We start from the raw sequence: 86,926 nt of genomic DNA, 5'->3' as shown, positions 1-86,926 counted from the left end.
GGCCCGCCGGCTTGAGCGCGATGCCACGCCCCCCATCCGGCCGCGCGCCGGACCCACGCAGGCCGGCAAGCCGGCACCACGCCAGCCCGGCCAGCCCGGTCAGGGCGATGACGACTGGGAAACCTTCTGAGTCCTACCCCTGGCGCAGCGGGCTGTGGGCCTGCAGCTCCTGCAGATAGCCGGCCATGCCCTCGCCCTCGCGGTCCAGAAAGCGCGAGATGGCATCGGCAAAGGACGGGTGGGCAATCCAGTGGGCGCTGGGGGTGACCACGGGCAACAGCGCCCGTGCCATCTTGTGCTCGCCCTGGGCGCCTCCCTCGAAGTGCGCAATGCCGCGTTCTATGCACCAGGCGATGGGCTGGTAGTAGCAGGCCTCGAAATGCAGGCAATCCACGCGCTCCAGTGCGCCCCAGTAGCGGCCGTAGGCCGTTCCCTGCGGGGCCCGCGGCGCGTGGGCGCGCCCGCCTGGATGGCCCGCTGACAGCCTTGCGGCCGCAGCATCCAGCGCGATCAGGCTGCAGGCCATGGGCTGGCCGTCGCGCTCGGCGATGAACATCAGCCAGGCCTCGGGCATCTGGCGCGCCATGGCCTCGAAGAAGGCCGGTTCGAGGTACGGGGCGTTGCCATGCTCCAGGTAGGTTCGCTCGTGGCAGCGGTAGAAAAAGGCCCAGTCCTGTGCGCCCATGTCCGGCCCGTGCAGGGCGCGAAAGCGCACGCCGGCCTCATGCACCTTGCGCCTTTCCTGGCGTATCTTCTTGCGCTTTTCCTGGTTCAGCGTCGCCAGAAAGTGGTCGAAATCGCCGTGCCCGGCGCCATCGGCGCCCTGGTTGCTCCAATGGAACTGCACGGTGCTGCGCTGCATCCAGCCGTCGGCATCGCAGGCGGCCAGATCCTCGGCATCGCTGAACAGCAGGTGCAGCGAAGACAGTTGCTGCGCCTGGGCCCATTCGCGCACCGCGCGCACCAGGGCTGCACGCAGCAAGGGCGTGCGCGCCAGCAGGCGGCTGCCCGGCACGGGCGTGAAAGGCACGGCCAGCACGCCCTTGGGGTAGTAGTCCAGCCCATGCTGGGCGTAGGCACGTGCCCAGGCAAAGTCGAACACGTACTCGCCATAGGAGTGCGCCTTGGCGTAGACCGGGCAGGCGGCGACCAGCTCGCCGCCCTGCCAGAGCGTGACCACGCGGCCGGCCCAGCCGGTTTGCGGCACGGCGCTGCCGCTGGATTCCAGCGCGCTCAGGTACTCGTGGCGCATGAAGGGAGTGGGCGCGGCCTGCGATGCCAGCAGCGCATTCCAGGCCTGGGCATCGAGCTGCTGCACGCTGTCCAGCACGCGGGTGATAATTGCGGTTTCAGCCATGCCATTCCTTGCAGGCCGGTGTGACGCGCGCTGCCGCCTTTCGCTGTGGGGTGGCCTTGTCGGCCCTGTTGGCTCCATTGCATTCCATGACGCTCTCCATCTGCACTGCCCAGCTCAACTTTGTCGTGGGCGACCTGCCCGGCAATGTCCAGAAAATCATTGCCGCAGCCCGTGAAGCTTATGCCACGGGAGCACGCTTGCTGCTGACGCCCGAGCTTGCCCTGTGCGGCTATGCGGCCGAAGACCTGTATCTGCGCCCCGCCTTTCTGGATGCCTGCGACCAGGCCGTGCAGCAGCTTGCGCTGGAGACCGCGCAATGGCCGGGCTTGGCGCTGGTGCTGGGCCACCCCTGGCGCGACCCGGGCGCCGTTGGCGCGTTGCGCAATGCGGCCAGCGTGCTGCGCGACGGGCGCGTGGAATGCAGCTACGCCAAGCAATGCCTGCCCAACTACGGCGTGTTCGACGAGCAGCGCTACTTTGTGGCCGGCCAATCGCCCTGCGTGATCGAAGTGCAGGGCGTGCGCGTGGGCCTGCTGATCTGCGAGGACGCCTGGCATCCCGAACCCGCACGCGCCGCCGCCCAGGCCGGCGCGCAATTGCTGGCCGTGATCAATGCCTCGCCCTTTCATGAGGGCAAGCAGGCCGAACGCGAAGCCACGCTGGCCGCGCGTGCGCGCGAGACCGGCCTGCCCCTGGTCTACGCACATCTGGTTGGCGGCCAGGATGAAATCGTCTTTGATGGCTGCTCCTTTGCCGTGCAGGCGGACGGCTCCATTGCCGCGCGCGCGCCGGCCTTTGCCGAGGCCTTGCCGCAGGTGGAGGTCCGCACGGGCGGGCATGCCCTGGTGCTGGCAGGCGAGGTGATTGCGCAGCCAGGGCACCTGCCGGAGCTGTGGTCCGCCCTGGTGCTGGCCGTGCGCGACTACGTGGGCAAGAACCGTTTCCCCGGCGCCCTGCTGGGCCTGTCGGGCGGTATCGACTCGGCCCTGGTGCTGGCGATTGCAGTCGATGCCCTGGGCGCGGACAAGGTGCATACGGTGATGATGCCTTCGCCCTATACGGCCGACATCAGCTGGATCGATGCGCGTGACATGGCCGAGCGCGTGGGCGTGCGCTATGACGAAATCTCCATCGCACCGCAGTTCGAGGCCTTCAAGGCCGCGCTGGCCCCGGCCTTCGCGGGCCGCGCAGAGGACACGACCGAAGAGAATCTGCAGGCCCGCATCCGCGGCACCCTGCTGATGGGCCTGTCCAACAAGTTCGGCTCCGTGGTGCTGACCACCGGCAACAAGAGCGAGATGTCCACCGGCTACTGCACGCTCTATGGCGACATGGCGGGCGGCTTCGCGGTGATCAAGGACGTGCTCAAGACCGAGGTCTTTGCGTTGGCGCGCTGGCGCAATGCCAACGATCCGTTCGGCACGGGTCTGGACCCCATCCCGGATCGCATCATCACGCGCCCGCCCAGCGCCGAACTGCGCCCTGACCAGAAAGACCAGGACAGCCTGCCCGCTTATGAGGTGCTCGATGCCATCGTGCGCCGTTACATGGAAAATAACGAAAGCATCGCCTCCATCGTGGCCGACGGATACGCCAGCGCCGATGTGGAGCGAGTGACGCGCCTGATCCAGATCAACGAGTACAAACGCCGCCAGGCGCCCGTGGGGCCGCGACTGACGCGCCGCAGCTTCGGCAAGGATTGGCGCTACCCCATCACCAACCGCTTTCGCGCTTGAAGCACCTGAGGCGGCGGGGTTTCCCAGCCAGCCGTCTTGCCCCGTATTGCATGCACTGAGGAGTTCACCCCATGAAAATGATCACCGCCATCATCAAGCCGTTCAAGCTGGAAGAGGTCCGCGAGGCGCTGGCCGACTGCGGCGTCAACGGCCTGACCGTCACCGAGGTCAAGGGCTTTGGCCGCCAGAAGGGCCATACCGAGCTTTACCGCGGCGCTGAGTACGTGGTGGACTTCCTGCCCAAGGTGAAGATCGAGGTCGTGGTCCGCACCGAGGACGTGGACCGCTGCGTGGATGCCATCGTCAACGTGGCGCGTACGGGCAAGATCGGTGACGGCAAGATCTTCGTCACGGCCGTGGAGCGCGTGGTGCGCATCCGTACCGGCGAGCTCGACGACGGAGCCATTTGAGTCCGAGAGCAGGGCAGGGCGCATTCGGCGCCCTGCATTCCTGATATCTCGACGCTGGCGGCCATCCTCTCAAGGGTGGCCGTTTCCGTTTCCGCTTCTGTTCAGATCACGGCGCGCAAGGGCGCAGTCTCCAGGCCCGTGCCGGCGTTCTGCACCAGCGATTGCAGCAGCGTGGGGATGTCGCTGCCGCTTTCGATCAGTCCCATCTGCCACTCGCCCATGAAGCCATGGCCCACGCAGGTCTGCAGGAACTGCAGCATGCTGTCGTAGTAGCCATCCACATTGAGCAGGCCGATGGGCTTGTCGTGGTAGCGCAGCTGGCGCCAGGTCCAGACCTCGAACAATTCCTCGAAGGTGCCTATGCCGCCGGGCAGGGCGACGAAGGCATCGCTGCGCTCGGCCATCATGGCCTTGCGCTCGTGCATGGTCTGGACGATGTGCAGTTCATCGCAGGCATGGTTGGCCAGTTCCTTGTCCACCAGCGCCTGCGGGATCACGCCCACGACGCGGCCGCCGGCCTGCCGCGTGGCCTCGGCCACCTCGCCCATCAGGCCGCTGCGGCCGCCTCCATAGACCAGCTGGCCGCCGTGCTCGCCGATCCAGCGGCCGGTGGCGCGGGCCGCCTCGATGAATCCGGGCTGGTCGCCGGGGCGCGAGCCGCAATACACACAAATGGAAAACGTGGGATTTGTCATGCAATGAACCGTTGATAGAGGGCGGCCAGCCAGACGCCGGCGCACAGCAGCAGCGCCAGCATCACGGCCGCGCTGCCCATGTCCTTGGCCTGCTTGGACAGAACGTGCCATTCGGGGCCTATGCGATCGACCACGGCCTCGATGCCGCTGTTGAGCAGCTCCACGATCAGCACCAGCAAGACCGTGCCCGCCAGCAGTGCGACCTCGATCCAGCTGCTTCCCAGCCAGAAGGCGGCAGGGATCAGCACGATGGCGGCCAGCGCTTCCTGGCGGAAGGCTTTTTCATTCCATCCGGCGCGAAGGCCTGACAGCGAATAGCCTGCTGCGTGCCAGACACGCGTCAGGCCTGTGCGGCTTTTCTGGGGATTGACAGGTGCACTGTCGGTCGGGTCGGGAGATGCGGCGGGCATGCTTGCGAGTGTAGGAGATGCGACGCTGCCTCTGGGCCTGTCAGCGCTTTTTCCTGGGTGCCGGGGCCTGGTGGATCAACTGGGTGCCGGCCCATGCGTCATGCCAGAACTGGCGGCGCGGATGAAAGCGGCTGAGCAGCGCCCAGAGCGCCACCCACAGCACCAGCAGCATCAGCGTGGTCAGTGCGGGCACGCCGGTCGAATAGGCAGCCAGCGGCGGCAGCAGCCAGATCCAGCTGAACACATAGCGCCGCAGCGCGCGCAGCTGGCTGACGGGCTGGCCTGCCGCATCCACCAGGCGGATGTGCCAGGTCTTCATGGCCAGCGTCTGGCCCTTGGACCAGAACCAGACGAAATAGATGCCCAGCACCACGAACATGAAGGCCTGCAGCGCATGGCGGTTGTCCATGGCATTGCGTGTCTGCGACAGGGTGCCGAACAGATAGCCTGCAATGAAGACCACGCCGAACAGCAGCATGCCCTCGTAGAGCCAGCAAGCCATGCGCCGCGCCAGTCGCGGGGCCATCTGTGGGGAGGCTGCGATTGCGGCTGCCGTGGTGGAGGCGGGGGATGTGGCGTTCGTCATGCGGACGGGGAGATCGGTGCGTCAGTGCGTCAATGCGAGAGGGGCGCTTCGCCGTGCGATGGCTGGGATGCAGCATCGGGGCTGTCATGCAGTTCCATGGGCGGCAAAGGCATGGGCGTGGCTGAGGGCACTTCCACCGGCGCCGTCTCCACCAGCGCCGGCGGGCGCACGGGATGGGTTTCCACGGCCGCAGGCGATGGGGCCGGGGGTACCGGAAGCGGCGGGTTGTAGATGGTGGCGGGCGGAATCTTCGGCGGATTCGGAATGGTGGCCGGAGCCACCGAGGCCGCCGGAATCCGCGCCAGCCGCTTGGGAGCCACGGGCTCTATGGCGGTGGCGGCGCCCTTGGCCTTGGGCGCGGCGCGAGCGGCCAGCAGGCGTTTTTCCTCGTCGCTGAGCGCCTGGTAGGCCTCCCACTGGGCACGCTTGTCCGTGGCCAGGCGGTTGGTCAGGGCGAAATTCAGGCGGGCCTGGCTGCGCTGCTGGGCGCTGAGGCTGGACCAGGTCTGCATGCGATCGCGCAGCTTTTCCTGCTCTTTTTCACTGAGCTTGTCCCAGCCCTCGGCCAGCGCCATCCAGCGGCGCTTTTGCAGCGCATCCATCATGGACCAGCGCTCGGACAGGGGTTCAAGCACACTGCTCTGCGCCGGTGTCAGCTCTGCCCAGCGCGGGCCGGAGGCCAGGTCCGTGGCGCGCTGGCGTGTGGCTGCATCACCGTGCAAGGTCTTGGAGGCTGCGATCGTGGCCGGCGAGACGGTGCTGGGTGCCAGCCGTACCTGCTGCACGACGCGCCAGCCGGTCCAGGCCAGCGCCATCAACAGCACCGCCGCCAGGATGGCGGCGGCTGAGCGGTGGAACGCGGCGCGTGAATCAGTGGGCATGCAGGCAGGCAAGGCGGGGATCAGCGTTCCGTGTTGGTGGCCGAAGTCTTCAGGTACTGGATGAAGCCGGGGTCGGCGTAGGCGGCGGGCGGCAGATCATCGGTCAGCAAGGCGGTATCCACCTCGGCAACCTCGGTCAGACCTGTCTGGTCCGTCTGCACGTTGACGACCACCAGGCCAACGATCAACGCCAGCACCGGCACGGCCGAGATCAGCGCGCGCCACCAGGTGCCGCCCTCGTCGCCGGAGCCCAGAGTCAGCGTGCCGCCCTGGGCCTGGGTTGCGCTGGCAGCCTGCACGGGCGCAGCGCGCAGCTCGCGCCGGCGAACGGACAGGGCGCGCTCGCGCCCAGCGCGCAGCCGCTCGGTGATGTCGTATGGCAGCAACGCCTCGCCGTCACCCAGGCGCGCGGTGATCCGGCGTGCGATGCGGTCGGCCGCCATTTCGCTGTGGAGAGTGAGAGTGGGCGCAGTCTTCATAGCTCGATTCCTTTGGCCTTCAGTGCCTTGCTCAATGTCTGGATGGCGCGGAAACAATGTGTTTTTACACTTCCTTCGGAACACCCCATCGCGGCAGCGGTCTCCGCGACGTCCATCTCTTCCCAATAACGCATCAGGAAAGCTTCGCGTTGACGTGCTGGAAGCTCCTGTATCTCTTTTTCAATGCTTTGCAAAATCTGGGCCCGCTCGGTCAGATCTTCGGCGCTGCGGGCGGTTTCGCCGTTCTGGCCGGAGTCGGCATAGGTTTCGAGCCAGTCGAAGTCCGCATCGTCGCCGGCCGACGCCTCCAGATCGCTCATGCGGGTGAAGAGGGCGTTCTGCGTTTTTTGCCTGCGAAACCAGTCCAGCGTGCTGTTGGACAGGATGCGCTGGAACAGCATGGGCAGCTCGTTGATGGGCTTGTCGCCATAGTGCTGCGCCAGCTTGAGCATGCTGTCCTGCACGATGTCCAGCGCCGCCTCCTCATCCCGGACGTGAAAAAAGCTGCGCTTGAAGGCTCGCTTTTCTACGCTTTTGAGGAAGTCGGATAGTTCTTGCTCGGTTGCCAAAAGGAACGCAGGCCCGGATGAGGGGCTCGTTGATGAGGGGCTGAACGGGTGCGGGGCCTGATTATCGCACCGCACTGTCAATTTTTTTCGCAGGATGGCGCGCAGGCTTGTTGCAGTGCGATAATGTCTGCTGCAATTCAAAAAGGCAAACGGGTCACGGTCCGGCGTTTACTCACTCGCCCATGTCTGTTGGTCCTAAGTCCCGCACCGGCCTCACAAGGGCTTCAGGCAAGGGGCACCCAAGGTTTTTCGTTAGAGAAATTCACAAAGGTTGATCATGGAAATTTCCAAAGCCGAGTACTCCAGCGCGGCAGCAGCGGCGTCGCAGTCCCATGCATCCCAGGAGCTGATGGGCTCCGAGATCCTCGTCAAGTCCCTGCAGGCCGAAGGTGTCAAGCAGCTTTGGGGCTATCCGGGCGGTGCGGTTCTGTACATCTACGACGCCCTCTACAAACAAGATTCCATTCAGCATGTGCTGGTGCGCCATGAACAGGCGGCCGTGCATGCGGCAGACGGTTTTGCCCGTGCCACGGGTGAAGTCGGCGTGGCCCTGGTGACCTCGGGTCCCGGCTTGACCAACGCCGTGACCGGCATTGCCACCGCCTATACCGATTCCATTCCCCTGGTCGTGATCAGCGGCCAGACCTCGACGGCCTACATCGGCACCGATGCGTTCCAGGAATGCGACACCGTCGGCATCACCCGCCCCATCGTCAAGCACAACTTCCTGGTGAAGGATGTGCGCGAGTTGGCGGACACGATGAAGAAGGCCTTCCACATCGCCCGCACCGGCCGTCCCGGCCCCGTGGTGGTGGACATTCCCAAGGATGTGTCCTTCAAGAAGGCTCTCTACGCCGGCTACCCCGAGAAGGTGGAGATGCGCTCCTACAACCCGGTGCGCAAGGGCCATGCCGGCCAGATCCGCAAGGCGTTGCAGTTGCTGCTGGCTGCCAAGCGTCCCTATATCTACACGGGCGGCGGCGTGCTGCTGGGCAATGCCTGCAACGAGCTGCGCACCCTGGTGGACATGCTGGGGTACCCGGTCACGCATACGCTGCTGGGCCTGGGCGCCTATCCGGCCAGCGACCGCAAGTTTCTGGGCATGCTGGGCATGCACGGCACCATCGAAGCCAACAATGCCATGCAGAACTGCGACGTGCTGCTGGCGGTGGGTGCACGCTTCGATGACCGCGTGATCGGCAACCCCAAGCATTTCATGTCGGTGGAGCGCAAGATCATCCACATCGACATCGATCCCTCTTCCATCTCCAAGCGCGTGAAGGTGGACGTGCCCATCGTGGGCGACGTCAAGGAGGTGCTGACCGAGCTGATCTCCATGATCCGCGAGGCAAGTGCCCGTCCCGACGCAGCGGCCCTGGGCCAATGGTGGGAGACCATCGAAGGCTGGCGCAGCCGCGACTGCCTGCAGTACAGCCGTGGCGATGGCTCGGTCATCAAGCCGCAGTACGTGGTGGAGACGCTGTGGAACATGACCCACGACGCCGATGCCTACATCACGTCCGACGTGGGCCAGCACCAGATGTGGGCCGCGCAGTACTACCGCTTCGACGAGCCGCGCCGCTGGATCAACTCCGGCGGCCTGGGCACCATGGGCGTGGGCCTGCCCTACGCCATGGGCATCAAGCTGGCCAAGCCTGAATCCGAGGTGTTCTGCATCACGGGTGAAGGCTCCATCCAGATGAACATCCAGGAGCTGGCCACCTGCCTGCAGTACAACACGCCGGTCAAGGTGGTGTCGCTGAACAACCGCTACCTGGGCATGGTGCGCCAGTGGCAGGAGATCGAGTATTCGGGCCGCTACAGCAGCAGCTACATGGACTCGCTGCCCAACTTCGTGAAGCTGGCCGAGGCCTATGGTCACGTGGGCATGCTGATCGAGCGCCCCGAGGACGTGGAGCCCGCCCTGCGCGAGGCACGCAAGCTCAAGGACCGCACGGTGTTCATGGACTTCCGTACCGATCCCACCGAGAATGTGTTCCCCATGGTGCAGGCCGGCCGTGGGATCACCGAGATGCTGCTGGGGGCTGACGACCTCTGAGCATGGTCCCTTGCGGGATCTGCCCGGGTTCATTCCTGCCGCATCCGTTCCAGTGAGCCGTCCTCGAGGCGGCCCCTTTGACGAATCTATTGCCTGCCAAGCCCGACGTTTACCGGCGCCGGGGGAGGGCAGCGAAAAGAGGAATCTTTCTTTCATGAAACACATCATTGCCGTGCTGCTCGAAAACGAGCCGGGAGCCTTGTCGCGCGTGGTGGGCCTGTTCTCGGCCCGCGGCTACAACATCGAATCGCTGACCGTGGCCCCCACGGAAGACGCATCGCTGTCGCGCATGACCATTCAGACGAATGGCTCCGAAGACGTGATCGAGCAGATCACCAAACACCTGAATCGCCTGATCGAAGTCGTCAAGGTCGTGGACCTGACCGAGGGCTCCTATACCGAGCGCGAGCTCATGATGGTCAAGGTCCGCGCCGTGGGCAAGGAACGCGAGGAGATGAAGCGCATGGCGGACATCTTCCGCGGCCGCATCATCGACGTGACCGAAAAGAGCTACACGGTCGAGCTGACCGGCGACCAATCCAAGAACGATGCCTTCCTGCAGGCACTGGACCGCACGGCCATTCTGGAAACCGTGCGCACCGGCTCCTGCGGCATCGGCCGCGGCGAACGCATTCTGCGCGTTTGATGCGCTGCAACGTACCTGAAACCTGTCCCCTTCCCCTTTTCAACCCCTACACACACGAAGCCTGGAGCCAACATGAAAGTTTTCTACGACAAGGACTGTGACCTGAGCCTGATCAAGGGCAAGACCGTTGCCATCATCGGCTACGGCAGCCAGGGCCACGCACACGCGCAAAACCTGAACGAAAGCGGCGTGAAGGTCGTGGTCGGCCTGCGCAAGGGCGGCGCTTCCTGGGACAAGGTCGCCAAGGCTGGCCTGACCGTCGCGGAAGTCGATGACGCCGTGAAGTCCGCCGACCTGGTCATGATCCTGCTGCCGGATGAGAACATCCCCGAGGTCTACAACAACAACGTGGCCCCCAACATCAAGCAAGGCGCCACGCTGGCCTTTGCCCACGGCTTCAACATCCACTACAACCAGGTCGTGCCCCGCGCCGATCTGGACGTGATCATGGTCGCCCCCAAGGGTCCTGGCCACACCGTGCGTTCCGAGTACCTGAAGGGCGGCGGCGTGCCTTCGCTGATCGCTGTGTACCAGGACAAGTCCGGCAAGGCCCGTGACCTGGCCCTGTCCTATGCCATGGCCAACGGCGGCGGCAAGGGCGGCATCATCGAGACCAACTTCAAGGAAGAAACCGAGACCGACCTGTTCGGCGAGCAAGCCGTTCTGTGCGGCGGCGCGGTGGAACTGGTGAAGATGGGCTTCGAGACCCTGACCGAAGCCGGCTACGCTCCCGAAATGGCCTACTTCGAGTGCCTGCATGAGCTCAAGCTCATCGTGGACCTGATGTACGAAGGCGGCATCGCCAACATGAACTACTCGATCTCGAACAACGCCGAGTACGGCGAGTACGTGACGGGTACCGAAGTCATCAACGACAAGTCGCGCGAAGCCATGCGTGCTGCCCTCAAGCGCATCCAGACCGGCGAATACGCCAAGATGTTCATCCAGGAAGGCCGCACCAACTACCCGAGCATGACGGCCCGCCGCCGCATGAACGCCGACCACGCCATCGAGAAGGTCGGTGGCCAGCTGCGCGCCATGATGCCCTGGATCTCCAAGAACAAGCTGGTTGACCAGAGCCGCAACTGAGATTGCTGCATTCCATCTTGCCTGGGTCGCGCAAGCGGCCTACGCAAGGTGCAGGACAAGGCCACCCCGACGGGTGGCCTTTTTCGTGCAGGGAAGGGGTGCGGCGCGCAGGTACACTGACCCTTTCGGGGCGGCGCGGTCCGCTCCCTTAGAATACTATCGTTTTAATAGCTGCCCGCGCCCGTAGGCGCTGTGCTGGAGGCTGGATTGATGCAAAACCACAATGAGTCCAACGAGATTGAGGGCGTGGTGGTGCGCAAGCGCCGCAAGGGTATCTACATCCTGCCCAACCTGTTCACGCTGGCTGCGCTGTTCGGTGGCTTCTACGCCATCGTGATGGCCATGAATGGCCGCTTTGAACTGGCTGCCGCAGGCGTGTTCTGCGCCATGGTGCTGGACAGTCTTGACGGGCGCGTGGCACGCATGACCAATACGCAAAGCGCCTTTGGCGAACAAATGGACTCGTTGTCGGACATGGTGTCCTTCGGCGCCGCTCCCGCCTTGATCGCCTATGAGTGGGCGCTCAAGGGCATTGGTCGCTGGGGCTGGATTGCCGCCTTTGTCTATTGCGCCTGCGCTGCACTGCGGCTGGCGCGTTTCAACGTGAATACCGGCACGGTGGACAAGCGCTGGTTCCAGGGCCTGCCTTCGCCTGCGGCGGCGGCGCTGGTCACGGGCTTCATCTGGCTGCTGGACGAGGCGGGCCTGCTGCGCGGTCAGGATGCCTGGCTGAGCTGGACGCAGATTACCTGGATCATGTTCTTCCTGACGCTGTACGCGGGCCTGACCATGGTCACCAATGTGCCGTTCTACAGTTTCAAGGACGTGCACTTCAAGAAGAGCGTGCCGTTTGCCGCCATCGTGCTGATTGCGCTGGGCATTGCCATCATCAACATCCACCCGCCCATCGTGCTGTTCGGCGTGTTCCTGCTCTACGGTTTCTCGGGCTATGGCGTCTACGCCTGGCGCAAGGCCAAGGGCCAGCGCACCAGCGTCATCAGCACCTCGACCGACGAGCCCGAGGAGCGCGGCCTGCACAAGTGATGCGGCGCAGCATCTTCACAGCCTTTGTGAACCTGTGCTAAAGTCGTTCGAATGCAATACCTGTCGCTAGCTCTACTACTGATGTCCAACGGGCAGAGACAGTAGCGCGCGCGTACATACCTACTTTCACGGCCCGTTTGCACCAGCGACGGGCCGTTTTGCATTTGTGGGGTCGCTGGAGCAGGTGGGTCTTGTTTTTACCTAGACGATAGAAAGCACTTCAGCCATGTTGCAAAACCCTTCGACCAAGTACCGTCCGTTCGCTTTCGCTCCCGTGCGTCTGCAAAATCGCAGCTGGCCCGACGCGACGATTACCAAGGCTCCGATCTGGTGCAGCGTGGATCTGCGCGATGGCAACCAGGCGTTGATCGAGCCCATGGACATCGATCGCAAGATGCGCATGTTCGAGCAGCTGGTGAAGATCGGCTTCAAGGAGATCGAGGTCGGCTTCCCCTCCGCTTCGCAGGTGGAGTTCGACTTCATGCGCAAGCTCATCGAGGAAAACCGCATTCCCGATGACGTGACCATCCAGGTGCTGACCCAGGCGCGCGAGCACCTCATCCGCCGTACCTTCGAAGCGCTCGAAGGCGTGCCCCGTGCCATCGTCCATCTCTACAACGCCACCGCGCCCGTGATGCGCCGCGTGGTGTTGAACATGAGTGAAGACGAGATCGTCGAGCTGGCCACCACCAATGCCCGTATGTTCAACGAGATCGCTGCCGGCTACCCCCAGACGCAGTGGACCTTCCAGTACTCGCCCGAGATGTATTCGGACACCGAGCTGGAGTTTTCCAAGCGCGTCATCGATGCCGTCACCGATGTATGGCAGCCCACGCCCGAGCACAAGTGCATCATCAACCTGCCCACCACGGTGGAGCATTCCACGCCCAATCTGTTTGCCGACATGGTGGAGTGGACGCACCGCCATATCCAGCGCCGTGATTCCATCGTGCTGTCCGTCCATCCCCACAACGATCGCGGCACGGGCACGGCCACGGCCGAGCTCGCGCTGATGGCCGGTGCCGACCGCCTCGAAGGCTGCCTGTTCGGCAACGGCGAGCGCACGGGCAACCTCGACGTGGTCAACGTGGCGTTGAACATGTACATCCAGGGCGTGTCGCCTGGCCTGGATTTCTCCGATATCGACGGCATCCGCAGCACGGTCGAGCATTGCAACCAGTTGCCCGTGCACCCGCGCCATCCCTACGTGGGCGATCTGGTCTACACCTCGTTCTCTGGCTCGCACCAGGATGCGATCAAGAAGGCCTTCGCCGACCGCAAGGAAGGCGACGTCTGGGACATGCCCTATCTGCCCATCGATCCCAAGGACCTGGGTCGCAGCTATGAGGCCGTCATTCGCGTCAACAGCCAGTCGGGCAAGGGCGGCATCGCCTATCTGCTTGAAAGCGAATATGGCCTCCAGTTGCCACGCCGCCTGCAGATCGAGTTCAGCCAGGTCGTGCAGCGCGAGATGGATGCCAGCGGCAAGGAATTGGCTGCCGCCGACCTGTGGAATCTGTTCCAGCGCGAATACGGCCTGCAATCCGTGCAGGCACCGCACTACCGGCTGAGCGAGAACGATGGTGTGGTCAGCCTGTCGGCCGACCTGGCCGTCGAGGGCGGCAAGCGCACGATTGAGGCCGAGGGCACGGGCCCGATCGATGCCTTCGTGCAGGCGCTGAGCGAGCACAGCGGCCGCGCGGTGCGCGTGCTGGACTATGCCGAGCACGCCATTGGCGAAGGCGCCAACGCCAAGGCCATCGCCTATGTGGAACTGCGCGTGAACGAGTCCCACGTGTGCTACGGCGTCGGGGTCGATGCGAATATCGTCTCTGCCTCGTTCCGGGCCATCATGTCGGGCTTGCAGCGTGTTCCCTCCGCCGAGAATGCGGTGGAGCAGGAGGCGGTCGCCGCCTGAATTTCGTTCCCGAGCCGGTGCAGCCACAAGCGCACCGGCTTTTTTCATCGCCTGCCCGTGGGCAGGGGCTTCGCATCCACAAGAAAGACGAGACTCCCCATGACCGACCAATTGATCATTTTCGACACCACCTTGCGTGACGGCGAGCAGTCGCCCGGTGCCTCCATGACCCGCGACGAGAAGCTGCGCATCGCGCGCCAGCTCGAACGGCTGAAGGTCGATGTGATTGAGGCCGGTTTTGCGGCGAGCTCCAACGGTGACTTCGAGTCGGTGCAGGCCATTGCGCGCGCCATCAAGGACTCCACCATCTGCTCGCTGGCGCGGGCCAATGACCGTGACATCGCCCGTGCGGCCGAAGCCCTCAAGGACGCCAACCGCGCGCGCATCCACACCTTCATTGCGACCAGCGCGCTGCACATGGAGAAAAAGCTGCGCATGACGCCCGAGCAGGTGCTGGAGCAGGCGCGCCAATCCGTGCGCTTTGCGCGCAACCTGATTGCCGACATCGAGTTCAGCCCGGAGGACGGCTACCGCAGCGACCCGGATTTCCTGTGCCGCGTCATCGAGACCGTGATCGCCGAGGGCGCAACCACGATCAACGTGCCCGACACCGTGGGCTATGCCATTCCCGAGCTCTACGGCGCCTTCATCAAGAACCTGCGCGAGCGCGTGCCCAACAGCGACAAGGCGGTCTGGAGCGTGCACTGCCACAACGACCTGGGCATGGCCGTGGCCAACTCGCTGGCCGGCGTCAAGCTCGGAGGCGCCCGCCAGATCGAATGCACCATCAATGGCCTGGGTGAGCGCGCCGGCAACTGCTCGCTGGAAGAAGTGGTGATGGCCATCAAGACGCGCAAGGACTACTTTGGCCTGGACGTCAACATCGACGCCCTGCACATCGTGGCCGCCAGCCGCATGGTCAGCCAGACCACCGGCTTCGTGGTGCAGCCCAACAAGGCCGTGGTGGGGGCCAACGCCTTCGCCCACGCCTCCGGCATTCACCAGGACGGCGTGCTCAAGGCGCGCGACACCTACGAGATCATGCGTGCCGAGGACGTGGGCTGGAGTGCCAACAAGATCGTTCTGGGCAAGCTCAGCGGCCGCAACGCCTTCAAGCAGCGCCTGCATGAATTGGGCGTGGAGCTGGACAGCGAAGCCGCGATCAATACCGCCTTTGCCGCCTTCAAGGAGTTGGCCGACCGCAAGAGCGAGATCTTCGACGAGGACATCCTGGCCCTGGTGACCGAGCAGGACGCGCATCAACAGGCCGACCCCTTCCAGTTCATCTCGCTGGCCCAACAAAGCGAGACGGGTGAGCGCCCACACGCGTCGGTGGTGTTCAGCCGCGACGGCCGCGAGATCAAGGCCCAGTCCGACGGCAATGGCCCGGTCGATGCCTCGTTCAAGGCCATCGAGTCCGAGGTGAAGAGCGGTGCCGAGATGCTGCTGTACTCGGTCAACGCCATCAGCGGCTCTACCGAAAGCCAGGGCGAAGTGACCGTTCGCCTGCAGCGCAGCGGGCGCGTGGTCAACGGCGTGGGCGCCGACCCTGACATCGTCGTGGCTTCTGCCAAGGCCTATCTGAGCGCGTTGAACAAATTACACAGCAATGCAGAGATCGTGGCTGCGCAGGGGTAAGCACTCGCCTTATAATTTCACTTAAATTATCGAAAAGTCGCACAAGTTATTGTCACAGTGCGACTTTTTCGATTAATGTAAGGTCTAGTCACAAATTCTTGCTGCTTGGAGCATTTCTCATGCCCACCCTACGCCGTGCCCGCCTCGGTCGATTTGCTCAGGTCATGTCCTTTCTGGCCCTGAGTTGTGCTCTTGCTGCTCCGGGCGCATATGCCGCGCCCGCCAAGAAAGTTGCCAAGAAACAGGTGGCCGTGGCCCCTGTCAAGAAGAAGGCGGTGAAGGAGCGCGCCACGGCCGCTCCCCAGGGCAAGCGCGTTGCCAAGAGCGCGCGCCAGCCCAGCCGCGTCGCTGCACGCAGCGAGGCCAGCCCCATTCGCGCCGTTGCCTACGAGCCACGCCTGTCCTTCGGCCAGATGGCCGGTCTGCATGCGGTGGCCGATCCTCTGGATCTCAAGAGCAGCGTGGCCCTGGTCCTGGACCAGGACACCCATGAGGTGCTGCTGAGCAAGAACGACCATGCCGTCTTGCCCATCGCCTCGTTGACCAAGCTGATGACCGGCCTGCTGATTTCCCAGGCCCATCTGCCGATGGATGAAACCATCACCATCACGCAGGACGACGTGGATACCGAAAAGGGCAGCAGCTCGCGCCTGGCCGTCGGCACCACGCTCACGCGCGGTGAAATGCTGCACCTGGCCCTGATGTCCAGTGAAAACCGCGCTGCCCACGCCCTGGGCCGCACTTTCCCTGGTGGCCTTGATGCATTTGTCCAGCAGATGAACGCCAAGGCCCGTCTGCTGGGCATGACCGATACCCGCTACGTGGAGCCCACCGGGCTGTCCAGCCGCAACCAGTCCAGCGCCCGTGATCTGGCCGTGCTCGTCAATGTGGCGCACAGCGATCCGCTGGTGCGCGAGTACACCACCTCGCCCGGCTATGAGGTGGCCGTGGGCCGCCGCACGCTGCAGTACAACAACACCAACCGCCTGGTGATGAGCCCCACCTGGGACATCGGTCTGCAAAAGACCGGCTACATCTCCGAGGCAGGCCGCTGCCTGGTCATGCAGGCGCAGGTGGCTGGCCGCAAGATCATCATGGTCTTCCTGGATTCGGCCGGAAAGTTCAGCCGCCTCGGCGATGCCGAGCGCGTGCGCCACTGGGTGGAGTCCATGGGGCAGGTGGCTGGCGATCCCATGATCCACAAGGTCAAGGGCTGAGTTTTCTTTCCCCTTACAACAAAGGCGCCGATGGCGCCTTTGTTGTTTCTGGTGGGCAGAGGTCTGTGTAGCCAATGGCCCCTGGTCAATGCCAACGGGGCCGACGGCCGTTCAGTGGCTGCTGCGCGCGTAGGGGTTGGGAGGCGGTGCAGCCGGGCGGGTTGCGTTGAAGCCCAGGGCGCCCGAGATCTCCTGTGCAGTGGATTGGAGCTTGGACATCCAGCTTTCATCCAGCCGGTCGGCGGGAGCGGAGATGGACAGGCCGGCCACCAGCTTGCCCTGGTCGTCGTAGATGCCGGCGGCCATGCAGCGCACGCCCAGCTCCAGCTCTTCGTTGTCGCGGGCCACGCCATGGTGGCGTACCTTGTCCAGCTCGTTTTCCATGTCGGCCAGCCGCGTGATGCTGAAGTGCGTCTTGCCGGGCAGGCCGGTGCGCGTGGCGTAGGCGCGGACCTGTTGCGCATCGTCGGCCGCCAGGAACAGCTTGCCGTTGGATGTCAGGTGCAGCGGCGCATGGCCGCCGATGGCGCGCACCACCTGCATGCCGGAGCGCTCGCTGTAGGCGCGTTCCACATAGACGATTTCATCGCCCTGGCGCACGCTGAGGCTGACCGGCTGCTGGATCTGCTTGTGCAGCTGGCGCATGGGGATCAGGGCCGCTTCGCGCACGCTCAGGCGGGCCTTGACCAGATTGCCCAGTTCCAGGAAGCGCATGCCCAGGCGGTAGCTGCCCGATTCGGGGCGATCGACAAAGCGGCCAATGGCCAGATCGTTGAGGATGCGGTGCGTGGTGGAGGGGTGCAGGCCGGTGCGCTCGCTGATCTCCTTGAGCGATACCGCTTCCTCGCGCGAGGCCAACACGTCGATCAACGTGAACATGCGTTCCAGGACTTGGACGCTGGGCTTGGGGGAGGCCGCGTTATCGTTTTTTTTCATGAGGCGGAGTGGAGTTTCGGCATTCGGTCATTCTAGCGGCGGCCATGGCATGGCGGCATATGTGCCGCCAGCAAACAGCGGCTATGCGCATAAGAAATGTCGCTGAAAAGGCGTGGAGTGACGCTGTATCAGCGCGGCAGCTGATCCACGCGCTGCCAGCGCTCGTCAACGCGCACTTCATGGGGCAGGAAGCGCGCCTTGTAATTCATCTTCTGGCTGTCGGCGATCCAGTAGCCCAGGTAGACATAGGGCAGGCTCATGGACCGGGCCTGGTCGATCTGCCACAGCACATTGAAGGTGCCGTAGCTGGCGGGGTCGTTGGGTTCGTAGAAGGTGTAGACGGCAGACAGCCCGTCTTCCAGCACATCGAGGATGGAGACCATCTTCAGCGTGCCGATGCCGCCATCGGCTGCGGGCGTGCGGAACTCCACAAGGCGCGAGTTGACGCGGCTTTGCAGCAGGAACTGGGTGTACTGGTCCACGCTGTCATGGTCCATGCCTCCGCCGCTGTGGCGGCTTTGCTGGTAGCGCAGGTACAGCTGGTAGTGCTCGTTCGAGTAGTGCAGGCGCTGGATCGATGCCGTGAGGTCGGCATGGCGCGCGGCGGCGCGGCGCTGGCTGCGGTCGGGGCGGAAGTCGTGGACCAGGATGCGCATCGGCACGCAGGCGCGGCATCCGTCGCAATACGGCCGGTAGGTGAACATTCCGCTGCGGCGAAAACCCAGTGAAACCAGCTCCGAATAGGCGCTGTTCTGGATCAGGTGGCTGGGCGTGGCCACTTGCGAACGCGCCAGCCGGCCATCGAGATAGCTGCAGGGGTAGGCGGCGGTGGCATAGAACTGCAGGGCCTGCAGCGGAAGATCGTTCGGGTGCGTCATGGTGTGCTGGCGGCAGCCGGTGATGTGTCGCCAGCCTCGCCGGACGGTGGCAGCAACGCGTCCCAGTATACGTTTTCGAACTGCCAGCGCATGGGCGGCAGCTGGCTTTGCTCGGCCACGGTTTGCAGGAACCGGGCGCGCGGCATTTCGCGCGCCCCCAGCGAGGCCAGATGCTGCGTGGCCTGCTGGCAATCGATCTGCACGGCGCCTTGGTGTCTGCACAGCGCAACCAGGGCCGCCAGCGCGATCTTGGATGCGTCGGTGGCATGCGCGAACATGGATTCGCCAAACACGGCGCGGCCCAGTGCCACGCAATACAGGCCGCCCACCAGGCGTCCGTCCACCCAGGTCTCCACGCTGTGGGCTGCACCCTGGTGGTGCAGGTCGGCATAGGCGTCAAGAATTTCCTGCACGATCCAGGTGCCATCCTGGTCGTGGCGCACCGTCTGGGCGCAGTGCTGCATCACGGTCTCGAACGCGCTGTCGATGCGGATCTCGCAGCCCGGCGTGGCGCGAAAGCGCTGCAATGTCTTGCGCAGGCTGCGGTGCAACCGGAACTGCGATGTCTGCAGCACCATGCGGGGATCGGGCGACCACCACAACGTGGGCTGGCCTTCGCTGAACCAGGGAAAAATCCCCTGGCTGTAGGCGATGCGCAGGTGCGCCGCATCCAGCGTGCCGCCTGCGGCCAGCAGGCCCGGGATGGGGTCGTTGGGGCCCCATGCCGTTTCCACAGGAGGGAAGGCCTGGTGGGGGATGAGCCATGGAAGGGGGTGGGACATGATCGGGTGCGGACGGAGGAAATGGATTCGCATGCTCTGCAGCCGCAGTCTTGCACAAACCATGCGCAAGAGGGCTGCGTGGATGCGAGGGCATCGCCTGGCCGGGGTAAGTGAACCTCCTACGCGGCCTTGTCGCGCCAGGGGACAGTGCCGCCTGGCAGGCTTGGGCTATGCTGGTTCCGTCTTCTTGCGGATGCTTGGCTTTCGCTGTGAAGGCATCGAAGGAGGATGAGCGATGTTTTTCAGCAAAATCTTTGGCGCAAGCCTTGCCGAGCCGCGCTATATCCGTCGCACCCGGGCCTACCTGCAGGAAGCCCGCATGGCGATGCTGGAGCACACCATTGCAGCGGAGTACTACAAGTCCTCTGCTGACATGTATGCGGAACGTGCCGCACGGCTGGAAGAAGAGTTGCGCGCATGGGAAGAGGGCGTCGAGCAATCCCGTGCTGCCCATGTCTCGCGCCGCGCACATGCCAGGCACAGCAAGCCCGTCACCGTGGAGCCCGCCGCAACTCCATCGCCGCCGAACACGCCCACCGTGGGCATGGTGCGTGCAGCCTGACCCAACAAAAAAGCCCGCATGCGTTGGCATGCGGGCTTTTCATCTGGCTCCTCAACCTGGGCTCGAACCAGGGACCTACGGATTAACAGTCCGGCGCTCTACCAACTGAGCTATTGAGGAATATGTTGGCGTTGGGTCTTGTGCGATTGCAAGGCCACTGAAATTTGGCTCCTCAACCTGGGCTCGAACCAGGGACCTACGGATTAACAGTCCGGCGCTCTACCAACTGAGCTATTGAGGAATATGTTGGCGTTGGGTCTTGTGCGATTGCAAGGCCACTGAAATTTGGCTCCTCAACCTGGGCTCGAACCAGGGACCTACGGATTAACAGTCCGGCGCTCTACCAACTGAGCTATTGAGGAACAAGACCTAGATTATATGACGTAAAAAACACATCACAGAAAACTCGGGGGAATTTTTTCAGGAAGGCCGGCTGCAGGCCTTCATTCTCACGGCTCGGGCCTGAACCACAGCCACACCAGCACGCAGCCCATGGAGGTCAGCGCCACGGCCTGCACCCAGGCGGGCGGGCGTGTCCACAGCAGTATGACGGCGCACAGGCTCATCATGGCGCTGGCGCTCCATTTGGCGCGCCGGCTCACGCAGCCGCCCCGTGCCCAGTTGCGCAGCATGGGGCCGAACAGGCGATGGCGCCACAGCCAGGTGTGCATGCGCTGCGAGCTGCGCGCCGCGGCCCAACCGGCCATGAGCACGAACACCGTGGTGGGCAATCCTGGAATGAAGATGCCGGCAATGCCCGTGGCCAGGCTCAGGCAGGCAAACAGCTGCAGCGCCCAGCGCAACGGGGCGGCCGGCATGCGGTGCAGGGGAGGGGGATCGTCATCATGGAAGGCCGGCGCCGTGCCTGCCTGCGCAGTGGCCTCGGGCTCCAGGGTCTGTGCCGTGGGTATTTGCTGCGCGCCTGCCTCACGGTCCTCTGGGGACGCGGTGGATGACTCTCTGGCGGTGCTGGGCATGCTGCGATTGTGCCAGCGCGCTGTGGCCATTGCGGCCAAGAGGCGGCCAAGAGGTGGCCAGGGGGCGGCAGGGAGCCGGGCGGCCGCTATGCTTGGCAACCCACATTTACATGCATAGCCTTGCACTGCCATGACTGTCCGCACCATTTTGAAGATGGGCGATCCGCGCCTGCTGCGCGTCGCCCAGCCCGTGACCGAATTCGACACCGACGAACTGCACCTGCTGCTCAGCGATTTGCTGGACACCATGCATGCAGCCAACGGCGCGGGGCTGGCCGCGCCGCAGATTGGCGTGGACCTGCAGATGGTGGTGTTCGGCTCCGGCCTGCCCAATCCGCGCTACCCCGATGCGCCCGTAGTGCCGCGCACCGTGCTCATCAACCCGGTCATCACGCCCATGGGCGAGGACGAGCAACTGGACTGGGAAGGCTGCCTGTCCGTACCCGGCATGCGCGGCATGGTGCCGCGCTGGAACCATATCCGCTACACGGGCTTCGATGTGTTTGGCGATGCCATCGACCGCACGGTGGATGGTTTTCATGCGCGCGTGGTCCAGCATGAGTGCGATCACCTTTGGGGAAAGCTCTATCCCATGCGCATGCGTGACTTCAGCCAGTTCGGCTTCACCGATGTGCTGTTCCCTGGCATCAGCGCGGCCGAGGACGACTGAGCGGGCGGGCGCTGCCCGTATTCAAGGATCTTCGGTCAGGTCTTTGTATACAAATCGGTAGACAATTTTTCCATGCTGGCGCCGTACATTGGCTCTTCCCGCCAAGGCGGGGATTGTGTGCGTTCGCCCGCCAAGAGCTGCCAAGCAGCCACCGGGCTTCGCGATGCAGGATGCAGGAGAGCGCGGCCTATCGGGTCGGCGGCAAAAGGTGCGCGGGGGCGCGCCTGCCGCCATCCGGCTGCCGCGTACTTGTCCGGCGTTCTGTGAACAAGAGGACAAGGAGACAGCGATGGAAAAAAGTTCTGGCAATGCGCCGGCCCTGGGTACAGACATCCGCCCGGAGGACGAGCAACTCGGCCTCACGGCCAACACCCTCTATGGTTTGCAGCATGTGCTGACCATGTACGGAGGCATCGTGGCCGTGCCCCTGGTCATGGCCAATGCGGCCGGCATGTCGGCGGCCGACACGGGCCTGCTGATCACGGCCTGCCTTTTCATGGGCGGGCTGGCCACGCTGCTGCAGACGCTGGGCATTCCGTTCTTCGGCTCGCGCCTGCCGCTGGTGCAGGGCGTGTCCTTCTCGGGCGTGGCCACCATGGTCAGCATCCTGCACACAGGCGGCGGCATGCAGGGCGTGCTGGGCGCCGTGCTCTTTGCCTCGGTGTTCGGCCTGATCATTGCGCCCATTTTTTCCAAGCTCACCCGGTTTTTCCCGCCGCTGGTCAATGGCTGCGTGATCACCATCATCGGCCTGTCGCTGATGCCGGTGGCGGCCCACTGGGCCATGGGCGGCAATCCCCAGGCGGCCGACTACGGCAGCATGGGCAACATCGGGCTGGCGGGCCTGTCGCTGGTCATCGTGCTGGCGCTGAGCAAGCTGGGCAACGCCATGATCTCGCGCCTGTCCATCCTGCTGGCCATCGTCATCGGCACGGCGGTGGCGGCCATGATCGGCAAGTCCGACTTTTCCGAGGTGGGCAGCGGCGCCTGGTTCGCCGTGCCCATGCCGCTGCACTTCGGCTGGCCGACCTTCAGCCTGGCGGCGACCCTTTCCATGTCCATCGTGATCCTGGTGACGCTGGTGGAAACCTCGGCCGACATCCTGGCCGTGGGCGACATCGTGGGCACCCGCGTGGATTCGCGCCGCCTGGCCGACGGCCTGCGCGCCGACATGCTGTCCAGCGTGGTGGCGCCGTTCTTCGGCTCGTTCACGCAGAGCGCCTTTGCCCAGAACGTGGGCCTGGTCGCGGTCACGGGCATCAAGAGCCGTTATGTCGTGGCCTTCAGCGGCCTGATCCTGATCGCCTTTGGCCTGCTGCCCATCATGGGGCGCATCGTGGCCTGCGTGCCGCCCTCGGTGCTGGGCGGCGCGGGCCTGGTGCTCTTTGGCACGGTGGCGGCCAGCGGCATCCGCACGCTGGCCAAGGTGGACTATCACAACAACATGAACCTGATCATCGTGGCGGCGTCCATCGGCATGGGCGTGCTGCCCATGGTCAAGCCGGACTTCTATCACCACTTCCCGGACTGGTTCGCCACCATGTTCCATTCGGGCATCAGCTCCACGGCGGTGACCGTGCTGCTGTTGAACCTGGTCTTCAACCACTTCAAGCAGGGCAACCCCGAGGAGCCTTCGGTGTTCGGCGCAGGTTCTGAGCGCGTGCTCAGCGAGGCCGTGCTGTCTGCCCTGGCCGATGGCGACCGGGTGGTCGATGGCAAGCTCTATGACCGCGAGGGCAAGGAAGTGGCCACGGTGTCGGCGCCTGCGGCTGCCATGCACTGACGGCCGCACCCGCGCCTGGATGCAAAAGGCCCGCCCTGGTTGACAGGGCGGGCCTTTTTTCGCCGCAAGTTCAGACCGCCAAGGCCTGCAGCAGCTCGGTTTCTATGAGCAACTGGCGCTGGTTGTTCTGCAGTTCGGCGCCCTCGATCAGAAAGCTGTCTTCCACGCGCTCGCCCAGCGTGCTGACCTTGGCCAATTGCACGCTCAGGTGGTGCTGCGCCAGGATGCGCGCCACGGTGTAGAGCAGGCCGGCGCGGTCCGTGGCCGAGATGGACAGCAGCCAGTGCTGGGCTTTCTCGTCGGGCTGCAGCGTGACGCGCGGCGCAAAGGGGAAGCTTTTGACGCGGCGCGACAGGCGCCGGGGGGATGGCTCGCGCAGCGGCCCGCCCTGCATCAGTGCGGCGACCAGGTCGTTCTCGACCATGTGCATCAGCTCGCGGTACTGCTCCTGCATGGCGGGCGCGACCACCTGGAAGGTGTCCAGCGCATAGCTGTTGTGGGCCGTGTGCACGCGCGCATCCAGAATGGAGAAGGCCGCCCGGTCGAAGTAGCCGCAGATGCGCGCGAACAGATCGGGCTGGTCAGGCGCGTAGACCAGCACCTGCAGCCCCTCGCCGGCCAGGGAGCGGCGCGCGCGCACCACGGGGCGGGTGGTGCCCACGTGGCGCGACAGGTGGCGCGTGTGCCAGGCGATGTCGGCCGCCTCGTGGCGCATGAAATAGTCCACGCCCAGCGTGTCCCAGAGCTTCTTGTGCGATTCGAAGGGCTGGGCTGTCAGTGCCAGCTGCACCAGGGCCTCGCGGCGGCGGGCCTCGATCTCGGCGGCAGCATCGGGCGCGCGTCCGCCCATGACGCGCAAGGTCAGGCGATAGGTGTCCTCCAGCAGCTTGCCCTTCCAGGCGCTCCAGACCTTGGGGCTGGTGCCGCGGATGTCGGCCACGGTCAGCAGGTACAGGGCCGTGAGGTTGCGCTCGTTGCCCACGCGCTCGGCAAAGGCCTGGATCACCTCGGGGTCCGACAGGTCCTGCTTTTGCGCGACCTGGCTCATGGTCAGGTGCTCGCGCACGAGGAATTCGATCAGCTCGGCGTCGGCGCGCGCAATGCCGTGGGCGCGGCAAAAACGCTTGGCCTCCACGGCGCCGATGATGGAGTGGTCGCCGCCGCGGCCCTTGCCGATGTCGTGGAACAGCGCGGCCACGTACAGCAGCCAGGGCTTGTCCCAGCCGCTGGCCAGCTGGGAGCAGAACGGGTACTCATGCGCATGCTCGGCCATGAAAAAGCGCCGCACATTGCGCAGCACCATGAGGATGTGCTGGTCCACCGTGTAGACGTGGAACAGATCATGCTGCATCTGGCCCACGATGCGCCGGAAGGGCCACAGGTAGCGCCCCAGCACCGAGGTCTGGTTCATCAGCCGCATGGCGTGCGTGATGCCGCTGGGCTGCTGCAGGATCTTCATGAAGGTGGCGCGGTTGACCGGGTCGCGCCGGAAGGCCGCGTCCATCAGGTCACGCGCGCCGTACAGCGCGCGCAGCGTGCGCGCCGACAGGTCGGTGAGGCCCACATGGGTCTCGTACATCAGGAAGGTTTCGAGGATGGCGTGCGGCTCGCGCTCGTAGAGATCGTCGCTGGCCACCTCGATGGTGCCGGCCTTCTCGTAGAAGCGCGAGTTCAGCCGGATGCGCGGCGTGGGGCGCGGGTTCAGCCGCTCCTCGATGTTCAGCCGCAGGATCTGGCACAGCTGGGTCACGGCCTTGGCCGCCCAGTAGTAGTGGCGCATCAGCGTCTCGCTGGCGCGCATGGCCAGCTTGCGCCCTTCGGCCGAGGTGGAGCGGTAGCCAAAGGCCTCGGCCACGGCGGTCTGCTGGTCGAAGACCAGGCGGTCCTCATGCCGGCCCGCCACCGCGTGCAGGCGTGCACGTATCAGGCTCAGCAGGGCTTCGTTGTCCTCGAGCTGGCGGCGCTCGAAATCGGTGATCAGCCCCTTGCCGGCCAGGGCCTGCCAGCTGCTGCCCAGGCCTGCGGCACGGGCCAGCCAGATCATGGTGTGCAGATCGCGCAGCCCGCCGGGCGATTCCTTGCAGTTGGGCTCCAGCGAGTAGGGCGTGCTCTCGTACTTGTTGTGGCGCTGGCGCATTTCCAGCAGCTTGCCGGACAGAAAGGCGTGCGCATTCATCTGGGCCTGGTAGCGCGTCTGGAACTCGGCGAACAGCGGCTCGCTGCCGCAGATGCGGCGTGATTCGAGCAGGGCGGTCTGAACCGTCAGGTCGCGCTCCGATTCCTCCAGGCATTCGGCCAGCGTGCGCACGCTGGAGCCGATCTCCAGGCCCGCGTCCCAGCAACTGCCAATGAATTTCTCGATGCGCGAGGCCAGCTCGGCATCTGCCGTGCCGGCGGCTGGCAGCAGCACCAGCACGTCGATGTCGGAATAGGGAAACAGCTGGGCGCGCCCGAAGCCGCCCACGGCGGCCAGGCAGGCCTCGGGCGGCATGCCGGCACGATGCCACAGCGCGCGCAGCAGCGTGTCGGCCAGATCGCTCAAGTGCTGCAGCACCAGGCGCACGCCGCGCCGGCCCATGGTGGGCGCCAGCAGCGAGCCTATCCAGCGCCCGCGATCCCGGGCGTACTGCACGCGCAACTGCTCCAGCGAGTCCGGGGCAGAGGGCGCAGCGTGGGAAGGAGTGTGGTCAGTGGTCTGTTTCATACGCGGCGAGGGCAGGGAAGGCGCCGGGAGCGGGTGCCCCGGACGCCATGCCATTTTGCCTGCGCATCACGCAAGAAACATGCCGAGCCTCAGCAGCTCGTGGTGGTAACGAAGGGGGGCAGCGCGGGCGAGCCGGCCGACAGGGTCATGACTTCGTAGCCGGTCTTGGTCACCACCAGGGTGTGTTCCCACTGGGCCGAGAGGCTGTGGTCCTTGGTCACGATGGTCCAGCCGTCCTTGCCCAGCTCCTTGATCTCGCGCTTGCCCAGGTTGAGCATGGGCTCGACGGTGAAGACCATGCCTTCTTCCAGCACGGTGCCCGTTCCGGGGCGGCCGTAGTGCAGGATCTGGGGCTCTTCGTGGAACTTCTGGCCGATGCCGTGGCCGCAGAACTCGCGCACCACCGACAGGCCGTGGCCTTCGGCAAAGGTCTGGATGGCGTTGCCGATGTCGCCCAGCGTGGCACCGGGCCTGACCTGCTGGATGCCCAGCCACATGGCGTCGAAGGTCAGTGCCGACAGGCGCTTGGCTGCGATGGAGCACTCTCCGATCATGAACATGCGGCTGTTGTCGCCGTACCAGCCGTCCTTGGTGATGACCGTGACGTCCACATTGACGATGTCGCCCTTCTTGAGCGGCTTGTCATTGGGAATGCCGTGGCAGACCACATGGTTGACCGAGGTGCACAAGTGCCCAGGGTAGGGAGGGTAGCCGGGCGGCTGGTAGCCGATGGTGGCGGAGACCGTGCCCTGCTGCGCCATGCATTCGGCGCCCAGGCGGTCGATCTCGGCCGTGGTGATGCCGGGCTTGATGTGGGGGGTGATGTAGTCCAGCACTTCCGAAGCCAGGCGGCAGGCCACGCGCATGGCTGCGATGTCTTCAGCGCTCTTGATGGTGATGCTCATGCCCGCAATTATCCCATTGCGCCTTCGGGCGTGCAGGGGTAAGGGGCGGCTGTCGCCATCGGGACGGCTCAGCCCGGTAAAATAGCGGCCTCACCGATTCAGCGCCTTGCAGCCAGCCCCCGGAGGGCGGGGCCGCAGGGCGCTTTTCACAAGCCTCCTCACCCAACAGGCCGCCACGTGACCTTGCATCTGACACAGTTGGAGGGTGGAAACGCTCTCAGCTCGTTCCGCGCCCAGCAGCTCCTGACCGAACTGGTCTCCATCCATCCCAAAATCACCGGCATTGCCGCGCGCTTCGTGCACCTGGTGGCCACGGACGCCGCACCCACGCCCGCATTGCAAGAGCGCCTCCAGGCGCTCTTGACCTATGGAGACCCCTATGAAGGCCCGGCCGACGGTGCCGCCCTGGTGGTCACTCCGCGCCTGGGAACGATCTCCCCATGGGCCTCCAAGGCCACGGACATTGCCCGCAACTGCGGCCTGGGCGTGTTCCGCGTGGAGCGCATCACCGAATACCGCATCGCCTTCAAGACCGGCCTGCTGAGCAATGTGCTGGGCAGCGCGCCTGAGCTTTCGGCCGAGCAGACTGCACGGATCGCCGCCTTGCTGCACGACCGCATGACCGAGTCGGTCTTCGCCACGCGCGCCGAGGCCGAGCAACTGTTCTCCGCCCTGGACGCCGCTCCCATGGAGTTCGTCGATGTGCTGGGCGGCGGCCGCGCCGCGCTGGAGACCGCCAACCGCCAATGGGGCCTGGCCCTGGCCGACGACGAGATCGACTACCTGGTCGATGCCTTCAAGGGCCTCAAGCGCAATCCCACGGACGTGGAACTGATGATGTTCGCGCAGGCCAACAGCGAGCACTGCCGCCACAAGATCTTCAACGCCCAGTTCACCATCGACGGCGAGGCCCAGGACAAGAGCCTGTTCGGCATGATCCGCAACACGCACCAGGTCTCGCCCCAGCACACGGTGGTGGCCTACTCGGACAACGCCTCCATCATGGAAGGCCATGAGGTCGAGCGCTTCGTCGCCACCTTCGAGGCGGCCCTGGACAAGATCAAGGCGCCCAGCTACCAGAAGAAGCAGGCCGTCAACCATGTGCTGATGAAGGTGGAGACGCACAACCACCCCACGGCCATCTCCCCCTTCCCCGGCGCATCGACCGGCGCGGGCGGCGAGATCCGCGACGAGGGCGCCACGGGCCGCGGCTCCAAGCCCAAGGCCGGCCTGTCGGGCTTCACGGTCTCCAAGCTGTGGGGCAGCGAAGTGGGCAAGCCCGAGCACATCGCCAGCCCGCTGCAGATCATGATCGAGGGCCCGCTCGGTGGCGCGGCCTTCAACAACGAATTCGGCCGTCCCAACCTGACCGGCTATTTCCGCGAGTACGAGCAGCAAGTCGGCGTGGGTGCCGATGCCGTGATGCGCGGCTACCACAAGCCCATCATGATCGCGGGCGGCCTGGGCGTGATCGACTCCGAACTGACTCAGAAGATCGAGTTCCCCGCCGGCACCCTGCTGATCCAGCTGGGCGGCCCCGGCATGCGCATCGGCATGGGCGGCGGCGCTGCCAGCTCCATGGCCAGCGGCACGAACGCGGCCGAGCTGGACTTCGATTCCGTGCAGCGCGGCAATCCCGAGATCGAGCGCCGCGCCCAGGAAGTCATCAACCACTGCTGGGCCCAGGGCGACAAGAACCCCATCCTGGCCATCCACGACGTGGGTGCCGGCGGCCTGTCCAATGCCTTCCCCGAGCTGACCAACGATGCAGGCCGTGGCGCGCGCTTTGACCTGCGCGCCGTCAACCTGGAGGAATCCGGCCTGGCGCCCAAGGAAATCTGGTCCAACGAAAGCCAGGAACGCTATGTGATGGCCATCGCTCCCGAATCGCTGGCCGAGTTCACGGCCTTCTGCGAGCGCGAGCGCTGCCCGTTCGCCGTGATCGGCACGGCCACGGAAGAACGCCAGCTGGTGCTGGAGGACACGGCGGTGGCCTCGGGCGACCAGAAGTTCCCCGTGGACATGCCCATGAACGTGCTGCTGGGCAAGCCGCCCAAGATGCACCGCGACGTGGCCACCGTGCAGCGCGAGCTGCCGCCCATGGACCTGACCGGCGTGCCCCTGGAAAAGGCCGTGATCGACGTGCTGGCCCATCCCACCGTGGCCTCCAAGCGCTTCCTGATCACCATTGGCGACCGCGCCGTGGGCGGTCTCACGCACCGCGACCAGATGGTCGGCCCCTGGCAGGTGCCCGTGGCCGACGTGGCCGTGACCCTGGCCGACTACCGTGGCTTCAAGGGCGAGGCCATGGCCATGGGCGAGCGCACGCCGCTGGCCTCCATCAACGCCCCGGCGTCGGGACGCATGGCCGTGGCCGAGGCCATCACCAACATGCTGGCCGCGCCCATCGAGCTGTCCAAGGTCAAGATGTCGGCCAACTGGATGGCGGCCTGCGGCGAGCCCGGCGAAGACGCGGCGCTCTACGCCACCGTCAAGGCCGTGGGCATGGAGCTGTGCCCGCAGCTGGACATCTCTATCCCCGTGGGCAAGGACAGCCTGTCCATGCGCACCCAGTGGAACGAGGGCGGCCAGGTCAAGAAGGTGACCTCGCCCGTCAGCCTGATCATCACGGGCTTCGCCTCCATCGACGATGTGCGCGGCACGCTCACGCCCCAGCTGGACGCCTCGGAAGACGACAGCACCCTGGTCCTGGTGGACCTGGGCCGCGGCAAGATGCGCATGGGCGGCTCCATCCTGGGCCAGGTGCTGGGCCAGTCCGGCAATGAAACGCCTGACCTCGATGACGCCAAGGACCTGATTGCCCTGGTCGATGCCGTCAACGACCTGCGCGCCAAGGGCCAGATCCTGGCCTACCACGACAAGGGCGACGGCGGCCTGCTGGCCACCGTGGCCGAGATGGCCTTTGCCGGCCATGTGGGCGTGGCCATCAACGTGGACATGCTGGTCACCGAAGGCGACGGCATCAGCGACAGCCGCATGGACTCGGGCGAAGGCAAGAACTGGGCCTCCCAGATCAGCGGCCGCCGCGACGACATGACGCTGCGCGCACTGTTCAACGAAGAGCTGGGCGCCGTGCTGCAGATCCGCACGGCCGACCGCGCCGCCGTGCTGCAGACCCTGCGCGAGCATGGCCTGTCCACCTGCAGCCACATCATCGGCAAGACGCGCCCCGTCTCGTCCAAGGTCGATGCGGGCAAGGGCGAACTGCAGGTCTGGCGTGATGCCAAGTCCGTCTTCGGCGCCTCGCTCAGCGACCTGCACCAGGTCTGGGATGCCGTGAGCTGGAAGATTGCCCAGCAGCGCGACAACCCGGCCTGCGCCGACAGCGAGCACGCCGCAGCCGGCGAGCCTGCCGACCCCGGCATGCACCTGCACCTGACGTTCGACCCGGCCGAGAACCCCGCCGCACCCTTCCTGAGCCTGGGCGCGCGCCCCCGCGTGGCCGTGCTGCGCGAGCAGGGCGTGAACTCCCATGTGGAAATGGCCTACGCCTTCACCGAGGCCGGCTTCGACGCGGTGGACGTGCACATGACCGACCTGCAAAGCGGCCGCGCGCAGCTGCAGGACTTCGCCGGCGTGGTGGCCTGTGGCGGCTTCAGCTACGGCGACACGCTGGGCGCCGGCATCGGCTGGGCGCGCTCCATCACCTTCAACGACAGCCTGTCCGCGCAGTTCCAGCAGTTCTTTGGCCGCAGCGACACCTTCGGCCTGGGCGTGTGCAACGGCTGCCAGATGTTTGCCGAGCTGGCCGACATCATTCCCGGTGCCCAGGACTGGCCGCGTTTCACGCAGAACCAGAGCAACCGCTTCGAGGCGCGCCTGTCCATGGTGGAAGTGCTGGAGTCGCCCAGCCTGTTCCTGCAGGGCATGGCCGGCAGCCGCCTGCCCATCGCCGTGGCCCACGGCGAAGGCTTTGCCAACTTCCGCTTCCGCGGCAATGCGGACAAGGCCATCGCCTCCATGCGCTATGTGGACAACCACGGCAAGGCCACCGAGCAGTACCCGTTCAACCCCAACGGATCGGCCGGCGGCCTGACGGCAGTGACCACGGCCGACGGCCGCTTCACGGCCATGATGCCCCACCCCGAGCGCGTGTTCCGCAACGTGCAGATGAGCTGGACCAACGGCGACAAGTCGGAATTCAGCCCCTGGATGCGCGTGTGGCGCAACGCCCGCAAGTGGCTGGGTTGATGCACTGAGCGACGCTGCAAAGCAGACAAAGGCCCTTCGGGGCCTTTGTCTTTTGCGTCTGTCCTTACTGCTCCAGCATCTGCCCTGTGCGCGCGCGGGCCTGCTGGACCAGGGTGGAGATCAGCACCGTCTCGGGCAGGTTGTGCCAGTAGCGGCGCGGCATCTCGCGCAGCATGGCCTGCTCCTTCAGGCGCGCCGGGTTGAAAGTGCTGGCGTAGTAGGTCAGCCACAGGGCCTCGCCCGCGTCGGCTGGCGGGGCATCGCTGCGGCGCGCGCCGGGCGCCAGGCGCAGCGCATGGCCGTCCCAGTGCGCGCTGCATTGTGGCGTGAGGATGGCCCAGTGCATGTTGGCAAAGCGCTTGCAGAAGAAGGGCGCCGCCGCGCGCACGATGTGGTGCTCGGGCTCGAACCAGGCAATGTGCAGATCGGGCTGGTCCGGCCGCTGCGTGGTCCGAAAGCGCACAAAGGCGTGCATCTTGTGGATCTCGCGCGAGACGGGGCGGGCCAGGGCCTCGATGGCGCGCCAGTCCGCATCCAGCGCATCCAGCCGCAGTTCGGGCCGGGCCTGCATGCGCGCCAGCCAGCGGTGGCATAGCTCGAAGCGGCCTGCCGCGCGGTGCATGCAGGCATGGCGCAGCGCGGACATCTGGGTGTCCGACAGGGACAGCCCTGCCTCGCCGGGGCCGGCCAGCCCGGCGAGTGCCGAGGCGGGCATGGCCTGCTGCGGCGTGCTGGAAAACAGGTCCACGCCCGCGCCGAGTTGCTGCGCACCCCGCGTGTCGGGCCACCGCCAGCGCACCAGAGCGGGGTCGGCGCCATGGGCCAGCAGCGCCCGGCAGGCTGCGCGAAAGCCGGGCCAGTCGTCGGGGCTGTCGAGTTCGATGGTGAGAGCCTGTGCTTGCATGGCGTGCTCCAGGCGCTAGAACAGGCTGGCCTGCAGCGCGCTTTGCACGCGCATGCCGCTGTGCCGTGCCTGGGCCTGGGCCTGGCTGGCCTGCGACTGCGCGATCAGCCGGGTGCGCAGCGCGGCCGAGTCGGTCTCGCCCAGCAGGGGCCGGTGGCCGTCGATCAGCACGAAGGGCAGGGCCTTTTGCACGGGGGCGCGCAGCCGCAGCAGATCGTCCAGCCGCAGCCTGCGCACGCGGCGCGCCGCCAGCAGGCGGTCCACCGTCTGCGTGCCCAGGCCCGGCACGCGCAGCAGCAGGCTGCGCGGCGCACGGTTGAGGTCCACGGGGAACTGCTGTCGGTTGGCCAGTGCCCAGGCCAGCTTGGGGTCGATCTCCAGGTCCAGCATGCCGTGGCGGCTGGCCGCCGCGATCTCGCCCGCCCCGTAGCCGTAAAAGCGCATCAGCCAGTCGGCCTGGTAGAGCCGGTGCTCGCGCATGAGGGGCGGCGCCTGCGGCGGCAGATCGCGCGAGGCATCGGGAATGGGGCTGAAGGCCGAGTAGTACACGCGGCGCAGGCCGTAGCCCGCATACAGCGTGTGGCTGGATTCGAGGATGTCGGCATCGGTTGCGCGGTCGGCGCCCACGATCATCTGCGTGCTCTGCCCGCCCGGCGCAAAGCGCGGCACGGCGGCGCGCTGCGCGGGCGCGCCGGGCAGGGACTGCGCCTGGCGCTGCTCGCGCGTGGCCGCGCGCCAGGCCTGCACATGCCGGTCCACGCCCTGCATGGCCTGGCGTATGCGCTGCCCATCCTTTTCAGGCGCGAACTGCGCCAGGCCGCTGGCCGTGGGCAGTTCCACATTGATGCTCAGGCGGTCGGCATGGCGGCCTGCCTGGGCCAGCAATTCGGGGGCGGCATCCGGGATGGTCTTCAGATGGATGTAGCCGCGAAAGTCATGCTCCTCGCGCAGGCGGCGCGCCACTTCCACCAGTTGCTCCATGGTGTAGTCGCTGGAACGGATGATGCCGCTGGACAGGAACAGCCCCTCGATGCAGTTGCGCCGGTAGAAGTCCAGCGTCAGCTGCACCACCTCGGCCACCGTGAAGCGGGTGCGCTGCACGTTGGAGCTCTTGCGGTTGATGCAGTAGCGGCAGTCGAAGATGCAGACATTGGTCAGCAGGATCTTGAGCAGCGAGATGCAGCGCCCGTCGGGCGCATAGCTGTGGCAGATGCCCATGCCGGTGACCGAGCCCATGCCCTTGCCGTCCAGCGAGTCGCGCCCCTGCGATCCGCTGGAGGCGCAACTGGCGTCGTACTTGGCGGCGTCGGCGAGGATGAAAAGTTTGCGTTGCAGCTCCATGGCTGTATAAATATACAGTATATTTGCCTGGCACGTCCGGTTTTCTAAGAACCCATCCCCCAGCCAGGGTCTGGTCCGGCCTTGCCTGGCTGCGGGTGGAACGCACTGTCGCGCTATCGCAATGGCCAGCGGATTGCAATGGTTGCCAGTGCAATGGAATGAAACCGTTTTCAGTGCGGAATGAGTGCTCGCTTTCTATCGGTGGCGATGTGCATCGCAGGAAATGGTGAATGCGTGTTTTCTGCGTCTTTCGCAATGCCTGAAGGCTGGCATGGCTTGGTGCCATCAATGCACGCGCTGATATAGCGCAGCTGGCTGCGCGCCATGTGGTTCCACATTCATGGGAGAGAGGCTGGGTGTTGTTGTGAATTGTTTCAAATTGCCGATAACTATTGCTGATAGGCTTTCGGGTTTGCCGGGCAGTGCCGTTTCATTCAATGCGCCCGGTGATGACAAACACTTGGAGAGGGAGCTTCGGTGTCGCGTGTATTAGGAACAGAGAGCGAAGTGCTGGCGCTGTCGCCGGACGCCTCATCCAGCAAGGCCGCCAAGGGCCTGCAATCGCCCGCCAAATGGCCCGCCATGGGCGCCAATGATGTGGCGGTCTGGGGTGAATGCCAGGGCAGCGGCAGCAAGCCCTACCAGACCCAGGTGGACCTGTCGGGGCCTTCCTTCAAATGCTCTTGCCCCAGCCGCAAATTCCCCTGCAAGCACGGGCTGGCGCTGATGCTGATGCGTGCCGGCGGGCAAGTCCCCGAAGGCGGTGATCCGCCCGCCTGGGTGCAGACCTGGCTGGACAGCCGCCAGGAAAAAGCCGAGAAGAAAGAGGCAAAGGCTGCCGCCGCAGCGGCCGAGCCGCCACCCGATCCCGAGGTCGCGGCCAAACAGCAGGCCAGGCGCGAGGACAAGCGCTGGGACAAGGTCGAAGCCGGCCTGCAGGAGCTGTCGCTGTGGATGCAGGACATGGTGCGTGCTGGCCTGGCCAACCAGGCCAGCGACACGCAGATGCGCCAGCGCTGGAACAACATGGCCGCGCGCATGGTCGATGCGCAGGCCACGGGCATGGCGGCGCGCATCAAGGACTGCCGGGATCTGGTGGACAGCCACCGCGACTGGCCGCGCGACATGCTGGTGCAGCTGGGCCACTGGCAGTTGATCATCGACGCCGTTCGCCGCCGCGAATCGCTCAGCCCCGAGGTCAAGGCCGACGTGATGGCCGCGCTGGGCTGGCCCATGGACAAGGCCGAGGTGCAGGCCAGGGGCCAGCTGGTCGAGGACGAATGGCTGGTGGCCGGCCTGCGCATGATCGAGCGCGAAGGCCGGCTCATGGAGCGGCGCGTCTGGCTGCAGGGCCAGCGCACCGGGCGCATGGCCCTGGTGCTGGACTATGCGCAGGGCGGGCGCGGCTTTGAATCGGCCTGGGTGCCGGGCCATCGCTACGGCTGCGCGCTGAATTTCTATCCGGGCCATGCGCCGCTGCGCGCCATTACGGCCAATGGCAACGGGCCTGCGCTGCCTGCCGATGGCGCCAGCCCGCTGGCCACCTCGGCCGGGGGCGACGTCCTGCAACTGCTGGGCCAGCGCATTGCCGCCAACCCGCTGCAGGCCACGCAGCCGCTGTGCCAGGACCGGCTGCGGCTGGTGCCCGCCCAGGGCCAGTGGTTTGCGGCCTGGCCCCAAGCGCTGGATGCATCGCCGGTCACCCCTGGCACGGCAGCGCCAGTGCAGCCCGTTCCCGTGGCGATTGACGATGCCGAGGCCTGGCGCCTGCTGGCGCTCAGCGGCGGTGCGCCCATGCAGCTGTTTGGCGAATGGGAACCCGGCCAGGCCGTGGGCCGCTGGCGGCTGCTGAGTGCCTGGCAGGCCCGCGAGGGTGAAACCGCCCAGCAATGTATCTGGCAGAACCAGGGTGATCCGGTATGAGCAACGCACAACTTTGGGCTGCGTTGCAGCAATCGGCCATGGTCGGCTCGGACCGGCTGGCCGTGCCGCCTGCGCTGGCTTCGGGCGTGGACCCGTCCGCAAGCAGGTCACAGCAGGCCGTGCAGGCCGCGCTGCAGCCCCGCGCTGACGTGCCCGGTGACTCGCCCGCCCAGCAACTGCTGCGCGCCAGCGCCGTGGCGGCCGTGTTCGAGCGGGCCGGCTGGCAGCCTGGCGCGCTGGTGTGCCTGACGGCACCGCTGGCCGTGCCGGCCGCAGCGCCTGCGGAGTCGCGCACCGCGCCTGCCGATGCGCGCCTGCACACCCTGATGGGCGACGTGCTCAAGGACGGCCCGTTCGAGCTGCAGGCCTCCATGCTGCGCACCCTGGACCAGGCCGGTCAGCGCCTGCCCCACGATCTGCTGGTGCCTGCGCTGGAGCAGGGCCGCCAGTCCGTGGAGCTGCGCCAGTGGCTGGCCCCCGTGCTGGGCGAGCGCGGACGATGGCTGGGCACGCTCAACCCGCAATGGGGCTATGCCAGCGGCGTGGAGGAAACCGCCGACCCCGAACTGGTCTGGCAGGAGGGCTCGGTGGAGCAGCGCGTGGCCCTGCTGCGCAGCGAGCGCGCAACCGATGCCGCCAAGGCCCGCACGCGGCTGGAAGGCAGCCTGAAGGAACTGGGCGCCAAGGAGCGCCTGCCCCTGGTCCAGGCCCTGGCCGTGGGGCTGGGCATGGACGATGAGCCGCTGCTCGAAAAACTGCTGTCCGACCGCAGCAAGGAGATCCGCGAGAACGCCGCGCAAATGCTCTCGTGCCTGCCGGACAGCGCGCACAGCCAGCGCGTCATGGGCTGGATGCAGTCCATGCTGCAGCAGGACGACAAGGGCCAGTGGAACGTGGAGCCTCCCGAGGAAGGCCTCAAGGAATGGGAGCGCGACGGCATCACGCTCAAGCCCGACGCCTACCACCGTGGCGGCAAGAAGGCCTGGCTGCTGGAGCAGATGGTGCAGCTCACGCCCGTGTCCTTCTGGACCCGCGCCCTGGGCCTGACGCCCCTGGAGGTGATGGAGTGGAGCCGGCGCAGCGACTGGAAGTCCTCGCTGCGCCAGGGCTGGGTGCAGGCCCTGCAATACCAGTTGGACGTGGAATGGATCGATGCCGCCCAGACCATGGGCCGCGACATGCGCCACGACGCGCTCCTGCCCGCCCTCATGGCCCGACTGTCCCGCGAGGAACGCGAGTCCCGCTGGATTGCCCAGTTCGAGCGCGACAGGCACAAGCTCATCGATGCCATCGAAGGCATGTCCCAGTCGCTGGGCGGCGCCGAACTGCTCTCGCCCGCGCTGTCGGCGCGGCTGACCGAGGCACTGCACGTGGCCGTGGGCGGCAAGCAGATCACGGGCAACTGGCACAGCTACCGCGCCGACCAGGCCCTGCTGTCCTGTGCGCGCATGCTGGACGTGACCGCGCTGGAGCGCTTTGCCGAACTGTGGCGCAAGCCCTCGGTGCTGGATGCGCAACCCGAGCCTGAGCCCGAGCCGCAAACCGAACCTGCGGCAGCAGTCACGGCCACCGCTGCCGCCACAGCCGCTGCAGTTGCCGCACCGGCAAGCATTCCCCTCACGCCCCAGCAGCAGGCGCGCCTCGAACGCAGCCGCGTGCGGCCCTGGGACGAGGAGCGCATGCGCGGCCATCTGGAGCGCATCGTCGATCTGCGCCTGGGCCTGCACCAGGCCTTTGTTGCCCTGCGCGGCCCGGCCTGAGCCGCGCCCGTCCTGCCGCGTACCCCGAACCGAACCGAATCCAACCCTTACCCCTTCCCGGAAGCACACCATGAGCCAAGTCCTGCGCCAGCATGCCGAACAGCAATTCGCCGAAGAACTCGAAGCCCTGCGCAAGGTGGACGACCGTCCGCGTCCGCCCAACTGGAAGCTCTCGCCCTGGGCCGTGCTCCAGTACCTGATGGGCGGCAAGCTCGGCAACGGCTTCGAGGTCAGCCCCAAGTACATCGGCAATCCGCGCCTGATGGAAATCGCCGTCTCCACCCTGGCCACCGACCGCGCCCTGCTGCTGTACGGCGTGCCGGGCACGGCCAAGTCCTGGGTGTCCGAGCACCTGTCGGCCGCCGTCAGCGGCGACTCCACCATGCTGGTGCAGGGCACGGCCGGCACCAGCGAGGAGCAGCTGCGCTACGGCTGGAACTACGCCCAGTTGCTGGCCCACGGCCCGTCCGAGAAGGCGCTGATCCCCAGCCCCCTGGTCAATGCCATGAAGCTGGGCAAGATCGCCCGCATCGAAGAGCTGACCCGTATCCCGGCCGACGTGCAGGACACGCTGATCACCGTGCTGTCCGAAAAGACCCTGCCCGTGCCCGAGCTGGGCAGCGAAGTGCAGGCCGTGCAGGGCTTTTCGGTCATTGCCACGGCCAACAACCGCGACAAGGGCGTGAACGAGCTGTCCAGCGCGCTCAAGCGCCGCTTCAACACCGTCATCCTGCCCGTGCCGGCCTCGCAGGACGAAGAGGTGCAGATCGTCACCAAGCGCGTGGCCGAGCAGGGCCGCGCCCTGGCCCTGCCCGCCGAGCCGCCGGCCCTGCAGGAAGTGCGCCGCGTGGTGCAGATCTTCCGCGAGCTGCGCAACGGCCAGACCGAAGACGGCAAGACCGTGCGCGTCAAGTCGCCCAGCAGCACGCTGTCCACGGCCGAGGCCATCTCGGTCATCAACAGCGGCATGGCGCTGGCCGGGCATTTCGGCGACGGCGTGCTGCGTGCGGGCGATGTGGCCTCGGGCCTGCTGGGCGCCGTGATCAAGGACCCGGTGCAGGACAGCGTGGTCTGGAAGGAATACCTGGAGACCGTGGTCAAGGAGCGCAGCGACTGGAAGGACCTGTACCGCGCCTGCCGCGAGCAGCTCTGAAGCCCCCAGTCCCGTACCGCTGACCGACCGCACCTTCTGCGCATCCCCTGTATGGCCACCTCTGCCAATCCGCTTCATTTCTTCGGCATCCGCCACCATGGCCCGGGCTGCGCGCGCAGCCTGCTGCAGGCCCTGGAGCAGCTGCAGCCCGACTGCCTGCTGGTGGAGGGACCGCCCGAGGGCGAGTCCCTGCTGCCCATGCTGCAGCATGCCGACCTGCAGCCGCCCGTGGCCATGCTGGTCTATGTGCAGGACAGCCCGGCCCATGCCGCCTTCTATCCCTATGCCGAGTTCTCGCCCGAATGGCAGGCCCTGCAATGGGCGGCGCGCCAGGGCGTGGCCACGCGTTTCATCGACCTGCCCCAGACCCACCGCATGGCGCTGGACATGGCCGAACAGGAGCGGCGCCGGGCCGAGGCGGGGGCAGCAGATGCAGCTGATGCAGGCGCGGATGCGGCCGACGAAGGCCAGGATGCAGATGCCGACACCGGCTCCGACTCCGTCGCCGCTGCGGCAGACGGCAGCCAGCTCCAGAGCAATGCCGCCGAGGCCCTGGACCGCGACGACACCACGCAGTCCGTGCCGGCTGCCGACCTGGCCGTCGATCCCTCGGCACCGTCCCCGCAGGACTGGCACGATCCGCTGGACCTGCTGGCCGAGGCCGCTGGCTACCCCGACGGCGAAAGCTGGTGGAACCGCATGGTCGAGGAACGCGGCGACGGTGCCACCCTGTTCGAGGGCATTGCCGAAGCCATGACCGTGGTGCGCGCCGAGCTGCCCAACGAAGTGCGCGGAGAACGCCATGCCCAGCGCGAGGCGTTGCGCGAAGCCTGGATGCGCCAGTGCATGCGCGAGGCCGTCAAGGCCGGCCACCAGCGCATTGCCGTGGTCTGCGGCGCATGGCATGTGCCTGCCCTGCAGGCCCAGGTCACCGCCAAGGCCGATGCCGCCACGCTCAAGGGCCTGCCCAAGGCCAAGGTCCAGGCCACCTGGGCACCCTGGACCTACCGCAACCTGTGCTCGTCCAGCGGCTATGGCGCGGGCGTGGATTCGCCGGGCTGGTATGAACATCTGTGGCGCTGCTCCGAGCCTGTGCCCGAGTCCTTGTCTCAGCCCGCACTTGCTGCCGACCCGGCACGCGCCAGCACCCAGCGCACCGTCGGCTGGCTGGCGCGCGTGGCCCATCTGCTGCGCTCCAAGGACCTGGACTGCTCCAGCGCCCACATCATCGAGGCCACGCGCCTGGCCGAAAGCCTGGCGGCCCTGCGCGGCCACGCCAGCCCCGGCCTGCCCGAGCTGGACGAGGCCATCGTTACCGTCATCAGCATGGGCGAGCGCACGCCGCTGCGCCTGATCGAGCGCGAACTCAGCGTGGGCGACCGCATCGGCGGCGTGCCCGCCGACGTGCCCCAGGTGCCGCTGCAGCGCGACATCGAGCAGCAGCAAAAAAGCCTGCGCCTCAAGCCCGAGGCGGCCGCCAAGGTCCTGGCCCTGGACCTGCGCAAGGACACGGACCGCGAACGCAGCCACTTCCTGCACCGCCTGCGCCTGCTGGGCATAGAGTGGGGCAGCGTCACCACCGACCAGCAGCGCAACCGTGGCACCTTCCGCGAAAGCTGGCAGCTGCAGTGGGAGCCCGAGCTGGCCGTGCGCATCATCGAGGCCAGCCGCTACGGCGGCACCCTGGTGCAGGCCGCCGCCGCCAAGGTGCGCCAGGCGCTGACGCCCGAGACCCCGCTGCCCGAGCTGGCCAAGACCATCGACGACGCCCTGCTGGCCGACCTGCCGCACCTGGTCGATGCCCTCATGCACGACCTGGCCGACCGCTCGGCCAGCACCGGCGATGTCTCCCAGCTCATGCAGGCGCTGCCGCCGCTGGCCAATGTGCTGCGCTACGGCAGCGTGCGCCAGACCGACACCCAGGCCCTGGCCACGGTGATCGACAGCATGGCGCTGCGCGCCGCCATCGGCCTGCCCCTGGCCTGCATGGCGCTGGATGAAGACGCTGCAAGACACATGCAGGCCACGGTGCTGCAGGCCCACGAGGCCCTGCGTCTGCGCGATGCCGAGGAGCCGCGCGAAGCCTGGTTCGGCGCCCTGCGCAGCATTGCCATGGGCGACGCGGGCGCCGCCTTGCTGCGCGGCGCGGCCTGCCGCCTGCTGCTCGATGCCCACCGCCTGGACAGCGAGGCCGTGGCCACGCAACTGGGCCGCAATCTCTCGCTGGGCGTGCCGCCGCTGGACGCCGCCGCCTGGCTGGACGGCTTTCTCAACCGCCAGGCCCTGGTGCTGCTGCACGACGACGCCATCTGGGGCGCCGTCGATGCCTGGCTGGCGCAGCTGGGCGAGACCCAGTTCACCCAGATCCTGCCCCTGGTGCGCCGCAGCTTCTCGGCCTTCTCCAACCATGACCGCCAGAGCCTGGGCGAGAAGGCCCGGCGCGGGCAGGGCAGTGCGGCCGTGGCGGCTGCATCCGCAAGTGCCGCGGGTGCCGCAGGCGCGGCAGGCGATGGGAACGACGGCGCCTGGAACGAGGCGCGTGCCGTGCTCGCCATTCCCGTACTCGATCAACTGCTGGGCCTGAACCTGCCCGCGCAACCGCTGACCCGCCTGCAGGAGGCCCAGCCATGAACACCGCTGCCACCGTGAACGATGCATCCCTTGCCGGCGCCGACCCGCAGGAGACCGCCCCCCAGCCCACCACCCGCCTGCAACGCTGGCGCCTGGTGCTGGGCCAGCCGTCCGAGGCCAGCTGCGGCGGGCTGGGCCCAAAGGGCAGCTCCATCGACGAGATGGACAAGGCCCTGGCCGCGCTCTACGAAGAGGACAACAAGGACGGCGGCCTCTCGCGCCGCGGCGGGCGGGGCAACTCCTCGCCCAGCGTGGCGCGCTGGCTGGGCGACATCCGCAAGTACTTTCCCAGCCAGGTCGTGCAGGTCATGCAGCGCGACGCCATGGAGCGCCTGAACCTGCGCGAACTCATGCTCCAGCCCGAAATGCTGGAGCATGTGCAGCCCGACGTGCACATGGTGGCCGACCTCATCTCCCTGGGCTCCGTCATCCCGCAGAACACCAAGGAGACCGCGCGCATCGTCGTGCGCAAGGTGGTGGATGACCTCATGCGCCGCCTGGAGGAGCCCATGCGCAGCGCCGTCTCGGGCGCGCTGGACCGCAGCCAGCGCAACCGCCGTCCGCGCCATTCCGAGATCGACTGGAACCGCACCATCCGCGCCAACCTGCGCCACTGGCAGCCCGACTACCGCACCATCGTGCCCGAGACCCTGGTCGGCTACGGCCGCAAGGTGCGCCGCCCGCAGCGCGAAGTCATCCTGTGCATAGACCAGAGCGGCTCCATGGCCAACTCCGTCGTCTACTCCAGCATCTTCGGTGCCGTCATGGCCAGCCTGCCGGCCGTCGCTACCCGTCTGGTGGTCTTCGACACGGCGGTGGTGGACCTGACCGACAAGCTCTCCGATCCCGTGGACGTGCTGTTCGGCGTGCAGCTGGGCGGCGGCACCGACATCAACCGTGCCGTGGGCTACTGCCAGGGCCTGATCAGCGAGCCGCGCAACGCCATCGTCGTGCTCATCTCCGACCTCTATGAAGGCGGTGTGGAAAGCGGCCTGCTGCGCCGCGCCTCCGAACTGGTGGAGTCGGGCGTGCAGTTCATCACCCTGCTGGCACTCAGCGACGAAGGCGCCCCCGCCTACGATGCGCAACTGGCCGCCAAGCTGGCCGCGCTGGGCGTGCCATCGTTCGCCTGCACGCCGGACGCCTTCCCGCAGCTCATGGCCGCCGCCATCCGCCGCGACGACGTGGCGGCCTGGGCGGCAGGGCAGGGCTTCAAGACCAGCAAGTGACGCACGGCCGGTCGGCCCCGTGACCGGGCTGGCCGCCGGGCATCTCCTACATGGGCAGGACATGCCCAGGCCCCATGATGGCGCCCAGGCAAAAAGAAGTTCCCCGAACAATTCACTGGAGTAATGCGATGGCTGGTGCTGGTTTGCTGATGCTGCTGGACGATATTGCAGCGATCCTGGACGACGTGGCCCTCATGACCAAGGTGGCGGCACGCAAGAGCGTGGCCATGGCCGACGATGTGTCCGTCATGACCAAGGTGGCTGCGCAGAAGACGGCCGGCGTGCTGGGCGATGACCTGGCCCTGAACGCCCAGCAGGTCACGGGCGTGCGCGCCGAGCGCGAGATTCCCGTGGTCTGGGCCGTGGCCAAGGGCTCGCTGATCAACAAGGCCATCCTGGTGCCGGCGGCGCTGCTGATCAGCGCCTTCATTCCCTGGGCTGTCACGCCGCTGCTCATGGTGGGCGGTGCCTTTCTGTGCTTTGAGGGTTGCGAGAAGCTGGCCCACAAATTCCTGCATTCGCCCGAGGAAGATGCCGTGGAGCGCGAGCGCCTCACCCAGGCCAATGCCGATGCGGGTGTCGATCTCGTCGCCATGGAAAAGGACAAGATCAAGGGCGCCGTGCGCACCGACTTCATCCTCTCGGCCGAAATCATCGCCATTACCCTGGGCACCGTGGCCTCTGCGCCGTTCGGGCAGCAGGTGGCCGTGCTGGCGGGCATTGCCCTCATCATGACCGTGGGCGTCTATGGCCTGGTGGCCGGCATCGTCAAGCTCGATGACCTGGGACTGTGGCTGGGCCAGCGTGCCAGCGCTGCGGCCCGCGCGCTGGGCCGGGGCATCGTCGCCGCCGCGCCCTGGCTGATGAAGGGGCTGTCCGTTGCGGGCACGGCCGCCATGTTCCTGGTGGGTGGCGGCATCCTCGTGCACGGCGTGCCTGCGCTGCACCACGCCGTGGAGGGCCTGGGCGAGGCCGTGGCCCAGGGTGCGCTGGGCGGCCTGTGGCGCGTGCTGGCGGTGAATGTGCTCAACGCGGTGGCCGGCATCGTGGCCGGTGCCATCGTGCTGGCGGCTGTCGAAGGCATCAAGCGCCTGCGCCGCCGCTGAGTCGCGGCAAACATCGCCCGCCGGCCCTGGAGCCGGCAAGGCACGCCACGGGGGCCGTACGGCCCCCGTTTGCATGGAATTTTCGCTTCGGCGCATCGCATTTGACTGTGGGCGCAAGCACGTGCATTTCCCCTGGAACTCCGCAAGGCCAGGCGTCCTCCTGTCCCTTGGCGGCGGCGCAACGCGTTTGCGCCTGCCGGCCGCCGAGGCTCCGGGAACGGCCCATTGCCGCAGCGGAGCCGTTGTCGGGACCGGGCGGCTGAATTCGCATCCGCACCGGTCCCTGGGTGTTCATCAGGGGGACTCCATGATTTCCAACCTCACCAAGGCCAGCGTGCTGCGGTCCGTCATCGCCGGCTGCACGCTCGCGCAAGCGGGCAGGGCCGAGAAACTCAGCACCGAGCGCGCGCGCACGGCGCTCAACCGCATCTGCGAGCTGCTGCATCTGCCCAACGACCTGGCCGCCATCCACGCGGAGCCGCAGCTGTACCTCGAATCCCTGGCCCACTTCGAGAGCCTGCCCCAGTTCGAGCTGCGCACGCCGCTGGTGGCCAAGCTCAAGCAGGTGCTGGGCCTGCGCTCGTCCAGGCAACTGACGCCGGCCGTGCTCGCGCAGGTCAGCGCGTCACAGCTCATCAACCAGGGCGTCTCCATCATCGCCCTGGCCGATCTGCAGGAGTGGCTGCTCAAGCATGACCTGTCGCTGATGCATGGCCCGCCCATCACGGATATCGACTTCAGGGAGGCCAGAAAGGCCATTGCCTTGCTCGACGCCTTCGACTTCGACACCGAATCGCTGGAATGGCAAATGAATCACCTGGCCCGCAAGCGCGGCCGGGCCAGGAGCCGGCCTGCCCCGCCTGCCTGCGCAGTGGAATCCCTGCCTGCCGTCAGCACCACAGGGGCTGCGCCCTAATATCGGGGCTTCCCAACAAGGCCCGATACACCATGAAGTTCTCCTTGCTTGCTGCCGCGGCTGTGGCATTGCAACTGCTGGCGCCGGCTCCTGCCCTGGCGGCCGACGACATCGTGTTCAAGGACAGCGCCGGCCGCGTGCTCAGGCGCAGCGACCTGGACAAGGCCGATGGCCGCTTCAGCTGGGAACTGCCCTCCGCCACACCCGTCAACCAGGCCGCGCGCGATGCCCATGCCTTGGGCCGCGCTGCAGGGCAGAACGGCGATTACCGCGCCGCCCTGGCACATTTCGAGACCGCCTCGAAGCTGGCGCCCCGCTGGCCCTATCCCGTCTACGACGCTGCATTCACCTACCTGCTGCAAAAGGACTTTGACGCGGCCTATCGGCGTTACCGGCGCGTGGATGCACTGGCGCCCAGGGGCTTCTTCACCGCCAAGACGGCCGTGCACAGCCTGCGCATGGAGCGTGACGGCAAGCTCCCCCAAGGCACCTACCTGCGCTACCTTGCCCTGGAGTGGGAAACCGACCGCGACAAGACGCGCCAGGCCGCCTTGGCCATGACCCGCGAGACGCCCGGCTTCGCTCCCGCCTGGAAGACGGCCGCCCATCTGGAGGACGACCCCGCAAAACGTCTCGCTCTGCTGGACAGCGGCCTGAAGGCCGGCCCCGATGCCGAGACCCGCGGCTTTCTGCTCCTGAACAAGGCCATGGTGCTGCGCGAACGAAACCAGATCCCCGAGGCCATGGTGATGCTGGGAGAGCTTGCGTTAGACCCGCAGTCTCCGCTGGATGTCGAGGCCCTGGCTCGGCACACGCTGGCGCAGTGGGCGCGGCCTTGACGCTGGCACCTGCACATTCCGCCCTGCAGCCCGCTCAGCGCAGGGCGAGCTCCACGGCTTCCGCAGACAGCCCGTAGGCCTCCACGAAGACCTCGATGCGGTCCTGCGTCTGCGCGTTCACAAACGTCTCCATGCCCACGCTGTCCATCTCCCCTGACAGCATCTGGCCCGTATTCACGGGGCGGGTATCGAGCTGCTGCGCCAGCACGCAGCTGTCCTCTCCCTCCGGCTGCAGGCCGATGAGCCCCGTCTGGTTGTTGATGGCAATCACCCTGGCTTGTCTTTGCATGCTCCACCCTGTCGTCTGAATCCGTCGTTTCTGGAATGGCGAAAAGGCGCCGCCTTGTGCAACGCCCCTGCCTGTCCTGGCGACTGTAGGCAAGGCTTGCGGACGGCGGTAGAGGTCCGGGGCTTGGTGGACTGCCAAGAAGAATTTACGAATGGTTTTCGGAGATGCTGAGTTTTCTGTTGAATGTGGCGGATGTGCCGAGGCGGTTGCAAGGCGCTTTGACCCGGCGACCTGGAGTGGATGCACTCGACGCGGCATCTGCTGTGCGATGGCCATGCATGGCGAGGAAGGTATGAAACCTTCCGAAGCGCTGGCTTTGAACCGTACCGGGATTCGCCATGTGGTCAAGTCCCACCGTGCGACCCTGATGGATGAGGCCGCCATCCAGGAGGAACTGCAGCGCCTGTTGGGCATGTCGGTCGATGGGCTGACGCCCAGTGCCTTGCCGGAGGCCTTCCGCAGCCAGGTGCTGGCCGAGGCGCTGCCGATGTGGGCAAGGCATTGCGCGCCAGCGTTCCTTCCTGATGAATCGGCAAGTGAACGGCATCTGCCGCAAACCTGCGATAGATACCTGACCAAGCACCTTCATTGCGGGTATCGCGGGCAGCCTCCCCCTCTCAGCTCCCCAGCGCCCCGCGCACGGCAGCGCGCTCTCCCATGCGCTTGAAATGCGCCTGCACCTTGGGGAAGCCGGCGATGTCCACGCCGTCGCCTTCCAGCCAGCCGGCAATGGTGAACAGATAGGCGTCGGCCACGGAATAGTCCGAGCCCAGCACCCAGGGGGCATCGCCCAGGTAATGGCGCTCGATCACGCCAAAGCATTCGGCCATGTTGGCTGCCACCTTGCGCTGCATGGAGGCAATGGCCGCTTCGTCATCGGCCCAGCGGCCTGCGCGGCGCCCGTGGGCGTGGGCCACGTGCACGGTGGAGGACAGGTAGCTGTGGAAATCCTGCATGTGGGCAAAGGCATACGCATCGTCGAGCGGGGCGAGCCGGGCCTCGGGGAAGCGGCGCGCAACGTAGGCCAGCAGGGCCGGCGTTTCGGTGAGCACGCCGCGCTCGGTTACCAGGGCGGGCACGCGGCCCTTGGGATTGATGGCCAGGTATTCGGGGCTGCGCTGCTCGCCCTTGGGGAAGTCGAGCTTGATGACTTCGTGCGGCGCATTGGCTTCGATCAGGGCGATGCGGGTGGCCAGGGCGCAGGTGCCGGGCGCGTAGTAGAGCTTGAGGGTGGTCATGAAAGAGACGGGCAGGAATGGGATACGTGCAGATTCTGCAGCCGGCGCCGATGGCCGGGCCGGCCCTCCAACTTAGTGCGTATCGCACGGCCGTGCAAGCGGCATCTGCGTCTTTGCTTATGCCGGTCCGGGGTGTTACAGCGCCCGGCTTCCTGTCCTGTCGAAAGGAGCCGTCAATCGCCGGCCGGGTCCCTGCCCTGACCGATCACCTTCATGCGCTTCTCCACATCCTTGATCAATGCAGACGGCGTGATGTCCAGGGCATCGCAAAGCTGAAACAGCATGCGGATGCTTGGGCTGTTGCGGCCCAACTCTATCAACGACACATAAGAACGGTCCATGTCTGCGCGCAGAGCCAAGTCTGTCTGCGACCAATTGCGCTTTGTTCTCAGGCTGCGCAGCGCCTGTCCGAATGCCTGATCTGGTTCCACGTTGCTTGCTCAAAATATTCAGCAAGGTTCGCTCTAGGCAATTGGTGATTTGTTGAATATATTCAGCAAAATAATTGGCTTCGATAGATTGAGCCAAATATGTTGGCGCGCGCCAAAAAAGCCTTGGCAAGAGTTCACGCAAATCAGGGGGAGGACGTAGTCAATGCACCAATGCAACTGCGACGGCGCAATGCCATGCGATTGCGAAGAGCAGGTCAACGATGCGCTGTGCCAGATGGGCGCTGCACTGAGCGTGCTGGAGATGCATGCCGAGCGCGTGCAAAGCCCGGAAATCTCTGCTGTCCGTGATCTGCTGCACCGCTACCACGAAGAGGCCCACCATGCGGCGGGCCTGGTGCACATGGCCGCGCCGGTGGTCTGCCTGCTGAACGATCTGTCTCTGAACCTGCGGCGGATCATCGCCCTGGTCGGGCGGCTCCATGGCGACGACAACGACGATCCCATCCTCTACGCGGTGAGCTATCTGTTGCTGTCTGCCAGGCGTTTTGCCGAGGGCGGGGCCTGCACGGAGGCCCTCCTGGCCGGCAGCAATGGCCGCGCCGAGAACCAGTAAGCCGCAGCCACGGCCTCGCACCTAGAACCCGGCATCACACATCGGTGGCCGCTGGCCTGCCGCGCAATGCGTTGCATGCATCCAACGCCATCCGATCCAGACGAGCAGGTCCGCGATGCGCTGTGCCGGATGGAAGCTGCACCGAGCGTGCTGCAGATGCATGCCGAGTGGGCTGTCTGTTGCTGTCCGCCAGGCGTTGTTCCAAGAGCGGGGCCTGCATTGGTCCCGCCCTGGCGGGCAGCAATGGCGGCACTCAGAACCGATAGGCCGCAGCCACACGCACCTCACGCCCGAAGCCCAGCGCGCAAAATTGCGCGCCGCCACGGAAGGTGTTGCATTGCGTGCGGTACTGCCTGTCGGTGAGGTTGCTGAGGTTGACCGAGAAGCGCCACGGGCCGGTGGTGTAGGCGGCCATGGCGTCCCACAGCGTGTAGGCGTCGTTCATGGGGGTCTTCACGCCGTCCATGGGCAGCTCGCCAGGCGTGGCGCTGATGTGGCGCAGGCCCAGGCCCAGCTCCAGGGCGCCGCGCTGGTACTTGCCCCACAGCGATGCGGCATGGCGCGGCGTGGCGCCGGGGCGCGCGCCGATCTCGATGGCGTTGTTGCTGCGCGTGACCCTGGAGTCGAGGTAGGTATAGGCCGCAATGGCCGAGAAGCCGCCGCCGATCTCGCCCTGGGCCTGCAGCTCCAGCCCCCGGTTGCGCACTTCGCCGGTCTGCACGTCGAAGCGAGGGTTGAGTGTGGATGGCGTGCGCACATTGCGCTTGCGCAGGTCGAACACGGCGGCGCCGAGCGTGTAGCCGGCCGATGGCGGCGCGTAGCGCAGGCCGGCCTCGAACTGGCGCGCGGTCTCGGGCTCGTAGGGCCTGCCGTTGGCGTCGGTGGCCGTGACCGTGGTCAGCGGTGGCTGGAAGGAGTTGTTGAAGGACACATAGGGAGCCAGGCCGCTGGGCGCCAGGTAGATCAGGCCCAGTCGCCCGGTGACTGCGCTGTCGGTGCGGCGCACGGTGGTGATGGCGAAGGGCGCGTTGGCTGCGGCGCGCGCGTCGTAGTCGGTGTCTATGCGTGCGCTGTCGCGGCGCAGGCCGGCGCTGAGCACCCAGCGCTCGCCGAACTTGATCTGGTCCTGCACGTACAGACCCACCTGATGCGTGCGGGCCAGCGCGCGGTCGCTGAGGTAGTTGTCATTCCAGTTCGGCGCGATGTGGATGGGGTTGACCAGGTCCAGCGGCGCCACGGCGCCGTTGAGCGAGTAGATGCGCCAGTCGAGCCTGGAGCGGTAGTAGTCGAAGCCCACGGCCCACTGGTGCGAGACGGCACCCGTCCGGTGGCGGCCTTCGATCTGCGTGTCCATGACCCAGGTCTGTTCGGCGTCGGGCCGCACCATGGCCAGGCGTGCCATGCCGCGCTGGTCGGCCGTCAGGCCCCGGTTGCGCATCTCGCGCCGGTCGTTGCGGCCGTCCAGGTAGCGCAGGTTGTTGCGCAGCGTGAGCTGGTCGTTCAGGCGGTGCTCCAGCAGCCAGCCCACGCTGGCATTGCGCTTGTGGTGGCCAGATCCCGGTCCGCTGACGTTGATGTCCGTGGCCGACCAGCCCGCAGGCGTCTGGCGGTAGTAGGGGATGACGAAGCCGGTTTCGTCCTCCTGGTACTGCGCCAGCAGGGTGAGGCTGGTGCGCTCGCCCAGCAGCGTGAAGGAGGGGGCGATGTAGCTGCGATCGGCGCGCAGGCCATTCCACTGCGTGCCCGATTCGCGCTTGAGCACGGTCAGCCGGGCCAGTGCCGTGCCCTGTTCATTGATGGCGCCACCGATGTCGGCCGTGAGCTGGCGCCGGTCGTGGCTGCCGAATTCCACGCCCACTTCGCGCTGCATGCCGGCGCGCGGGCGCTTGGTGACGGCATTGATCAGGCCCCCGGGCGCGGACTGGCCGTACAGCACCGAGGCCGGGCCGTGCACGACTTCCAGCCGCTCCAGCCCATATGGCTCCAGGTTGGTCATGAAGCCGTTGTGGACCATGCGCATGCCGTCGCGGTACAGGCCCGTGCCGGTCAGATAGAAACCGCGCACGGCCACGTCGTCATCGGTGACGCCGTAGTCCATGGGACGTACGCCCGCGCTGTAGCGCACGGCCTCGGCCACGCTGGAGATGGCCTGGTCGCGGATCTGGGCCTCGCCGATGATGCTGACCTGCTGCGGCGTCTCCAGCAGCGGCACATCCATCTTCATGGCCGAGGCGCTGCGGCGTGGCGCGTAGCCGGGCACGGCGCCCCAGGCGCTTTCATGCTCGGCATCGGCCAGCACGTTCACGGTAGGCAGTGCATGCTCGGCCGCGGCCCCGGGCCGCGCACGGTGCACGGCCCAGCCGCCTTCGGCCGTGCGCGTGGCCTGCAGCTGGTGCGGGGCGAGCAGGGCGGCAAGCCCTTCGTGCACGCCGCGCATGCCGCTCAGCGCCGCCGACTGTCGGCCCTGGACCAGGGCTGGATCGAACGAGAGGGTGATGCCTGCCTGGCGCGCAAGGCTGTGCAGGCTGGTCTCCAGATCACCGGCCGGCAGGTCGAACCGGATGGACCTGGCATCCGGGGCGGAGCTCGGGCTCTGGGCCAGAGCGGTCGCTGGCAGGCCCAGCGTGATCAACAGGCCCAGCGCCAAGGCCTGCGTGGCCAGGGCCGTGGGGCGTGTGCAGGAGGGCGGATGGGCAGCGTGGCGGGTACTGGGCAGGCTGGGCATGGAGGCAGTCCTTGAGAAGCGGCAAAGGAAAAAGCGATGTCTTTGCTCCTATGCCGAACGGGCGGTGTGAAACCCGTAATGACTGCCTGAAAAAATTCCGGATCAGGCTTTGACCAGGCGCATGGCGCTGTGGGCACCGCTGGCCGCACCTTGTCCGCGCTCCACACGCACAGGCAGCGTGCGGGCAATGGCGGCCAGCGCACGACCCGCCGGATCCGGCCCGTCCAGCTGGAATACGCCTGAAACATGCAGGGCAGCCACGTCGTCGGCGCATTCCATGGGAATGCCGGTCTGGCGTGACAGCTCGGTCACGAAGGCGTCCAGGCGCATGCGGCGGGCGACAAGCACGCCGTCGGTCCATGCGTCGGGCACCAGGCCTTCGTCGGGCAGGCGAACAGGGCGGTGCTGGCCGGCGTGCAGCACATGGGTTTCGCCGGAGGTGGCGACGATGGCGTCCAGGGGGCCTGGCGCAGTGCCGTCCAGCGCCCTGACATGGATGGCCACGCGGCCTTCGGTGACGTACAGGCGCGTGGCCGTGTCCGGGTGTTTTTCGTGGCGCACCCCGAAGCTGGTGCCCAGGGCCTCGAAGCGGGCCAGCGGCGTTTCCACCCAGAAGGAGCGTCGGCCCGCGAGGGAGCTCGGGTCGCTGCCGGTGTCGATGAAGATCTCGCCGCGTGCCAGGCGGACCACGCGGCGCAGCAAGGTGAAATCCACCTGCACCAGCGTGTCCGGTGCCAGGTGCAGGCGGCTGCCTTCGGCCAGCAGGGTGCTGCGGCGCTCACCGATGGCCGTGCCCAGCGCGATCTGCTCGCGCGGTGCAGCCCAACGCCATGCCATGGATCCCAGCAGCAGGGCAGCGGGGCCCAGGAACAGCAGCCGCTGCAGGCTTGCGCGCCGGCCTCGCGCCGGACCTGGACCAGTGGACCGCAGGACGCCGTGGGCCAGTCCCGCCTGGCCGGCGGGCAGGGCGAACTGGGCCTCCACAGCCTGGACCTGTTGCCAGGCCTGTTCGTGCGCGGCGTGGCTGCTGCGCCATGCCTGGCAGGCGGCGCGGTCGGCATCGGTGGCCGTGCCGGAGGCCAGCCGCACTGCCCAGGCAATGGCCTGTTCCAGCGCCTGGGGGGCCTGGTCTGCGCTCACGCCGTCAGTTCCTTGCGCAGGGCAAGGCAGTGGCGTATGGCGGCGGCCATGTATTTCTCGACGGAGCTCAGGCACACGCCCAGCTGCAGGGCGATTTCCGGGTAGCTCAGGCCTTCCAGGCGAGAGAGCAGAAAGGCGCTGCGGGCCTTGGGCGGCAGGCCGGCCAGCAGGTTGTCCATGCGCACCAGGGATTCGATCAGCAGATGGCGCTCCTCGGCCGAGGGCGCCAGCGGCTCGGGCAGGCTGGCGATGGCGTCCAGGCAGGCGCGCTCCAGCGCGGCGCGGCGGGTGTGGTCCACGACCAGGCCGTGGGCGATGGTGGTGAGCCAGGCGCGCGGCTCGCGCACGCCATGCAGGGACTGGGGCTTGCCCAGCACGCGAACGAAGGTGTCCTGGGCCAGGTCGGCCGCATCGCAGGGATTGCCCAGCCTGCGCCTGAGCCAGCCCACCAGCCAGCCGTGGTGGTCGCTGTAGAGCAGGGCGATGTCTGGGTGCGAAGGCGCGGCGGCCATGGGGCGGGTTCCTGGGAATGCGGATTTGATAATGATTCGCATTCTATTTGAGCAAGGGCTGCAGCCTGCCCGCAACTGGCCCGCCGCGCAATGCGTTGCATGTATCCAACGCGATCCGGCCATGCGGGGCTGCGCACCTTCGGGTTTGAGCTAGGACAAGATCGGCCACGTCCGCCCCTGATGCAATACAGCTACGGGATTTGCCCCGGGCTACTCCAAGACTCTCCATCATGAAAAGAACTCTGCTCGCCGTTGCTGCCGTTTGCGCCCTGTCGTCGGGTGCCGCGTTTGCGCAGCAGGCCGAAGGCCCCTGGATGGTGCGCGTGCGCGCCGTGAATCTGGACAGCGCCAACAAGGACAGCACGGGTCTGGGTCTGTCGATCAACAACAAGTGGATGCCCGAACTGGACGTGTCCTACTTCTTCACGCCCAACATCGCGGCCGAGCTGGTGCTGACCTACCCGCAAAAGCACGACCTGCGTGCCAACGGCCTGGGCCAGATCGGCAGCCTCAAGCACCTGCCGCCCACGCTGCTGGCGCAATACCACTTCACCAATTTCGGCGCCTTCAAGCCCTACGTCGGCGCCGGTGTGAACTACACCCGCTTTTCGAGCGTGAGCTTCAACCCTGCCGTGCAGGCCGCGCTGAACCCCTCGATCAAGAAGAACAGTTTCGGCGGCGCGCTGCAGATCGGTTTCGACTACGCGCTGGACAAGAACTGGTCGCTGAATTTCGACGTGAAGAAGGTCTTCATTGAAACGGACGTGAGCTCCGCCGGCACCAAGGTGGGCACCTTCAAGGTGAACCCGGTGCTGGTCGGTGTGGGACTGGGCTATCGCTTCTGATCTCCTGATCATGAGTGAGGCACGCGCTGCTTCATCCGGCAGCGCGTAGTGAGGCAAGGATGGGTACTTGGTCCGGTATGCCGTTCGCGGCATACCGGATTTTTTTCGTCCGAACCGGCGCTTTCGCCTGCTGCGAACATGCTGCGGCGCACTACCGGACAGGTCACGAAAAAATCACGCGCGGGGGAAACTGTCCTACCCGCATGCCATGGGCAGGCGCCTAGGCTGGTGCCTCGGCCTGCCGGTGCGAGTCTTGCGAGGCTCGCTTGCCGTTTGCAGGCGTCAGTCACCATTGGCTGTCCGCCCCTTGGCGACCGCGCCCTGCTGCAAGCCGGGATGCGGCATTCACCATGCTGCGGCGGGCGGCGCACAACGCGAGGCCCCCACCATGCTGTCTGCCCACGACTCGACCGTGTCTTCCTCTGCCCTGGCATCGCGCGCCCAGCGCGTGCCGCTGCCTTTGCCTTCGGCGCCGCGTGCGCCCGCCCAGGGCAGCAGGCGCGAGGTGGCCCCGGAATGGGCGGACCACGCACTGCGCGCGACCCGCGCCGAACTGCAGCACGGGCTGATGCAGCCCCAGGCCCAGGTCTCTCCCAAATACCTCTACGACGCGCGCGGCTGCGACCTGTTTGAGCAGATCACGCGGCTGCCCGAGTACTACCCCACGCGCACCGAGGCCGCCATCCTGGCCGACTCTGGCGCCGCCATGGCCGAGGCCCTGCGCGGCAGCGAGGTGCTGATCGAGTTGGGCGCCGGCAATTGCGAGAAGGTGCGCGCCCTGTGCCGCAGCCTGCGGCCACGGCATTTCGTGGGCGTGGACATTGCGGGCGCATTCCTGCGCCAGTCCGTGCGGCGGCTGGCCGAGGAATTTCCGCAGCTGCAGGCCCATGCCGTCACGGCCGACATCACCGAGCCGCTGACCCTGCCGCCCCATATCCCGCAGGCCGGGCGGCTGCTGTTCTATCCGGGTTCGTCCATCGGCAATTTCGACCCGGTACAGGCCCAGCGCATGCTGGGCCAGATGCGTGCCATGGTCAACGACGACGGCGGCCTGCTGATCGGCATAGACCTGCCCAAGTCCACGCAATGGCTGGAGCCCGCCTATGACGATGCACAGGGCGTGACGGCGCGCTTCAACCTGAACCTGCTCAGCCACGTCAACAGCCTTCTGGGCAGCGACTTCAACCCGGACGACTGGGAGCATGTGGCCTTCTTCAACGCCGAGCATTCGCGCATTGAGATGCACCTGCGCGCGCGCCGCCCACTGATCGTGGGCTGGCCGCAGGGGCTGCGGCATTTCTCGGCCGGCGAGACCATCCACACCGAAAACAGCTACAAGTACCCGCTGCCCGAATTCCTGGGCATGCTGGCCTGCGCGGGCTTCGGGCCCTGCCAGGTCTGGACGGATGAGCGCCAGTGGTTTGCCGTGATCCATGCCCATGCGTGAAATGCCCGCCGTCTTCCGCTGGGTGCAGCGCTACGAGGCCGTGCGCCAGAGCACCGTGCTGCTGGCCGCGCCCCTGTCGGCCGAGGATGCCTGCGTGCAGTCCATGCCAGACGCCAGCCCGGCCAAATGGCATCTGGCGCATACGACCTGGTTCTTCGAGACCTTTGTGCTGGCCGAGCACGCGCCCGGCGTGCCGCCCTTCGATGCCGACTTTCGCGTGCTGTTCAACTCCTACTACCAGCAGGTGGGCGAGCGGCATCCGCGTGCCCAGCGCGGGCTGCTGACGCGCCCCTCGCTGGCGCGGGTGCTGGCCTACCGCGAGGCCGTGGACCAGCGCATGCTGCAGATGTTCGAGGACTGGGGCACGCAGCCGCCTGCACGGCTGGCCGCGCTGCTGGAACTGGGCCTGCAGCATGAGCAGCAACACCAGGAACTGCTGCTGACCGACATCAAGCACCTGCTGTCCTGCCACCCGCTGTGGCCTGCGTACCGGGCGCAGGAAGAGGGCGTGCCTGCGCCGCAAGAGCCCGATGGATTGCCCCCGCCGCTGCAGTGGCTGACCGTGCCGCGCGGCATGCATGCCGTGGGCCATGCGGGCGAGGGCTTTGCCTTCGACAACGAGCGCCCGCGCCACGAGGTGTTCCTGCAGGGCTGCGAGATGGCGCAGCGGCCCGTGAGCAATGCCGAGTTCCTGCGCTTCGTCAAGGATGGCGGCTATGCCCAGCCGCAGTGGTGGCTGGCCGAAGGCTGGGACTGGCGCTGCGCGCAGCAGCTGGAGCACCCGTGGTACTGGCGGCGCCAGGCCGGCGGCGTGATGGACGGCATGTGGCAGGAATTCAGCCTGCATGGCGCGCTGGCGCTGGACGGGCGCAGGCCCGTCTGCCACCTCTCTTACTTCGAGGCCGATGCCTATGCGCGCTGGGCCGGCGCGCGCCTGCCCACCGAGGCGGAATGGGAGGCGGCCCTTGCCGCGCAGATGGCGCAGCGCCCCCAGCACGGCGAGCCGCCCGGCCCCGTGCACCCGCGCGCCATGCAGCCCGGCAGCCATGCGCTGGGCGAGGTCTGGGAGTGGACCCAGTCGGCCTACACCGCCTACCCGGGCTTTGTGGTGGCCGAGGGCGCGGTGGGTGAATACAACGGCAAGTTCATGGTCAACCAGTACGTGCTGCGTGGCGGCTCCTGCCTCACGCCGCCCGGCCATGCGCGCGCCAGCTACCGCAATTTCTTCCCCACCCAGGCGCGCTGGCAGATGACCGGCCTGCGGCTGGCAAGGGACCTGGCCTGAGCCTGCCCGTGCCGCGTTGCCTGGCATTGCATCGCGCGCCAGCGCATGCAGTAGCATCGTCGGCCTCAATGATCCGAGGGAGTTCCATGTTGTTGCGTTCGCTTGTTCTTGCCATGCCGCTGTCCCTGGTCCTTGCCGGCTGCGCCACTGCGCCGCCCCAGGCACCGGCGCCCAGCCAGCCACAGGACCAGCCCCGGCCCGAGGTGCCTGCCAAGGCCCCGGCCGATGCGCCGCACGCCGAACCCGAGGTCGCCAACCTCACGCCCCTGCCCAGCCTGCTGCTGATCGGCGAAGACGCTGCCGGCCGCTACTACTCCATGGTGGCCAAGGCCACGTTCACCATCGAGGCCGATGGCCGCCTGAGCCTGGCCGATCAGGGCGGCGGCCACGGCGGCGAGCCCGTGGCCCCCCATGCCGACATGCAGGACCAGAGCATGTCCACCGAATGCAAGCCCTATGGCGCCGTGGCCAACCAGCGCACCACCTGGTTCCCGTACACGGGCGTGTTCGTGCGCGGCGGCACGCTGGTTGGCGCCAGGGCCGATGGTGCGGACGTGGCCGCCAAGGCGCTCACCGAGCATGAAGGTGCCCAGATGCTCTACACCGGCAAGGATGCCGACGCCACCGAGTACTACTACGCGCCCTGCGTGGGTGCGCAGCGTGTATCCACGGGCTGGCGGCTGGACCGCTACCTGCCCGACGGTGGCCAACTGCGCGTGCGTGCCGATGGGCGCGGCGGCAAGGGCCAGACACTGGAGCTGAAGATTCCCAAGCCCTTTGCGCCCTTCGTGCTGGTGCGCTACCAGTCGGGCGCCATGATTCCCGTGCCCATGCGCGCCGTGCTGGCCACGGTGGACCTGGCCGAGCGCCGCGTGGTGATGCAGTACCAGGGCACCTATGCCGTGGAGCCTGCCATCCGCAAGATGGAGCTGCGCCTCATCGTGCCCGGCAGCCGCCCCTCCGAAGGCGAGACCGCCGCGCGCCACGCCGAACGCACCCAGGCCCAGTTGCGCGACCTGGCCCGCTGCGCCCCGCCCAAGGGCCATGCCATCGAGCCCTGCGCCAACCCGCAGCGCACGCCCGATCCGCTGATCTTCTACTCCTCGCAGCAAGTGCGGGAGCGCGCCAAGCGGCGCTGACAGGCCAGGTCCTGCCTGCAAGGGCCGGGCCGCCGCGCAGTCCGGCCAGCCCTTGCGCGGGAATCAGACCTTGGCCAGCGCCTGCTCCAGGTCGGCCAGCAGGTCGCTGATGTGCTCGATGCCCACGGACAGGCGCACCATGCCTTCGGTCACGCCGGCCTTGGCAAGCTCCTCGGCGTCCAGCTGGCGGTGCGTGGTCGATGCCGGGTGCGTGGCCAGGGACTTTGCGTCGCCGATGTTGACCAGGCGCGTGAACAGCTGCAGCGCATCCAGGAAGCGCGCACCGGCGGCGCGCGTGTCGCTGTCGCCGCTGCCGTTCTTGAGGCTGAACGAGAGGATGCCCGAGGCGCGGCCACCCAGCTGCTTCTTCACCAGGGCGTGGTCGGGATGGTCCTGCAGGCCGGCGTAGCGCACCCATTCGATCTTGGGATGCTTTTGCAGCGTCTCGGCGATCTTCTGGGTGTTCTCGCAGATGCGGTCCATGCGCAGGGCCAGCGTCTCGATGCCCTGCAGGATGAGGAAGGCGTTGTGCGGCGACAGGGCGGCGCCGGTATTGCGCAGCGGCACCACGCGCACGCGGCCGATGTAGGCGGCCTCGCCCAGGGCCTCGGTGTAGACCACGCCGTGGTAGCTGACATCGGGCTCGTTCAGGCGCTTGAAGCGTGTCTTGTGCTCGGCCCAGGGGAACTTGCCGCTGTCCACGACGGCGCCGCCCACGCTGTTGCCGTGGCCGCCCAGGTACTTGGTCAGCGAGTGCACGACGATGTCGGCTCCGTGCTCGATGGGGCGCAGCAGATAGGGGCTGGGCACCGTGTTGTCCACGATCAGCGGCACGCCATGGGCGTGGGCCACGTCGGCCAGGGCGCGGATGTCGGTGACGTTGCCCAGCGGGTTGCCGATGGACTCGATGAAGATGGCCTTGGTCTTCTCATCGATGTGCTGGGCAAAGCTGGCCGGGTCGCGCGGATCGGCAAAGCGCACCGTGATGCCCTGCTGCGGGAAGGTGTGGGCGAACAGGTTGTAGGTGCCGCCGTAGAGCGTGCTGGCCGAGACGATGTTGTCGCCGGCCTCGGCAATCGCCTGGATGGCATAGGTGATGGCGGCCATGCCCGAGGCCACGGCCACGGCGGCAATGCCGCCTTCCAGCGCCGCGACGCGCTTTTCCAGCACGTCGGTGGTGGGGTTCATGATGCGCGTGTAGATGTTGCCGGCCACCTTGAGGTCGAACAGGTCGGCGCCATGCTGGGCACTGTCGAAGGCGTAGGCCACGGTCTGGTAGATGGGCACGGCGGCCGACTTGGTGGTGGGGTCGGGCGAGTAGCCGGCGTGGACGGCCAGGGTTTCGATGCGCATGGAAGATTGCCTTTCTGGTGACGGCTTACGCAAGAAGGGCACGGGCGGGCCATTTGCCATGGGGAGCGGCGCGTTCCCGCATCCTGTTTGCGTAAGTCCTGAGGTTTTACTAGCGGAGGACGGTTGGCATTGTGGCGTGCCGGCCTCCGGTGCCCAACGATGCGTTGGTTACGAACATATACGCCGCAGCCCGGTTGCTCCTCTGCCACGCGCAGATATGCCCAGCCTGACATTGCCAGAACCGTGAGTGAATGTGTATTTTTGTTAACGACGTGTTGTAACGTGACCTGATCGCTAGACTCCATCAGGGAGTTGATGGTGACGTTGACAGCAAGACATCTTCTGGCGCTGGCGGTGCCCCTGTGCACCTTGCTGCTGGCCGGCTGTTTCTATGTCTGCTGGCGGCATCTGCGTGCCCGGCGCGAGTTGCGCAGCATGTCCTTCGCCTTCACCGGCTTCAGCCTGGCGCTGCTGCTGCAGATCCTGGAGCGGCCTGCGGCCGTTCCCGTCAATGCATTGACGACGGCCGCGCTGCAACTGTGCGCGGCCTGGTTCATCACCGAGGCCATGGCCATACGCCAGGGCGTGCGCCCCGATGCACCGCTGGCGGCCGGCTTTGGCGGCGCGGTGCTGGTGGTGCTGGGCTACTACGCCTGGGCCGTGCCCGATGCCCAGGCGCGCCAGCATGTGCTCAATTTCGGCCTGGGCCTGCAACTGGCCCTGCCGCTGTGGCGGCTGCCACGCAGGCATCCCTGCACAGGCTGGGACCGGCTGCTGCTGTGGGTGTTCGTGGTCTTTGCGCTGAGCTTTTTCGTCCGCACGCTGTGGGTGACGCCGCGTGCTGCTTCGGTATCGGCCAGCGCAGCCGGCGAATGGCTGGGCATTTCTTCCTCGTGGATGGCGCTGCAGCTGAGCCTGCTGGTGTTCGGCCTGCTGTTTGCCATGCTCTTCCTGGCCGCAGCGGTGCGCGACACCGTGCAGGAGCTGCACGAGGAACGCGACCGCGATCCGCTGACCGGGCTGCTGAACCGGCGCGCCTTCAAGGAGGCCGTGCAGCGCCGGCTGGCCGAGCAGCCGCAGCTGTCGGCCGCCGTACTGGTGTGCGACCTGGACCATTTCAAGCGGGTCAACGACGGCTGGGGTCATGCGGCGGGCGACGAGGTGCTGCAGCGCTTTGCGCGCCTGCTGCTGCGCAGCACGCGCCAGCAGGACCTGGTTGCACGCTTTGGCGGGGAGGAGTTCGTGGCCCTGCTGCCGCACGCCGACCCGCTGGCCGCGCAATGGATCACCCGGCGCATCCAGACCCAGCTGCGCCTGATGGGCTTCAGCGCGCTGCCCGACGACATACGCATCACGGCCAGCTTTGGCGTGGCCTGGATGGCCCAGGGCCAGACGCTGGAGCAGGCGCTGGCGCGTGCCGACGCCATGCTCTACGAGGCCAAGCGCGCAGGCCGCGACCGGGTGCGGCTGGTGCCGCAAGAGGAAGAGGCCTAGCCGGGGCTTGGCTTGCCCGGCGTGACCGGCGCCTGCAGCAGCCGTGGGGTGCGGGACGGGCGTGGCGATGAGCGCGGGGCGCTGGACTCGCGCGGTGCATGTGGATCGTTCGGCTTGTGCGGCTCGTGCGACACATGCGGCTCATGCGACACATGCTGCTCGTGCGACACATGCGGCTCGCGCGGTGCGTCCTGCTCGCGTGGCGCGTGGGCCCTGCGTGGTCCCCGCGGGCCGCTGGAGCTGCCGGGGCCGCGGGGTTCAAGCGCAGGCTTGGCGGGCCTTGCGGGGCGTTCGGCCACGGCCGGCTGGCGCTGTTCCCAGGCGGGCAGGGCGGCATGCACCACGGCGGCGCCGTGGGCGTCGTTGGCCGCGTAGTGGCGCTGGGCCAGGCTCAACTGCGGTGCAGCCCAGTTGGAGATGGAGATCTTCTTGGACTTGTGGAAGTTCTGCCCCAGCACCAGGGCCACGGCCGCGCGCACGCCTACCGAGCTGGCATAGCCGTGGCGCTTGAACACGCGGTCCAGGTCGATCACGTTGTGCAGCGCAACGCCCAGGCGCGCAGGCAGCGCGCTGCGGTCATGGTCCAGGCCGAAACCGGCCTTGCAGATGGACTCGCTGGCCAGCACGTCGGCCGCAAGCGCGCGTGCCTGCGCATGGTGCAGCTGCAGCAGCCAGGCCTGGTCGCAGGTGGCCAACTGCACCACATGGGGACCGGTGTCGGTCTGGTGGGCGTGGAACAGCGGCTTGCTCTCGGTATCGAAACCGAGCACGGGCGCCGCCATCAGTGCGGCGCGTGCGGCCGCGAATTCGGCGTCGGTAGCGGGCACGTGGATGCAGCGCTCGGGCAGGGCGGCAAAAGGCGGCAGCAGGCGGCTGTCATCCTTGCTGGGAGCGTGCAGGCGGGGCATGGGAAAAGAGGGGGAAGCCGAGGCAAGCCGTCAAGTATGCCTGCACTTGCATGCCCCTCAGGCACCGGGTTTTTATCCCCGGTGCGTGTGGACGGAGTTGTGGAAAACTCCGGGTGTAACTTGCCGAATCCGCGCCCTGCAAGGCTTTCCACGGAATGCCTAAAAAATCAGCGCAGTGGCGAAAGGGCGTCGAATAAGGGTATTTGCGGATGGCTGCGCCGGACCCCGATGCAGGGTCCGGCGGCTGTTTCAAAAGGTGTCTAAAGGCCTTGATCGTTGAATACCGGCACCCGCTTTTCCAGGCCGGCGCGCACGGCCTCGGCCTGGTTGGAGCTGCCCAGCAGGGCCTGCTGCTCCTGCGCCTCGGCCAGCAGGATGTCTGCGGAAGAAGCGGTTTCGCTGAGCTGCATCAGGCGCTTGGACGCGCGTATGGCGTGCGGGCTGCTGGCCGCGATCTGGCGGGCCAGGTGGCGCGCTTCCTCCAGCGGCGCAGCGCTCACGCGCGTGGCCAGGCCCAGGGCCACGGCCTCGGGGCCGGGCACGATGCGGCCGGTGTAGACCAGTTCGCGCAGCACATCGCCGCGCACCAGCGGCGCGGCCAGCGCGCAGCCGGCCATGTCGGGCACCAGTCCCCACTTGATTTCCATGATGGACAGCCGCGCATCATCGGCCACCAGGCGGATGTCCGCGCCCAGGGCCAGCTGCAGGCCGCCGCCGTAGGCCACGCCGTGCACGGCGGCGATCACGGGCACGGGCAGTTCGCGCCAGCCCCAGCAGATCTGCTGGAAGCGGTTGGCCATGCCGTGCGTGCGCGCGGCCAGGTCCGTCATGTCCGCCGTCTGCTGGCCGTCGGCAATGCCGGCCATGCTGCCCATGTCCAGGCCCGCGCAGAAGGCGCGTCCTTCGCCATGCAGCACCACGGCGCGCAACCCGGGCGTGTCCCGCAGCCGCGCCAATGCGTCGATCAGGGCGTCGAACATGGCGGGGTCCAGCGCATTCATCTTGTCGGGCCGGGCCAGGGTCACCTCGGCCACGCCGTGGTCCACCGATATGCGCACGCGTTCTTGGCTCATGGCTTGTCTCCTTGTGTCTATGCGGTTCTTTGCTGGCGGTCGGCCGCGTTGCGCGATTCGATGGCGCTGCGCGCATTCGCCCAGTCCTGGTCGCTCCAGCTGGCCAGCCCGGCGAAGTTGCCGCCCGTCGCCTGGTATTGTCCGCCGTCTATGGCAATGGTCTGTCCCGTCAGGTACTCGGCCTGGCGGCTCATGAGGAAGACGGCCAGGTTGGCCAGCTCGGGCATGCGGCCGTTGCGGCCCATGGGGTTGTCGGCGCGTACATGCTCGCCGCCCTGCGGGTTCAGCCGCGCGCTCATGCCTTCGGTGGGGAACAGGCCCGGCGCGATGGCGTTGAAGCGTATGCCCCGGTTGCCCCATTCCACGGCCAGCGACTGCGTCATGGCATGCACGCCCGACTTGGCCATGGCCGAGGGCACGGTGAAGGCCGAGCCGTTCCAGACCCAGGTGGTGAGGATGGACAGCACGCTGGCCTTGCGGCCCTCGGCCAGCCAGCGGCGGCCGCACTCCAGCGTGAGGTTGAAGCTGCCGCGCATGACGATGTTGGCCACGGCGTCGAAGGCGCGCATGGACAGGTCCTCGGTGCGGCTGACGAAGTTGCCGGCCGCGTTGTTGACCAGGCCCGTGAGCGCGCCGCCGTCGGCCCAGATGGCCTCGATCATCTGCTCTACGGCCTCGGGCTGGCGCACGTCGCAGGCATGGCCCACGGCCCGGCCGCCGTGCTGCTGCATCAGCTCCTGCGCTGTCTGCTCGACCACGGCGCCGCGCCGGCCGCACAGATAGATGTCGGCGCCCATCATGAGAAAGGCCTCGGCCATGACACGGCCCAGGCCGGTGCCGCCGCCAGTGACGAGGATGCGTTCGCCCTTGAGCAGGCCGGGCTTGTAGATGAGGTCGTCGAGGGTCATGGCTGCTGTCTCCTGTGCTGCCGGGGAAGGGATAGGGGGTGACTGAGGCAGCGCTTGGCGCCGCCAGGGGATCAGAGCGTCAGAGCACGCGAGCGATCACTTCCTTCATGATTTCGCTGGTGCCGCCGTAGATGCGCTGCACGCGCGCATCGGCGTACATGCGGGTGACCATGTATTCGTTCATGTAGCCATAGCCGCCATGCAGTTGCACGAGTTCGTCAAGCACGCGGCCCTGCGCTTCCGAGCCCCACAGCTTGGCCATGGAGGCCGTGGCCGTGTCCAGCGTGCCGGCCACCAGCTGCTCCACGCAGCGGTCGATGAAGGCACGGCCCACGGTCAGCGTGGTGGCCACCTCGGCGAGCTTGAACCGGGTGTTCTGCATGTCGGCAATGGCCTGGTCGAAGGCGCGGCGCTCGCGCACATAGGCCAGCGTGGCCTCGTATGCGCCTTCCATGCAGGCCAGGGCGGCCAGGCCGATGATCAGGCGCTCGTAGGGCAGGTCGCCCATGAGCTGGTAGAAGCCCTGGCCTTCGCGCCCGCCCAGCAGCGCGTCCTGCGGCACGGTCACGTCATCAAAGAAAAGCTCCGAGGTGTCCTGGGCCTTCATGCCCATCTTGTCGAGCACGCGGCCCACGCGAAAGCCCGCGCAGTCCCGGGTCTCCACGATGAGGATGGAGGTGCCGCGCGCGCCCTGGGCCGGGTCGGTCTTGCAGACCACGAGGATCAGGCCGGCCAGCAGGCCGTTGGTGATGAAGGTCTTGCTGCCGTTGATGCGGTAGCGGCCGTCCCTGAGTTCTGCGCGCGTGCGCACGCCCTGCAGGTCCGAGCCCGCGCCGGGCTCGGTCATGGCGATGGCACCCACCAGCTCGCCGCGCGCCATGGCGGGCAGGTACTTGCGCTTTTGCGCCTCGGTGCCGTGGTTGAGCAGGTAGTGGGCCACGATGGAATGCACGGAGTTGCTCATGCCCGAGAGGGCGCGGCGCGCCATCTCCTCGTGGATCACCGCCTCGTGGCGGAAGTCGCCGCCGCCGCCGCCGTATTCCTCGGGGATGTCGGTGCACAGCAGGCCCAGCTCGCCGGCGCGGCGCCAGATGGCATGGCCCACGTTGCCGCGCTGGCGTGCGGCCTCGTCCTGCGGCTGCATTTCGGTTTCCAGAAAGCGCACGGCGGTGGCGCGCAGGCTTTCCAGCTCGGGGGTGCTCCAGGAGCGTGTCAGTTGCAGTGGCATGGCGTGGCCTGGTGGTTCGTGTGGGTCAGTTGATGCGGCGTTCGCGGCCCTGCCAATAGGGTTCGCGCAATTGGAATTTCTGCAGCTTGCCGGCGGCCGACAGCGGCAGCTCGCTGCGGAACTCCACCGAGCGCGGGCACTTGTAGCCCGCGATGCGTTCGCGGCAGTGGGCGATGACCTCGGCCTCGGTCAGCGGCTGGCCCTCGCGCGCGACGATCACGGCGTGCACGCGCTCGCCCCAGCGTTCGTCGGGCACGCCGATGACGGCGCACATGGCGACCTGGGACAGCTGGGCGATGGCGTTCTCGACCTCGGCCGAGTACACGTTCTCGCCGCCGCTGACGATCATGTCCTTGAGCCGGTCCACGACGAAGAGGTAGCCGTCGGCATCCAACCGGCCCATGTCGCCCGTGTGCATCCAGCCGTCCTTGAGCGCGGCGGCTGTCTCGGCAGGTTTGTTCCAGTAGCCCTGCATGACCATGGGGCCGCGCGCCGTGATCTCGCCCACCTCGCCGGCAGGCAGCTCGCGGCCCTCGCCATCGACGATGCGCACCTCGGCAATGGTCACGGGCCGGCCGGCCGCGCGCAGCAGGCGCTCGCGCTGCGGGCCGGGACGGTGCTCGGCCGGGCCCATGGACACGATGGTGGGCGACAGCTCGGTCATGCCGTAGGCCTGGGCGAAGTCGGCGCCGGGCAGCGCCTGCATGGCGCGCTCCAGCAGGCTGGCGTCTATGGGCGCCGCGCCATAGAGCATGAGGCGCAGGCTGGACAGGTCGAACTCCGCCAGGCGCGGATGCTCGATCAGCCGGCGGATCATGGTGGGCACCAGGAACAGCTCGTTCACGCCGTGCTGCTGGATGCCGTCCAGGATGGCCAGCTCGTCGAAGGCCGGCACGATGACCTGGGGCACCAGGCGCTGGGCCATGAGCAGGGCCAGGCCGCAGCCGGCCACATGGAACATGGGCGTGACCACCATGCCCACCTTCACATGCTGGCGCGGCACGTTGCTGGCATTGGACAGGGCGTTGATGAACAGGTTGTCGTGGCTGAGCATCACCCCCTTGGGCCGGCCCGTGGTGCCGCCTGTGTACATGACGGCAGCCAGGTCGTTGCCGCTGCGCAGCACGTCGGCGCAGGGCGTGGCAGCGGCCAGCAATTGCTCGTAGTGCAGAGCGCCTTCGGGCGCGGCGCCCGTGCCGCAGAACACCACGGTGCGCAGGCTGGAGGACAGCTCGCGCAGCCGGGGCACCAGAGGCGCGAAGGCATCGTCCACGAAGAGCACGCGCGTGTCGCAGTCGTCCAGCGAGTAGGCCACCTCGTGCGCGCTCCAGCGGATGTTGACGGGGTTGACCGCGGCGCCTGCCCACCAGCAGCCATAGAAGTATTCAAGGTAGCGGATGGAGTTCAGGCCCATCATGCCGACGCGGTCGCCGGGCGCCACGTCCAGCGCCCGCAGCAGGCCGGCACAGCGTTCGATGCGCTGCGCAAGCTGCGACCAGCTGGCCTGCTCTGCGCCGCAGATGGCCGCCGTGGCGCCGGCCCTTTCGCGGCGGCCCTTGTGGATGGCCTGGGTGAGATACATGGGCATGGGGTTTCCTCAGGAGCGGGCATTCCAGGCGGCCAGCGTGTCTTGCAGGCTGGCGGCGCGCGGGGGGCGGGGCTGCTCGGGCACGCTGCGCGAAAAGCGCGGCGCCGGCGCGGGCTGGACCACGCCACCGGCCTCGGTGAACGTGGCGCGCGCGCGGTTGTGAGCATGCTGGGGCGCCTCGTCCCAGTCGAGCACGGGCGCGAAGCAGGCATCGCTGCCTTCCAGCAACTCGCACCACTGCTGGCGCGTGCGCGTGCGGAACACGTCGGCCAGGCGCAGCTTGAGCAGGGGCCAGCGCGCGGCGTCCAGCTGCGCGTCGAACAGCGGGTCCTGTATGCCGCAGCGCTGGCGCAGCTCGGCGTAGAACTGCGGCTCTATCGCGCCTATGGCGATGTATTTGCCGTCGGCGCAGGCATAGGTGTCATAGAAGTGCGCGCCGCCGTCCAGCAGGTTCTCTCCGCGCTGGTTGCTCCACTGGCCCTTGGCCTTGAAGCCGTACATGAAGGCCGACAGCAGGGCCGTGCCATCGGTCATGGCCGCATCGATGACCTGGCCCCGGCCGCTGCGCCCGGCCTCGTGCAGGGCGGCCAGCAGGCCCACGGCCAGCAGCATGCCGCCGCCGCCGAAGTCGCCCACGTAGTTGAGCGGCGGCACGGGCGCCTCGCCCGCGCGGCCGATGGCGTGCAGCGCGCCGGAGATGGCGATGTAGTTGATGTCGTGCCCCGCCGCATGCGCCAGCGGCCCGTGCTGGCCCCAGCCCGTCATGCGGCCGTAGACCAGGCGCGGGTTGCGCGCCAGGCAGGGCTCGGGGCCCAGGCCCAGGCGCTCCATCACGCCGGGCCGAAAGCCCTCGATCAGCAGGTCGGCGTGTGCGATCAGCGCCAGGGCCGAGGCCTGGCCTTCCTCGCCGCGCAGGTCGATCTCGACCTGGCTGCGGCTGCGCGTGGTGATGTCCTGTGCATCGACCGGCGTGCCGGGCCGCGCGATGCGCAGCACCTCGGCACCCATGTCGGCCAGCAGCATGGCGCAGAACGGCCCCGGGCCCAGGCCCGCGAACTCGACAACGCGCACGCCTTCAAGCGGTCCTGGCATGGAGGTCTCCTTTCAGGCCGTGGGCAGTGGATGGTTCTTGTACTGCTCGCGCAGCTTGGTCTTTAGCAGTTTTCCCGTGGCCGTGTGCGGCAGCTCGGCCACCTGCAGCACGTCGTCGGGCAGCCACCATTTGGCGATGCGCGTGGACAGGAAGTTGAGCATGGACTCGCGGCTGACGCTGTGGCCTGCGCGCGGCACCACCAGCAGCAGCGGCCGCTCCTGCCACTTGGGATGGGCCACGCCGATGATGGCGGCCTCGGCCACGCCGGGATGGCCCATGGCGGCGTTCTCCACGTCGATGGAGGAAATCCACTCGCCGCCCGACTTGATCACGTCCTTGGCGCGGTCCACCAGCTGCAGGAAGCCGTCGGCATCGATGGTGGCCACGTCGCCCGTGGTGAAGAAGCCTTCCTCATCGACGGGCGAGCCGCCTTCGCCCTTGAAGTAGCCGCTGGCGATCCAGGGGCCGCGCACGCGCAGATGTCCCCGGGCCTGGCCGTCCCAGGGCTGGGGCCGGCCGTCGTCGTCCACGATCTTGAGGTCCACCCCCCAGACGCCGCGCCCCTGCTTGAGCTTGACCTTGACCAGTTCCTCGCCCGACAGCGCGTCGTGCCGGGGCAGCAGCTTGCTGACCACGCCGATGGGGCTGGTCTCGGTCATGCCCCAGCCCTGCACGACCTGGGCGCCGAACTGGTTCTCGAAGCGCTCCAGCATGGCGCGCGGCACGGCCGCGCCGCCGATGCCTATGCTCTTGACGCCCAGTGCGCGCGGGTCGATGTCGGGATGCGCATCCAGGTACTGGAACAGCATCAGCCACACGGTGGGCACGCCCTGGGAGAAGGTGACCTTCTCGTCGCGCATGAGCTCGTAGACGCTCTGGCCGTCCAGGTGAGGGCCGGGCAGCACCAGCCGGGCACCGGCCATGGCCGCCGCATAGGGCGTGCCCCAGGCGTTGGCATGGAACATGGGCACGATGAGCATCACGGTCTCGCTCGCGTTCAGGCCGAAGGTGTCGGGCGCCAGCTCCATCAGCGTGTGCAGCACGGTGGAGCGGTGCGAGTACAGCACGCCCTTGGGGTGGCCCGTAGTGCCCGAGGTGTAGCACAGCGAGGAGGCCGTGCGCTCGTCGAACTCGGGCCAGTCGAAGTCCTCGCTCTGGTTGCCCACCAGTTCGTCCCAGCAGTGCAGGTCGGGCAGGTCCAGCGCGGGCATGTGCTCGCGCGAACTCATGCAGACATAGGTGGTGACGGTCTTCAGATGCGGTGCGAGCTTTTCCACCAGCGGCGCGAAGGTCACGTCGAAGAACAGCACCCGGTCCTCGGCATGGTTGGCGATGTATTCGATCTGCTCGGGAAACAGGCGCGGGTTGATGGTGTGCAGCACCGCGCCGCTGCCCGAGACGCCGAAGTACAGCGCCAGGTGGCGCCAGCTGTTCCAGGCCAGCGTGCCCACGCGTTCGCCAGGCTGCACGCCCAGCGACTGCAGGGCGTTGGCCACCTGGCAGGAGGCGCGGCGCATGCCGGCCCAGTCGGTGCGGTGCAGGCCACCGTCCCGGGTTTCAGGCAGGCGCGAGACGATCTCGGTGTGCGGGTGAAAGCGCGCCGCATGCTCGATCAGCGACGAGATCATGAGCGGGCGGTCCTGCATCAGTCCTTGCAAGGCGGGCATGGGGTGTCTCCTGTCGTTGTCTTGAAGGCCGGGGTCATTGCACGGGCGCGTAGCGGCTGCCGTCGAAGCGCACGAGCTGCATCTTCTTGATGGGGAAGAAATCGTCCCCACCGGTCTGCAGGCTGATGCCCGGGTAGAGCATGGGCAGGTCCATCTTCAGGCTGGCGGCCTGCTTCATGATGTTGGCGCGCGTGAGCTCGTCGCCGGCCTGCCTGAGCACCTGCACCAGGGTCTGGGCCTGGGAGTAGCCGATGACGTTGAGCGAATCGTTGGGATCGCCGGCCGGGTAGTACTTCTGCATGAAGGCCAGGTAGCCGGCCAGCTCGGGCGTGCCCTGGTTGGTGGGGTCCGAGGGCTCGCGCAGGTAGCTGGCCGTCATCACGCCGCGCGCGTTGTCCAGGCCCGCGGGCTTGAGCACCGAGCTGATGGACAGCGAGACGCTGACCAGGTAGTGCGCAGGCTTCCAGCCGATGTCGGCGGCCTTGCGTATGGACTGGGCCGCGAACTTGGGCGTGCTGATGTTGATGAAGGTGTCCGCCCCCGAGCCCTTGAGCGCCACCATCTGGCTGTCCACCGTGGGGTCGCCGACCTCGTAGGTCTGCTGCACGACGATGCGCTGCTTGGCCTGCTCGCCAAAGCCGTCGAGCACGCCCTTGAGGTAGTCCTTGCCGAAGTCGTCGTTCTGCATCAGGACGGCCACCTTGGCCTGGGGCCGCGTGGCCAGGATGTGCTGGGCGAAGGTGCGGCCTTCGAGCTGGTAGGTGGGCTGCCAGCCCATGGTCCAGGGGAAGTTCTTCGGATCGCCCCAGCGCGTGGCGCCCGTGGAGACGAACAGCTGGGGCACCTTGCGCTGGTTCATGTAGCGATGCACGGCCTGGTTGTGCGAGGTGCCCAGCGCGCCGAACATCAGCAGCACGCCGTCGCGCTCGACCAGCTTGCGCGTCTGCTCCACGCTCTGGGCGGGGTTGTAGGCGTCGTCGGCCGAGAGGTAGGTGATCTTGCGGCCGTTGATGCCGCCCTCGGCATTGATCTTGGCGAAGTAGGCCGCATGGGCCTTGCCTATGGTTCCGTAGGCCGACACGGGACCCGAGTAGGGCACGAAGTTGCCGATGCGGATCTCGGTGTCGCTGGCGCCGGTGTCGTACTTCTTCTGGGCCTGGGCTGGCGCCTGGGTGATGGCCGGCAGGGCCAGCGCCAGGCAGGCGATCAGGGCCCAGGGGCCCCGGGCGATGGTGTTGCGCATGGTTGTCTCCTGGCTTGCGGGCGCCGTGCCCGCTTTTCTTGTGGTGGCCGGTCCATGGTAGGAACCGGCCCGGCGCGCGCCCATCGTCGATTCCGACGAATGCATGTGCGGGCGCAGCAAGGTGCGTCGGGACGGCGTGGAAGGAAGGCGCGGCGGTCAGCCCGGCTGGCGGGGCGCGAACACGGGTTCGCGCTTTTGCATGAAGGCCTTCACGCCTTCCATGAAGGCCGGCGCGCCCACCAGCTCGCGCTGGCGTTCAGCCTCGTAGTGAAGCTGCTGCTCCAGCGTGGAAGCGGCTGCGTGGTCCAGCGCGCGGCGGGCTTCCAGCACGGCACCGGCCGGCAGCCGCGCCAGGCGGGCGGCCGTGGCCAGGGCCTGTTCGCGCAGGGCCTCGTCGTCCACGCAGGCCCAGACCAGGCCCCAGTCGGCGGCCTGCTGCGCGCCCAGCCTGTCGCCCAGCAGGGACAGGCCCAGGGCGCGCGCACGGCCCAGCCGGCGCTCGATGAACCAGGTGGTGCCCAGGTCCGGCACGATGCCCAGGCGCGGCAGGAAAGGCAGGTAGAAGTAGGCCGAGCGCGCCGCCAGCGCCACGTCGCCAGCCAGGGCCAGGCCCACGCCGGCCCCGGCTGCCGCGCCGTTGATGGCGCAGACCACGGGCACGGGCAACTGCTGCAGGTCCAGGATGAGGCGGTTGGACAGCTGGTGCATGTTGTCGGCCGTCTGCGCGCCCAGCGTGCGGCCATCGGCCTGGGCCCCGCCTTGTGCCCCGCCTTGTGCGCCGCCCATGGACGACAGGTCCGCGCCCACGCAAAAGCCCCGGCCCTCGGCGGTGAGCACCAGGGCGCGGAGGGAGGTGTCCTCGCGCACCTCGGCCAGCAGTTCGCGCAGACGCAACTGCAAGGGCCTGCCCAGCGGATTCATGCGGGCGCTGTCCTGGAGGACGATGAGGGCGATCTCGCCGCTGTCGCCGTTGTTGCCGTGGCGTTCCATGCGGACGGCCGGACTGGAATTCATGGGGGACTCCTGTGGGTGGGGATGGAAAGTCAGGCACGCGGCCGCTGCCGGGGCAGGCGCCGGCCCGGCCGGCCCAGCCGGTGCAGCAGGCCCATCACGGCGCCGGGCATGGCGAACATGAAGACGATGAGCACGGTGCCGTAGACGGCCCAGGGCGCGGCCTTGGACACCTGCTCGGCCAGCCCCGGGATGAACATGATGAACAGGGCGCCGAACAGCGCGCCCCACAGCGTTCCCACGCCGCCCACCACCACGCCCACCAGCAGCGAAATGGACAGGAACATGGTGAAGGAGTCGGGCGCCACGAACTGCACGGCAATGGCCGACAGCGCGCCGCCCACGCCCGTGTAGCCGGCCGAAATCGCAAAGGCCATGGACTTGCAGTGCGCGTTGTCCACGCCCATGGCCTCGGCCGCCATGGCGTGGTCGCGGATGGCGCGCAGCGCCAGGCCGCTGCCGCTGTCTATGAGGTTGCGCGCCATCCAGAACAGCAGGGCCGCCACGGACAATGCATAGAGGTAGAACCACTGGTCGGCATCCAGCGGCAGGCCCCAGGGCGCCTCGGGCTTGGTCAGCACGATGCCGCCCACGCCGCCGGTCCAGGCTTCCAGGTGGCGGTACTTGAGCAGCTGGGGCATGGCCACGCCCAGCGCAAAGGTGGCCAGCGCCAGGTACAGCCCTTCCAGCCTGAGCGCGGGCCGCCCGAACAGGTAGCCCGCCGCCAGGCTCACCAGGCCCGCTGCAGGCACGGCCAGCCAGTAGGCCAGGCCCGCGCGGTCCATCAGGATGCCGGCCGCATAGGCGCCTATGGCGAAGAAGGCGCCATGGCCCAGCGAGATCTGGCCGCTGTAGCCCGTGAGAATGTTCAGCCCCACCAGGGCCACGGCATAGGCCAGCACCATGGTGGCCTGGAACAGCTGGTAGCCCTTGGCCACGAAGACCAGCGAGCAGGCCGCCAGCGCCAGCGCCGCGATCAGTACCGTGCCCAGGGGCAGGGGGCGGGGCGCGCTGGTGGCGGCGACCAGTGCGTCAGACGAGGAGGCGGACCGTGTGGACATCATTGTTCTCCAGGGCGTTGGGCACAAAACTGGCGTGGCCCAAAAGCGAGGGACACCGAGCAAGGGCCTACGCCGGCCGCGCCGCCCCGCCGCGAGGGTGTCGTCCCCCTCCCGCGTAGCGAGAGAGGGGGGGCGGCGTAGCCGCTCAGGGGGGGCATTGTTCAAACCCTCCTGACGACTTTGCGGCCCATCAGCCCGGCCGGCCGCACGATGAGCACGCCCACGATCAGCACCAAGGCCACAGAAAGCTTGAGTTCGGTGCCGACCACGTAGCTGCCCACGAGGTTTTCAAGCACGCCCACGATGAAGCCGCCCAGCACGGCGCCCGCGGGGCTGTCGATGCCGCCCAGCAGCGCGCCCGCAAAGGCATACAGCAGCACGCCGCTCATCATGTGCGGATCGAGGAAGACCACGGGCGCCACCATCATCCCGGCCACCGCGCCGATGGCGCCGGCCAGGCCCCAGCCCAGCATCAGCATGCGCCCCACGGAGATGCCCACCAGGCGCGAGGAGGCCGGGTTCTGCGCGGCCGCGCGCATGGCCAGCCCCAGCGGCGTGAGCCGGAAGAAGGCAAACAGCAGTGCCACGATGGCCAGGGCCACGAAGATGGTGCCCACCTCATGGGCCGACATCAGGGCGCTGCCATACCAGGCGTCGGCCGGGAACGGGCTGGGAAACTCCTTGATGGTGTAGCCGAAGATCCAGCCGGCCAGGCTGTGGAAGACGATCAGCAGGCCGATGAAGACCACCACCTGGGCCAGGTCCGCCGCCTTGTGCATGGGGCGGATGATGGCGAACTCCACGGCCGCGCCCAGCACGAAGGACAGCGCCACCGTGGCCAGGAAGGCCCACCAGTACGGCAGCCCCGCCTGCAGCAGCGCCCAGGCGATGAAGGTGGAGAACATGGCCATCTCGCCCTGCGCGAAATTGATGTGGTGCGTGGCCTGGTAGATCATGACCAGGGCCAGGGCCACGGTGGCATAGATGCCGCCCGTGGCCAGGCCGGCCAGCAATTGGTGGATGAAGGCGTCCATGGCCGCTACTCCCCGAGATAGGCCTGGCGCACCGCATCGTTGCGGCGCATGGCTTCGCTGGGGCCGTGCAGCACGATGCGGCCGGTCTCCAGCAGGTAGGCGCTGTGCGCCAGCTCCAGCGCCAGGCGCGCGTTCTGCTCCACCAGCAGGATGGTCGTGCCCTGCTCGGCGTTGATGCGCCGCAGGATGCCGAAGATGTCGCGCACCACCAGCGGCGCCAGCCCGAAGGAGGGCTCGTCCAGCAGCAGCAGGCGCGGGCGGCCCATGAGGGCGCGGGCAATGGCCAGCATCTGCTGCTCGCCGCCCGACAGCGTGCCGGCCTGCTGGGCGCGGCGCTCGCGCAGGCGGGGGAAGTAGCCGAACATGCGCTCCATGTCGCGGCCCACGTCGGCGCGGGCCGCGCGCGTGGGCCGGGCCTGCGCGCCCAGGCGCAGGTTGTCTTCGGCGCTGAGCTGGGCGAAGGTGCCGCGCCCGTCGGGCACATGGCCCACGCCCTGGCGCGCGATGCGCTCGGTGCTGTGCCGGTCTATGCGTTCGCCGGCCAGGCGCACCTCGCCGCGCGTGTCCACCAGGTGGCGGCAGATGGCGCGCAGCGTGGTGGTCTTGCCCGCGCCATTGGCGCCCAGCAGGGCCGTGACGCGGCCTTCGGCCAGGTCCATGTCGATGCCGTCCAGCACGCGCACCGACCCGTAGGCCGCATGCAGTCCGCGGATTTCAAGCAGTGCCGGCATGCGCCACCTCCCTGTCCTGATCCTGCGGCTGCATGTCCGAACCCAGGTAGGCACGGATGACTTCGGCATGGGCGCGAACCTCGCCCGGCGTGCCCTCGGCGATCTTGCGGCCGAAGTTCAGCGCCACGACCTTGTCGCTCACGCGCATGACCAGGCCCATGTGGTGCTCCACCAGCAGCACGGTCAGGCCCAGCCGGTCGCGCAGCGACAGGATCAGGTCGCCCAGGCCGGCCAGCTCCTCATGGTTGAGGCCGCAGGCCGGCTCGTCCAGCAGCAGCAACTGCGGGCGGCAGGCCAGGGCGCGCGCCAGCTCCACGCGCTTTTGCGTGCCGAAGGGCAGGCCGGCCACGCGGCGCTCTGCCACGCCCGTCAGCTCCAGCAGGGCCATCAGCGATTGCGCCTGGGCGCGGGCTTCTTCCTCGCGCCGGCGCACGCCGGGCAGGCGCAGGGCGTCGCGCACAAAGCCGGCGTGCTGGTGGCTGTGCGTGCCCAGGCGCACGTTGTCGGCCACCGTCATGCTGGAGAACAGGGCCAGGTTCTGGAAGGTACGGCCCATGCCCAGCGCGGCCATGCGGTGGCGCGCCAGCGTGGCCAGCGGCTGGCCGCGAAAGCGGATGTGGCCGGCCTGCCAGGCATACAGCCGCGACAGGCAGTTGAACAGGCTGCTCTTGCCCGCACCGTTGGGGCCGATGAGGCCGCAGATCTGGCCTGCCGCAACATCGAAACTCACGCCGTCCAGCGCGACGATGCCGCCGAAGCGCAGCGAAACGCCTTCGATGCGCAGCAGGGGCTGCGAGTCCTGGCTCATGGCTTTCCCTCCCCCCGATGGTGGGCGACCGGCGCGGGCCGCGCCGGCCGCACGGTGGCATGGCGGCGCCTACAGGCGCTCGATGATGGTGACGTTGGCCATGCCGCCGCCCTCGCACATGGTCTGCAGGCCGTAGCGCCCGCCGCGTGCGTGCAGGGCGTGGATCAGCGTGGCCATGAGCTTGGTGCCCGAGGCACCCAGCGGATGGCCCAGCGCAATGGCGCCGCCGTTGACGTTGAGCCGCGCCGGATCGGCGCCCGTGGCCTGCAGCCAGGCCAGCGGCACGGGGGCAAAGGCCTCGTTGACTTCGTACAGGTCGATGTCGGAGATGCGCATGCCGGCCTTTTTCAGCGCGGCCTGGGTGGCGGGGATGGGGGCCTCCAGCATGATCACGGGGTCATGCCCGAGCAGGCTCATGTGGTGGATGCGCGCCAGCGGCTGCACGCCCAGGGCCTTGAGGCCGCGCTCGCTGACCACCATGACGCCGCTGGCGCCATCGCAGATCTGGCTGGCCGTGGCGGCGGTCACGCATCCGCCTTCGCGGATGGTCTTGACGCCGGCAATGCCTTCCAGCGTGGCGTTGAAGCGTATGCCTTCATCCACCGTGTGCGGCTGGCCTTCCCCCTCGGCACCGCCTTCGGCGCTGCGCGCCTGCACGGCCAGGATCTCGCGGTCGAAGCGGCCCTCGCGCGCGGCCTGCACGGCGCGCTCATGGCTTTGCAGCGCATAGGCGTCCAGCTGGTTCTTGGCCAGGCCGTACTTGCCGGCCATCATCTCGGCGCCCATGAATTGGCTGAACTCCACGCCCGGGTAGCGCTGCTGCATGGCCGGGCTCATGTACACGCCCAGGCCGGCCTTGGCGGGCAGGGCGTTGGGCGTGCCCATGGGCACGCGCGACATGCTCTCCACGCCTGCGGCGATCACCATGTCCATGCTGCCCGACATCACGGCCTGGGCCGCAAAGTGCAGAGCCTGCTGGGACGACCCGCACTGCCGGTCCACCGTGGTGCCCGGCACGGACTCGGGCAGGGACGAGGCCAGCACCGCGTTGCGCGCCACGTTCGTCGCCTGCTGGCCCACCTGGCTGACGCAGCCCATGATCACGTCCTCGACCTGGGCCGGGTCGGCCTGGCTGCGGCGCACCAGCTCGTCCAGCACCTGGGCCGCGAGATCGGCCGGATGCCAGCCCGAGAGCTTTCCGCCGCGCTTGCCGCCCGCCGTGCGCGTGGCGGCAACGATGTATGCCTGTGCCATGGATATGTCTCCTGTTCCTGTATTCCTGGGGGGATGGTGGCCCGGCCGGCGCGGGCCGGGCATCGTCGCAAGCGACGATTCCGGCCAGGGAAAACGCGGGGGCGGTGCCTGCCGTGGTGACTGGGCGGTACGCCTAACGCGGCGCCATGCGGATGGCGCCGTCCAGGCGCACGCACTCGCCGTTGAAGTAGCCGTTGGTGATCATGGTCTCGGCCAGGTGGGCGTATTCGTCGGGCTGGCCCAGCCGCTTGGGAAAGGGCACGGAGGCGGCCAGCGCGGCCTTCACGTTGTCGGGCGCGCCCTGCAGCAGCGGCGTGTCGAAGATGCCGGGCAGGATGGTGTTCACGCGGATGCCCTCGCCCATGAGGTCGCGCGCGATGGGCAGGGTCATGCCCGTGATGCCGGCCTTGCTGGCCGAGTAGCTGGCCTGGCCTATCTGCCCGTCCTGCGCCGCCACCGAGGCGGTGTTGACGATGGCGCCGCGCTCGCCGTCGGCCAGCGGCTCCAGCGTGAGCATGCCTGCCGCCGACTTGGCGATGCAGCGGAAGGTGCCCACCAGGTTGATCTGGATGATGCGGTCGAAATTGGCCACGGGCAGGTGCCGGATCTCGCCCGTGGCCTTGTCGCGGCTGGCCGTCTTGACGGCATTGCCCGTGCCCGCGCAGTTGACCAGGATGCGCTCCTGCCCGTGGGCCGCGCGGGCCTGGGCAAAGCCCGCGTCCACGCTGGCCTCGTCGGTCACGTCCACGCGGCAGAACAGGCCGCCTGTCTCGCGCGCCAGCGCCTGCCCGGCCGTCTCGTTGAGGTCGAACAGGGCGACGCGCACGCCTTTTGCGGCCAGGCGGCGCGCGGTGGCCGCGCCCAGGCCCGATGCCCCGCCCGTGACGACGGCGCTGATGCTTGCGTCAAGCTGCATGTGAAGGTCTCCTTGGTTGGTGCGTTGGCGGCGCGCCGTTGCCTGTCGCCTTGGATCGGGACAGGGGGCGGTTCGCCACCTATGATCTGCCTTCAAGTCTAGGAATCGCCCCGTCTTGCCGCCATCGTCGAAACCGACGAAAGTGCCCGGTGCCTCACCCCTTCACAGTGCCCCCTGCCTGCATGCAGCCCCCAGCGCCCACCCATTCCTCCGGCCCCGGTCCGGGTTCCGGCTACGTGCCGCAGGCCAAGCTGAGCCCGCCGCGCGCCGCTGCCGCCCAGGTGGCCCGGCTGGCCGTTGCCGCGCGCTGGCCCGAGGCCTTGCGCGCCCGCGTGGTGCTGGTGCGCGCGCCGGCCGGCTTCGGCAAGACCACGGCCATGCGCCAGATGCGCGAGCGCCTGCAGGCCGAGGGCCAGGCCACGGCGTGGCTGACGCTGGATGCCGCCGACAACGATGTCTCACGCTTTCTGCAGTGCCTGGGCGCGGCCGTGCGCACCCTGGGGGTGGGGCCGTCGCAAGGCGCCGGCGAGTTGTCCCAGGCCCTGCATGCGCTGGCCGGCGAGGGCCGCTCCTTTGCGCTGTTCATCGATGATTTCGAGGTGCTGCACAACGATGCCGTGCTCGGCCTGGTGCGCCAGCTCATGGAGCAGCTGCCCGAGCGCGGGCGCCTGGTCATAGGCTCGCGCGCGCTGCCGGCCCTGGGACTGGGGCGGCTGCGCACCAGTGGCCAGTTGCTGGAGATCGATGCGGCGCTGCTGCGCTTTTCAGCGGCCGAGGCCGAGGAGTTCTTTCGCCTGCGCGGCTGCCCGCTGCCGCGCGAGGCCCTGGCGCGGCTGCTGGACAAGACCGAAGGCTGGATAGGCGCGCTGTGGCTGGCCTCGCTGGCGCTGGAGCGCCATGGCCCGCACAGCGATTTCATCGAGCGCTTCTCGGGCTCGGAGCGCGCCGTGGCCGACTACCTGGCCGAGGATGTGCTGGCCCAGCAGCCCGCGTCCGTGCGCGACTTCCTGCTGCGCACCAGCATCCTGCGCACGCTGGATGCCCAGGTCTGCCAGGCCCTGGTGCCGCGCGCCGACGGCGCCGCCATGCTGCAGGCGCTGGAGCAGGCCCACCTGTTCCTGGTGCCGCTGGCCGACGAGGCGCAGGGTGGCCAGGGCGGGCACAGCTGGCGCTACCACAGCATGTTTGCCGACTTCCTGCGCGCGCAGCTGCTGCGCGAGCAGCCCGGTGAATTGACGCGCCTTCACCTGGCGGCCAGCGGCTGGTACGAATCCTGCGGCCGGCCCGTGCCCGCCATCGAGCATGCGCTGGAAGGCGGCGACCTGCCGCATGCCCTGTCCCTGCTGGCGCGCCACGCCGAGGCGCTGATGGAGCAGGGCCGCATGCGCCTGCTGTCGCGCTGGTTCTCGGCCATGCCGGCGCCGCTGATGGCGCGCGAGCCGCTGCTGCAGGCCGTGGCCGCCTATGCCGACTGCTTCACGCGCGGCCCCTGGCAGGCGCAGCAGCGGCTGGACGCCTTGCGGCCCCGCATGGCCGCAGACCCCGCCGCGCAGGCGCTGGTCATGGCCCTGCAGCCGCTGCTGCTGGCCATGATGGACCGCGTGGAAGAGGCGGCGCCCCTGGGCCGCCAGGCGCTGGCCTGCCTGCCCAGCTGCCGGCCGTTTGCAGACAGCTCGCTGACCAATGCCATGGCCTACGTGGTGTCGGTGCTGGGCGATGCCGAGGAGGCCCACCGCCTGCTGGACGCGGCGCGCAGCACCCAGGCCGGCAGCCTGTTCAGCCGCATGTACACCGAGGCCATGGAGGGCGTGCTGGACCTGTCGGGCGGACGGCTGCGGCAGGCGGCGTCGCGCTTTCGCGTGGCGCTGGCCGCCACGCCGCGCAGCGCCTCCTACAACCCCACCAACGGCAATGCCTGGGCCGGCGTGCTGCATGCCGGCGTGCTCTACGAGACCAACGACCTCGACGGCGCCGACCACCTGCTCAACGTCTACCTGCCGCTGGCCCGCGACGTGGGCCTGCCCGACCATGTGATCTCCAGCTACCGCATGCGTGCGCGCATTGCCTTCGTGCGTGGCGATGTGGATGCGGCCTTCGGCCTGCTGACCGAACTGGAGTACCTGGGGCATGAACGCCAGCTGCCCCGCGTGACGGCCAGCGCCCGGCTGGAGCATGCGCGCATCTTCGTGCTGCAGGGCAACCGGGCCGCCGCGTCCGAGGCGCTGGAGCGTGCCGACGATCCCGGCGTATGGCCGCGCGTGGAACGCCTGCGCCTGCCCCCGCACGAGGTGGAGGACATCGCCATCGCCCGGCTGCGCTGGGGGCTGCACTTTGGCGACTGCCGTGCCGTGCGCGATGCCATCGCCCCCTTGCTGGCCGATGCGCAACTGCGCGGGCGCCGCCACCGCAGCCTCAAGCTGCAGGTGCTGTGCGCGCTGGCCGAGGCGGGCTGCGGCGACATGGACGCCGCAGCCGCCATGCTGGCCCAGCCGCTGCGCCACGGGGCCAGCGAAGGCTTTGTGCGCCTGATGCTCGATGAGGGGCCGCTGCTCGCGCCCGTGCTGCAGCGTGTGCTGTCGCCCTCACTATCGCCTTCACTGACGCGCCGCACGGAAGCGGCGGAGCCAGAGGCTGCCGCCCATGCGCAGCGGCTGCTGTCTGCCCTGGGCGAGCCTGCCGAGCCCGCCGATCCCCCCGAGCTGCAGGCAGCGGATGCGCCCCAGGGCCCGGCGCCGGCCACGGCGCTTGCCGAGCCCCTGACCCGCAAGGAGCTGCGCGTGCTGGAATTGCTGGCCTCGGGCTACTCCAATGCGGCCATGGCCGAGAAGCTCTTCGTCTCCGACAGCACGGTGCGCACCCACCTGCGCAGCATCAACCTCAAGCTGGGCGCGCGCAGCCGCACCCAGGCCGTGGCGCTGGCGCGGGAGCTGCGGGTTTTGCGCTAGGCCGCTGGCGGCTCAAGCCTGCAGATGGCGCGCATAGGTCAGGAACACTTCGTCACGCACCCAGCCCAGCGACTCGTACAGCGCCTGGGCGCGCAGGTTGTTGCGGGCCGTGGTCAGGTCCATGCGTGCATGGCCCGTGGCGCGGGCATGGGCTTCGGCCGCCAGCAGCAGGGCGCGGCCCACGCCCAGGCGGCGCGCATCGGGCGCCACGAAGAGGTCGTAGAGCACGTAGATGGGCGCGGCCAGCACCGAGCAGAACGAGGGATAGAGCTGGCAAAAGCCCAGGGCACTGCCGTCCGGTCGGCGGGCCAGCAGGATCACGGATTCGCCGCGCTCCAGCCGCGCCGTGATGAAGGCCAGCGCCGCGTCGGCATCCGCAGGTTGCTCGTAGAACTGGCGGTAGGCATCGAACAGCGGCGCGATCAGCGCGGCGTCTTCGGGGATGGCGGTGTGTATGGCTGTGGAGTTCATCGGTGGTCCGGGGCGGAGGTTGCCAGCATGGCGCAGGGCAAGGATGCCGTGCTCATATCTTTGCTGAATCTCTCCATTTGGAGATGTGATTTGACCTGGATCATGGACAGGCGGAACACTCCCGTTCCATGTCCGAACAAAAGATCGAGTTCTACAAGGGGGCCGCTGGCGGCTGGGGCGCACTGCGCAGCGTGAGCCAGGCCCTGATGCGCCAGGATATCGCCGTCAAGGGCGCCAAGACGCTGCTGTCGGCCAACCAGCCCGACGGCTTCGACTGCCCGGGCTGCGCCTGGCCCGACCGCAACCACCATTCCACCTTCGAGTTCTGCGAGAACGGCGCCAAGGCCGTGGCGGCCGAGGCCACGGCGCGCCGCGTGACGCCCGAATTCTTTGCCCGGCACACGGTGGCCGAGCTCATGGCGCAAAGCGATTTCTGGCTGGAAGACCAGGGCCGGCTCACCGAACCCATGGTGTACGACGCGGCCAGCGACCGCTACCGGCCGATCGCCTGGGACGACGCCTTTGCGCTGATCGCTCGCCACCTGAACGCGCTGCCCGACCCTGACCAGGCCATCTTCTACACCTCGGGCCGCGCCAGCAACGAGGCAGCCTTTCTCTACCAGCTGTTCGTGCGCGCCTACGGCACCAACAATTTCCCCGACTGCTCCAACATGTGCCACGAGCCCAGCGGCAGCGGCATGAAGCCGCAGATCGGCGTGGGCAAGGGCACGGTGCAGCTGGCCGATTTCGAGCAGGCCGATGCCATCTTCATCTTCGGCCAGAACCCCGGCACCAACCACCCGCGCATGCTGGGCGAGCTGCGCGCAGCCCACAAGCGCGGCGCGCGCATCCTGAGCTTCAACCCGCTGCGCGAGCGCGGGCTGGAGCGCTTCCAGGACCCGCAAAGCAAGCTGGAGATGGCCACCCTGGGCGCCACGCCCATCAGCACGCACTACTTCCAACTGCGCGTGGGCGGCGACATCGCGGCCGTCAAGGGCATCATGAAGCATGTGATCGCGCAGGACGATGCACTGGGGCAAGGGGGCGGCGGCGTCCTGGACCATGCCTTCATCGCCGAACACACCACCGGCTTCGAGGCCCTGGCCGAGGACCTGCGGGCCGAGGACTGGGGCCTGCTGGAGGCCGAGTCCGGCCTGAGCCGCGCGCAGATGCAGACGGCGGCCGAGGTCTACATCGCCGCCCGCAGCACCATAGTCTGCTGGGGCATGGGCATCACGCAGCACATGCATTCGGTGGCCGCCGTGCAGATGCTGGTCAACCTGCTGCTGCTGCGCGGCAACATCGGCCGCCCCGGCGCAGGTGCCTGCCCGGTGCGCGGCCACAGCAATGTGCAGGGCGACCGCAGCATGGGCATCTGGGAAAAGCCGCCGGCCGCGCTGCTGGACCGGCTGCAGCAGGTCTTCGGCTTCGAGCCGCCGCGCGCCCACGGCGTGGACGTGGTCGAGTCCATCCGCCTCATGCTCGAGGGCCGGGGCAAGGTCTTCTTTGCGCTGGGCGGCAACTTCGCGGCGGCCACGCCCGACACGCATGCCACCTGGCAGGCGCTGCGCCGCTGCGACCTGACCGTGCATGTGACCACCAAGCTCAACCGCAGCCATCTGGTGCACGGCCGCGAGGCGCTGATCCTGCCCTGCCTGGGCCGCACCGAGATCGACATGCAGGCCGTCGGCCCGCAGGGCGTGACGGTGGAGGACTCCATGGGCATGGTCCATATCTCCAGCGGCATCAACCCGCCTGCGTCGGAGCACCTGCTCAGCGAGATCGCCATCGTCGCGCGCCTGGCCGCCGCCACGCTGGGCGCGCAGCGGCCCGTGCCCTGGCTGGAGCTGGCCGGCGACTATGCACGCATACGCGAGCTGATCGAGCAGGTCTTCGACGACTTCCACGACTTCAACGCGCGCGTGGCCGTGCCGGGCGGCTTCAAGCTGCGCAATGCGGCGAGCGAGCGCATCTGGGAGACGCCCCGGGGCAAGGCCGGCTTCTTCGTGCACGCCGTGCCGCGCGACACGCCCGTGCACCGCGCACGCGCCGCGCGCAGCCCCGGCGCATCGCCGGTGTTCACGCTGTTCACCACGCGCTCGCACGACCAGTACAACACCACCATCTACGGCATGGACGACCGCTACCGCGGCGTCTTCGGACAGCGCCGCGTGGTCTTCATCCATGCCGAGGACATCCGCGCCCTGGGCATGAAGAATGGCGACTGGGTGGACCTGCAGACGGTGTGGGATGACGGCCAGCAGCGCAGCGCCGAGCGCTTCAGGCTCGTGGCCTACGACATTCCGCGCGGCTGCATCGCTGCCTACTATCCAGAGACCAATCCGCTGGTGCCGCTGTCGGCCAAGGCCATCGTGGCGGGCACGCCCAGCTCCAAGTCCATTCCCGTGCAGCTGGTGGCGCACAGGCTGCCTGCCGTGCCGTCTCCCGCGCTGGAAGAAATGGCGGCCTGAAGTGCAAGGCATGGAAGAACTGGCCGCCGCCATCCTGCGCGAATTGGCCACCGAGCCCGCACCCATGTCCCTGCCCAGGCTGGGCAAGCGCCTGGGGCAGGGCGCCAGCGTGCTCATGCGCTGCCTGGCGCTGATGGGCGATGCGCCCATTGCCGGCACACCGGGGCCGGGCTGGGTCAGGCTGGAGCAGGAAGAGGGGCGGTGGCTGGCGGCCCTGACGGAGCGCGGGCGCTTGTGGGTGGAGGCCGAGGCCTGTCAGGCGCTGGCCGAAGGCACGGGCCGCGTGCGGTAGAACTGCATCGGAAACTCCTGCATTTCCTTGGCGTGCTGGTTGATCACCGCGCGCTTCATCTTGCCGACCACGTGCATCTCGCAGGGCTTGCAGTCGAAGCGCAGCGTGAGTTTTTCCTTGCCGTTGATCAGCTGCAGCGGCTCGGCCTTGATGGTGCCCTTGACGCCGATGACGCCCTTGGCCTGCTTGGGGCACAGGCTCATGGAAAAGCGCACGCAATGCTTGGTGATCATCAGGCTGACTTCGCCTTCTTCTTCCTTGCTCTCGTAGGCCGCGTCCATGACCTTGACGCCGTGCTTGATGTAGAAGTCGTGTGCCTTCTGGTTGTAGACGTTGGCCAGATAGGTCAGCGTGTCCTCGGGGAAGGGCACGGGCGGCTCCACGGGCAGGGCGCGCGGCAGGCGCACGAAGCCGGCCTGGCGCGCGGCCTCCAGCGCGGCGACGGCGTCGCGGCGCAGCTGGTTCAGGGCCGAGGCCGGCACGAACCAGGGCTGGCTCAGCTGCAGGCCGATGTCATGCACGGAGAAGATGGTGGCGCCGAAGCGGCCCAGTTGCTCGCGCAGCGTGGCCTCGGCACGGGCTGCGTCGGTGGCGGCCTGGTGTTCCTGCACGATGGCGGCGGTGGCGGTGAAGCCGTCCTCGTCGGTCAGCGTGAGCGCAAAGCCGTCGGGCGTTTCCTTGAGTTCGGCCCACAGGCCGATGCGGCGGTCGCTGGACTTCTTGTCCAGCGTGCGCACCCAGGCCATGTCGCGGTTTCGGTTGACCTCCAGGCCCTTGCGCAGGTCCTTGAAGCCGGCGATGGGATCCTTGGGAAACAGGCGCCACAGCGACTTCTTCGCATCCACCGACTCGGCGCGGTTGATCTGCAGGCCCACCAGTTCCTTTTGCAGGTCGTAGTAGCACAGGCCGTCGCCGTTGTGCAGTTCGGTGTCGCGGCTCGATGTCTCGATCTCCACGAAGTTCTCGCCCACCTTGGTGACCCAGCCGATGGCGCGGCCCGGTGTCTTGGGCGTGTCGAAGGCGCCGATGTCGTCCTTGCGGCCGTTGACGAAGTAGTCGGTGAACTCGCGGTTGAAGTTCTGGTCGGGGTCGGGCGTGAAGCTGAACGTGGTGCTGCCCGAGGACGAGCGTGCCAGGGGCGTGTCGGAGAACTCGCGCTCCTCGATGATTTCGTCCAGCAGCTTGCGGTAGTGGGCCGTGATGTTCTTCACGTAGCCCATGTCCTTGTAGCGGCCCTCGATCTTGAAGCTGCGCACGCCGGCGTCGATCAGGGCGCGCAGGTTGTCGCTCTGGTTGTTGTCCTTCATGGACAGCACGTGCTTTTCGTGGGCGATGATGCGGCCGCTCGCGTCCAGCACCTCGTAGGGCAGGCGGCAGGCCTGGTTGCAGTCGCCGCGGTTGGCGCTGCGGCCCGTGTGGGCGTGGGTGATGTAGCACTGGCCCGAGTAGGCCACGCACAGCGCGCCGTGCACGAAGAATTCGATGGTGGTGCGCGCCGGGTCGGTGGCCGCGCGCACGGCGGCGATCTGCTGCAGGTCCAGCTCGCGCGCAACGACGATCTGCGACAGGCCGGCGTCCTGCAGGAAGCGCGCCTTCTCGGGGGTGCGGATGTCGGTCTGGGTGCTGGCGTGCAGCTGGATGGGCGGCAGGTCCAGCTCCAGCAGGCCCATGTCCTGGATGATCAGCGCGTCGGCACCGGCCTCGTAGATCTGCCAGGCCATCTTGCGGGCGGCCTCCAGTTCATCGTCGCGCAGGATGGTGTTGAGCGTGATGAAGATGCGGCTGCCGAAGCGGTGCGCGTGGTTGATCAGGCGCTGCAGGTCGCGGATGTCGTTGCCTGCCGTGGCGCGTGCGCCGAAGGCGGGGCCGCCGATGTAGACGGCGTCGGCGCCATGGTTCACGGCCTCGATGCCGATGTCGGCATCGCGCGCGGGTGACAGGAGTTCGAGCTGGTGGGGCAGGAGGGACATGGGGCTTTGTGGTGTTCTGTGTTCGTACCCGCACCGGCGTGGGGGCCGGGCGTCGGGCGCAATGCGGGGGAAACTGGCCCCCACGCTACCCTTGCTGCGCAAGGTCCGCTGCCCCCCCAAGGGGGCCGCTTTTTGTCTTGGGGCGGCCCGGCGACAAAAAAAGGCCCCCACTCTTGGGGCGGTCCGGCGACGAAAACCTCGCAGCCCGCTTGCGGTGAGGCGCAGCATTATCGCCGCAGCCCCGAAAAAACGCGCGCCAGGGGGTATGCGCCCGATGCCCTGGCGGGCGGCGCCGGTTTTTGCCTATCCTTTAGGATGCGCACTGCACGGGCCGGGCCGCCATGCCGGATACCCCGGCCCGTGCCTGCCCCGCCCCGGGCCTGATGCGCGCTTTCTGCGCCAGGCCTTGCCCGGCCGGGCAGCGCCCGAGTGGGCCACGCCGCAGCGGATTTCGTTTGCCAGGGCGCCTGTTTCACAGATTGACCGTTTTTTCCAGGAGTTGCCATGCACGCCTCGATTCGCCATTTCCCGTGGGCCGGCCCGGCCCTGCTGTGCACCCTGCTGGGCAGCGGCGGCCTGGCCTGGGCGCTGCCGGGAAGCGGCCCGGCCAACGGGCAGTCGGCAGGGGCTTCCGCTGCGGCGGCTGCACCCGGTACGGCCGCTGCACCCGCTGCAACTGCTGCACCCAGTTCAGCCGATGCGCCCCTGGTGGTGCGCATTGCCCATGCGGGGCCGGTGTCCGGCCCCATCGCCAGCCTGGGCAAGGATGAGGAAAACGGCGTGCGCATGGCCCTGGACGATCTCAACGCCAAGGGGCTGGAGATCGGCGGGCGCAAGCTGCGCTGGAAGCTGGAGGCCGGCGACGATGGCGGCGACCCCGGCCAGGCCGTGGCCCTGGCCCGGCGCCTGTGCGACAAGAAGGTGGCGGCCGTGGTCGGCCACCTGCAGTCGGGCACCACGCTGCCTGCCACATCCATCTACCACGACTGCGGCATCGTCATGGTCACGCCCGCAGCCAGCAACCCGGCCATCACCCAGGCGGGCTACGACACCACCTACCGCGTGATCGCCGACGACCGCGCCATGGTCGATGCGCTGGTCGCGCACGCCGTGGGCAAGCTGGGCGTCAAGCGCGCGGCCATCATCGATGACCGCTCGGCCTACGGCCAGGGCATCGTGGCGCTGTTCGAGGCCGAGGCGCGCGAGCAGGGCATCGAGATCGTGGACAAGCAGTTCACCGGCGACAAGGCCACCGACTTCGTGCCCATCCTCACCGCCATCAAGGGCAAGAAGCCGGACGCCATCTTCTTCGGCGGCCTGGACGCCCAGGCCGGCCCGATGCTCAGGCAGATGGCCCAGCTGGCCATGGACAAGGTGCGCCTGCTGGGCGGCGATGGCCTGTGCACGCTGCGCCTGCCCGAGCTGGCCGGCAACACGTCCCCGCTGCGCAATGTGACCTGCGCCGTGGGCGGCAGCCCGCTGGAGCGCATGCCGGGCGGCGCTGCCTGGAAGCAGCGCTACGACCAGCGCTTTCCCGACCAGTACCAGGTCTTCAGCCCCTACGCCTACGACGCCACCATGGTGCTGGCCCAGGCCATGGTGCGGGCCGACTCCATCCGGCCCGATGCCTATATCCCCTATCTGCGCCAGACCCGGCATGACGGCGTGACGGCGCCGATTGCCTTCACGCCCCAGGGCGAGCTGCAGGCGCCGGTCGTCACGCTCTACCACTATGCGCAGGGCGTGCGCAAGCCGCTGCCCTGACCCCCAGTCGCCCGGACACTGTGACACCTTGACTGCCGAGCACCGTCCACTGCCGCAGGCCGACGACGAGGCCTGGATGCGCGCCGCCCTGGAGCTGGCGCGTGCCGCCGCCCAGGCAGGCGAGGTGCCCGTGGGCGCCATCATCGTCAAGGACGGCGCCATCGTCGGCCGGGGCCGCAACGCGCCCGTGGCCCAGGGCGACCCCACGGCCCATGCCGAGGTGCTGGCGCTGCGCGACGCGGCCGCGCGCCTGGGCAATTACCGGCTGGACGATTGCACGCTCTACGTGACCCTGGAGCCTTGCACCATGTGCAGCGGCGCCATGCTGCATGCGCGCCTGGGCCGCGTGGTCTATGGCGCGGCCGAGCCGCGCACGGGCGCTGCCGGATCGGTGCTGGACGTGTTTGCGCTGCCGCAGATCAACCACCACACGCAGGTGACGCGCGGCGTGCTGGCTGGCGAATGCGCGGCCCTGATGTCGGACTTCTTTCGCACGCGCCGCGCCGAGCAGCGCGCGGCCCAGCCGCATCCGCTCAAGGACACGGCGCTGCGCCATGCGGATTCCACCTTTGGCGGCTTTGCCCAGCCGCAGTGGCGCAGCGATCTGCCGGCGCTGGCAGGCCTGCGCCTGGCCGTGGTCGATGAAGGACCGCGCGATGCGCCGCTCACCTGGCTGTGCCTGCACGGCAGTCCCTCATGGGGCCGGCTGTTCCAGCCCATGCTGCCCGGCTGGCTCCAGGCCGGCCATCGCGTGGTGGTCCCCGACCTGCCGGGCTTTGGCCGCAGCGACCAGCCCAAGAAGGAGAAGGCGCACAGCGCGGCCTGGCATGTGCAGGTGCTGCGCGAGCTGGTGCTGGCGCTGGACCTGCGGAGCATCGTGCTGGTCGGCCATGACGATGGCGCGCGCCTGGGCCTGGCTGTGGCGCAGGCCGAGCCCGCCCGTTTTTGCGGCGCCTGGATCATGAATGCCTGGCCCGCAGGCCTGGCGCCCGATGCCTGCCTGCAATGGTTTGCGCAGGCGGCGCGCAAGCCGTCATGGCCCGTGGGCCGCGCCATGCACGAGGCGGGCGAGG

At 67.7% G+C, this 86,926-nt stretch carries 71 protein-coding genes, 3 tRNA genes and 1 pseudogene; 33 read left to right on the top strand and 42 right to left on the bottom strand.

Features of this window, described 5'->3' with window-relative positions:
• Nucleotides 1–133: 133 nt before the first annotated feature.
• A complete protein-coding gene (locus ACM14_RS15510) occupies nt 134–1,357 on the bottom strand; it encodes a GNAT family N-acetyltransferase (protein WP_065346628.1) in 1,224 nt (407 codons plus the stop codon).
• Between the two features lie 86 nt (nt 1,358–1,443).
• Here ACM14_RS15510 and ACM14_RS15505 point away from each other — a divergent pair, with 86 nt between their 5' ends.
• Nucleotides 1,444–3,093 carry an NAD+ synthase gene (locus ACM14_RS15505; RefSeq protein WP_065346627.1) on the top strand — a complete coding sequence of 550 codons (1,650 nt, stop codon included), beginning with the start codon at nt 1,444–1,446 and terminating at the stop codon, nt 3,091–3,093.
• Nucleotides 3,094–3,164: 71 nt separating this feature from the next.
• On the top strand, nt 3,165–3,503 hold the full coding sequence (locus ACM14_RS15500) for a P-II family nitrogen regulator (protein ID WP_012206673.1): 339 nt from the start codon (nt 3,165–3,167) through the stop codon (nt 3,501–3,503).
• A gap of 101 nt (nt 3,504–3,604) precedes the next feature.
• Here ACM14_RS15500 and ACM14_RS15495 read toward each other — a convergent pair whose 3' ends face one another.
• The 6 genes from ACM14_RS15495 to ACM14_RS15470 are packed head-to-tail and all read right to left on the bottom strand — an operon-like array spanning nt 3,605 to nt 7,123.
• A complete protein-coding gene (locus ACM14_RS15495) occupies nt 3,605–4,198 on the bottom strand; it encodes a TIGR00730 family Rossman fold protein (protein WP_012206672.1) in 594 nt (197 codons plus the stop codon).
• Nucleotides 4,195–4,608, bottom strand: coding sequence for a diacylglycerol kinase (locus ACM14_RS15490; protein WP_043819740.1), 414 nt, complete (start codon nt 4,606–4,608; stop codon nt 4,195–4,197). The genes ACM14_RS15495 and ACM14_RS15490 overlap by 4 nt, the downstream gene beginning before the upstream one ends.
• A gap of 40 nt (nt 4,609–4,648) precedes the next feature.
• Complete coding sequence (locus ACM14_RS15485; RefSeq protein WP_034396055.1) at nt 4,649–5,194, bottom strand: RDD family protein; 546 nt, start codon at nt 5,192–5,194, stop codon at nt 4,649–4,651.
• Nucleotides 5,195–5,223: 29 nt separating this feature from the next.
• Nucleotides 5,224–6,075: a DUF3106 domain-containing protein gene (locus tag ACM14_RS15480; protein WP_013801503.1), complete on the bottom strand. Its 852-nt coding sequence runs from the start codon at nt 6,073–6,075 to the stop codon at nt 5,224–5,226.
• Nucleotides 6,076–6,095: 20 nt separating this feature from the next.
• A complete protein-coding gene (locus ACM14_RS15475) occupies nt 6,096–6,554 on the bottom strand; it encodes a DUF3619 family protein (RefSeq protein ID WP_013801504.1) in 459 nt (152 codons plus the stop codon).
• Nucleotides 6,551–7,123 carry an RNA polymerase sigma factor gene (locus ACM14_RS15470; RefSeq protein WP_013801505.1) on the bottom strand — a complete coding sequence of 191 codons (573 nt, stop codon included), beginning with the start codon at nt 7,121–7,123 and terminating at the stop codon, nt 6,551–6,553. Before ACM14_RS15470 ends, ACM14_RS15475 begins: the two co-directional genes overlap by 4 nt.
• 277 nt (nt 7,124–7,400) lie before the next feature.
• Here ACM14_RS15470 and ACM14_RS15465 point away from each other — a divergent pair, with 277 nt between their 5' ends.
• From ACM14_RS15465 to ACM14_RS15435, 7 genes are all read left to right on the top strand, one after another.
• The gene (locus ACM14_RS15465; protein ID WP_065346631.1) at nt 7,401–9,182 is read left to right on the top strand and encodes an acetolactate synthase 3 catalytic subunit; all 1,782 of its coding nucleotides are present in this window, start codon (nt 7,401–7,403) and stop codon (nt 9,180–9,182) included.
• A gap of 154 nt (nt 9,183–9,336) precedes the next feature.
• A complete protein-coding gene (ilvN, locus tag ACM14_RS15460; RefSeq protein WP_012206665.1) occupies nt 9,337–9,828 on the top strand; it encodes an acetolactate synthase small subunit in 492 nt (163 codons plus the stop codon).
• Nucleotides 9,829–9,900: 72 nt separating this feature from the next.
• On the top strand, nt 9,901–10,917 hold the full coding sequence (ilvC, locus tag ACM14_RS15455) for a ketol-acid reductoisomerase (protein WP_012206664.1): 1,017 nt from the start codon (nt 9,901–9,903) through the stop codon (nt 10,915–10,917).
• 210 nt (nt 10,918–11,127) lie between these two features.
• The gene (gene pssA / locus ACM14_RS15450) at nt 11,128–11,961 is read left to right on the top strand and encodes a CDP-diacylglycerol--serine O-phosphatidyltransferase (protein ID WP_012206663.1); all 834 of its coding nucleotides are present in this window, start codon (nt 11,128–11,130) and stop codon (nt 11,959–11,961) included.
• A gap of 226 nt (nt 11,962–12,187) precedes the next feature.
• Nucleotides 12,188–13,879 carry a 2-isopropylmalate synthase gene (gene leuA / locus ACM14_RS15445; RefSeq protein WP_065346626.1) on the top strand — a complete coding sequence of 564 codons (1,692 nt, stop codon included), beginning with the start codon at nt 12,188–12,190 and terminating at the stop codon, nt 13,877–13,879.
• A 99-nt stretch (nt 13,880–13,978) separates the two neighbouring features.
• On the top strand, nt 13,979–15,517 hold the full coding sequence (locus tag ACM14_RS15440; RefSeq protein WP_012206661.1) for a 2-isopropylmalate synthase: 1,539 nt from the start codon (nt 13,979–13,981) through the stop codon (nt 15,515–15,517).
• Nucleotides 15,518–15,636: 119 nt separating this feature from the next.
• The gene (locus tag ACM14_RS15435; RefSeq protein WP_065346625.1) at nt 15,637–16,734 is read left to right on the top strand and encodes a serine hydrolase; all 1,098 of its coding nucleotides are present in this window, start codon (nt 15,637–15,639) and stop codon (nt 16,732–16,734) included.
• A 111-nt stretch (nt 16,735–16,845) separates the two neighbouring features.
• Here the strand turns inward: ACM14_RS15435 and ACM14_RS15430 are convergent, their stop codons facing one another.
• The 3 genes from ACM14_RS15430 to aat all read right to left on the bottom strand — a co-directional run bounded on the left by ACM14_RS15430 (nt 16,846) and on the right by aat (nt 19,330).
• Complete coding sequence (locus tag ACM14_RS15430; RefSeq protein ID WP_013801509.1) at nt 16,846–17,670, bottom strand: IclR family transcriptional regulator; 825 nt, start codon at nt 17,668–17,670, stop codon at nt 16,846–16,848.
• Nucleotides 17,671–17,798: 128 nt separating this feature from the next.
• Nucleotides 17,799–18,548 carry an arginyltransferase gene (locus ACM14_RS15425; protein WP_012206658.1) on the bottom strand — a complete coding sequence of 250 codons (750 nt, stop codon included), beginning with the start codon at nt 18,546–18,548 and terminating at the stop codon, nt 17,799–17,801.
• Nucleotides 18,545–19,330: a leucyl/phenylalanyl-tRNA--protein transferase gene (gene aat, locus ACM14_RS15420; RefSeq protein WP_063325907.1), complete on the bottom strand. Its 786-nt coding sequence runs from the start codon at nt 19,328–19,330 to the stop codon at nt 18,545–18,547. The genes ACM14_RS15425 and aat overlap by 4 nt, the downstream gene beginning before the upstream one ends.
• Nucleotides 19,331–19,565: 235 nt before the next feature.
• On the opposite strand from aat, the gene ACM14_RS15415 reads away from it, so the two are divergent.
• Nucleotides 19,566–19,892 (top strand): hypothetical protein, encoded by a 327-nt coding sequence (locus ACM14_RS15415; RefSeq protein WP_012206656.1) that lies wholly within the window; start codon nt 19,566–19,568, stop codon nt 19,890–19,892.
• Between the two features lie 44 nt (nt 19,893–19,936).
• Here the strand turns inward: ACM14_RS15415 and ACM14_RS15410 are convergent.
• From ACM14_RS15410 to ACM14_RS15395, 4 genes are all read right to left on the bottom strand, one after another.
• Nucleotides 19,937–20,012, bottom strand: a tRNA-Asn gene (locus ACM14_RS15410).
• A 45-nt stretch (nt 20,013–20,057) separates the two neighbouring features.
• Nucleotides 20,058–20,133: transfer RNA gene (locus ACM14_RS15405), tRNA-Asn, on the bottom strand.
• 45 nt (nt 20,134–20,178) lie between these two features.
• Nucleotides 20,179–20,254, bottom strand: a tRNA-Asn gene (locus tag ACM14_RS15400).
• A gap of 87 nt (nt 20,255–20,341) precedes the next feature.
• A complete protein-coding gene (locus ACM14_RS15395) occupies nt 20,342–20,710 on the bottom strand; it encodes a YbaN family protein (protein WP_049801494.1) in 369 nt (122 codons plus the stop codon).
• Between the two features lie 289 nt (nt 20,711–20,999).
• On the opposite strand from ACM14_RS15395, the gene def reads away from it, so the two are divergent.
• Together def and ACM14_RS15385 are read left to right on the top strand one after the other, a co-directional pair.
• Nucleotides 21,000–21,539 (top strand): peptide deformylase, encoded by a 540-nt coding sequence (gene def / locus ACM14_RS15390; RefSeq protein ID WP_013801513.1) that lies wholly within the window; start codon nt 21,000–21,002, stop codon nt 21,537–21,539.
• Between the two features lie 289 nt (nt 21,540–21,828).
• Nucleotides 21,829–23,322, top strand: a complete 1,494-nt coding sequence (locus ACM14_RS15385; RefSeq protein WP_012206653.1) for a nucleobase:cation symporter-2 family protein — start codon at nt 21,829–21,831, stop codon at nt 23,320–23,322.
• 70 nt (nt 23,323–23,392) lie between these two features.
• On the opposite strand, the gene ACM14_RS15380 is transcribed toward ACM14_RS15385, so the two are convergent.
• Complete coding sequence (locus ACM14_RS15380; protein ID WP_013801514.1) at nt 23,393–26,026, bottom strand: [protein-PII] uridylyltransferase; 2,634 nt, start codon at nt 26,024–26,026, stop codon at nt 23,393–23,395.
• A gap of 89 nt (nt 26,027–26,115) precedes the next feature.
• Nucleotides 26,116–26,931 (bottom strand): type I methionyl aminopeptidase, encoded by an 816-nt coding sequence (gene map / locus ACM14_RS15375; protein ID WP_034396030.1) that lies wholly within the window; start codon nt 26,929–26,931, stop codon nt 26,116–26,118.
• Between the two features lie 177 nt (nt 26,932–27,108).
• Here map and purL point away from each other — a divergent pair, with 177 nt between their 5' ends.
• On the top strand, nt 27,109–31,143 hold the full coding sequence (gene purL, locus ACM14_RS15370) for a phosphoribosylformylglycinamidine synthase (RefSeq protein ID WP_065346624.1): 4,035 nt from the start codon (nt 27,109–27,111) through the stop codon (nt 31,141–31,143).
• Between the two features lie 64 nt (nt 31,144–31,207).
• Here the strand turns inward: purL and ACM14_RS15365 are convergent, their stop codons facing one another.
• Nucleotides 31,208–32,047, bottom strand: a complete 840-nt coding sequence (locus ACM14_RS15365) for a TIGR03915 family putative DNA repair protein (protein ID WP_065346623.1) — start codon at nt 32,045–32,047, stop codon at nt 31,208–31,210.
• Nucleotides 32,048–32,062: 15 nt separating this feature from the next.
• Nucleotides 32,063–33,388 (bottom strand): putative DNA modification/repair radical SAM protein, encoded by a 1,326-nt coding sequence (locus tag ACM14_RS15360; protein WP_065346622.1) that lies wholly within the window; start codon nt 33,386–33,388, stop codon nt 32,063–32,065.
• Nucleotides 33,389–33,865: 477 nt separating this feature from the next.
• On the opposite strand from ACM14_RS15360, the gene ACM14_RS15355 reads away from it, so the two are divergent.
• The 8 genes from ACM14_RS15355 (at nt 33,866) to ACM14_RS15320 (ending at nt 44,945) form a co-directional block, all read left to right on the top strand.
• On the top strand, nt 33,866–35,311 hold the full coding sequence (locus ACM14_RS15355) for an SWIM zinc finger family protein (RefSeq protein ID WP_065346621.1): 1,446 nt from the start codon (nt 33,866–33,868) through the stop codon (nt 35,309–35,311).
• Nucleotides 35,308–37,071 carry a DUF5691 domain-containing protein gene (locus tag ACM14_RS15350; RefSeq protein WP_065346620.1) on the top strand — a complete coding sequence of 588 codons (1,764 nt, stop codon included), beginning with the start codon at nt 35,308–35,310 and terminating at the stop codon, nt 37,069–37,071. Before ACM14_RS15355 ends, ACM14_RS15350 begins: the two co-directional genes overlap by 4 nt.
• A 70-nt stretch (nt 37,072–37,141) precedes the next feature.
• Nucleotides 37,142–38,224 (top strand): AAA family ATPase, encoded by a 1,083-nt coding sequence (locus ACM14_RS15345; protein WP_012206645.1) that lies wholly within the window; start codon nt 37,142–37,144, stop codon nt 38,222–38,224.
• Nucleotides 38,225–38,275: 51 nt separating this feature from the next.
• A complete protein-coding gene (locus ACM14_RS15340; protein ID WP_065346619.1) occupies nt 38,276–40,855 on the top strand; it encodes a DUF5682 family protein in 2,580 nt (859 codons plus the stop codon).
• Complete coding sequence (locus tag ACM14_RS15335) at nt 40,852–42,084, top strand: VWA domain-containing protein (protein ID WP_012206643.1); 1,233 nt, start codon at nt 40,852–40,854, stop codon at nt 42,082–42,084. Before ACM14_RS15340 ends, ACM14_RS15335 begins: the two co-directional genes overlap by 4 nt.
• A 128-nt stretch (nt 42,085–42,212) precedes the next feature.
• Nucleotides 42,213–43,190, top strand: a complete 978-nt coding sequence (locus tag ACM14_RS15330) for a DUF808 domain-containing protein (protein WP_012206642.1) — start codon at nt 42,213–42,215, stop codon at nt 43,188–43,190.
• Nucleotides 43,191–43,497: 307 nt separating this feature from the next.
• Nucleotides 43,498–44,106: a hypothetical protein gene (locus ACM14_RS15325; RefSeq protein WP_065346618.1), complete on the top strand. Its 609-nt coding sequence runs from the start codon at nt 43,498–43,500 to the stop codon at nt 44,104–44,106.
• A gap of 32 nt (nt 44,107–44,138) precedes the next feature.
• Nucleotides 44,139–44,945, top strand: a complete 807-nt coding sequence (locus ACM14_RS15320; RefSeq protein WP_065346617.1) for a hypothetical protein — start codon at nt 44,139–44,141, stop codon at nt 44,943–44,945.
• A 34-nt stretch (nt 44,946–44,979) separates the two neighbouring features.
• On the opposite strand, the gene ACM14_RS15315 is transcribed toward ACM14_RS15320, so the two are convergent.
• Nucleotides 44,980–45,234 (bottom strand): hypothetical protein, encoded by a 255-nt coding sequence (locus ACM14_RS15315; RefSeq protein WP_012206639.1) that lies wholly within the window; start codon nt 45,232–45,234, stop codon nt 44,980–44,982.
• A 292-nt stretch (nt 45,235–45,526) separates the two neighbouring features.
• On the opposite strand from ACM14_RS15315, the pseudogene ACM14_RS30735 reads away from it, so the two are divergent.
• Nucleotides 45,527–45,724 (top strand): annotated as a pseudogene (locus ACM14_RS30735) (nucleotidyltransferase); the annotation flags it as partial.
• Nucleotides 45,725–45,851: 127 nt separating this feature from the next.
• On the opposite strand, the gene ACM14_RS15310 reads toward ACM14_RS30735, so the two are convergent.
• Together ACM14_RS15310 and ACM14_RS15305 are read right to left on the bottom strand one after the other, a co-directional pair.
• A complete protein-coding gene (locus ACM14_RS15310) occupies nt 45,852–46,472 on the bottom strand; it encodes a glutathione S-transferase family protein (RefSeq protein WP_034396003.1) in 621 nt (206 codons plus the stop codon).
• 173 nt (nt 46,473–46,645) lie between these two features.
• Entirely contained in the window at nt 46,646–46,903 is a 258-nt protein-coding gene (locus ACM14_RS15305) for a helix-turn-helix domain-containing protein (protein ID WP_065346616.1), read from the bottom strand.
• 190 nt (nt 46,904–47,093) lie between these two features.
• On the opposite strand from ACM14_RS15305, the gene ACM14_RS15300 reads away from it, so the two are divergent.
• Nucleotides 47,094–47,477 (top strand): hypothetical protein, encoded by a 384-nt coding sequence (locus ACM14_RS15300; RefSeq protein ID WP_083571187.1) that lies wholly within the window; start codon nt 47,094–47,096, stop codon nt 47,475–47,477.
• A gap of 253 nt (nt 47,478–47,730) precedes the next feature.
• Here the strand turns inward: ACM14_RS15300 and ACM14_RS15295 are convergent, their stop codons facing one another.
• The 3 genes from ACM14_RS15295 to ACM14_RS15285 form a co-directional block, all read right to left on the bottom strand.
• A complete protein-coding gene (locus ACM14_RS15295) occupies nt 47,731–50,202 on the bottom strand; it encodes a TonB-dependent siderophore receptor (RefSeq protein WP_065346614.1) in 2,472 nt (823 codons plus the stop codon).
• A 102-nt stretch (nt 50,203–50,304) separates the two neighbouring features.
• Nucleotides 50,305–51,342 (bottom strand): DUF4880 domain-containing protein, encoded by a 1,038-nt coding sequence (locus ACM14_RS15290; RefSeq protein WP_065346613.1) that lies wholly within the window; start codon nt 51,340–51,342, stop codon nt 50,305–50,307.
• Nucleotides 51,339–51,854 (bottom strand): sigma-70 family RNA polymerase sigma factor, encoded by a 516-nt coding sequence (locus tag ACM14_RS15285; protein WP_065346612.1) that lies wholly within the window; start codon nt 51,852–51,854, stop codon nt 51,339–51,341. The genes ACM14_RS15290 and ACM14_RS15285 overlap by 4 nt, the downstream gene beginning before the upstream one ends.
• Nucleotides 51,855–52,084: 230 nt before the next feature.
• Here ACM14_RS15285 and ACM14_RS15280 point away from each other — a divergent pair, with 230 nt between their 5' ends.
• The 4 genes from ACM14_RS15280 (at nt 52,085) to ACM14_RS15265 (ending at nt 56,570) form a co-directional block, all read left to right on the top strand.
• Nucleotides 52,085–52,699 carry an OmpW family protein gene (locus ACM14_RS15280; RefSeq protein ID WP_013801530.1) on the top strand — a complete coding sequence of 205 codons (615 nt, stop codon included), beginning with the start codon at nt 52,085–52,087 and terminating at the stop codon, nt 52,697–52,699.
• Nucleotides 52,700–53,087: 388 nt separating this feature from the next.
• A complete protein-coding gene (egtD, locus tag ACM14_RS15275; protein ID WP_065346611.1) occupies nt 53,088–54,146 on the top strand; it encodes an L-histidine N(alpha)-methyltransferase in 1,059 nt (352 codons plus the stop codon).
• Entirely contained in the window at nt 54,133–55,431 is a 1,299-nt protein-coding gene (gene egtB, locus ACM14_RS15270; protein ID WP_013801532.1) for an ergothioneine biosynthesis protein EgtB, read from the top strand. Before egtD ends, egtB begins: the two co-directional genes overlap by 14 nt.
• Before the next feature lie 86 nt (nt 55,432–55,517).
• Nucleotides 55,518–56,570 (top strand): hypothetical protein, encoded by a 1,053-nt coding sequence (locus ACM14_RS15265; RefSeq protein WP_065346610.1) that lies wholly within the window; start codon nt 55,518–55,520, stop codon nt 56,568–56,570.
• 63 nt (nt 56,571–56,633) lie between these two features.
• Here ACM14_RS15265 and ACM14_RS15260 read toward each other — a convergent pair whose 3' ends face one another.
• Nucleotides 56,634–57,923 carry an O-acetylhomoserine aminocarboxypropyltransferase/cysteine synthase family protein gene (locus tag ACM14_RS15260; protein WP_034395982.1) on the bottom strand — a complete coding sequence of 430 codons (1,290 nt, stop codon included), beginning with the start codon at nt 57,921–57,923 and terminating at the stop codon, nt 56,634–56,636.
• A gap of 315 nt (nt 57,924–58,238) precedes the next feature.
• On the opposite strand from ACM14_RS15260, the gene ACM14_RS15255 reads away from it, so the two are divergent.
• Nucleotides 58,239–59,417: a GGDEF domain-containing protein gene (locus tag ACM14_RS15255; protein ID WP_013801535.1), complete on the top strand. Its 1,179-nt coding sequence runs from the start codon at nt 58,239–58,241 to the stop codon at nt 59,415–59,417.
• Here the strand turns inward: ACM14_RS15255 and ACM14_RS15250 are convergent.
• The 15 genes from ACM14_RS15250 to ACM14_RS15180 all read right to left on the bottom strand — a co-directional run bounded on the left by ACM14_RS15250 (nt 59,414) and on the right by ACM14_RS15180 (nt 75,940).
• Entirely contained in the window at nt 59,414–60,325 is a 912-nt protein-coding gene (locus ACM14_RS15250; RefSeq protein WP_065346609.1) for a 3'-5' exonuclease, read from the bottom strand. The genes ACM14_RS15255 and ACM14_RS15250 overlap by 4 nt on opposite strands.
• Nucleotides 60,326–60,585: 260 nt before the next feature.
• Nucleotides 60,586–61,398, bottom strand: a complete 813-nt coding sequence (locus ACM14_RS15245; protein ID WP_065346608.1) for a crotonase/enoyl-CoA hydratase family protein — start codon at nt 61,396–61,398, stop codon at nt 60,586–60,588.
• Between the two features lie 17 nt (nt 61,399–61,415).
• Complete coding sequence (locus ACM14_RS15240; RefSeq protein ID WP_063325883.1) at nt 61,416–62,306, bottom strand: SDR family oxidoreductase; 891 nt, start codon at nt 62,304–62,306, stop codon at nt 61,416–61,418.
• 79 nt (nt 62,307–62,385) lie between these two features.
• Nucleotides 62,386–63,534 (bottom strand): acyl-CoA dehydrogenase family protein, encoded by a 1,149-nt coding sequence (locus ACM14_RS15235; RefSeq protein ID WP_065346607.1) that lies wholly within the window; start codon nt 63,532–63,534, stop codon nt 62,386–62,388.
• Nucleotides 63,535–63,559: 25 nt separating this feature from the next.
• Complete coding sequence (locus tag ACM14_RS15230; RefSeq protein ID WP_065346606.1) at nt 63,560–65,122, bottom strand: long-chain-fatty-acid--CoA ligase; 1,563 nt, start codon at nt 65,120–65,122, stop codon at nt 63,560–63,562.
• Nucleotides 65,123–65,131: 9 nt separating this feature from the next.
• Nucleotides 65,132–66,214 carry a CaiB/BaiF CoA-transferase family protein gene (locus tag ACM14_RS15225; RefSeq protein WP_065346605.1) on the bottom strand — a complete coding sequence of 361 codons (1,083 nt, stop codon included), beginning with the start codon at nt 66,212–66,214 and terminating at the stop codon, nt 65,132–65,134.
• A gap of 12 nt (nt 66,215–66,226) precedes the next feature.
• A complete protein-coding gene (locus tag ACM14_RS15220) occupies nt 66,227–67,882 on the bottom strand; it encodes a long-chain-fatty-acid--CoA ligase (RefSeq protein WP_065346604.1) in 1,656 nt (551 codons plus the stop codon).
• Between the two features lie 34 nt (nt 67,883–67,916).
• The gene (locus ACM14_RS15215) at nt 67,917–69,125 is read right to left on the bottom strand and encodes an ABC transporter substrate-binding protein (RefSeq protein ID WP_065346603.1); all 1,209 of its coding nucleotides are present in this window, start codon (nt 69,123–69,125) and stop codon (nt 67,917–67,919) included.
• Nucleotides 69,126–69,281: 156 nt separating this feature from the next.
• Nucleotides 69,282–70,139 carry an enoyl-CoA hydratase-related protein gene (locus tag ACM14_RS15210; protein ID WP_065346602.1) on the bottom strand — a complete coding sequence of 286 codons (858 nt, stop codon included), beginning with the start codon at nt 70,137–70,139 and terminating at the stop codon, nt 69,282–69,284.
• 29 nt (nt 70,140–70,168) lie between these two features.
• Nucleotides 70,169–71,197, bottom strand: coding sequence for a branched-chain amino acid ABC transporter permease (locus ACM14_RS15205; protein WP_065346630.1), 1,029 nt, complete (start codon nt 71,195–71,197; stop codon nt 70,169–70,171).
• Between the two features lie 161 nt (nt 71,198–71,358).
• A complete protein-coding gene (locus tag ACM14_RS15200; protein WP_012206619.1) occupies nt 71,359–72,231 on the bottom strand; it encodes a branched-chain amino acid ABC transporter permease in 873 nt (290 codons plus the stop codon).
• A 5-nt stretch (nt 72,232–72,236) separates the two neighbouring features.
• Nucleotides 72,237–72,962, bottom strand: a complete 726-nt coding sequence (locus tag ACM14_RS15195) for an ABC transporter ATP-binding protein (RefSeq protein ID WP_065346601.1) — start codon at nt 72,960–72,962, stop codon at nt 72,237–72,239.
• Complete coding sequence (locus ACM14_RS15190) at nt 72,946–73,770, bottom strand: ABC transporter ATP-binding protein (protein ID WP_065346600.1); 825 nt, start codon at nt 73,768–73,770, stop codon at nt 72,946–72,948. Before ACM14_RS15190 ends, ACM14_RS15195 begins: the two co-directional genes overlap by 17 nt.
• A gap of 69 nt (nt 73,771–73,839) precedes the next feature.
• Entirely contained in the window at nt 73,840–75,024 is a 1,185-nt protein-coding gene (locus tag ACM14_RS15185) for an acetyl-CoA C-acetyltransferase (protein ID WP_065346599.1), read from the bottom strand.
• Between the two features lie 133 nt (nt 75,025–75,157).
• Nucleotides 75,158–75,940 (bottom strand): SDR family NAD(P)-dependent oxidoreductase, encoded by a 783-nt coding sequence (locus ACM14_RS15180; RefSeq protein ID WP_065346598.1) that lies wholly within the window; start codon nt 75,938–75,940, stop codon nt 75,158–75,160.
• A gap of 182 nt (nt 75,941–76,122) precedes the next feature.
• On the opposite strand from ACM14_RS15180, the gene ACM14_RS15175 reads away from it, so the two are divergent.
• Nucleotides 76,123–78,885, top strand: coding sequence for a LuxR C-terminal-related transcriptional regulator (locus ACM14_RS15175; RefSeq protein ID WP_065346597.1), 2,763 nt, complete (start codon nt 76,123–76,125; stop codon nt 78,883–78,885).
• A gap of 12 nt (nt 78,886–78,897) precedes the next feature.
• Here ACM14_RS15175 and ACM14_RS15170 read toward each other — a convergent pair whose 3' ends face one another.
• Entirely contained in the window at nt 78,898–79,356 is a 459-nt protein-coding gene (locus ACM14_RS15170; protein WP_012206613.1) for a GNAT family N-acetyltransferase, read from the bottom strand.
• Between the two features lie 128 nt (nt 79,357–79,484).
• Here ACM14_RS15170 and ACM14_RS15165 point away from each other — a divergent pair, with 128 nt between their 5' ends.
• A complete protein-coding gene (locus ACM14_RS15165) occupies nt 79,485–81,827 on the top strand; it encodes an FdhF/YdeP family oxidoreductase (protein ID WP_065346596.1) in 2,343 nt (780 codons plus the stop codon).
• A 10-nt stretch (nt 81,828–81,837) separates the two neighbouring features.
• The gene (locus ACM14_RS15160) at nt 81,838–82,119 is read left to right on the top strand and encodes a hypothetical protein (RefSeq protein ID WP_012206611.1); all 282 of its coding nucleotides are present in this window, start codon (nt 81,838–81,840) and stop codon (nt 82,117–82,119) included.
• Here the strand turns inward: ACM14_RS15160 and ACM14_RS15155 are convergent.
• The gene (locus tag ACM14_RS15155; protein ID WP_065346595.1) at nt 82,083–84,089 is read right to left on the bottom strand and encodes a U32 family peptidase; all 2,007 of its coding nucleotides are present in this window, start codon (nt 84,087–84,089) and stop codon (nt 82,083–82,085) included. The two genes, ACM14_RS15160 and ACM14_RS15155, sit on opposite strands and share 37 nt — an antisense overlap.
• Nucleotides 84,090–84,593: 504 nt before the next feature.
• Between ACM14_RS15155 and ACM14_RS15150 the strand changes: the two genes are divergently transcribed.
• Complete coding sequence (locus ACM14_RS15150; RefSeq protein ID WP_065346594.1) at nt 84,594–85,853, top strand: branched-chain amino acid ABC transporter substrate-binding protein; 1,260 nt, start codon at nt 84,594–84,596, stop codon at nt 85,851–85,853.
• Between the two features lie 76 nt (nt 85,854–85,929).
• A partial coding sequence (gene tadA, locus ACM14_RS15145; RefSeq protein WP_065346629.1) for a tRNA adenosine(34) deaminase TadA occupies nt 85,930–86,926 on the top strand: 997 nt, incomplete at its 3' end.

It is taken from the genome of Delftia sp. JD2 (assembly GCF_001682645.1).
GTDB classification, from domain to species: domain Bacteria; phylum Pseudomonadota; class Gammaproteobacteria; order Burkholderiales; family Burkholderiaceae_C; genus Comamonas; species Comamonas acidovorans.
This window is presented reverse-complemented; position numbering and strand designations above follow the sequence as displayed.

Excerpts from the sequence above, each read along its gene's own strand:
- ACM14_RS15340 (WP_065346619.1), top strand. The coding sequence starts at position 38,276 with ATGGCCACCTCTGCCAATCCGCTTCATTTCTTCGGCATCCGCCACCAT.
- ACM14_RS15175 (WP_065346597.1), top strand. The coding sequence starts at position 76,123 with ATGCAGCCCCCAGCGCCCACCCATTCCTCCGGCCCCGGTCCGGGTTCC.
- ACM14_RS15475 (WP_013801504.1), bottom strand. The coding sequence starts at position 6,554 with ATGAAGACTGCGCCCACTCTCACTCTCCACAGCGAAATGGCGGCCGAC.
- ACM14_RS15495 (WP_012206672.1), bottom strand. The coding sequence starts at position 4,198 with ATGACAAATCCCACGTTTTCCATTTGTGTGTATTGCGGCTCGCGCCCC.
- ACM14_RS15165 (WP_065346596.1), top strand. The coding sequence starts at position 79,485 with ATGTCCGAACAAAAGATCGAGTTCTACAAGGGGGCCGCTGGCGGCTGG.
- ACM14_RS15465 (WP_065346631.1), top strand. The coding sequence starts at position 7,401 with ATGGAAATTTCCAAAGCCGAGTACTCCAGCGCGGCAGCAGCGGCGTCG.
- ACM14_RS15255 (WP_013801535.1), top strand. The coding sequence starts at position 58,239 with ATGGTGACGTTGACAGCAAGACATCTTCTGGCGCTGGCGGTGCCCCTG.
- ACM14_RS15505 (WP_065346627.1), top strand. The coding sequence starts at position 1,444 with ATGACGCTCTCCATCTGCACTGCCCAGCTCAACTTTGTCGTGGGCGAC.
- ACM14_RS15430 (WP_013801509.1), bottom strand. The coding sequence starts at position 17,670 with ATGAAAAAAAACGATAACGCGGCCTCCCCCAAGCCCAGCGTCCAAGTC.
- ACM14_RS15230 (WP_065346606.1), bottom strand. The coding sequence starts at position 65,122 with ATGCCCATGTATCTCACCCAGGCCATCCACAAGGGCCGCCGCGAAAGG.
- ACM14_RS15180 (WP_065346598.1), bottom strand. The coding sequence starts at position 75,940 with ATGCAGCTTGACGCAAGCATCAGCGCCGTCGTCACGGGCGGGGCATCG.
- ACM14_RS15500 (WP_012206673.1), top strand. The coding sequence starts at position 3,165 with ATGAAAATGATCACCGCCATCATCAAGCCGTTCAAGCTGGAAGAGGTC.
- ACM14_RS15335 (WP_012206643.1), top strand. The coding sequence starts at position 40,852 with ATGAACACCGCTGCCACCGTGAACGATGCATCCCTTGCCGGCGCCGAC.
- ACM14_RS15325 (WP_065346618.1), top strand. The coding sequence starts at position 43,498 with ATGATTTCCAACCTCACCAAGGCCAGCGTGCTGCGGTCCGTCATCGCC.
- ACM14_RS15195 (WP_065346601.1), bottom strand. The coding sequence starts at position 72,962 with ATGCCGGCACTGCTTGAAATCCGCGGACTGCATGCGGCCTACGGGTCG.
- ACM14_RS15350 (WP_065346620.1), top strand. The coding sequence starts at position 35,308 with ATGAGCAACGCACAACTTTGGGCTGCGTTGCAGCAATCGGCCATGGTC.
- ACM14_RS15490 (WP_043819740.1), bottom strand. The coding sequence starts at position 4,608 with ATGCCCGCCGCATCTCCCGACCCGACCGACAGTGCACCTGTCAATCCC.
- ACM14_RS15280 (WP_013801530.1), top strand. The coding sequence starts at position 52,085 with ATGAAAAGAACTCTGCTCGCCGTTGCTGCCGTTTGCGCCCTGTCGTCG.
- map (WP_034396030.1), bottom strand. The coding sequence starts at position 26,931 with ATGAGCATCACCATCAAGAGCGCTGAAGACATCGCAGCCATGCGCGTG.
- ACM14_RS15345 (WP_012206645.1), top strand. The coding sequence starts at position 37,142 with ATGAGCCAAGTCCTGCGCCAGCATGCCGAACAGCAATTCGCCGAAGAA.
- ACM14_RS15435 (WP_065346625.1), top strand. The coding sequence starts at position 15,637 with ATGCCCACCCTACGCCGTGCCCGCCTCGGTCGATTTGCTCAGGTCATG.
- ACM14_RS15150 (WP_065346594.1), top strand. The coding sequence starts at position 84,594 with ATGCACGCCTCGATTCGCCATTTCCCGTGGGCCGGCCCGGCCCTGCTG.
- ACM14_RS15295 (WP_065346614.1), bottom strand. The coding sequence starts at position 50,202 with ATGCCCAGCCTGCCCAGTACCCGCCACGCTGCCCATCCGCCCTCCTGC.
- ACM14_RS15310 (WP_034396003.1), bottom strand. The coding sequence starts at position 46,472 with ATGACCACCCTCAAGCTCTACTACGCGCCCGGCACCTGCGCCCTGGCC.
- ACM14_RS15245 (WP_065346608.1), bottom strand. The coding sequence starts at position 61,398 with ATGAGCCAAGAACGCGTGCGCATATCGGTGGACCACGGCGTGGCCGAG.
- ACM14_RS15210 (WP_065346602.1), bottom strand. The coding sequence starts at position 70,139 with ATGAATTCCAGTCCGGCCGTCCGCATGGAACGCCACGGCAACAACGGC.
- ACM14_RS15200 (WP_012206619.1), bottom strand. The coding sequence starts at position 72,231 with ATGGACGCCTTCATCCACCAATTGCTGGCCGGCCTGGCCACGGGCGGC.
- ACM14_RS15425 (WP_012206658.1), bottom strand. The coding sequence starts at position 18,548 with ATGACGCACCCGAACGATCTTCCGCTGCAGGCCCTGCAGTTCTATGCC.
- ACM14_RS15265 (WP_065346610.1), top strand. The coding sequence starts at position 55,518 with ATGTTGTTGCGTTCGCTTGTTCTTGCCATGCCGCTGTCCCTGGTCCTT.
- ACM14_RS15250 (WP_065346609.1), bottom strand. The coding sequence starts at position 60,325 with ATGCCCCGCCTGCACGCTCCCAGCAAGGATGACAGCCGCCTGCTGCCG.
- ACM14_RS15415 (WP_012206656.1), top strand. The coding sequence starts at position 19,566 with ATGTTTTTCAGCAAAATCTTTGGCGCAAGCCTTGCCGAGCCGCGCTAT.
- ACM14_RS15190 (WP_065346600.1), bottom strand. The coding sequence starts at position 73,770 with ATGAGCCAGGACTCGCAGCCCCTGCTGCGCATCGAAGGCGTTTCGCTG.
- ACM14_RS15440 (WP_012206661.1), top strand. The coding sequence starts at position 13,979 with ATGACCGACCAATTGATCATTTTCGACACCACCTTGCGTGACGGCGAG.
- ACM14_RS15155 (WP_065346595.1), bottom strand. The coding sequence starts at position 84,089 with ATGTCCCTCCTGCCCCACCAGCTCGAACTCCTGTCACCCGCGCGCGAT.
- ACM14_RS15385 (WP_012206653.1), top strand. The coding sequence starts at position 21,829 with ATGGAAAAAAGTTCTGGCAATGCGCCGGCCCTGGGTACAGACATCCGC.
- ACM14_RS15485 (WP_034396055.1), bottom strand. The coding sequence starts at position 5,194 with ATGACGAACGCCACATCCCCCGCCTCCACCACGGCAGCCGCAATCGCA.
- ACM14_RS15395 (WP_049801494.1), bottom strand. The coding sequence starts at position 20,710 with ATGCCGGCCGCCCCGTTGCGCTGGGCGCTGCAGCTGTTTGCCTGCCTG.
- def (WP_013801513.1), top strand. The coding sequence starts at position 21,000 with ATGACTGTCCGCACCATTTTGAAGATGGGCGATCCGCGCCTGCTGCGC.
- ACM14_RS15510 (WP_065346628.1), bottom strand. The coding sequence starts at position 1,357 with ATGGCTGAAACCGCAATTATCACCCGCGTGCTGGACAGCGTGCAGCAG.
- ilvN (WP_012206665.1), top strand. The coding sequence starts at position 9,337 with ATGAAACACATCATTGCCGTGCTGCTCGAAAACGAGCCGGGAGCCTTG.
- ACM14_RS15480 (WP_013801503.1), bottom strand. The coding sequence starts at position 6,075 with ATGCCCACTGATTCACGCGCCGCGTTCCACCGCTCAGCCGCCGCCATC.
- ACM14_RS15260 (WP_034395982.1), bottom strand. The coding sequence starts at position 57,923 with ATGCGCATCGAAACCCTGGCCGTCCACGCCGGCTACTCGCCCGACCCC.
- ACM14_RS15365 (WP_065346623.1), bottom strand. The coding sequence starts at position 32,047 with ATGCAAGCACAGGCTCTCACCATCGAACTCGACAGCCCCGACGACTGG.
- pssA (WP_012206663.1), top strand. The coding sequence starts at position 11,128 with ATGCAAAACCACAATGAGTCCAACGAGATTGAGGGCGTGGTGGTGCGC.
- ACM14_RS15235 (WP_065346607.1), bottom strand. The coding sequence starts at position 63,534 with ATGCCACTGCAACTGACACGCTCCTGGAGCACCCCCGAGCTGGAAAGC.
- ilvC (WP_012206664.1), top strand. The coding sequence starts at position 9,901 with ATGAAAGTTTTCTACGACAAGGACTGTGACCTGAGCCTGATCAAGGGC.
- ACM14_RS15360 (WP_065346622.1), bottom strand. The coding sequence starts at position 33,388 with ATGGAGCTGCAACGCAAACTTTTCATCCTCGCCGACGCCGCCAAGTAC.
- ACM14_RS15300 (WP_083571187.1), top strand. The coding sequence starts at position 47,094 with ATGCCATGCGATTGCGAAGAGCAGGTCAACGATGCGCTGTGCCAGATG.
- egtD (WP_065346611.1), top strand. The coding sequence starts at position 53,088 with ATGCTGTCTGCCCACGACTCGACCGTGTCTTCCTCTGCCCTGGCATCG.
- ACM14_RS15285 (WP_065346612.1), bottom strand. The coding sequence starts at position 51,854 with ATGGCCGCCGCGCCTTCGCACCCAGACATCGCCCTGCTCTACAGCGAC.
- ACM14_RS15220 (WP_065346604.1), bottom strand. The coding sequence starts at position 67,882 with ATGCCCGCCTTGCAAGGACTGATGCAGGACCGCCCGCTCATGATCTCG.
- ACM14_RS15330 (WP_012206642.1), top strand. The coding sequence starts at position 42,213 with ATGGCTGGTGCTGGTTTGCTGATGCTGCTGGACGATATTGCAGCGATC.
- ACM14_RS15205 (WP_065346630.1), bottom strand. The coding sequence starts at position 71,197 with ATGTCCACACGGTCCGCCTCCTCGTCTGACGCACTGGTCGCCGCCACC.
- ACM14_RS15185 (WP_065346599.1), bottom strand. The coding sequence starts at position 75,024 with ATGGCACAGGCATACATCGTTGCCGCCACGCGCACGGCGGGCGGCAAG.
- ACM14_RS15225 (WP_065346605.1), bottom strand. The coding sequence starts at position 66,214 with ATGCCAGGACCGCTTGAAGGCGTGCGCGTTGTCGAGTTCGCGGGCCTG.
- ACM14_RS15160 (WP_012206611.1), top strand. The coding sequence starts at position 81,838 with ATGGAAGAACTGGCCGCCGCCATCCTGCGCGAATTGGCCACCGAGCCC.
- ACM14_RS15320 (WP_065346617.1), top strand. The coding sequence starts at position 44,139 with ATGAAGTTCTCCTTGCTTGCTGCCGCGGCTGTGGCATTGCAACTGCTG.
- leuA (WP_065346626.1), top strand. The coding sequence starts at position 12,188 with ATGTTGCAAAACCCTTCGACCAAGTACCGTCCGTTCGCTTTCGCTCCC.
- ACM14_RS15380 (WP_013801514.1), bottom strand. The coding sequence starts at position 26,026 with ATGAAACAGACCACTGACCACACTCCTTCCCACGCTGCGCCCTCTGCC.
- aat (WP_063325907.1), bottom strand. The coding sequence starts at position 19,330 with ATGTCCCACCCCCTTCCATGGCTCATCCCCCACCAGGCCTTCCCTCCT.
- ACM14_RS15315 (WP_012206639.1), bottom strand. The coding sequence starts at position 45,234 with ATGCAAAGACAAGCCAGGGTGATTGCCATCAACAACCAGACGGGGCTC.
- egtB (WP_013801532.1), top strand. The coding sequence starts at position 54,133 with ATGCCCATGCGTGAAATGCCCGCCGTCTTCCGCTGGGTGCAGCGCTAC.
- ACM14_RS15170 (WP_012206613.1), bottom strand. The coding sequence starts at position 79,356 with ATGAACTCCACAGCCATACACACCGCCATCCCCGAAGACGCCGCGCTG.
- ACM14_RS15215 (WP_065346603.1), bottom strand. The coding sequence starts at position 69,125 with ATGCGCAACACCATCGCCCGGGGCCCCTGGGCCCTGATCGCCTGCCTG.
- ACM14_RS15240 (WP_063325883.1), bottom strand. The coding sequence starts at position 62,306 with ATGACCCTCGACGACCTCATCTACAAGCCCGGCCTGCTCAAGGGCGAA.